Source organism: Phyllobacterium sp. MT110 (assembly GCF_058792715.1).
The window spans coordinates 449,768-556,790 of the sequence record NZ_JBXAFE010000001.1; the positions used below are offsets into that span (position 1 = coordinate 449,768).

A 107,023-nucleotide genomic window follows, 5' to 3' on the forward strand; every position below is an offset into this window, starting at 1 on the left:
GCAACGCCCGGCCGGCGTTCGATATGCAGTGTCGACTTGACGATGGTGCGCTCGGGATGGAGCGAGAATTCAAGGTGGGTTTCAGGAATAAGAAAATCGGTTGGCTTGTAATCTTCAAGATGAAAGATCTGGCCGGTATCGGTACGCATTGGGAAACTGTCCTTTTTGTGGTGCCGGACCGTAGCCGTGTTTGCCCCGGCATACAACAAAGCAGCCGGTTTTTTCCGCGTATGCTGTTGCTTTTGTTCACTTCCGTATGTGCTTGAAACATGCAACGTGATCGCATTGGTATCTGGAAGGATTCGTCAAAGTAACCTATACAGATATATCAATTCTGTTTCTCTCCGTTCGCTCCCTCAAGGAATACCAGTCGTGACAACTATCGTTCACCAGAAAGACGGTGGACCGCCCCTCACGGATAAGGTGCGCAGCACCAATGTCATGCTCGGAATTGGCCTCAAGGTCGCTTCGGTCTGCGTCTTCGTCTGCATGTCCAGCCTGCTGAAGGCGTCGGACGGCATCCCTGCGGGACAGCTGGTGTTTTTCCGCTCCTTCTTCGCCATCTTTCCGGTTGTTGTGTTCATCGCGTGGCAGGGCCAGCTGAACGTCGCGTTCAAGACCAATGAACCCTTCAGCCACTTTTGGCGCGGTTTTGTCGGCGTCAGCGCCATGAGCGCCAGTTTCTACGGCCTTACCAAGCTGCCTTTGCCGGAAGCGATTGCCCTCAGCTATGCCACGCCCCTGCTGACCGTATTGTGCAGCGCGGTGTTCCTGCGCGAGACCGTGCGGCTTTACCGCTGGAGCGCTGTGTTTGTCGGGCTCATCGGCGTGCTGATCATTCTCTGGCCGCGCATGACGTTCTTCACCGGTCAAAGCGAATTCGGCGGCGAAGAGGCAATCGGTGCGCTGGCCACCCTTTGCGGGGCGGGGCTTGCGGCCATCGCCATGCTCCTGGTGCGGCGGCTGGTCCAGACCGAGCGCACCCCGACCATCGTCGTCTACTTCTCGATTGCGTCGAGCGTCATCGCGCTGGTCAGCCTGCCTTTCGGCTGGGTCTGGCCCACGCCGATGCAGGCGACACTCCTGGTCATGGCCGGCATTGCCGGCGGCGTGGCGCAAATCCTTCTGACCGAGAGCTACCGGCATGCCGACATGTCGACCATCGCGCCGTTTGAATATACGTCGATGCTGCTCGGCCTAGTCATCGGCTACATGCTGTTCGGCGATATTCCGTCCAGCGAAATGATGACGGGTGCGGTCATCGTCATCAGCGCCGGCATCTTCATCATCTATCGCGAGCGCCAGCTCGGGCTTGCCCGGGCGAGGGCGCGCAAGGCCTCGACGCCACAGGGCTGACCCTAGTCGTCCTTGGCCGCGCTGATGGCTGGATTGAGCTGCAGCGTTTCCGGTGTCTGCGGCCTGTCCGGCGCACGGTAGACGAAGTCCGGCCGCTCCGACGGCACCTGCCGGGCCCGGCGCAGGCTGCGCCAGAAGGCGTAGGAACCGTAGGCTGCATAGCAGCCCGCCATGGTCATGAAGAAACCGGCGGGGCCGGTGACGTCCATCAGCCGCCCGGCAATCTGCGGGCCTATCATGCTGCCGATGCCGTAGACGATCAGCAGCCCGCTCGAGACTTTGACGAACTCGCTCGGCTCGGCAAAATCATTGGCATGGGCGACATTGAGCGAATAGATCGGAAACAACACCGTGCCGAAGGCGAACATCAGGGAATAGATGACCCAGGGGGTAACAGGCTGTACGATGATCATCGTCACGGACAACAGGACGCCGACAATACCGGCCACCACCATCACATAGCGCCGGTCGACAAAGTCGGAGATGCGCCCGATGGGATACTGGAAGATGGCGCCGCCGATCATGGCGCTGGCAATCATCGTGGCGATGTCGAAGGTGGAAAGGCCGATTTCGCGGCCATAGATCGCCGAGAGGAAATTCCACGCGCCCGCTATGATACCGGCAATCAGCGAGCCGATCATCGCCGCCGGCGATTTGCGGTAGAGGCCGGGCAGGTCGAGCGAAACCTCGGTCAGCGGCCGCGGCGACTGGGCGTTGGAAAGCCCGGTTGGCACGAGGGCTGCTGCATAGATCAGCGCGCCGATCATGAACAGCGCCTGTGTCGCCGGATTGCCGAATGGCAGGATGTATTGCCCGACCAGCAGGCCGATCATCGACACGATCATGTAGATTGAAAACACCATGCCGCGTGAGGCGTTGGTCACGCGCTCGTTCAGCCAGCTTTCAATCACCATGTAGCTGCCGGCCAGCGAGAAACCGGCAAGCGCCCGGAACAGGGTCCAGGCCCACGGGTCGATGATGAGCCCGTGCAGCAGCATCGACATGCTGAGCAGGGTCAGGAGAACGGCAAAGACACGGACATGACCGACGCGGCGCACAAGGCGTGGGACAACGATGCAGCCGCCGGTGAAGGCGAGGGCATAGCCCGTGCCAAGCCAGCCGACCGTGGTCGGCGACCAGCCTTCTATTCCGGCGCGCAAGGGCAGCAGAATGCCTGCCAAACCGCCGGCGGTCAGCATCAGGAAGGTGCTGGTCAACAGTGCCGCAATCGGCAAGAGTTGGCGAAACATATGGGGACCCTGCGTTTCTGCACCGGAAAGTACAGGTTTCACCGGGCTTCAGAGCCGGAAATTACGACACTGTCATTCCAGTTTTGCGCCATGGCATATGAATTATTGCGTGAGGGCGCGCAACTGTATTTTGGCGGCAATGAAATCACGCCAGGCAAAGCGCTTCTGGGCTGAATTGCGCAGGAGATAGGCCGGATGCAGCGTCGGCATGACCGGGATGTCGATCCCCGCCGCCGTGCGGTGGGTTTTCCAGTTGCCGCGCAGCCGCAAAATGCCTTCCGGTGCGTGCGTCAACGCCTTGGCGGCGGGGCCGCCGAGGGCAATCAGCAGTTTGGGGCCGGCAAGTTCGATCTGCCGTTCGAAGAAGGGGCGGCAGATCTCGGTCTCCAGCGGCGTCGGCGTGCGGTTGCCCGGCGGGCGCCACGGAATGGTGTTGGCGATGTAGACGCCGGTGCGGTCAAGGCCGATGGCACTGAGCATCCGGTCGAGCAACTGCCCGGAACGGCCGATGAACGGCACGCCTTCCAGATCCTCTTCGCGTCCCGGTGCCTCGCCGACGAACATGATGGGGGCGTGCGGATTGCCGTCGGCAAAGACCAGGTTCTTGGCAGTGAATTTCAGATTGCAGCCATCGAAGGATGCAAGCTGCTCGCGCAACTGTTCAAGTGTGGTGGCGCTCGACGCGAGCTGCCGCGCCAGTGCAATCTTGGTGTCGTCGGGGACGGAGGTCTTGTTCAATGCCGGCGCTGCCACCGGTTGCGGCTCCGGCCGTGGCCGCTCGGCCTGCGGCGCTGCCGGGCGCGTTGCTGCGGGCGGCTGAACAGGCTTGCGTGCGGGCTCCACTGCGGCAAAGCGGTCGACCGGCACGTCCTCGAGCGGCGTGTCGGCACCGGCTTCGGCATAAAAGTGCAAGAGTTCACGCAGGTCGGGCAATGGCTGATCCTTGAACCCGGATTGGAGCGGGTCTCTCCTTCAAGTCGCAAATTGCGCGCGTGATTGCAAGGTCAGGTGGAGGGAATGCGCGGCTCCTGCACCAGATAAAAGATGCGCTTGGGCGTAAAGTCGCCAATCGGAAAATCCATGATCGCGTTTGCCTTTGGATCAACCTTGCCGTCTTGAAAGGTCAGGCGGTCATAGGGTTCGGGATTGTCTTCATAGGCGGCAAAGAGATTGGAATGGATCATTCCTGTCTTGTCGCACGGCTGGCAGAAGGACAGCCCGTCACTATAGTCGCTCGGTTCCCCAAGCACCGACTGCAGTTCGAAGAAAAACTCCTGCCACGGGCGGCCGCTGCCATTGATGGCCCGGATCTGCAGATGGAACAGCAGGCCAAAACCCTGGGGCACGAATCCTGGCTTCCCCACGCCGGCGTTGCGAATGACGAGCGTGACCGGAACGATATCATTCAGCTCTTCGGTGATGACGATCGGATCTTCGGTTGTGCCGGTCCCGCTGACCGAGCGGATACTGAACCCGCCCATTTCATCGGAAAAACTATAGGGCCCAACGGTCCATTTCTTCTGCTCCTGCGCCGCAGAATGGGTAAAAATCATGGTGACAGCCAGAACGCTGCCCATTGTCCAGATCATCCAGAGTGATCTCATCCCGTCCCCGCTTGTTGGTTATCCCCGATCCACCAGCAGTTTTTTATGCGAGACATGTCAATGGAGGCGAGTATGAACGAAATGCGCAAAGGCGCAACTGGGTTGACCTGCCTGCGGATGGCATGGTGCGTGGTGCGTGGTTCGACACGCTCACCATGAGGAAGGTGGTTTGATTGCAGGGCGCATCTGCGATGTTGCAGAATGTGGCTCCCTACAACTCTCACTCTCCCTCATGGTGAGCGTGTCGAACCACGCACAATGGCCCTGCAATCTCGCCTGAGAAAGACCGGCAAACGCCCTTGATGTCACAGCCGTTATCCTGTTCCCCGCACATTGGAAATTCCGCCGCACACGGGCTAAAATATTGACGTTTACGTTAAGGTAAATTATAAATTGTGGAAATGGTCGTAGGATGAGGGCAATTGGCCGCATCTTGAATGGATGCTAGCCTCTGTCATACGGCTATTGTTGCGTTACAAATGGGAAAAACACAGGCGAAGTGTTTGCGGGGCATAGCATTCAGGAGGACTTCATGAGCGAGACAAACGAACTTCCAGAGCGGGAGAGCATGGAGTTTGATGTCGTGATTGTCGGCGGTGGCCCATCGGGCCTGTCAGCGGCGATCAGGCTCAAGCAGATCAATCCTGAACTGTCGGTCGTCGTGCTGGAAAAGGGCGGCGAGGTCGGTGCCCATATTCTTTCCGGCGCGGTGGTCGATCCCATCGGCGTCGACAAGCTCTTGCCCGGCTGGCGGGACGAGGAGGGACACCCCTTCAAGACACCCGTGACAGCGGATCACTTTCTGGTTCTGGGGCCGGCAGGCTCCGTCCGCCTGCCGAATTTCGCCATGCCGCCGCTGATGAACAATCACGGCAATTTCATCGTTTCGCTGGGCAATGTCTGCCGCTGGCTCGGCACGAAGGCGGAAGAGCTCGGCGTCGAGATTTATCCCGGATTTGCCGGTTCCGAAGTTCTCTATGACGATAGTGGTGCGGTCATTGGTGTGGCCACCGGCGACATGGGCATCGAAAAGGACGGTTCGCACGGTCCGGCCTATACGCGCGGCATGGCGCTGCTCGGCAAATATACACTCATTGCCGAAGGCGCGCGGGGCTCGCTCGCCAAACAGCTCATCGGCAAGTTCAAGCTCGATGAAGGCAAGGAACCGGCCAAGTTCGGTATCGGCCTGAAAGAGCTCTGGCAGATCGATCCGGCCAAGCACAAGCTGGGCCTGGTGCAGCATTCCTTCGGCTGGCCGCTCGACCTGAAGACGGGCGGCGGTTCGTTCCTCTATCACCTCGAGGACAATACGGTGGCCGTCGGCTTCGTCATGCACCTCAACTACAAGAATCCCTATCTGTCGCCGTTCGAGGAATTCCAGCGCTTCAAGACGCATCCCGCCATTCGCGGCACATTCGAGGGCGGCAAGCGTCTCGGCTATGGTGCGCGCGCCATTACCGAAGGCGGCTGGCAGTCGGTGCCGAAACTGTCCTTCCCCGGTGGCGTGCTGATCGGTTGCTCCGCCGGTTTCGTCAACGTGCCGCGCATCAAGGGATCGCACAATGCCATGCTCTCGGGCATGCTGGCGGCGGAACATGCGGCTGCGGCACTGGCTGCGGGACGGGCCAATGACGAACTCATCTCCTACGAAAACGCCTGGCGCACCAGCGAGATCGGCAAGGACCTGAAGCGGGTGCGCAACGTCAAGCCGATGTGGTCGAAACTCGGCACCGTCGGCGGCGTGGTGCTTGGCGGCATCGACATGTGGCTGAACACGATTTTCGGCGGCTGGTCGCCCTTCGGCACATGGAAGCACGGCAAGTCCGACGCGGCATCGCTGGAACCGGCGGCCAAGCACAAGCCGATCGCCTATCCCAAGCCCGATGGCGTCTTGACCTTCGACCGCCTGTCCTCGGTGTTCCTGTCGAACACCAACCACGAGGAAAACGAACCGGTCCACCTCATCGTCAAGGATGCGGCGCTGCAGAAATCCTCGGAACACGATGTCTTTGCGGGGCCATCGACACGCTATTGCCCGGCGGGCGTTTATGAATGGGTCGAGGAAAGCACCGGCCCGAAATTCGTGATCAACGCCCAGAACTGCGTTCACTGCAAGACCTGCGATATCAAGGACCCGAACCAGAACATCAACTGGGTGCCGCCGCAGGGCGGCGAGGGGCCGGTCTATACCAGCATGTGATGAAAAGCCCGGTTGATCCGGGCCTTTTTCCGATTGAAATGCGGGTAAAAGCTCGCGTCTTTTGTCGATAAACCGACCTGTACCGGAGTTTGCCCGTGATCACCTGCTATCTCAAATATGTCATCGATCCCTACAAGCTTGCCGAATTCGAGGACTATGGCCGCCGCTGGATAGCGCTCGTCACTCGCCTGGGCGGAAACCATCACGGCTATTTCTTGCCGAGCGAAGGGGCAAGCAACATCGCCTATGCGATGTTCAGCTTTCCCAGTCTTGCTGACTATGAAACATACCGGCAGCGCATGGCAAAAGACCCCGAATGCCAGGCGGTGTTTGAAATGGAAAAACACAATCGCAGCATCGTCAGCTACGAGCGCAGTTTCCTGAGGCCGGTATTCGAATAATCACTGCGTCAGCATCACGGTCTGCAGATCCGGACCGTCATCGGCTGCCGCATCGATTGCAAACCGCAGGAGCAGCGGCAGGTGATCCGAGCCGACGGGCCCGAGCGTTTCGACGCTTGCGGCCGAGATGCGGCTTGATACGAGGATATGATCAAGCGGCAGGCCGATCCATCTGGCCGCTTTTGCCAGCGTGCCGTTGATCAGCCAGCTCGGGCGCAATCCATCCACCGGCATGGTTTTGCTTGCCGCCGCGATCTGGCGAACGGTTTGACTCCATGGCGCCGCATTGAAATCGCCGGCAACAATCATCGGTCCCTGCAGCCGTTCGAAATAGGCACGCATTTCCTCGACATTATCAGGTTGCGCAAACGGCCAGGGCCAGTCCAGGTGCAGGGCGGCAACCAGTGCGGTGCGGCCGCCGAAATCAATCCGGGCGAGGCCGGCAAGGGCGTTGCCGATGCATTGCGGCGTCGTGCCCAGCGCAAAGGGGCGGCGGGAGAGGATCGCCACGCCGCCGATGCGTTTGCTGCTGGGGCAGTAGAGATTGTAGGGATACCGCGCTTCGATCGCCGCCAGCTTCGCCCGCCAGCTGTCTGAAACCTCCTGCAGGGTGATGACATCGGGGCTCTGCTGCGCAACCAGACGGATGACCTCCGTCTGGTCGGCATTGTCAAAGCGAAGGTTCAACTGCAGCAGCGTGTATTGCGGCTGGCCGGATGGCGTGGCGGCTTGCGGCGTCCCGGCTGATGCGGGCGCGGGAGCAGGGGCCAGCACGGTCGACAGGGCCATGACCGCCAGAATGATGGTCATCAGGCTTTCCCGCCACAACCCCATGAAAAGGGCTGGCAGTGCCGTGAGGATCATGAGCGCGGCGAGGTGGATGCGGAAGTGCGCGAATGCATCGAAAACCGGATGCACGGAACCGAAAAATCCGAGCACCAGCGGTACCGACAGCAGGACCGGTACAAGCACCGCCGCGAGCTTCACCCAGGATGATTTTGTCGTTGTTGTCATGGTCACGCATTAAACGGTCAATTGCGACGCAATCAAGATGCGGAATGTCAGATCGCTTTCTCCGCTCATTCAGCGATGCGCCATCGCCGCAACCCTTACATGCACGCCGTCTTCAATATTCAACTCTGCATGCGTTGCTGTTTTCGCGGGATTTGCAAAGGTGCCCATCACTCAGGCGTTTGAGAGCGAAGCAGCACGCACCGAGCCAGCCGGTGCATCGGGAGGATGGGCCGCCCGACCATGGCAATGGCCTTGCTCTTAAAACTGGAGGTGACGCGATGTGGTATCTGCCGCTGAGCATCACACTGGAAGTGAAAAAAACCCGGAGCAGCTGGTCACTGATCCTCCGGGTTCATTTCACAGTCTAGAAAACGGAGGTGGGCGAAAGCCCATCTCCACTCCAGAAGAATAAGAATACGGCATTTCGCCCTTGTTTCCAAGCAACAATCGCCAAATCGTCAGGTCATCCCCCGAGAAAAGCTCGTCTCTGCTACTGGAAGGCCATCTCGAAGAAGCTGCGCAACTTGCGCGAGTGCAGTTTTTCCGGCGGCATTTCCGCCAGTTTCTCCAGCGCACGGATACCGATCTGCAGATGCTGGGCGACCTGACGCTTGTAGAACTCCGTTGCCATGCCCGGCAGCTTCAATTCGCCATGCAGCGGCTTGTCGGAGACGCACAGCAGCGTTCCATAGGGCACGCGGAAGCGGAAGCCGTTGGCGGCAATGGTCGCCGACTCCATGTCGAGTGCAATGGCGCGCGATTGCGACAGGCGCTTCACCGGTCCGCGCTGGTCGCGCAGCTCCCAGTTGCGGTTGTCGATGGTGGCAACCGTGCCCGTGCGCATGATGCGCTTCAGGTCGTAGCCCTCAAGTCCCGTGACTTCGGCGACCGCCTGTTCGAGCGCGACCTGCACTTCGGCCAGCGCCGGGATCGGCACCCAGACCGGCAGGTCGTCATCGAGCACGTGATCCTCGCGCACATAGGCATGGGCCAGCACATAGTCGCCGAGTGCCTGCGTGTTGCGCAGTCCGGCGCAATGGCCGAGCATCAGCCACGCATGCGGCCGCAGAACGGCGATGTGGTCCGTGATGGTCTTGGCGTTGGAGGGGCCGACGCCGATATTCACCATGGTGATGCCGGCATTGTCTTTCTTCGCCAGATGATAGGCAGGCATCTGCGGCAGCCGTCCAATCGGCACGCCCGACGTCGGCGCGTCATCACCGGCTTCGGTGATCAGGTTGCCCGGTTCGATGAACCGCTCGTAGCCGCCGCCACCCTCGGCCATCAGCCGCCGCGCCAGGGCGCAGAACTCATCGATGTAGAACTGATAGTTAGTGAAGAGGACATAGTTCTGGAAATGCACGGGACGGGTCGCGGTATAGTGCGACAGGCGATGCAGGGAATAATCCACGCGTTGCGCCGTGAACGGCGACAGCGGCATGATCCCGTCAATATCGTCGGTCTCATATTCGCCATTGACGATCCGGTCATCCGTGGCGTTGAGATCGGGGACATCGAAGAGATCGCGCAGCGGGCGCTGGAACGCATCGGCAACCGAGGATTCCACATAGGTGCCTTCTAGGAAGGCAAAGTGGATGGGGATCGGTGTCGTGGATTCCTGCACCGTGACCGGCCCGCCATGATTGCGGATCAGCAGCCTTATCTGTTCTTCCAGGTAGCTTTCGAAAAGATCTGGCCGGGTGATGTTGGCCGAATACTGGCCGGGCGCCGAGACATGGCCGAAGGCGAGGCGGGAGTCGATCTGCGCATAGCTTGACGTCGACAGGCGCACTTCCGGATAGAAGGCACGAAAATGCGTGTTGTTTTCCACTTTGCCCTTGGCGACCTTGTCGAAGCCATCGCGCAGAAACTGCGTGTTCCGCTCGTAGAGGGCGATCAGCGCCTGCACGGCGGCTTTCGCGTCGGTAAATTCTTCGGGTTCAACATGGGGCGGCATGCTGATGGCGACGGGTTTCTTTGTTCCGATTCGATTGTTCATGCTCCTAATATAGTGAAATCGGATGTCAGTTGGGAGATGGCAAAAAGCCTGAAATTTCAATTCGGTTCAGGCCGCCTGCCAAAGCCGGCCGGAAATCGGCCACCGGCTATTGCGATCGGGCATCGGGCACTTATGTTTGACCGGATAGATCAAGCTCCCAGGAGACCGACATGACGACGCAGACCAAGCCGATTGAACTCTACTACTGGCCGACACCCAACGGCTGGAAAATTTCCATCATGCTGGAAGAGCTCGGGGTTCCCTACGATCTCAAGCTGGTCAATATCGGCAAGGGCGAACAATTCGAACCGTCATTCCTCAAGATCGCGCCCAACAATCGCATGCCCGCGATCATCGATCCGGAAGGGCCAGGCGGCGAACCGATCTCCGTGTTCGAATCCGGTGCCATCCTGCAATATCTCGGCCGCAAGTTCGGCAAGTTCTATCCGCAGGACGAGCGCAAGCGCGTCGCCGTGGAGGAGTGGCTGTTCTGGCAGGTGGGCGGCCTCGGGCCCATGGCCGGGCAGGCGCATCATTTCCGGCAATACGCACCGGAAAAGATCGAATACGGCATCAACCGCTACACCAACGAGGTCAACCGTCTTTACGGTGTGATGAACCGGCGTCTGGAAGGCCGGGACTATCTTGCCGATGCCTATTCCATCGCCGATATGGCGTCATTCGGCTGGGTTGTCTCCTACGCCAATCAGGGGCAGGATCTCAATGATTTTCCCAATCTCAAGCGCTGGTTTGAAGCCATAAGCGCCCGCCCCGCCGTTCAGCGGGGCAGGGATCTGGGCAAGGAAGCGCGCCGCAATCTTGCCGACGACAAGGAAGCGCAGAAAATCCTGTTCGGCCAACGGGCGCGCTGACAGGCGAGCCATTGTCAGGGACAGGATCAGCCCTCTACAGGTGCCGCGTTTCCGTCGGCGCCTCTCCCCAGTTGTCGTGCAAGCCATCCTGATATTGCACGGGGGCTGCCAGCAGCTCCTCCAGCGAAAGGTCATCGAGAACGGACAGGTTGACGGCATAGAAGGGCCCGCCCATCACCTCCAGATTGCCCTGTCCGAACGGCTTGACGCCGCAGGTCCTGCAGAAGGAATGCGTGATGGTCTTGCTGCCGAACTGGTATTGCGTGAGATTGTCAGCGCCTGCGAGGATCTGCAGCGCATCACCGCCGGTAAAGGCTTTCCAGAACCGCAGCTTGGCACAGAACGAGCAATTGCATTTGCTCGTACCGGCATCGAGATCGATCGTGCATTCGAAACGCACGGTTTGGCAATGACAGCTGCCATGATAGGTTTTTTTCATCGGATATCTCCGCTGGGGGGATCGAAATCAGTGACAGCAGTTATCGTCGGCGGATTTGGCCGTGCCGGCGTATTCGTCATGGCGCTTGACCCAGTTCTTGCCGAGACCGCCAAGGTCGGGCGTACCATCCCAGCCCTCCTGCCGGCCGAGCGGCGTCAGGTCGAGATAGTTGTAGGTGCCAAGCTGCAGGTCGCCGCCGCGTCCATAGCTCGAATAGGTGTGGTAGACCGTATCGCCGTCGCGCAGGAAGACACTGGTTCCCGGCTGTTCGCCCCGCATGAACCAGGGCATGCCCTTGCGCTCATATTCCTCGGCCGTGGTGTAATTGTAGACGGGCGGCGCGACCGTCTCGTCCAGTGTGACGTGGAAATCATAGTTGAAATCGCTGCCATGGGACGACACCCACGGGAAGGTCCAGCCCATGCGTTTCCTATAGGCCTCGATTTCTGCGAGGGGTGCGCGCGAGACCGCCACCAGCGTGGTGTCGCGGGCGTGCAGATGCGCCAGATTGCCGATACTGTCGGCAAGGAAGGAGCAGCCGGGGCAGCCTTCGCCTTCGCCCGGTCCCAGCATGAAATGATAAACGATCAACTGGCGGCGCCCCTCGAACAAATCGGACAGGCCGAGCTTGCCCTTCGGCCCCTCAAACGCATAATCCTTGTCGATCTGCACCATCGGAAGTGCACGGCGCTCGCGGTTCAGGGCATCGCGCTGTTTGGTGAAGGCCTTTTCCTTCAGCAGAAAGGCCTTTCTGGCCTTGTCCCACTCGGCGCGGGAAACAACCTTGCGGTCGTCAGGGTGTGCATGGGTGTTCATCGTTTCCTCCTTGATATTGGTTCAAGCGATAATCAGTCCATGAGCGGGGGTATACGCTCCTCAGTGAAGACGGCCCAGCGGCTCGACATAGGCCTCCAGCCGTTCCATGCATTCGGTCCAGCCATTCTCATGCGAATCCCGGTCGTCGGCGGAATCGAACGGTGCCTGATGGAAGACGAGCCGCGTGCGCTGTCCCTGCGCGCTCATGGTGACGGTTACCAATGTCTGCGGCCCGCGCAGGCCATCGCTATCCTCCCAGGCAAAGGTGAAGACGATCCGCTCCGGCTCGACGATCCGCGTGTAGCGGCCGACCATCCAGGCGTCCTCGCCATCGGGAGAGCGGATGGACGAGCGATAGGCACCGCCCTCCCTGAAATCGATCTGGCAGTTCGGGCAGGTGAAATTCTTCGGGCCCCACCAGCGCACGACATGCTCCGGCTGTGACCAGACCTTGAAAACGAGCGCCACCGGCGCATCGACGATCCGGACGATTGTCAGTTCGCGATCATTGTCCCTGCGGGCCAGCGCTGCGGTCATGGTTCCTCTTCCTTCCCATTCCGAACCGATCATATCTAACTAATAGGTTAAATAACCTTTTGGTTTATTACACTCTGATTTTGCCAACGTCAACATTGCCGGGGCTTACTTTTTTGCGTCACACATTTTCCTTGGAAAGCGCCACATCCCGCATCAGTTTCCGCTCTGGCAAGGACCGCCTTGCGATTCACGATGCCGGAGACGCAGATGAGACATGTCAGGTCATATTACACGCCGCGCTGCACGTGTTGGGTCCATGCCGGTTGTTCCGGCCCTGTTGCTGTCGATCAGACCGGCGGGCGCAGCGAAGGGGCGGGGTATCGAAGCCGCGTTCAAAGGCCTGGGGAGGGCAAGCGGTGCACGCCTTGGGGGTTCGGCGCACGGTACGGGCAGCGGTAAGCGCATCGCAAGACGGCGCAACCCGGCCGGGCCGGCCATATCTGGCGCAAGCAAACAAAAACCCCGCGAAAGCTTTACGCTTTCACGGGGTTTGGCATGCCGTCTGAAAATTACTGGCGTGTCAGGCTTTCGCTCTTGCAGATGAGCCCGCCCAGCACGCAACCGGACAGGGACAATGTGTTGCCGCTGACGCTGGCCTTGCCATTATAGGTCTTGCCCTCGTCGAGCTTGTTGACCTGTCCCTTGTAGGACCCGCCCTTGCCGGACATCTCGCCGATGGATTTGCCCTTGTACTCGCCGGTCAAGACCGTGCCGCAATACTTGTCGGCGCCGCAGGACGAATACTGGATGAGCGTGCCGGTCGGCCGCTTCCACGTGCCGACGATCGGTTCCTCGGCCAGTGCCGGACCTGCCATCAATACAACGCCGGCGCATGCCAATAAGAGTTTGCGATTCATATGTTCCTCCCGATAAGGGTTGTGCGGCAAATGGGGTCTCTCCGCATCCATTTGCATGTCCCTTACGTAAACGTAATTCAAAAAAACCCTGAAAGGAAGCCTTATGCGCTCGCAGCCGGGGTTTTTTGCAGGCAGGCGTTGCGGAACGGAGAGGAGATTCCTGTGCGCTTGGCTCCAAGCCCGACAAAAAGAAGCTGTGCCTTGGTTAGCAAAGGCTTGAAATCGGATAATGGCATTTTAAGCGAATTTGATCCAAATGCCTGCAATTGCTGGGGCGATATATTTAATGAATTCCGAAGTTTACCAGTTGTTTTTGTTTTGTTTGGCTCCAGTTAATCATGCCCCTTAACAGCAATTTGAGGGCTGTGTGGCATTCTCGAAAACATCGAAAGAGCACGCCAAAACAAACAAATCAGGCGGTTCTCAGAAGTCTAACAGGGCTTATCGGTTTAAACAGGGACTCGGTAAAATGGCACGCTTTGATCTTCACAATATCGATGCCGGACATGTCGGCGGCACCGCAGAAACGGACATCCTCTTTGAAATGGGCATCATGTATGCCACGGGCCGTGACTGTGCCGTTGATCATGTGGCCGCGCACAAATGGTTCAACATTGCGGCAATCAAAGGCAGCGACCGGGCTGCGGAACTGCGCGCCGAACTGGTGAAAACCATGTCCAAGGCCGATCTGGCAACGGCCATGCGCGAAGCCCGCGAATGGATGACCACGCACTGAACTGCAGATGCCTGGTGCGTGGTTCGACAAGCTCACCATGAGGGAGAGTGAGGATTGCAGGGAGTTACGTTCTGCAACGTTTGTGATTAACCTTGCACCAAACCACCTCCCTCATGGTGAGCTTGTCGAACCACGCATGAGTGCTCAAGCCACACCGGCACGAGACAACAATGGCTCAGCCCATCGGCTGGAACGCATCGCGGATCACCTTGGCCATGCCGTCAATCGCGGGGCTCATCATCCGCGGATTGCGCCGCAGCACGACATTCGATGAATCAATGACCGGAAATCCTTCTGCTTCCGTCAGTTCGCGGCAGCCCGGCGGAATGTTGCTGCGCGCGAGCGGGGCGATGGCAAGGCCAGAAACTGCTGCTATTTTCAAGCCTCCGCCCGTATCGCAGCTATAGGCCACGCGATAATCGATCCTGTTGCGTTCCAGCGATCCCATGGCGAATTTCCTGCACCAGTCCGAGCGCTCGTAGATCGCGATGGGAACCGGCGTGATTTCATGCACGCAATGCACCTCCGAGGTGACCCAGACGGTCGGGTCGACAAACAGCACCTCGCCGGTTGCCGGCGGCTCCCAGTTGAATATGACGGCAAGATCAAGCTCGTCCGCATCCAGTGCGGCGAGCTGCTGTGCCGAATATCCGCATTTGACCGTTACCTCCACCTGCGGATGCTGGCTGGCAAAGGCGGCGAGGGCGCGCGGCAGGATCGTGTAGCCATATTCTTCGGGAAGGCCGATCCGCACGGGGCCGCCAAGCGGCTTGGCCCGGATCGTCGCCATGGTCTCATCCAGCAGCGCGACGATGCGCTGCGCGTTGACGAGCAGTGCTTCGCCCTGGGTGGTCAGCGCAACGCCGCGCGAGCCGCGGGCAAAAACGCTTTCTCCCAGAACCTCCTCGAGCCGCTTGATCTGGACACTCACGGCCGATTGCGTGCGCCCGATCCTTTCCGCCGCGCGGGTGACATTGCCGGCCGTTGCCACGGCCAAGAACGTTCGGAGCAGATCGCTGTCGAGTGGCGGATTCATGGTGTTCCCTGCAATTAAAATTTCGAATGACAGGCATAATTTCTATTCGTTTGATGTATGTCAATGCTTGCGTCAAGCATGGTGACTATTCGCCATTCGAGACCAGCTCCATGTCTGTTTTCTGCTTGTTTTCAAATCTTTGGAAGGGTTTGCAGATCGCTGATCGCGAGGCTCGCCAACTCGCGGTACTATCGCGCAAACCGGGTGAACATTTGCTGCGCGATGCCGGTATCACGCGCCAGGACGTAGTCGGGATCGCCTGCTGTTATCGCCTGAAGCGGCTGCGGGTACTCCTGCGACACGGGAGCCAGCCGTGCCGTTGATACGGCTGCCGGCTCGGCGCTGAACACTCTTCTTCGGCAATTCCACATTATTGACGCAATCAGGACGAGATTATTGTTGCGATTGCAACCTAGCCGTTAGACGGCATCATGCTAAGGGGCCATTGTTCTAATGGGAGCGTCGCTGCAACCCGGCAGGTCTGAGTTGCCGGCCTTATTTCAAGGGGGCTGCACATGCAGGAGAATCTGGAGCAGATGCTTTGGATTGTCACAGTAATGCAAATATTTTCTTCTAAATGACGTGTAGTATAAAGTTTTAAATCAGATATATCTTTGTCAGTTTAGAATTGATTTGATAACAATGCTCATTTTTTATGTTGTTTTGTCTTTTTGTTATGAATTTCTGTGAGAGGCTATGATTAAACCTATCATTAGAATTATGATAGTTAATTCGATTTAATGTGGTTTTTTAGTGAGACTTTCGCAACTCTTAGGGGTTGCGAACACCGGGATATCAGCTAAGTAAACGGTTTATGGAATTTTTGATTCTTAAAGAAGACGGGGAAGTTATGCAGGACGAGCTTGGGGCATTATTGTCAAGGTTGAGCCGTGCTCAAAAAGAGTTGATAATTTTGACTGCAAAGACCAATGCTTTTCCTGACAATAATACCTTGAAACGGATAGCCACACTGGCGTTGAACATTTCCGCCGTGGAAGCCCTGATTGCCGATACGCAGAACCGCGACAAACGCGCGAAAATGACCAAGGCGAACGATTAAAAGGATTGAACGGCATGAACCTCTGTTGCCGATAAAGGCGCTGTTCATGCCGCTCTGTCGATGAAACCGTTGTCAGCACATCAGACGCTGGCAGGACCGGTGCGGGTTGCTTCGAACAGGAACCAGTGGCGGCGCTCGGATTCATCGATGTAATTCTCGATGATGCTCGTGGTGGCACTGTCATGGTATTCGCTGCAAAGCTCATGCACCTGCCGCAGATAGCCGATAAAGCTCTTCGTGTCGTCGCGCAGTTCGGCCAGCATGTCCTCCGGCGTCACGAAATTGGCGTCGTTGTCGAGCAGGCGCTGTTGGGCGGAAATCTGCCCGATGGAGCGCAATGTTGTGCCGCCGATCTTGCGCACGCGCTCCGCCAGAACGTCGGTCATGTCAAAAATCTGGGCGCCCTGTTCGTCCAGCATCAGGTGATAATCGCGAAAATGCGGCCCGCTCATATGCCAATGAAAGTTTTTCGTTTTCATGTAGAGCGCGAAGGTATCGGCAAGCAGCGCATTGACGGCGGCTGCGATGTCGCGGGTCGCGTCCGCGCCGAGATCGGTGGGCGTTGCGGTGGGCGCGCGTTTGATCGTCTGCAATGATTTGGTAGCCATGGGTCGATCTCCTCTGCTGTGAATGGGAAATTCTTACGACTTGAGTAGGCAAGTGGTGCTCGTCACAGATATACGACTAGCACGACTGTTTGTCATTTCTGCTTCAAATCTTGGTCAACGCGGCGACTTCCGCCTCTTCGAAGCGCACAAGGGCCGTCTTCTCCTTGACTTGCGCCCCTTCGTTGACGATCTCGGCAATTCTTCCGTCATGCGGAGCGGTGATGGAATGTTCCATCTTCATGGCCTCCAGCACCAGCAGAACCTGCCCCTTCCTGACGAGATCGCCGGCAGAGACCCGGACGGATTTCACCAGACCCGGCATCGGCGCGGTCAGCCGGTCGCCCGCAGCTCCGGCCTCGTCGGCCTGCTGCAGGGGATCCGGCACGGCAAAAATTGCCACCACGCCTCTGGCGATGACCGCAATGCCTTGCGGTATTGCCGCGGTCTTCGCCCGCAGGTTGATGCCTTTGCCGGTGATGTGCCAGCCGCTGCCATCGCGCCGCACCCGCAGGTCAAGGGTGGCGTCGGCTGCGGCGACCTCGAAACGATCGTCATCCAGAACCGTAATGCCATAGCGGAGCGTATGGCCGGGCTCGCCCAGCGTGACCGGGTATTGCGACGGCGCCAGATGGCTGTAGCCGCGCAGTGCCGTCCAGGGATCGTCGGAGGTGACCTTTGTCAGAAGGCCGCTGGCATAGAGCACGGCCAGCTCCTTTGCGCCCGCCGGCATGGCCACGGGAACGACCAGGCTGTGAAGATCCCGGTCGATCAGGCCGGTATCGACATCACCGGCGGCAAAACCCGGATGCCGCGCCAATGCGGCGAGAAATGCTGCATTGGTGACCGTTCCGGCAATCTCCGTGTTCAGAAGGGCGTCTTCCATGGCTTGCAGCGCGGTCGCGCGGTTTTTGGCGTGAACGACGATCTTGGCAATCATCGGATCGTAATAGGGGGAAATGGTGTCGCCCGGGCGCACGCCGGTCTCAATCCGCACCGTGCCTTCCCTGACGGCAGCGGGAAAGGCGAGGTGATGCAACGTGCCGATGGCTGGTAGAAAGCCCTTGGCCGGGTCTTCCGCATAAAGCCGCGCTTCCACGGCATGGCCATTCAGCGGGATTTGCGCCTGGGTCAGCGGCAGGGGTTCGCCCGCCGCCACGCGCAATTGCCATTCCACCAGGTCAAGCCCGGTGATCATTTCGGTCACGGGATGCTCGACCTGCAGCCGCGTGTTCATTTCCATGAACCAGAAGCCGTCCGGCCGCAGGCCCTGGCTGGCATCGACGATGAATTCGATCGTGCCCGCGCCGGAATAGTTGATGGCCTTGGCCGCCTTCACGGCGGCGTCGGTCATTGCCGCACGCATCTCCGGCGTGATGTCGGGAGCAGGGGCCTCCTCGATCACCTTCTGGTGGCGGCGCTGCAGCGAACAGTCGCGCTCATAGAGATGCACGGCATTGCCGTGATTGTCGCCGAACACCTGCACTTCGATATGGCGCGGCTTGGAGACGTATTTTTCCACCAGCACCCGGTCATCGCCGAAAGCGCTCTTGGCTTCGCGCCGCGCGCTGCCCAGCGCTTCGGCGAAATCATCGGGGCTGTCGACCTTGCGCATGCCCTTGCCACCACCGCCGGCGCGCGCCTTGATCAGCACGGGATAGCCGATCTCGCGCGCCTTGGAGGCGAGCACGACCAGTTCCTGCGCTTCACCGTGATAGCCGGGGACGACCGGTACGCCCGCCTTTTCCATCAGCCGCTTGGCGGCGTCCTTCAGGCCCATGGCGCGGATGGAATCCGCCGAGGGGCCGATGAACACCAGTCCGGCCTTGACCACGGCATCGACAAAGCCGGGGTTTTCCGACAGGAACCCGTAGCCGGGATGAATGGCTTCGGCGCCCGTATCGATGGCCGCCTGAATGATGCGGTCGGCGCGCAGATAGCTTTCCGATACGGAGGAGCCGCCGATATGCACGGCCTCGTCGGCCATTGCCACATGCAGCGCATCGGCATCGGCGTCGGAATAGACGGCAACGGTGCCGATACCCATCTTCTGCGCGGTGCGGATGACCCGGCAGGCAATTTCACCGCGATTGGCAATGAGGATTCTGGAGAACATTGTTGTCATGGTTTTTCTCCTCACATCCTGAAGATACCGAATGTGGTATCCTCCACGGGTGCATTCAGGGCTGCGGAAAGTGAAAGGGCGAGAACCTCGCGGGTTTTGGCCGGGTCGATGATGCCGTCGTCCCACAGGCGCGCCGAAGAATAGAGCGGGTGGCCCTCGCGCTCGTATTTTTCCAGGATCGGTGCGCGGAAGGCTGCCTCGTCGGCAGCGGGCCAGTCACCGCCCTTGCGTTCGATGCCTTCGCGCTTGACCAGCGCCAGCACCGTTGCCGCCTGTTCGCCGCCCATGACGGAAATGCGGGCATTGGGCCACATCCACAGGAAGCGTGGCGAGAAGGCGCGGCCGCACATGCCGTAATTGCCCGCGCCGAAGGATCCGCCGATGATCATCGTCACCTTGGGCACGCGCGCCGTGGCAACCGCCGTCACCAGCTTGGCGCCATCCTTGGCGATGCCGCCCGCTTCATAGGAACGGCCGACCATGAAGCCGGTGATGTTCTGCAGGAAGACGAGCGGAATGCCACGCTGGGTGCACAGCTCGATGAAGTGGGTGCCCTTCAGCGCGCTTTCGGAAAACAGCACGCCATTGTTGGCGATGATGCCGACTGGCATGCCATAGAGATGGGCAAAGCCGGTGATGAGGCTGGTGCCGTAATTCTGCTTGAACTCATCGAATTCGGAACCGTCGACCACGCGGGCGATGACTTCGCGCACGTCGTAGGGCTGGCGCAGGTCCGTGGGCACGATGCCGTAGAGTTCATGCGGATCGTAAAGAGGCGGACTCACTCTGCGAAGGTCGAGCCCTATCACCTTCTTTCGATTCAGGTTTCCGACGATGCGCCGGGCGATGGCAAGGGCATGGGCATCGTCCATGGCGTAGTGATCGGCAACGCCGGACTCGCGCGTGTGCACCTCGGCGCCGCCCAGGTCCTCCGCCGTCACGTCCTCGCCGGTCGCGGCTTTGACCAGCGGCGGGCCTGCGAGAAAGATGGTCGCCTGGCCTTTGACCATGATGGTTTCTTCCGACATGGCCGGCACATAGGCGCCGCCCGCCGTACAGGAGCCCATGACCACCGCGATCTGCGGAATACCCGCCGCTGACATGTTCGCCTGGTTGTAGAAGATGCGGCCGAAATGTTCGCGGTCCGGGAAAACCTCGTCCTGGTTCGGCAGGTTCGCGCCGCCGGAATCGACGAGATAGATGCAGGGGAGGTTGTTCTGCAGCGCGATTTCCTGCGCGCGCAGATGCTTCTTCACGGTCAGCGGATAATAGGTGCCGCCCTTGACCGTGGCGTCGTTGACGACAATCATCACCTCCTTGCCGGACACGCGCCCGATACCGGCGATCAGCCCCGCCGATGCGATATTGTCGCCATACATGTCCCAGGCGGCAAACTGTCCGATTTCCAGAAAGGGCGAACCGGGATCAAGCAACTGTACCAGCCGGTCGCGCGGCAGCAGCTTGTTGCGCGCGGTGTGGCGCTTGCGTGCTTCGTCGGTCCCGCCCTTGCTCACCAGCGCAGCCTTGGCCTTGATGTCATCGACAAGGGCGCGCATGCGCTCCGTATTGGCGGCAAAGGTTTCGGATGTGGTGGTGATCTGGGACTGAAGTATGCTCATGTATTCTCCTATCGGATCACTTCGATGTGGCAGCCGACATCAAGGTCGGCCCAGGCGCGGTCGGTGGTAATGGCAGTGGCGCCTTCCCTTATGGCAAGAGCAAGGCAGGCGCGGTCGCCGAGAGAAAGACCCTTGTGGCGGGTTGCGGGACGGAGTTTTGACGCAGCCAGGGCGAGGTCTTCATCATAGTCGGCGAAGGTAATGCCATGCGAGCCAAGGAAATCGAACGCGGCGCGCGCAGGAACGTTTCCATCCGCACAACGTGTCAAGATTTCGGTCAGATTCACGGTTGAACACAAGGCGCCCTTTATCCGGCCAACGGCGTGTTCGACGCGCGGCTCCTTGAGGAAAATCGCCAGAACAATCGAAGCATCCACCACCACTTTCATACTAGCGACGAGGCTCCTTATCGGGAGACGTTTCGTTCGCACGCTCCATCGCTTCCCGATGCAGGCGGTCAAATCGTTCATCCGAGGCACGCTGTTCGGCCAGCCTGTCTGCAATGAATTCGTCGACGAGGCTTACGCCGGGTTTCCTGAGTTTGCTTGCGATGGCTTGTACCCGTTTGAGAGCCATCGTCGCCGATACAACATGCAGGACACCGTCCACGACACGCAGCGCGACGCCTTCGCCCGGTGAAAGCTCCATGAGTTTGCGCAGCTCCGCCGGGATCACGAGTCGTCCGCCTTCGCCGACCGTTGCACTCATGGTCTTTGACTCAATCGTTGAAGGCGAACCGGACATATGGTCGAATGCGTGTGGCTCCTCTTCGAAGCCTTTCGTGCTTTTGTCGGAAACCATTTTGAACTCCTCGCACTGCAATGGAAGAAACCTGCCATCATTCATAAAACATGGCAATTCTACCAAAGAATGACATGAAATAGAATTCATGCCATTCAGGCGCTCTCCCCGAACATTTCGCGCCCGATCAGCATGCGGCGGATTTCGCTGGTGCCGGCGCCGATCTCGTACAGTTTGGCGTCGCGCAGCAGGCGTCCCGTCGGGTAATCGTTGATGTAACCATTGCCGCCCAGCGCCTGGATGGCCTCCAGAGCGCACCAGGTGGCCTTTTCCGCCGCATAGAGAATGCAGCCGGCGGCATCCTTGCGCGTGGTCTCGCCGCGGTCGCAGGCGGCAGCCACCGCGTAGACATAGGCACGCGAGGCGTTCATCGTCGTGTACATATCGGCAAGCTTGCCCTGCATCAGCTGGAATTCGCCGATCGGCTGGCCGAACTGCTTGCGCTCATGCACATAGGGCACCACCACGTCGAGGCAGGCGGCCATGATGCCGAGCGGGCCGCCGGCAAGCACGACCCGTTCATAGTCGAGGCCGGACATGAGGATGCGCACGCCCTTGCCCTCTTCGCCGAGCACGTTCTCGAACGGGATCTCGCAATCCTCGAACACCAGTTCGCAGGTGTTGGAGCCGCGCATGCCGAGCTTGTCCAGCTTTTGCGCCGTGCTGAAGCCCTTGACGCCTTTCTCGACCAGAAACGCCGTCACGCCGCGCGACCCGGCGGCGGGATCGGTCTTGGCGTAGACCACCAGCGTATCGGCATCGGGACCGTTGGTGATCCACATCTTGTTGCCGTTCAGCACATAGCGGTCATTCTTCTTGTCGGCGCGCAGCTTCATCGACACGACGTCGGAGCCCGCGCCCGGCTCGGACATGGCGAGTGAGCCCACATGCTCGCCCGAACACAGCTTCGGTAGATATTTCGCCTTCTGCGCGTCCGTGCCCCAGCGATTGATCTGGTTGACGCAAAGGTTGGAGTGCGCGCCGTAGGACAGGCCGACGGACGCCGATGCCCGGGAAATCTCCTCCACGGCAATGGCATGGGCGAGATAGCCGAGGCCCGAGCCGCCGAAATCCGGGTTTGCCGTCATGCCGAGCAAACCGAGCGCGCCCATTTCCTGCCAGAGATGCATGGGGAACTGGTTGGACCGGTCCGTTTCGGCGGCAAGCGGTGCGATGCGTTCCTGCGCGAACCGGTGCACCGTCTCGCGCAGCGCTTCGAGATCATCTGAAAGTCCAAATCGCAGACCTGACTGATACATGCTACTCTCCCATGTCCTTTGTCGTGACATTCTTGGCGCCCACAAGGCGCAATCCCATCGTGACGTATTTTTCCGCAATCTGCGTGACAGTAAGCCTGTCGTCCGGGCGAAACCAGACATTCACGCCGGTGGTCATCGCAATGATGGCCCGGGTCGTCAGCGGAATGTCGTCGATATCGAATTGACCGGATGCGCTGCCCGCCTCGAGGATCAGCCGCAGCTCGTTCTCGTAGACCGCCCGCAATTCCACCAGAATGGCCAGCTTGTCGCCCTGCAGGCTGCGCAGTTCCATATTGGCAATGTGCACATCGTCCCGCCGCTCCACATGATAGCGGATGTGAAAGCGGATGAAGGCGGCAAGCCGTTCGAGCGGCGTGGTCAGGGTCTGGCTCTCGGTCCGCCAGGCCGCCAGCAGCCGGTCCATGTGGTCGCGCATCACCGCGAACAGCAGCTCCTGCTTGGTCGGGTGATAGCGGTAGAGGGCCGCCGCCTGCACGCCGACCTTTTCCGCCAGCTGGCGCATCGACATGGCCTCGTAGCCGACCTTGGCAATCAGCCGCCTTGCCGCGACATGAATCGCTGCCTGGGTCTTCTCGCCGTCTGAGCCAATTGTTCTCGCCATGGGGTATTAATAAAACGAACGTTCAATTCATTCAAGAGGCAAATTCAACCCTCGATACTGGTTTGCACAACTGGGAGACGAAGGCTCTCAGACGAAGTGATAAGAGGCGTCCGATGGTGCCGCAGCGCAAAATCGGGTAGATTCAGTTCATTGCCAGTCTTCAATATGCCTTTGATTGAATAGCGTTTTTCATAAGACTGAGAGTTGAAAAGCATGGTTGGTCGAGAATTCAAACATCTGTTGCCTGCGCTGGCCGCTGCAATTGTTCTGCTGGCAGGGGGTGTGCCGGCGCAGGCCGTTTCAATGAAGGAGTGCAGTGCCAGGTACAAAGCTGCGCAAGCGGCAGGCAGCACAACGGGCTGGAACGAATTCCGCAAGCAGGAATGCGCGAAAGCGGCGTCTGCGGCGGCGGAAACTGGGTCACCGGAGGCAAAACCGGAGATTGCACCAAAGGCCGCCCCGACGGCCGGGATGCCGAAATCACTCGTGTTTCCGAGCGCCGTTTCCAGCAAATTTGCGGCGGAAAAACCGGCCAAGGCGCGCATGCACACCTGTCTGGAGCACTATCACATCAACAAGGACAACAATACGCTGGGCGGCATGCGCTGGATCGAGAAAGGCGGTGGTTACTACAAGCTGTGCAACAACAAGCTGAAGGGAATAAGCTGATCTCACCGGTCGTCAGACGACAGGGCGTCATATCTCTCTGTATCGTGGCAGCTATTTCCTGAAATCGAATGTGCGGAAGGCTGTGGCGGCAACGAGCAGCCAGCCGAGAATGAGCAGTGTACCACCTGCAGGCGCGGCGCCGGGGAACAGGCGGTCACCGCTGATATCGCGGGAGGCAAGATCGCCGATGAACAGGATGAGGCCGAGCAACAGCGCGAGGCCGCCGCCATAGGCCGCGCGGCTGATTTTCGCCAGCACCGCAAGGGCGAGGAAAGCCGGGGCGTGGATGAACAGGATGGGCGCAATCGTTGCCATATGCGGACTGGCGCTGTGCGCGGCGGCTGCATAGGCGGCGATGCCAGCGGCGCCGATCAGGCCGCCAAGGCCGGCGAATGTCCGGTTGAGGTTGTGCCCGCGTGTATCGGCGGGGGTACCGCTGTTGGTATCACCAAGGTGGGTTTCGCCATTCAATGCCATGTTCGGTTCCAGTCTATGTCGGTGCAGCTGTGGTCTGTTTTCCCGGTCCGCTTTTCACATCTGTTTCCCGGATTTATTTCCCGGATCTATTTCAATGCGGCCAGCGTCTCGGCGAGCTTTTCCTCGAACAGGTCCAGTTCCTCGTCCAGTCCGACACTGACACGGATGCAGCGGTCAAGCACCGGGGCCATGGGCTTGCGGACGAAAATGTCGCGCTCGATGAGACCGTTCAGCACGCTGGCGGCATAGGCCCCATCGCGCCCGCAGTCGATGGTGACGAAATTGGTGGCGGAAGGGATAGCGGCAAGGCCGTTGCTGGCGGCGATGGCCGCGATACGGTCGCGCCCGGCAATGATCCGCGCCACCACGGCATTGAGATAGGGTTGGTCGGCAAGGGCGGCCAACGCGGCGATCTGCACCATACGGTTCATGCCGAAATGGTTGCGGATCCTGTCAAAGGCGGTGATCTGGCTTTCCGCGCCAAGGGCATAGCCGCAGCGCATGCCGGCCAGGCCATAGGCCTTGGAAAAAGTGCGCATACGCAGCACGTTGGGCCGCGAGACGTCGATGGCGGGCAGGGCGGAGGCCGGGGCGGTCTCGCCATAGGCTTCGTCGAGGATCAGCAGGGTGGTTACGGGCAGGGCGGCGATGAAGGCTTCGATCGCCGCTGCCTCGTGCCATGTCCCCATGGGGTTGTCGGGATTGGAGAAATAGACCAGTGGCGCCTTTTCGCGGACGACTGCGTCCAGCAGGGCATCGAGGTCTTCCCGGTCATCCCGGTAGGGAACAGTGACAAGCCGCCCGCCGAACCCGGCCACATGAAAATTGAAGGTGGGATAGGCACCGAGCGAGGTGACAACCGGCGTTCCCTCGCGCACATATTGGCGAACGGTCAGCCCCAGCAGGGTATCGACGCCTTCGCCGACCACGATATTGCGCGGCGTGACGGCGAGATGCGCGGCGAGCGCCGCCTTCAGGTCGAAATTCTCCGGGTCGCAATATTTCCACACCTCCGGCGCGGCGTCGCGCATGGCTGCGATCACCGACGGTGCCGGTCCAAACCCGTTTTCATTGGCGCCAAGCCGGGCGCGAAACGGCCGGTTGCGTTGGCGTTCCAGTGTTTCCGGTCCGACGAAGGGCACGGTGGAGGGGAGCGATTCAATCAGGGGGGTAAGCTGCGGTTCCATGGCCACAGCGATAGCATTTTTTCCGGCGGTGAAAAGCAAAACCTGTCTCTTATTTCGGTATGACAGGATTGAGTTTGCGGCCTTGCCGGTTGAGCGCCGGCTTTATGCCAACCCACAGGGCCGGAAGCAGCGCCGCCGCCAGCACCCACCACATCGGGCGGATCGAATAGGCGAAGGAGAGGTTGGCCAGCAGCACCCGCATCGGCGGAATTCGGGTGGCGAGCGCGAACCAGGCATATTCGGCAAGGGCGGTTCCCAGCGCCGCCAGCACGGCAATGGCAAGCAGCGTCCACGGCGAAGACAGGGCAAAGCCGCGCGCATGGGCAAAGCGGTAGAGCAGCAGCGCGATGAGAAAACCCGCCATCAGCGTCGCCTGCGTGACATCCGCCTTGGATTGCATGAAAAAGTGCAGGACGCCGAGCGCCGCCAGCGGATAGGCGAGCGCGTGCAGCCGGTTCCAGTTCCTGCCCATGCGCCGGATCATGCCATCGGTGGAGGTCACGCCGAGCGCAATCAGGCCAAGCAATGCGGTGAAGCCGATCAGCAGATAGATGCGCAGCCAGATCTCGCTGGCCACCCGCAGCAGATTGCCATTCTGGTCAACGATGTAGAGCGAAAAATGCAGGGCGGCATAGGCGAGGGCGGTGAGGCCGAGGATGCGCCGGATCAGGATAAGCCTGTTCCAGCGGGTGATGTGGCGCAGCGGCGTTATGGCGAGTGAGATCAGGAAGAAGCGGATCGTCCAGTCACCGGTCTGGTGAATGGCTTCGGTGATCGGCCGCGGTCCGAGAATATTGACCTTGTAGCCCGTGGTGATGAACACCAGAGGGATGAAGGCAGCAATGAGGGCTGCGATTTTGATGGCCGACGGCTTTCCTGCCCGGTCATTCCATGGAAACTTGATCACGCCGCTGTTTTCCCTGATCACATGGCTCCTTACATCCACAGGAATCCGGCAGTGACAAGACAACAAGCCGTGAAAATGCCGGGATGTGTGGAGCACGAAATCCGGCGGCTCAGTCTGCCGGGCCGGCAAACAGAATGAGATTGCCGTCCGGATCGAGCACGATGAAGTTTCGCGCGCCCCACGGCTCCTTCTTCAGCGTCTGGTGAAAGGACACACCGGCCGCCTGGAAGTCGAGGAAAAGCTGCTTGATCTCAGCCGCGCTGTCGACGGCGATGGAGGCGGAAAGCAGATGTTCCCGGCTGCGGATATCGCCGGCAAAGACAGGCTCGCAGACCAGCCGCAAGGCAAGCATGGCCCGGTCGCGGATGAGTTGTCCGTAGAAGGGTGGTTCGCCATAGAGGAAATCAACGGCAAAGCCGAGTTTGCCGGTGTAGAAGTCGCATGATCGCTGGATATCGGCGACGAAAAGCTGGGCAGCAATGGAACTGAGGACGGCGCGCGGCGCGGGTTGATGGCTGGGTGTGCTCATGGTCGGGGCTCCTGATAGGAGCGCCTGCCACCCCTCGAAACCCCGCTGGCGTGCCACAAGTTCCTGCGCATCGCTGAGCCTGAACGGCGTATCCAGCACGTCCTTGTCATCGAGATGCCGGAACCGCGGCAGAGCGGCCCGGATTTCGGCGGCAACGGGATGGTACCGTTCACGATGCCAGCGCAGATACTGCTTTGCTTGCTTTCTGAGGTTTTCGAGGTTCGGCATTGGCGCATCTGTTGTCATTTGACGCAGGCGGGCATTGCCCTTTCGACCACACGTCGATGCGCCCTACGCAGCCCGGCAATAATCGTGCGAACCAACGGTCTTTGTCAAGACGGGCCCGCAACAGCAAAAAATCCGCCGACGGGTCACCGGCAGATGTACGGGAAGCAATGGCAGGGATAGGTCAGGGGCGCTGGGTCGCCAGCCAGCGGTCGGCGCTGGCCCGGCCGAAAACCCGGGCGCGGCGATTATATTCCGCGGTCAGCTGCCGCCGGCTTTCTTCGCGCGCATAGGTCCGTTTGGCCGGCCGGTTCTTCCGGATGCGCGCGGACATGGCATCCTGTTCAGGGCGAACGCGTGTGGCTTGCGCATTGGCACCGGGAGCATTGACACTGGGGGCAGCGGCATTGGGCATACCTTGCGCCTGGCTTTCAGCAGCAAAAAGTCCCGCAGCCACCGCTACGGCAAAAAACAGGCTTCGCATCAATATTATCCTTCTTGATTCGTCTGTGTTTTGACGGGTGCCAAAAGAGTTCACGACCTTTTCGTGAAGTTTCAAAACCCGTCAAGGGACATCGCTGTCCCCTGTTTATAACTTACCAGCGGTAATGGCGGCCCCCATAGATAATCAGGGGCGGAGAATTGAATCGCATGTCATCGAATTGAGCCCGGCTTGTGGCACGGCGATCCAGTTCAAGGTCGAGCAGGCAGCGGGCAAAGGCGTCGGTGCCCCGCTTGAAACCATAGGACGAACAGGTCCGGCCATCGATGGCGCGCCGTTCCTCCGGGGTGATGGTCTGGCATCCGGCAACGAACAGAATGAGAAGCAACACCGAACAGGTTGCACGTTTCATTGGGCTCTCCATGCCGCCGTTCTCCTGCGCGAGACGGCGACCAAATCAGTTCAACAGGCCAAGATTATCACAGAGCATCCGCCCGTGTTATCCCAATTGATTGATTGGATGGAGGAATTGCCGGAGAGGCAAAAATGTTCTGAAGAATAAAGTCCGGTCAGACGATGAGGACGCCGGCAAGCATCACGATAATGATCATTCCTGCCAGCAGGGGCAGGATCGACATGCTGGCTTCCGCCTGTTTGGGTTTCAATACCAATTTGGCAAAGTCAGCAGCACGGTTGCCGCGATTTCGGTGACCACAAGGAACAAGACCAGAGGGAAGAACCCATCGCTGATCTTTCTGTTGTCATTGGCTGGTGCAACGCTTGTCAAAGTCTGCTCCTGATCTAAACGACCTCCGCGGAACGCGAAACCCGGTCATGCTCGTCAGTGCCGATAGTCGGCTTGGTCACGCAACTGTAACAGCTTGAAACTTTTTGTCACCCCAAAAAGCACGTTCAGGCCCCAAACGTCTTTGTGAACGGCCCGTCCGGTGGGCCTTTTGCCTGTCAATGCCGAAGAAAACACTGTGGTTTCAGTGACTTGATTCGCGCGGTGCACAGGCGGGAAAACCTGCGCACCGCGCGTGTTTTTTCTACTCGGCCGGAGCCGGAGCGGGATGAACCGTGGCCGAATTGTGGCTTGATTCGCCGTCGAAGTGGCTTCCCTGACTCGCATGCTTGAGCGGCCGGTTGCCGGTCATGGCACGAACGAGCACGTAGAAGACCGGTGTCATGAACAGGCCGAACAGCGTCACGCCGATCATGCCGGAGAACACGGCCACGCCCATGGCGCTGCGCATTTCCGAACCGGCGCCCGTCGACGTGACGAGCGGAACCACGCCCATGATGAAGGCAAGCGAGGTCATCAGGATCGGGCGCAGCCGCAGGCGGCTGGCTTCGATCACCGCCTTGAACGGCGTTGATCCGGCGAACTCCAGTTCCCGCGCGAACTCCACGATCAGGATGGCATTCTTGGCGGAGAGGCCGACAAGCACGATCAGCCCGATCTGCGTGAAGACGTTGTTGTCACCGGCGGTCAGCCAGACGCCGAAGAGGGCGGCGAGCAAACCGAGCGGAACGATCATGATGATCGACAGCGGCAGGGACAGGCTTTCATACTGAGCCGACAGCACCAGGAACACCAGCAGGATCGACAGCGGGAAGATCAGGTAGGCGGAATTGCCGGCGATGATCTCCTGATAGGTGAGCTCCGTCCATTCATAGCCGATGCCGGCCGGGAAGGTCTCGGCGGCGATGCGTTCGACGGCAGCACGCGCCTGCCCCGAGGAGAAGCCCGGCGCCGCGTTGCCGTTCACATCGGCAGCAAGGAAGCCGTTGTAACGCATGGCGCGGTCGGGTCCGGCACTCGATTCCACCTTGAGCAGGGCCGACAGCGGGATCATTTCACCCGAACCCGAACGCACCTTCAGGTCGCCAATGTCTTCAGCCTTCGCCCGGAAGCCGGAATCGGCCTGCATGCGGACCGAATAGGTGCGGCCGAACTTGTTGAAGTCGTTGACATAGACCGAGCCCAGATAGATCTGCAGCGTGTTGAAGATCTCCGGCAGCGAAACGTTGAGCTGGCGTGCCTTGGCACGGTCCACATCGGCGTAGAGCTGGGGCACGTTGATCTGATAGCTGGAGAACAGGCCGACGAGTTCCGGAGCAGCTGCAGCCTTGGCAAGGAATGCCTTGGTAGCATCGTTCAGCGCCTGATAACCAAGACCGTTGCGGTCCTCGATCTGGAATTTGAAGCCGCCGATGGCGCCCAGACCCTGAACAGGGGGAGGCGGGAACACGGCGCTGAACGATTCCTTGATGCCGAACAATTGCATGTTCAGCGCCTTGGCAATCGCTCCGGCACTTAAGTCAGGCGTCTTGCGCTCCTCGAATGGCTTGAGCGAGACGAAGACGATACCGGCATTGGAGCTGTTGGTGAAACCGTTGATCGACAGGCCGGGGAACGCAATGGTGCTCTGCACGCCCGGAATCTTCAGGGCGATGTCACCAATGCGGCGGACCACCGCTTCCGTGCGGTCAAGCGTTGCACCATCCGGCAGCTGGGTGAAGCCGACGAGATACTGCTTGTCCTGCGGCGGCACGAACCCGCCGGGAACACTCTTGAACATGAAGGCCGTCGCACCGATCAGCAGGATATAGATGCCCATCATCACGGTCTTGCGCGAAATGACGGCGGTGACGCCGCGGCTGTAGCCATTGGCGCCGCGCGTGAACACGGCATTGAACCCGCGGAACAGCCAGCCCAGCGTCTTGTCCATGAACCGCGTCAGCGCATCCTTCGGCTCGTCATGGCCCTTGAGAAGCAGGGCGGCGAGGGCCGGGGACAGGGTCAGCGAGTTGAAAGCGGAGATGACGGTCGAGATGGCAATGGTCAGCGCGAACTGGCGGTAGAACTGCCCGGTCAGGCCGCTGATGAAGGCAAGCGGCACGAAAACCGCCACCAGCACCAGTGCAATGGCGATAATCGGACCCGACACTTCGCGCATCGCCTGAACGGTTGCCGCACGTGGCGCCAGACCGTTTTCGATGTTGCGTTCGACGTTTTCCACCACCACGATCGCGTCGTCCACCACGATGCCGATGGCGAGCACGAGGCCGAACAGGCTCAGCGCATTCACCGAGAAGCCGAAGAGGTGCATGACGGCGAACGTACCGATGATCGAGATCGGAACCGCAATCAGCGGGATAATCGAGGCGCGCCATGTCTGCAGGAACAGAATGACCACGAGAACGACGAGCACCACGGCTTCCAGCAGCGTGTGCACGACGGCTTCGATGGAAGCGCGGACGAACTGCGTCGTATCATAAACGATCTCATAGCTGACGCCTTCCGGCATGGTCAGCTTCATCTCGTCCATGACGGCACGCACCTGATCGGCGATCTGGATGGCGTTGGAGCCCGGTGCCTGGAAGACGGGGATGGCGACGGCCGGCTTGTTGTCGAGCAGGGAACGCAGGGAATACTGGGCAGCGCCAAGCTCGATGCGGGCGATATCGCGCAGATGCGTGATCGCGCCATTGGCAGCGGTCTTGACGATGATCTGGCCGAATTCTTCCTCGGTCTGCAGACGGCCCTGCGCGTTCACCGACAATTGCAGGTCAACGCCGTTGGGGCTGGGGGAGGCGCCGATGACGCCGGCGGCGGCCTGGACGTTCTGCGCGCGGATTTCATTGAGAACATCCGTTGCCGAAAGGCCGAGCTCCGCCGTCTTCTGCGGATCGAGCCACACGCGCATGGAATAATCGCCCGAACCGAACAGCTGCACGTCACCGACACCCTTGATGCGGGCGAGCCGGTCCTTGATGTTGATCAGCGCGTAATTGCGCAGATAGGTGATGTCATAGCGGTTGTTGGGCGAAATGAGATTGACCACCAGCATCAGGTCCGGCGAGCTTTTCACCGTGGTGATGCCGAGGCTGCGCACCTCCTGCGGCAGGCGGGGTTCCGCCTGCGACACACGGTTCTGCACCAGCTGCTGTGCCTTGTCGGGGTCGGTGCCGATGGCGAAGGTCACGGTCAGGGTCATCTGGCCGTCGGTGGTTGCCTGGCTGCCCATGTAGAGCATGCCTTCGACGCCGTTGATCTGTTCCTCGATCGGCGTTGCCACGGTTTCGGCAATGACCTTCGGGTTGGCACCCGGATATTGCGCGCGCACCACGATGGATGGCGGCACAACATCCGGATATTCCGAAACCGGCATGGCCGTCAGGGCGATCAGACCGCCAAGGAAAATCACGAAAGACAGAACGCCCGCGAAGACCGGGCGGTCGATGAAGAAATTGGAGATATTCATGTCACTATCCGCCTGCCCGTTGCGGGGCTTTGATGCGATTACTGTTGTGTCTTGGCTGGATCGGTGGCCAAGGCCTGCAAATTGTGTGCTGCAGCGCCCATGGCGACCATTTCAGGAGCGACGAGCGAACCGGGACGAATGCGCTGCAGGCCGTTGACGACGATCTTTTCCTCCGGCTGCAGGCCGCTGGTGACGATACGCAGGCCTTCCGCCGGTGCCCCGAGCGAAATCTCGCGGTATTCGACGATGTTCTTGTCGTTGACCACCATGACGAACTTCTTGCTCTGGTCGGTGCCGACGGCCTTTTCATCGACAAGCAGTTCCTGCTTTTCGTTGGCCGTGCCCATGCGCAGCTTGGCAAACTGGCCCGGCATGAACTTGCCGTCCGTATTGTCGAACACCGCCCGCACCTTGACCGTGCCGCTGGCGACATCGACGCTGTTGTTGATCAGCTGCAGCTTGCCCTTCACGTCGTTCTGGCCGTAAACGTCCATCACGACGGGGATGCGGTCGGAGAAATCGCGGCTGTTGAGACCCTGCGGCAGGTCGGCGAGGGCCTGTGCCACGGTGTTTTCATTGGCCTCGAAGCTGGCGTAGATCGGGCTGATCGAGACGATGGTGGTCAGCAGCGGTGAGCTGGGACCGGAGGCGATCAGATTGCCGGCGGTGATTTCGATGCGGCCGACACGGCCGCTGATGGGCGCACGGATTTCCGTGTAATCGAGGTTGAGCATGGCGGTCTTGAGCCCGGCCTGTGCCGCTTCAAGATCGGCCTGTGCGCCGCTCTGCACATTGAAGCGCTGGTCATAGTCGCTCTGGGACACGGTGCGCGAATCGATCAGGCGCTTGCCGCGTTCCAGTTCGTTCTTGGCGAGGGACAGTTTCGATTCGGCGGCGCTGACGGCGGCCTTTGCCCGCGCGACCTCGGCTTCATAGGGAGCCGGATCGATCTTGACGAGAAGGTCGCCCTGCTTGACCAGTGCACCTTCCTTGAAGGCGACGGACTGGATGGCCCCGGCGACGCGCGAACGAAGGTCGACATGGTCGATGGCTTCGAGGCGGCCGGAGAACTCGCTCCACCGGGTGATGAGCTTCGGCTGGACGACAGCGACGGAAACGGGCGTCGCGACGGGCGCGGCCTGCTTGCTGGTTTCGGCATGGCTCTTGCCAAGATCGAACAGTTGGGTCGAACCCACGGCTGCCAGCGCCACAATAAAGCCGCCGACATAGAGTGATCTTTTGTAAGTGCTGATTGACATCGTGGTCATCCTGCTTTGAAAGTTGTATCGCCATTGGGAGTGGCTAAACGAAATTGGATCGTTGACGATCGATACCGATCGGTATAAAACGAGATATAAGGCTGCGGTACGGTGGCTGTCAATTGGATTTTATACCGAACGGTATATTTCTTCTAGGGAGTCTTGTCCATGGGACGGCCGAGGGAATTTGATGCCGATGAGGCACTGCAGACTGCGCTCGAACTTTTTTGGCGCAAGGGCTACGAGGGCACATCCATCACTGACCTGACGGACGGCATGGGTATCACGAAGCCAAGCCTTTACGGCGCCTTCGGCAACAAGGAAGAACTGTTCCGCATGGCGCTTGAGCGCTATGAGCAGAACTACATGGCGTTTTTCTGGAAAGCGCTGGAGCAGCCGGATGCACGCACCGTCGCCATGGATATTCTGCACGGCTTTGCCGATGCGCAGACCTGCGACTGCAATCCTTCGGGGTGTCTGGGAATCAATGCGGCCATGGGCTGCAGCGATGCCGCCGCCGCCATCCAGAAAACCATCATCGAAAAGCGCAACATGGGCCAGAAGGCGCTGGCGCGGCGTTTTGCCCGGGCGAAACGCGAGGGTGACCTGAAAACCGAGTGCGACGCGGAAGATATCGCACGGTTTATCATGACGATATCCCAGGGTACCGCGGTACAGGCATCGAGCGGAACCGCGCGGGAAGAGCTCTACAGGCTGATCGATATCGCCATGCGCTGCTGGCCGGGCTGATCACGGACGATTGGCATTTTCTGCAGTTCGTGCAGGATTTTCACACCAGCCGGTGACGGAACAGCCAGGATGAAACCGGCAGTGTCACCACCGAAATGCCGATGAGCGCCAGCATTTCCGGCAGGAGCTGACGAATCCCTGCACCTTCCAGATAGACCTGGTGCGTGATGCTGATGGCATAGCGCAGCGGATTGATCAGCGTGAAATATTGCAGGATATCCGGCATGTTGCCGATGGGCGCCGTCAGGCCCGACAGCAGCATGAACGGCATCAAGAGCACGAAGGAGAAGATCATCGCCTGCTGCATGTTCGCGGCCAGCGACGACAGGAAAAGCCCGATGCCGACCGCCGCCGCCAGAAACAGGATCAGTCCCATATAAAGAATGAGGTAGGACCCGGCGAAGGGGATCTGGAACCACAACTGCGCGACGAGCAGGATGAGCGTTGCCTGCGTGGTGCCCACCATCATCGACGGCAGGGCCTTGCCCACCATGATTTCGGAGGGACGGAACGGCGTGACCAGCAACTGGTCGAGCGTTCCCGCCTCCCGTTCGCGCGCCACGGACATGGCGGTCAGCATCATTGTCATCATCATGGTGATGGTGCCGATCAGCGAGGGGATCATGTTCCAGCGCGTCTCCAGGCTCGGATTGTACCAGGCACGTGTCGTCACCGTGATTCCGGTATTGGCGGCCTGGCCGTTCTCGGCACGCCAGCGATGGGTGAAATCCGTCACGATGGCGCTGACATAGCCCTGCGCCGTGCCGGCCGTATTGGAATTGCGCCCGTCGGCGATAACCTGCAATTGGGCGGGCTTTCCGGCCATCAGGTTCTTTTCAAAGTCCTGGTCGATGACCAGCACCAGCAGAACGCGCCCGTTGTTGATATAACCGGCGATATCGCCTGTCCGCTGCAGCGTGGCGATGCGGGTAAACGTGTCGGAACCGTCGAAGCGTGCGGCCAGCGCCATGGAGGCGGCACTGTGATCGTGATCGAGAAGGGCGTAGGGCACGTTGTTGAGGTCGTAGCTCGCGGCATAGCCGAAGACCAGGCACTGCATGATCGGCGGCACCACCAGTACGATGCGGCTCTTGGGGTCTTTCAGCATGGCCAGCAATTCCTTGCGGATAAGGGCGATGATGCGGAAGAGCGACTGGATCATGGCTGCCTCACCCGAGTTTCTTGCGCGTTGCCCGCACGGAAGCGGCCATCAGCACCGTTGCCATCACCGCAAGCACCGCGGCGTTGGGCAGGATCACCCCCCAGATATCGCCGGCCAGAAACAGGGTCTGCAGCACGCTGACAAAATAGCGGCCGGGGAAAATATAGGTGATGAACTGGATGACGAGCGGCATGCTGCGGATGTCGAACATGAAGCCGGACAGCATCATTGCGGGCAGGAAGGTGACGACGAGGGTGACCTGACTGGCAACGAACTGGCTCTTGGTCACCGATGAAATCAGCAGGCCGATGCCGAGCGCCACGATCAGATAGAGCATCGAGACGATGACGAGTATCCACAGCGAGCCGCGCAGCGGCACATGGAACAGGATCTGGCTGCCGACAACGGACAATGCCAGCCCGAGCATGCCGAGAACGAAATAGGGAATGATCTTGCCGAGCAGGATTTCAACCGGCCGCACCGGCGTGACGAACAGCGCCTCGAAGGTGCCGCGCTCCCATTCCCGCGCCATGACGAGCGCGGTCAGGAGTGCGCCGATCAGCGTCATGACCAGCACGATCAGCCCCGGCACGAGGAAATAGCTGCTTTCATTGGCTTCGTTGAACCAGAGCCGCGTCTGCATATTGACCGAAGCACCGCTGCTGGCGATTCTGCCTTCGGCCGCCTGCCGCGCCAGCCACGTGGCAACGGCGCCTTGCGCATAGGCCAGCGAAATGCGTGCCGTATTGGCATCGGTGCCGTTGACGACGATCTGGATATCGCCATTGCCCAGCGCAACGTTTCTGGCAAATTGCGGCGGAATGCGCACGATGCCGCTGACGGTCTTGTCCTTGAGCAGCCGCTCGGCCTCCGCCATGGTCTTGACCGGATGGGTCTGGAAATAGTCCGAAAGCTCGAAACCCGACACTGCGCCGCGCGCTTCGGCGGAATTCTCTTCCATCACGATGGCGACCGGCAGGTTCTTCAGATCGAAGGACAGGCCGTAGCCGAACAGGATCAGCAGCATCATCGGCATGACGATGCCGACGGCGATGCTGCTGGGATCGCGGATCACCTGCCAGGATTCCTTGCGCACCAGCGCCAGGATGCGCCGCAGGCTGCCATGATACTGGATCGGGGCGGGTGTGCTCATGCGGCCTTGCCCCTTGTTTCAGCGGCGCTGCGCGATTCCTCGACAATGGCGATGAATGCATCCTCCATGTTCGGCTCGCGCCCGTCCTGCGGCTTCGCGTGGCCACGGATGTCGGCGGGCGTTCCCTCGGCAAGGTTGCGCCCGGCATCCATGATCATGATCCGGTCGCAATATTCCGCTTCCTCCATGAAATGGGTGGTGACGATGACCGTTACGCCCTGTTCCGACAGCGCGGTGATGCGCCCCCAGAATTCGCGTCGGGCGAGGGGATCGGCACCGCTCGTCGCCTCGTCGAGGAACAGGATGTCGGGTTCGTGCAACAGCGCGGCGGCCATGGCCAGGCGCTGCTTGAACCCGCCGGGCAACTGGCCGCTCGGCAGCGTCGCCAGTTCACCGAGTTCAAACTGCTGCTTCGACCAGTCGATGCGTTCGCGCTTTTTCGTGCCGCGCAGGCCATAGGCGCTGGCGAAGAAATCCAGGTTCTCGTCCACCGAGAGATCACCGTAGAGCGAGAATTTCTGCGCGACATAGCCCAGATTCTGCCGCGCCTCCGCCCGCGCCGTGCGCAAATCCGCGCCCGCAACCCGCAATGTTCCGCTGGTTGCGGGAATCAGCCCGCACAGCATGCGGAATGTGGTGCTCTTGCCCGCGCCGTTCGGGCCGAGCAGCCCATAAATCTCGCCGCGCTTCACCCGGAAACTGACATGGTTCACCGCGGCGAAATCGCCGAACATGCGCACGAGGTCATGCACCTCGACGGAAATCTCATCCTTGCGTGCCGAGTCTGCCGCGCGCTGCAGCTCCAGGCTGCTGGAATGGCCTTCGCCCGCCACGGCGCTGAACAGCACCATGAAGCCGTCCTCGAAACGCGGCGGCGTTGCGGTCAGCGCCACCGGCCTTCCGTCGACGCTGAGTTTGCCGTTGAAACCCGGTTGCCGGACGATGCGCACCTTGCCTGCTTCGGGCACCGCATCCACCACGCCGTCATGGCGGAACAGCCGCGCCTGCAGCGAGCGGGCATTCATGCCGTCCTGCGGCGCGGCGATGAACACATTGCCTTTCGCGCGGGCGGTGATCTCGTCGGGCTTGCCCTGCGCCAGCACCTTGCCCAGATGCATGACGACCGCATGGTCGCAGAACTCGGCCTCGTCGAGATAGGAGGTGCTGACGATGACCGTCAGGCCGTCTTCGCGCACCAGTTTCAGCACGATCTGCCACAGTTCCCGCCGCGACAGCGGATCGACGCCGACGGTCGGCTCATCGAGCAGCAGCAATTCCGGCGAGCGCACCAGCGTGCAGGCAAGACCGAGCTTCTGCTTCATGCCGCCGGACAGTTTTCCAGCCAGCCGTTCGGTGAAACGGCCAAGATTGGTCATGTCCATCAGCCGCGGATAAATCTCGCGGCGCTGGTCCGGGGTGATGCCATGCAGGTCCGCATAAAGATCGAGATTTTGCTGAACGCTCAGATCCTCATAAAGACCGAATTTCTGCGGCATGTAGCCGATGCGGTTCTGCACCGCCTGCGGATCAGCCGCGACATCAATTCCGAGCACCTTGAGCTCGCCGCTCTCGGCCGCCATCAGCCCGGCCATCAGCCGCAGGATCGTCGTCTTGCCCGCGCCGTCGGGCCCGACAAGGGCGGTCACCGTCCCGTGGCGCGCCTCAAACGAGACATCGTCGAGCGCCTTGACCGTTTCGCCGGTATCGCGGTGGAACGTCTTGTGGATGGACCGCGCCGTGACGGGGGAGGCTGGCGCGGCGCCGGTCATGGTTTTGTGTCCGCCATTGGCGCAATCGCGTGCGGCGCGGCATCCGGCAGCAATATAACGGTGGCCGGCATGCCGAGCCGCAGCACATCCTTCTGGTCCTCGACAAAGACGCGCACCTCATAGACGAGGCTGGTGCGCAGGTCGGTCGTCTCCACGGTTTTCGGGGTGAACTCCGCCACCGGCGAGATGAAGCCGACCCAGCCGTCCAGCGGCTGATCGGGAAAACTGTCCGTGGTGATCCTGGCCCGCATGCCGGGGCGCAGATGGCCGAGATTGGTTTCGGAGACATAGGCGCGCACCCATTTCGTGCCGCGCGTTGCCAGCGAAAATACCGGTTTGCTGGGCGCTGCAATCTCGCCCGGTTCCATCAGCCGCGAGCGCACGACGCCATCAAACGGCGCAAACAACTGTGCATCGGCAAGCTGCTGGCGCATGAGCGCCAGTTGCGCCTCGCTGCCGCGCAACTGCGCCTCGCTCTGGCTGATTTCCTCAACACGCGGACCGGCGATCGCAAGCGCCAGCGCACTTTGCGCCACGTCCACCTTGGCATCGGCAACGGCCGCCGCCGCGCGCGCCGTATCAAGGTCCTGCTTGCTGGCGGTGGCATTGGCGGTCAGTACGCTTTGGCGCTCGAATTGCGCCTTGGCGTTCAGCGCATCGGCCTGTGCCGACACCAGATTGGCGCGCGCCTGGGCGATTTCCTCAGGCCGGCTGCCGTTTTTCAGCTGGAGCAGGGCGGCCTGCTGGGCGGCGACCGTTGCCTCCGCCTGCTGCACCTGCGGGGCGAGGCGGCTGGTATCGAGCCGCGCCAGCACCTGGCCCTTGCCCACCACATCGCCTTCTTCCGCCAGCACCTCGGCAATCCGCTCCGACCCGTTGAAGGCAAGCGATGCCTGCCGCAGGTCGACATTGCCGTACAGCGTCAGCGCATCGTTCGCCGATGACGGGCGATAGTACCACCAGGCTCCGCCGGCGAGGGCGGCGATGAGGATCAGCGGAAGCAGGAAACGGATGATTTTGCTCATGCGCCATCATACAGGCCGTGTGCGCATTATGTCAAATTTGAATTTCAATTTGAACTTTTAATCCTTTCAAATCTGGGTTACTGTACGGGCATGATACGCAAAACACCTCGAAAACTTCCCGGACGGCGCGAAGACGGCGCTTCGACCAAGGCCCAGATTCTGGAAGCGGCGGGCGAAATCTTTGCCGAAAAGGGCTTTGACCGCGCCACGGGCAAGGAGATCGCCGAGCGGGCCGGGAGCAATTCAGCCGCGGTGAATTATTATTATGGCGGTATTGAAGGGCTCTATGCCGCGGTACTGGTCGAGGCGCACCGGCGGCTCCTGACCTACGACCGGCTGGTGGCGCTGGCGCAGGGACCGGGGGCTTCCATCGACAAGCTGAAAATCCTCATCGGACTGATTGCCGGGGCAATCACCGCCCCGGCGTCATCCACATGGGTGTTGCGGGTGTTGAGCCGCGAGATTCTCGCGCCATCCCAGGCCTTTCCCGTGCTGTTGAATCAGGAGGTGCTGCCGAAGAAGCAGGTGGTAACCGGGCTGGTTGCCGATATTCTGGGGGTGCCCGCCGACCATCCGGCAGTGGGGCGGTGTTTGCTCAATATGGTGTCGCCGTTTGCCATGCTGCTGCTCGGCAACCGCCAATTGCTGTCACAGGTTCTGCCCGATCTCTTCGCACCGGCGCCCGGTGCGCAGGAAGCCATTATCGCCCATTTCCAGCGCTTTGCCCTGGCGGGATTGGAGGCGACAGCGGCGGAGTTGAAGCGGGAAGCTGGGCGCTAGCGTCTGTTTCGTGCTGGAAGCGCGGCCGGCCGGATCATTCTTTCATCCGCAGTCTCACCCCCGGACCACCATTCACCATTTCACCATCCGCCTCAAAGATAACCCCCGCTGTTTCCAGAGCCGCTGCGATAGCCATGATGGTCGCAGGTTTCAGTTTCTCACCACGTTCCAATCGGGCGATTGTATCCGTCGACACGTGGGCAAGAGCTGCCAGATCACGCACCCCAAGTCCCAAAGCCGCACGCGCCATTTTGCACTGTAAATCGATCATTTTCGCTACACGGTTACGATTTTTGTTGACACCAATCCTGCTGAGGCACTATCGTCTCACTGTTGCGATTTTTACGCCGGTGAAACAGTGATGCCCAGCCTTATTGTTTTGGTGCCTATTATGTTTGTCTGAAACATTTTTAGATTAATTTTCAACCCTATTGAGGCCCTATCATGAGCCATGAATCAAGCAAAATCATTGATGCTCAGAACCGTCTGACTGAAGTGAAATATCTTGTCGAAGTGCTGTTCATGGCCGCCGCCGATATCGGCAATGAGCGGCAGCAATCGGCGATCCAATATGTCTGCGACATCGCCGACGAGCGTCTGGCTGTCATCAAAGCTTTGCTTGACGGGGCGAACGCGAACGCTGCTTAAAGTCGAAGCTGGACCGTTGCCACGGCATTCCTCCTCGGATATCCCGATGAAAACCTATCCCGCAGAAGAGACCGGTCCCCATGCACGCGACATCCCACCCCATCGCCGCGGTTCTGGTTCATGTCGGCGATGTGGAAGCGGGGCTCGCGTGGTATCAGCGCGCTTTTCCTGAGGCTGTCCGCACACGGCTCGACGAATTTGATTTCGAGTTCCTGCAAGTCGGCTCCGTCTGCCTTGAAATCGTGCCTGCGGACGCACAGGTGGGGTCGGGGGCCTTCGGCTCCGTCGTCTATTGGACGGTGGACGATTTTGACGCGGCTCTGGCGCATGTGGAAAAACTGGGCGCCACGCTCTATCGCGGGCCGCTTGCGATACAGGATGGCCTTGCCATGTGTCAGGTTCGCGACCCATGGGGCAACTGCATCGGTTTGCGGGGCCCCCGGCCTGCGGCGATATCCGGATAAGGCGCGCTGCGGGCGAGGTGAACGCAATACCGTTCATACTCTGTTCATCCTTGAAGGCGCACCTATCCCCGGTATGAATCGATAGGAGTGACTAATGAAAAATCTTGTTTCGCTGTTTACCGCTGGCTTGCTGGCGGTTCTCGTTGGATTGACTTCGGTCGTTTCTTCGAATGCGGCACCGGTATCGGCCCAGAAGGCGCCGGTCGTATCCAATGTCGAGCAGGTGCAGTACGTTGAGCGCCGCCGCCACGACAACCGCCGTTGGGATCGCCGCGATGACCGTCGCTGGGATCGCCGTGATGATCGCCGCCGCCCGCACTACGACAACCGCGGCTACCGTCCCGGTTACTGGAAGAATCATCGCGGCTACCGTGAACATCGCCGCGGCTATCGCCGTCACAGCGATGGCTACTGGTATCCGCTGGGTGTTTTCCGTCTCTGATTCCCGTCAGAACGCTTGAATGCAGAAAGGGCGGCTCGCGAGAGCCGCCTTTTTCTATGGCCGGCTGCTCTCCAGCGCCGCGCCGAGAGTGGCCAGCAGATTCCTGGACGCGGCGATGTCCTCAAACCGCATCCCGGCGGACAGCGCATTCACCCATTCGGCCTGCCGCCGCATCAGCGCCTCGTAAGACGCGGCCCCCTCAGACGTCGGGCTGAGCAGGCTGGCGCGGCGGTGCCGCGGGTTCGGGCCATAGGCCGCAAGCCCGTCATGCACCAGTTCATCGGCCAGGCGCTGCACGCTCTGGCGCGTCTGAGCGAGGTGGCGGGCGACATCCGCCACGGTTGCGGCCTCCTGAACGATCGCGCCCATGACCTGCCAGCGCGCGGCGGTCAATCCGAACGGCGCGCTCAGCCGGTTGCCGGCCTCGGTCAGGCGGCCGGCGGTTTGCAGGATGTCCCAGACGAGCCGGCTCAATTCTTCGCCCTGAGGGGTGCGCATGCTGATCTCCCGAATTTCCAGTGACATGTTGACAGTATGTTGTCAAAAATGCAAAATTGACAGCACATTGTCAACTTGAGGTATAGCATGACCCCGTCTGAACTTGTCAAAGGCCTGTATGAGGATTGTCTCAATCCGCGCCTGCTCGAGCGGCTTCCGGAGTATCTGTCGGAGGGTTTCGTCGGCGCCGGTGGCGAGCAGGGGCCGCAAGGCTTCCGGCAGACCGTCGAACGGATGATCGCGGCGTTTCCCGGCCTGCGGTTTGAGCTGGAAGACCTGTTTGCGGCGGAAGACAGGATATGCGTGCGCTGGCGCTTCGAGGCGGCGCATCTGGGGCCATTGTCGGGTATCGCGCCCACCGGCAAGACCGCGGTTCAGCAGGGAATCGCCATCTATCAGGCGCAGAACGGCAAGCTGACACGGGCATGGCTGCAGGTCGACCGCCTGGGTGTCCTGCAGCAGATCGGGGCGGTAACGCTCTGACGGAAAGGGCATGCCAGACAGACCGGGATATGCATGGCAACCGGCGGTGTCCGAGTGCCTGCACTGGGGGATAACGGTCTTGGAGGGCAAGGGTGGAAAATGGCGGAGAGGAAGGGATTCGAACCCTCGAGACCGTTTAACGGGCCTACTCCCTTAGCAGGGGAGCGCCTTCGACCACTCGGCCACCTCTCCAAGGACGCTGACTAAAGAGGAAACCCTTTGTTGGCAAGGCCTTTGTGTAAGTTTTCTGATTTTTCTATTTTGCAGTTCCGAGCCGTGGAAAACGGAACGAAGCGGTCATGGTTAGACACAAACGGCACAAAATTCGCACACGCAAATCACCGTTTGTTCTTGCGGGTACTGCCGGAAAACACCCGGTTTACCACCTCCCGGCCGGCATCGCCGTGGATATGGGTGTCGAGCGGCAGCCTCCGGCCTTTGGAGCCGCCCAAATGCGTGGCTGGTCAGTTTTTGCGGCCCGAATCCTTGACGGCTTTGTTAAGCGGCTTCGCAATTGAATGCCTGCTGGCATACCCAAACATGAGACGCGGATGTCGATCACTGATGCTGGCAAGATCGGCCATCGAATACGGCTCAGCGGTCTCGTAACCAGACAGGACCGCGACCTACTTGCTGTATTTCTCGCAGATATTCTTCCTATGAGGATCTCCGTATTCCTCGCAGTTATAGCCGCACTGATAATCGCCGCGGCCATTGATCTGGATTTCGTTCATCTTCTCTTTCGCAGAATCCAGGCAGTACGACACAGACGTGAAATGCGGCGTTACGACAAATTTTGTTCGGTCGGTTCGATCCGGGTAAACAATGGCAGACCAGCCGGCAGGGCGATCGTCACAACCAGCCAGCAAGAGAAGAGCTAGGAATAGTAGAATTCTCAATATAGCGTTTCCAGTTTCTGTTGATCTTCATTGAGAATTTAACCGTCGCTCATTTATGTTCTGGGTCCGGGGAGCCGTCAAAGTTTTTCTCATCCTCAAAAGCATTTCTTCCATGCGGATGGGGCCTTGGAAGACACGCGGCGGGCTTTCGCCGGAGCAGGGGCGACAAGAAGGTCTGGAAGGTTTTTACAGAAAACCAAACTGCCGGCACTTGCTGAGAAAGCTTTTCACCGGCTCGGCGTTCATTGCCGGGTCACGTGCAAAATTCTCGCAGACGGTGCGAACCTTATCGGTTTCTCCCTCTTTTGCTCCGGCGGCGTCATAAAATGCGTTCTCGGCATCCCGCATTGGCTGCGCTTGTTCTTTCTGCTCCCTGTGTGCGGCGTTGTACGTTGCCGCATAAAAGGCACCTCCGGCGACAAGCGCGATGCAAGCAGCAATAGTCAGGTACTTCATTCGGTTGCCCTTTGTTCTCCCGCATCCCGGTGCAGCCTATCCGATCCGGGACTGGCGCGCCATGCGCGATACGGATCGGGCATCAGGCATAGGCGACCCAGCCCCGGAAGCTGAAAGCCGCATAAAACAGCTCGACGCGCGCAAAACCCGCCTCGATCAGGATCGCTTCGTCCTGCTCGGGCGCAAGAATGTGGGTTTTCGTGTCGACAGCCCGCTGCATGTTCGCAGCCTTTTCAGGATCAAGCCCGGCCGCGACCGCAAAGGCGGCATAGCGCGATAGCCAGGTTGCACGCGCGCCGTCGCCTTGCGGGAAGCTGAGATGGGCGGTGACGAACGGCGTGCCGGGCTTGAGGCGGCGCCTGACTTCGGCTGCTGTACGCCGCCGCTCATTCATATCCATGAAATGCTGGGTCAGCAGGCACGTCGCCGCATCGTAGGGGCCGTCAGGCGCATCGCCGATATAGCCCTGCTGCAGCCGCGCCCGCGCGGCCAGCGGCCCCAGTGTCCGTTCGGCCAGATGGAGCATCTCGGCGGACGGATCGATGCCGTCGAAGATCCAGCTCGGATGGGCCTGCGCGAACATCTTCAATTCCAGCCCGCCGCCAGCGCCAAGAACCAGCACCCGGGCATCGTCAGGGGCACGTTCGGCCAGCAGAAGCGTGGTCATGCGCTGCATGGCATCAAAGCCGGGCACGAAACGGGTCGGTCCGTCGGCATAGCGCGCCACGGCCTGCGGATCGGAAAATGGGGTCATTGCGCTTGTGCCTCCAGCGGGTATGGCATCGGTTTGAACATCCGCCGGGCAGGGACTGTGCCCGACAACCGGTTTGCAGATTTCATGACACTTTATATGTTACGTGATATGGTGAAATCAAGACCTGGAGCCATTCTGCCGGCGGGCCGGCACCGTCACTCTGCCGATGCGCCGGCAGAAACCGCTTTGTCCGTTGACGGCCCGCCAGTGGCTGCATCAGTGCCTGCGCATCGTTCCGATGCCTGAGGGGTAAAGTGCGGCGCAGCACAACCCATGTATTATCGGACGTGTGGAATAATTTTTTCTTGGCAGTTTTACTGACACAGGGACGCAATTCTTGCCTGTATCTTGTTTTTCCCTCTTGTCTTGTGATTTTTTTTGAGAGACGTAATATATGCGCTGATTCACGGTGATTTTGAACATGTCGAGGTTGGGTATACTTGACCGACGCTGTTGCAAAGCCGGAAATGAGGCCCGGCAGGGGGGGATCATCGGGGGATGAATTGCCGAGCCTCACGTTGCCCGAAGGTGACAACGTGCGCTTGATACCATCAGAAGCTGAGGGGGAGATTATCCCAACCTGAAGCGAAACTGAGGGAATCACAGCGATGAGTCAAAAAGGCCTGGACCCGGCGCCATGCGCGGGGTCCAGGCTTTTTCCGGGGCGGCAGACACTGCCAAACCATTCAAGCCCCACGCATTTTCCTGAACAAAATGCCTCCGGTTAATTTTGTGTTTCTTCTTCCCGCGTTTTTTGTATCGTGTGCCCCAGACTCGTCTTATTCAGGAACCATGAGGGCAGAGATGAAATCTTGGCGTTCGGTTGGTGTTGGAGCGCTGGTCAGCGCGGCAGTTCTCGGGTTTTCTTCCGGTCAGGCAATGGCCGCCAGCAAGGCCCATCCCTTCATATATTTTGCCACCACGGATCCTTTCCTGCAGCCCGGAGAGGCGCCGACGCGCAATGATGTCACGCTGCTGGGCGGACCATTCGCACGCGATACCGCGGGCAGCGCCATCCATCTCTTCAACGTGGACTACACCAAGAATTATCTGGTCGGCGTCACCTATGGGCGCGATGTCTACAATCTCGGATCAGGATTTCAACTTGGCGGCGTTGTCGGTGTCGCGTTGCGGTTCGGTGAGGACGACGACACATCGGGCGAGATCTGGACCGGCGTCCGGCTGCGCCACCAGGGCCTCGTTATCGGCAATGTCGTGATCTCCCCGGCATTCACGGCCGGCTTCAGCGCGGTGACCGGCGAGACCCAGATCGAGAAGGAACGCGAACTGCGCTATAATGGCGATGCTTCCTTCCTTGGCTTTCTCGGGCCGGAACTTTCATTTCGCTGGGGCGGGGCGCCCAACCTTGAAGTGACCTGGCAATTGCATCACCGCTCCGGTGCCGGCGAAACCTTCGGCAATATGGGGGAAGGTTCAAACGCCAATACGATCGGTATCCGTTATCGCTTCTGAGGCCGTTCGCCGATCGGGCGCGGTGCAGGCTGCGAACCTCAAGCTTTCCACCGCATGGGACCGGCGGTGATATCCGGCTGTTCCGGGCCGGTCGTCAATTCTGCTCCAGCACGACAACGCAGGGATCGAGATCATGCGTTGCCAGGTGCGCATACCGCATGGTCATCTGCAACGTCTGGTGGCCGAGCCAGATCTGCACGCGCCTGATATCGATGCCGCCGCGCACCAGCCGCGATGCGCAGGTATGGCGCAAAATATGCGGCACGACCTGATCGTCCGTTCCCAATCCGACCTCGGCCTTGGCTTCATTCCAGATGGCACGGAAGCGCGGCTGATCGTGCATGGCAAACGGACCCTTCAAGCGCCCGCGTGGAATCTGGGTGACGTCATGGGCGCGCCGGGTCAAAGGCACCGTCCGGCTGCGCCCGGATTTTGTCAGCCAGAAGGTCGAGCGGTTTCCCTGCAGATCGTTCCAGTTCAACCCGATCGCCTCACCGAGCCGGCACCCCGTGTCGACGAGAAAGATGCTCAGGCGGTAGCTGTCTTCACATTTGGCGCGAATGGCCGAGAACAGGCGGGCCTCTTCCTCCAGTTCGAGAAAGCGAATCCGGCCCTGTCTTTCCTTTTGCCGCCGAAACTCGGGCAGGCTGTAAATATCGCCCATCTTGTAAGCTTTCCGAAGCAATTTGCTCAAAGCAGCCATTTTGCGGTTGATGGTTGCATTGCTGTTGCCGCGCTCGCGCAGCGTGCCGATCACCGAATCGAGCATGTCCTGGGTGAAGACACTGAACCGGTTGCCGGCCAAAATCTCACCGGTCTCGCCCAGGAAGGATTTGACATTGCCCTTGTGCGAACCGTCGTCCCAGAGAATCCCGATATAGCGCGCCGTCAGCTCATCCAGCGAATGGTCCCTGACCACGCGATTGCCGGTACGGTCCGCCGCTGCGTAGGTGACGTTGTACTGAAACCGAACCGGGAAGTCCGTGTCTGCCTGTTTGGCACCCATCGATGAAATTGTCATAGGGATCACGCTCTAAATCAGAAAAATATGCATAAGTGAAATATGCAACGAGTTGTAATCGTCTTTCTGAAAAGCACAATCGGGTGGGGAATAGCACTTTAGGATAATACAATCCCATTCGAGGAAGCCTTGCACAGCACCCTCAACAGTCCGTTCCCAGCGATATTGCCTCGACATTTCCAAATCTCCTCGGTCCGCGACCGCTTTGCTATCCTTTCCTGCTAAATGTCTGTGCGCCGTGCTGACGGGCGCTGAAAATGGAGTGGTGAAAATGAATTTGGGAAAATCCAGCGCCGGTAAATTCCGGCGCTGGTCATGCGTGTCATGGCATCAGAAGTTGCGCTGGAAGCGAAGGAACCCGCCAAACGCGTCATCGCTTCCATTGCTGGCCAGGGATTTGGCCTTACGGGCACCATCGAACTTGGTGTAGTTGAGTTCGGGCGTTATGGTGAAACCGGGAACCAGTTCGTAGGCGACATTGATTGCGCCGGCATAGGTCCCTTCGGATTCGTAGGCCAGCTGCGCGTTGAACGTGGCCTTGTCCGAAGCTTTGGCGGACAGACCGCCCCAGATGGCCCAGTCGCCATTCCACGGGCCGTAATAGGACGTGGTGCGTTTTTCCGTGGCGTGGTCGCCGTAACCGGACTGATAGCCGCCCAGAACGAAGGCGGAGACAGTGTCGGTGAACTTTACATCCAGGCGCAGCTTGCCGCCAAACTCTTCCACGACGGAATCGTAGCCGGCAACAGCCGAGATGCCGCCCCAGGCCTGTTCGAACTTCACGCCGCCAATGATGTGCGGCACGTAGTCCACGATCACGTGATCCTTGTCACCCTGTTCCAGGCCGATGAGGGCCGAGAAACCGTTGCCGCCGGTGAACGTGTAGCTGACCTGATTGTCGCCACCGCCGGCATAGGAGATCACGCCGTCACTGAGCACGCTGCCGGCCGAACCGGTCCATGTGTCAAAGAGCGAGTCGGTCAGGCCGATGCGGAAGCCGCCGAGCGAGATGTAGGCGTGGGGAATCGACGAACTGTTGTCACCGTTCGTATAATTGAACTGCGTTTCGGCAAAGGAACGCAATGTACCGAGTTCGGTGTCCGAACGGGCATCGAAGCGGATGGTGGCACGGGACAGCAGCTTCCAGGTGCCGAGTTTGCCCCCGCTGGAGACATCATCGCCGCCCTTGGCATCAAACCGCACATGACCGCTGACTTTCAGGCATGTCTCGGTTCCGGGGATGTAGAAGAAGCCCTTGCCGTATGCGTCGCAAACGCGAACATATTCGACAGCTTCCGGTTCGGCGACGACAACTGCATCGGCAGCGCGTGCGCCAGTGACTGCAACGAGAGCTGCAGCGGAGCCGAGTAGAAGGCTCTTGATGTTCATTTCTGACCTCCAGTCAAAGTTTGACGGAAGGCCAGGCGATTCAACGGGTTTTTGCCGGCAGGAAAAGCTCTAGTGCCCCACGGTTCCCGAGAACAGGTTGACGATGAGAACACCGGCGATAATCAGCGAAAGGCCGACGATCGCCGGCGTGTCGAGCGGCTGCTTGAACCAGAACCAGCCGATGGCGGCAATGAGCACGATCCCGGCGCCGGACCAGATGGCATAGACGATCCCGACGGGCATCGTCTTGACCAGTATGGACAGGAAATAGAAAGCCGCCGCATAACCGGCCAAACAGATCAGCGACGGCCAAAGCTTTGTAAAACCATCCGCTTGCTTGAGCGCCGACGTGGCCGCCACCTCGAAAATTATGGCCACAAAGAGATAGAAATAAGTCATGGCAAACCACCTGTCAGAATCACTACGTGCCGCATTTGATTCGATGCATACACTGCAAATATGCCGGTGATGCATGCCCGATTTCGAGTCAAAACACCGTTCCGTTTCCGCCATCGATGCAGAGAAATTGATGAAAATCCGGTTACCTATATTAATGAGTGGTAAAGATTTCGCCGGGGTCGCGACGTTTTCGTGTCATTTGTGCAACAGGGATAAGGCATAGAGGGGCCGCGAGGTGTGGATGCCGACATTCATGGTTGAAACCCCCGAGAGGGCGAGTATGTTCGGTCGCAGAGGAACGGCGTTGATCGCATTTCTTCTAGGACTTAGGGGATGGGGACAAGGTTGTCCTTCAGCCAAATTGGAATGCCCAGACCCATTTTTAACTTTGACTGGAGGTCAGAAATGAACATCAAGAGCCTTCTACTCGGCTCCGCTGCAGCCCTCGTTGCAGTAACTGGCGCACGCGCTGCCGATGCAGTTGTCGTCGCTGAGCCAGAAGCTGTCGAATATGTTCGCGTTTGCGATGCATACGGCAAGGGCTTCTTCTACATTCCTGGTACTGAGACCTGCCTGAAGATCGGCGGCTATCTGCGTTACGACGCCAAGGGCGGCGACAGCGTGTACACCGGCGGCCACGTCAACCAGGGCAGCGATCCTAACGGCGACGGCACATACGACAAGCTGACACGTGCAACGATCCGCTTTGACGCCCGTTCGGAAACCGAACTCGGCACACTGCGTTCGTACATTGAAACACGTTTCAACTATAAGAACGGTTCCAACAACAGCTCCATTCCTCAGGCATTCATCGAACTCGGTGGTTTCCGCGTTGGTGTTGCTGACGAACTGTTCGGTTCGTTCACCGGTTATGCCGGCGACGTCATCAACGACGACGTGATCAACTATCAGTCAGGCACTTCCAACCAGATCAGCTACACATTCACAGCTGGTAACGGTTTCTCGGCGATCATCGCTGCTGAACAGGGTGAAGTTGAGTCGGACAACGATGGTGCAAGCCACGACTACCGCATCAACGACTACATGCCACACGTACTTGGTGGTGTGAAGTATGAGCAGGGTTGGGGCGGCATCTCGGCTGTTGCTGGTTATGACTCGGTTATCGAAGAATGGGCCGGTAAGGTTCGTTTGGACGTCAAGATCACCGACGCTGTTAAGGCATTCGTCATGGGTGGCTATCAGTCCAACTTCGACGACAACTACACGACCGGTCACACTCGCAGCCTGAACTGGTTCGGCCGCTGGGAAGGCGACTGGGCTGTTTGGGGTGGTCTGTCCGCCAAGGTTTCGGATAAGGCAACTGTCAATGCACAGGTTGCATACGAATCCGAAGGCACCGTTGCTGGTACTTTGAACGTTGCTTACGAGCTCGTTCCTGGCTTCACGATCACGCCAGAAATCAGCTACACCAAGTTCGATGGTCATCGTAAGGATCAGTCGATCCTCAACGGCGGCAACGACGATGCATTCGGTGGCATGATCCGCTTCCAGCGCAACTTCTAATCCTTAACAGGATTGAGTTCATAAGACCCGGCAGCGCAAGCTGCCGGGTTTTTCTTTGTGGCGCGCGGCCAGTTTTCCGGCGTTCGCCGTTTGCCGCGGGGCGCCGTGTTGATATTCCCCCCGACATCGGGCAAGACAACATTCTGTTCGATTGCCGTAAGGGGAAAATGCCATCCATGCACATTGTGAAAAGCTGGTTCTGGCCTGGTCTGATTACCGTTGCGTGTTTGACAACGCTTGCCGGCTGGTTCCTTGCCGAGCCGATGGACCGCCAACTGACGGAGACCGTCGCTGCCGCATTGGAAACGGATAACAGCTGGGCCAGCATCGAGGTGGACGGGCGCGATCTGACCCTCAAGGGGGTGGCGCCATCGGCCGAAGCCCTCGCATCGGCGCTGAAAATCGCGGAAACCACCGATGGCATTCGCGTGGTCGAGAACGCAGCGACGCTTTTACCCCTGGTCGATCCCTTCAGCTTCGTGGTGACCAAGTCGGATCAGGGCATCCTCTTGTCGGGCAATGTCCCCTATGGCGATACGCGTGCCAAGCTTCTGGCTGCGGCTGAAAATGCCATGCCGGGCATTGAAATCCTGGACGAAATGGCCGTCGCGCGCGGCGCGCCGCAGGGATTTGTCGAGCTTGCCAATTTCGCGCTGAAACAGGCATCGCAGCTGATCAGCGGTGAGGTCCGGCTTGCCGGCGAGACCTACAGCATCACCGGGACAGCTGCAAATGCTGCGGATTATGAGTCCGTCACCAACGCATTGAAGACACAACTTCCGGGTAATGGTAGGGTGGGCGAGGTGAAGCTGGCGCCGCCGCCGGCCGGCAATGCCGGGTGACTTCCCGGCGGGAATGCCGATCCAGTGCAATCAACGGGAGCGCGGACAATCATGTATCTCATCACGAAGCTATGGCTCTTTCTGTTGGTGGCCGCTCTTGTCGGTTTCTATGTCGGCTGGTCGACCCAGGGCGGCAAGCGCAACTGATCTGTGGTGAAACTGGGGTAACGAGCTGTGGTCATTTTTCTTCTTCAGGCGCTTTTGCTCATTTCAGCCGCGTTCATTATCGGCGCCATTTTGGGTCATCTTTTCAAAAGGTTCTCTCCGAAAACCGATTCTGTTTCTCAGGAGTCGACGCGCGCCGCTGATGCCCGTCTCGCCGCCGCAACGCATATGCCGGTCACGCCTGCCAATGACGATGTGAGCAAGCCGCTGTCCGGTCCGGCAATGGTGCCGCCGGCCGAGCCGGTCCCGGCGATGGCATCCCCCGTGGCCGCGCGATCAAAGACGAAGGCTCCGGCCCAAAAGACCGTGGCAAAGACTGCAGGCAGCCGGGCGGTCAGGGTATCTCAAGACGACACGCACCGCCCCGCTTTGTTGAAAAACGCGCGGCGGGGCAAGCCGGATCGCCTGTCGGACATCGAGGGGATCGGCACTGTGATCCAGTCGGAGCTTCATACGCTCGGCGTGTTTCACTTCGACCAGATTGCGGGTTGGGATGTCGATCAGGCTGCGTGGGTGAGCCGTGCGATTGGCTTCCCCGGCCGTGCCCATCGCGAAAGCTGGATGAAGCAGGCTGCCGATATGATCAGGCAGGCAGGGGACGTCCCTGCCAAAACAAAGACTGCGGCCAAGGCCAAGCCCAAGGTGGCACCCAAGAAGCCTGCAAAGAGCGGCTAGTCCGCGCGCAAATCAACGCCTGCACAAAACGCGGCGATCAGCTCGGGCATGCGGCCTGTCTCCAGCAGCGGCGCATGGCCCTGGCCCGCGACGTTGAACACCTGCAGCGCGCTATGCCGCCGCGCCATCTCGTCAGCGGTTTCCTGCGCCAGCAAAGTGGTGTTTTCGCCCCGGATCAGCAGCAGCGGCAGGTCTTTCATCAGCTCGAACTGGGCCCACAGATCCGGCAGCTTTTGCGAATAGTCGATGTTCTCCATCGTCTTGCGGAGATTGGGGTCGTAATCCGGGCGGATCACACCGTTGTCTTCGCGGTAGATCATCCGGGCAAAACGCTGCCAGTCGTCGTGGGTCAGGGCAGGGAAGGCTGCTCCGTGCACCGACCGCTGCAACTCTGCCGCGTCATTCCAGTCGCTGGGCTGGCGCGCGCCATTGAGATAGGCACTGATCTGCTGCAGGCCTTCGACTGTTATCTCAGGCCCGATATCATTGAGAATGACGCCGGCGAGAAGCTGTGGCGCGATGGCCGCCAGAATATGCGTGATCAGCCCGCCGCGGGATGTGCCGAGGAAAATCGCCCGGTCGATCTGCAGATGGGCAAGGCCGGCGATGACATCGCCCGCTTCCATCCCGATATTGTAGTGCGACCAGTCCGGATCATAGGCCGACAACCCGCGTCCGCGGTAATCGACGCTGACCACCGGGCGCGGCGTCTGCGGGTGCTGCGACAAGGACAATGCGAGATCGTGAAAGTCGCGGCTGTTGCGGGTCAGCCCGGGCAGGCAGACGACCGGCAGGTTGTCGCTTTTGTGCTCGGGCTGGTAAAGCCTCATATGGAGATGCAGGCCATCGGGGGCGTCGAAATGAATGTCGCGAAATAAATCGGCCAATCCGCAATCCTGTTGTTGAGTGTAGAGCCCGGCTAACGCTGCAGCCGACCGGCGGTCAGATCGCTCTCGATCTGGGCCTTGCCATAGAGCCGCGATTTGTAAACCTCGTAGTTCTCCATGACGCGCTGCACGTAATTGCGGGTTTCCGTATAGGGAATGCGCTCGATCCAGTCGACGACCTCGTCGACGGATTTGCCGCGCGGATCGCCGTAGCGCGAAACCCACTCATTGGCGCGGTTGGGCCCGGCATTGTATCCGGCAAAGGTCAGGACGTAGGAACCGTCGAATTTGGCGATCTGTTCGCCGAGGAACCGCGCGCCGAGGGTAGCGTTATAGGCGGCATCGCCGGTAAGCCGGTCCTTGGAATAGGAAATTCCGGCGCGCTTGGCGACGTCTTTGGCTGTGCCCGGCAGCAACTGCAGCAGGCCGCGCGCGCCCGCACTGGAAACGGCGCTGGCGTTGAACTCGCTCTCCTGCCGGGCGATGGCATAGGCAAGGGCAGCCCCGGAACCGGAAATATTGGCATTGCCGGGGATGGCGCCGATGGGATGCGACAGGGCGCCGACGTCGATGCCGCGCTGCGCCGCAATCTTGCCGACGCGCAGGGCGACGAAGTGATTGCTCGTGCGTTCCGCCATGACCGCCAGCAATGCCAGTTCGCCGGGACTGTCGAGTTCCTGGCTCAGGCTGGCGTACAGAATTGCGGCGCGCTGCGCATAGCCGGTATCTTCCAGGCGCTGGATGGCGCGCACAGCTTCGCGCTGGGCAAAACGGGCGCGATCCGCGTCGCTCGGGCGCGGATAGGGCAGTTGCAGGCTCGCCTGTCCGAGCTTGGCGGCGGCCAGCTGGCCATAGAATGTCGTGCCGAAACGCGCCGCACGGCTGTAATAGTCACGCGCATTGCCGCCCGCGCCCGCTTCGGCGGAACGGCCCAGCCAGTAATAGGCGCGCGAGGCGGACATGGGCCGCGACGAAATCTCGGCGATGCGGGCGAAATGGCGCTGCGCCGTCTGCGGGTCCTTGAGCGCCCGCAGGGCATACCAGCCCGCATGGAATTCCGCCTCGGCGGCGACGGACGGGGTTTCGGCGCTGTGCATGGCAGCGATCTTGTAGGCGCGCGTGGCATCGCCGATATCCAGCAGTTCACGCGACAGCACGCGCCGTTCCACCCACCAGGCGTCCGGGTCAATCAGCGACGCCGCATCGCGCGGCGCGGTGGCCAGCACATCGGCCGCTTCCTTGAAGCGTTCCTGGCGGCGCAGATACTGCGCCTTGGCAAAGATGTAGGCCGGGTTCGATTGCCAGGAGCCAGTGACGGCCGCCAGTTTCTGCGCCGCATCCGGGGATTTCTGCAGAACCGCGGCAAAGGCCTGATAGAGAACGTCGGCATTGGCAAGCTTGGCGACGCGGCCGGCAGATTTCGCCTTGCCTTCGTAAAGCATGGTCAGCATGCGCACCAAATGGTCCTCGCGCGGAATGACCTGCGCAAATTCCTTCAGGATCGCCGTTTCCTGCGCATCGTCCAGCTTCTTGGTGCGCCAGAAGGGGCCGAGCACCTGACGGGCACGGGCGGTGTTGCCGGTGGCGACAAAGGCGCGGGCCAGGATGATGGTGCCTTCGGCCGTCTGCGGCGGGGTGCCGCCAAAGGCATTGATCACCGTTGCCGCCGGCGGGTTCTCCTTGAACAGCGCCCGTTCCGAATTGTTGCGGAAGGTCGCCATGCCGGGCCAACCCGGCAGTTCCGCCGCCGCATGGGCGATTTCCGAGCTGGGAACACCCGGCGCATTCGACAGGCCGATGGCCCAGGTCAGGATATGACGGTCCAGCGCATCGGCCGGCAGTCCGTTGCGGATGCCGAGAGCCTGCTGCACGTCGCCGCCCGACAGGGCATCGAGGCCGCTCTTGAGGCTGCCTGCAATGGCCGACGGTTTCGACGGCTGGGCGATACCCGCCGTGGTCACCGGATCGGGCTTGGCCATGATCTGCGCTGCGGGGCTGGTCCGTGTCTGGGTAGGGGCAAACGGTTTGAGAGTTGGAATGGGCGGCGTTGAATTTTGCGCAAACGAAGCCGTCGTCACCAGCAGCGATGACGCGAGAAGAACATGACGCAAAACAGAAGTTCTCAGCATTCAGGCAACCAATTTAATCGAAAGGATCACGCGCAGCCCCGGATCCAGAACTGTTGGATCAGATAATAGTGGCGGACGTGTGAAGGCAATCTTAACGAAAGGTTAGCATGGTCCGTTGGTTCTACGCAAAACATCAATTGTATTGCTGTTTTTCATCAAGGAAATCATCTTGCCCGGCGAAGGTTGCACGACTATGGTGCGCCACCTCCTGGTTGGCGCCATGCTGGCCCGGCCTTGATCTAACGTTGTTTTCTTGGAGTTCACCATGCTGAAAGGCTCAATCACCGCTCTCGTCACGCCATTCGACCAAAACGGGTCGTTTGACGAGAAAGCCTTTCGCGCATTCCTGGCCTGGCAGCTCGCCGAGGGCACCAATGGTTTCGTGCCTGTCGGAACGACGGGCGAGTCGCCGACGCTGTCCCATGCCGAGCACAAGCGCGTGGTCGAAGTCTGCATTGAGGAAGCCAAGGGCAAGGTGCCGGTGATTGCCGGTGCGGGCTCCAACAACACACGCGAAGCCATCGAGCTGGCGCAGCATGCGGAAAAGGCCGGGGCGGACGCGATTCTCGTCGTCACGCCCTATTACAACAAGCCGAACCAGCGCGGTCTCTATGCCCATTACAAGGCCGTGGCCGAATCCGTCTCGCTGCCGATCATCATCTACAACATTCCCGGCCGTTCGATCATCGACATGACCCCGGAGACGATGGGCCAGCTGGCGCATGACTTCAAGAACATTGCCGGCGTGAAGGATGCGACAGGCAAGATCGAGCGCGTTTCGGAACAGCGCATCACCTGCGGTCTGGATTTCATCCAGCTGTCCGGCGAGGACGCGACGGCGCTCGGCTTCAACGCCCATGGCGGTGTCGGCTGCATCTCCGTCACCTCGAACGTCGCGCCGCGCCTGTGTGCCGAATTCCAGGCTGCGACCCTGCGGGGCGACTTCACCGCGGCGCTCGCCATTCAGGATCGCCTGATGCCGCTGCACAAGGCGCTGTTTATCGAGCCAAACCCGACGGGCCCGAAATATGCCCTGGCCAAGCTCGGCAAGATGAACAATTCGGTGCGTTCCCCGCTCGTCCCGATTGAAGCGGCTACCGCCGAACGTATCGATCAGGCGATGAAACATGCGGGTTTGATCAACTGACAATTGAGCCATATCCTTCGGACGCCGAAACGGCTGCAAGCTGCAGTGTCGAACCGCTCGGTCGGGGGAAAGACCCCGCCCTTCGCGCCTCTCCTCGCATCTTCTTGCCGTTTCAGGCGCCATTTCGACCAGATTTGTGAGTGTACGACCTACTTGCAAAGCATTATATAGGCCTCATGAACAAGCCCAAAGCTGCCAAAAAACCCATTACGGTTCGCAAGGTCATTGCCGAGAACCGCAGAGCGCGCTTCAATTTCGAGATTCTCGACACGATGGAGGCTGGCATTGTGTTGCAGGGTACGGAAGTCAAATCCCTGCGCAACAACCAGTCCAACATTGCCGAAAGCTATGCGAGCCTCGAGAACGGCGAGTTCTGGCTGATCAATTCCTATATTCCGGAATATCTGCAGGCCAACCGCTTCAACCACGCGCCGCGCCGCCACCGCAAGCTGCTGGTCAGCAAGCGTGAAATGGCACGCCTGGCGCAATCGGTGGACCGCGAAGGCATGACCGTCGTGCCGCTGAAACTTTATTTCAACGATCAGGGCAGGGCGAAGCTCGAACTTGCCGTCGCCCGCGGCAAGAAACTGCACGACAAGCGCGAGACGGAAAAGCAGCGCGACTGGAACCGTGAGAAGTCACGGCTGCTGCGCGACCGCGGCTGATTGCGTGGGTGCATTGTACCCTTAAACCGAAGCATCCAGATGCATGCGCACGGCGGCGAAGACGCTCTTGAACATGGGTTCGGTCAGGCGTCCGGTGTTCGTGTTGTAGCGCGAACAATGATAGCTGGAAAAAATGCGGATATCGCCGATATCGGACTGTCCGCCATGGCTGAACGGAAATTTCGCCACCGGCTGCTTCAGCGACCGTATCGTCGACTGGTGCGCGATGGTGCCAAGGGTCACGATGGCGCGCAGGTTGCGGAACTGCTGGATGGTCGGCGTCAGAAACCGCCGGCAATTGTTGATCTCGCCGCCGACCGGTTTGTTTTCCGGCGGAACACAGCGAACGGCGTTGACGATCGCCGCATCGAGCAGTTCCAGGCCGTCATCCGGCCGGGCGGCGAAAGTGCCGCGGGAAAAGCCGAATTCTGCCAGCGTGCCGTAAAGCAAATCCCCCGCATAGTCGCCGGTGAACGGGCGGCCCGTCCTGTTGGCGCCGCGCAGGCCGGGTGCGAGCCCGATAATGAGCAGCTGAACCGACTCAATCCCACCCGCAGGCAGGAAGGCGGGGACCGGCGCGTTGTGCCACGCCGGTTCTTTCACGCGCCATGCGGCGATGAAGTCATGCAGTCGCGGACAGATCGGGCAATCGGGGGAAGGTTCGACACTCATAGGGCGCTAAAAAGCACAATGCCGCATGGTTTTCCATGCGGCATTTCCGAATCTTTCCACAAATATCAATAAGCGATTATTAGTAATCGACCTGTTCTTCTTCGACGCGGCGCGGTGCGCGCTCGGATGCCTCGCGGCCGATTTCGGTGCGCAGCGATGTCAGGTCGATGAAATGATCCGCCTGACGGCGCAGTTCATCCGATATCATTGGCGGCTGGGTCGAAAGTGTCGAGACGACGCTGACCTTGCGGCCCTTGCGCTGCAAGGCTTCCACCAGGGAGCGGAAATCGCCGTCGCCGGAGAAGATAACAAAATGGTCCACCGTGTCCGTCAACTGCATGGCATCGACAGCAAGTTCAATGTCCATATTGCCCTTGATCTTACGGCGGCCGGCAGAATCGGTAAATTCTTTTGCGGGTTTCGTAACAACCTTATATCCGTTGTAATCAAGCCAATCGATCAATGGGCGTATCGATGAGTATTCCTGATCTTCTACAAGCGCTGTGTAGTAATACGCGCGAAGCAAATAGCCTCTTTTCTGGAAAGCTGTAAGAAGTTTGCGATAGTCAATATCAAATCCCAGTACCTTTGAGGCTGCGTAGAGATTTGCACCATCGATAAACAAAACGATCTTTTCACGTGGATCAAACATAATAAGGTTCCATTTCAAAAAGGTGAGCTTCAATTTCAAATCAGCTAGAAGGTAATAAAGCTCGATCTGATCTTATACGAAAGTAGCATATTTACTACGTCGGGTTCGGTGAAAAGCCAATAGCTGGGCGGAAAATTTGTCCGAATTTTGGATGGAACCGCTCAATATATGGTGATTGTTTTTTACTGTTAAACAGCCCGCGTCGAACGTGTTGACGGCTTTTGCTTGTTTTTTCCGTGTAACCGCGTTATGTCCCGCTTAATCCGCTAATTCAGTTAAAAATGAAAGGGGCAGCTCATGGCCCGCGTCACTGTTGAAGATTGCGTTGACAAGGTCGAAAACCGGTTTGAACTGGTTTTGCTCGCCAGTCACCGCGCGCGCCTGATTTCACAGGGTGCAGCGATCACCATCGATCGCGACAATGATAAGAATCCGGTTGTTGCCCTGCGCGAAATCGCAGAGGAAACGCTTTCGCCGGGCGACCTCAAGGAAGATCTGATCCATTCGCTGCAGAAGCATGTGGAAGTCGACGAGCCGGAAGCCGTTGCTGTGGTAGCGCAGGTCACCTCCGGCGACAGCGAAGGCAACGAGATTGCCGAGATCGAGGCAGACGACAATGTTTCCTTCGACAGCATGTCGGAAGAGGAACTGCTGGCCGGTATCGAAGGTCTGGTAGCTCCGGAAAAAAGCGACGACTATTAATCAAATGTCGCGCTTTCAGCACGACTGATTGCCGGTTCAGGCTATCGTGATGCGTCGCAGTCTTTCTGCGGCGCATTATTTTTGCGTCTTGGTAACGCAATTACCATATATCGCTCGATAATTTAGAGTTTTGGGTTTGGAGGCTTCCGTCCATGATGCGTCAGTATGAGCTTGTCGAGCGTGTTCAGCGTTACAAGCCTGACGTCAATGAGGCGCTTCTCAACAAAGCCTATGTCTATGCCATGCAGAAGCATGGTCACCAGAAACGTGCATCGGGCGATCCGTACTTTTCCCATCCGCTCGAAGTGGCCGCGATCCTCACCGACATGCATCTGGACGAGGCGACGATCGCCATTGCCCTGCTGCATGACACCATCGAGGATACATCGGCGACCCGCCAGGAAATCGACACGCTGTTCGGGCCCGACATCGGCAAGCTCGTCGAGGGCCTGACCAAGCTGAAAAAGCTGGACCTCGTCTCGAAAAAGGCCGTGCAGGCGGAAAACCTGCGCAAGCTGCTCCTGGCGATTTCCGACGATGTGCGGGTGCTGCTGGTCAAGCTCGCCGACCGCCTGCACAATATGCGCACGCTGCATCACGTGCCGCCGGACAAGCGTTTGCGCATTTCCGAGGAAACCATGGATATCTATGCGCCGCTCGCCGGGCGCATGGGCATGCAGGATATGCGCGAGGAACTGGAAGGGCTGGCCTTCCGCTACATCAATCCCGAAGCTTTCAATGCCGTGACCAACCGGCTCGCCGAGCTGATGGAAAAGAACCGCAGCACGCTGACGCAGATCGAAACCGATCTTTCCAGCCTGTTCGAAAAGCGCGGCATCAAGGCCAGTGTCAAAAGCCGGCAGAAGAAGGCCTGGTCGGTGTTCCGCAAGATGGAAAGCAAAGGGCTCTCCTTCGAACAGCTCTCCGATATCTTCGGCTTCCGCGTCGTCGTCGATACCGTCGCCGATTGCTACAATGCGCTTGGCATCATCCATACCACGTGGTCGATGGTGCCGGGCCGCTTCAAGGATTATATTTCGACGCCCAAGCAGAATGACTACCGTTCGATCCACACCACCATCGTCGGTCCGTCGCGCCAGCGTGTCGAACTGCAGATCCGCACCCGCGAAATGAACGACATTGCCGAATACGGCGTCGCCGCCCACTCGATCTACAAGGATCGCGGCAGCGCGCAGAACCCGCATGTTATTTCGACGGAAACCAACGCCTATGCCTGGTTGCGCCAGACCATCGAAGCCCTGGCGGAAGGCGACAATCCGGAAGAGTTTCTCGAACACACCAAGCTGGAGCTGTTTCAGGACCAGGTTTTCTGCTTCACGCCGAAGGGCCGGCTCATCGCCCTGCCGCGCGGGGCAACGCCGATCGATTTCGCCTATGCGGTGCACACCAATATCGGCGACAGCTGCGTCGGCGCCAAGGTCAATGGCCGCATCATGCCGCTGATGACCGAATTGCATAATGGCGATGAGGTCGAGATCATCCGCTCCAAGGCGCAGACACCGCCGGCGGCCTGGGAATCGGTGGTCGTCACCGGCAAGGCGCGCGCTGCCATCCGCCGTGCCACGCGCATTGCGGTGCGCAAGCAGTATTCCGGCCTCGGCACGCAGATTCTCGAGCGGGCTTTCGAGCGGGCCGGGAAAGTCTACTCGCGCGATGAACTGAAGAAGGGCCTGCCGCGTCTGGCGCGCAAGGAGATCGACGATGTTCTGGCCGCGGTCGGCCGCGGGGAACTGCCGTCCTCCGATGTCATGAAGGCGGTCTATCCGGAATATCAGGACTCCAAGCCCAAGCCGACACAGAGCGAACGCGAGGAAGGCTGGGTCAATTTCCGCAACACGTCGGGCATGATCTTCAAGATGCCGGAAGGCAGCGACGGCGCGACGGGATGGGAGCCGGGCGGCCCGCATGCCCTGCCGATCCGCGGGGCGAGCCCCGACATGCCCGTGCATTTCTCGCCGGAAGGTGCGGTGCCGGGTGACCGCATCGTCGGCATTCTGCAGCCCGGTGCGGGCATGACCATCTATCCGATCCAGTCATCGGCGCTGATGGCCTATGACGACCAGCCGGAGCGCTGGATCGACGTGCGATGGGATATCGACGAGAGCCGGCGCGACCGCTTCCCGGCCCGCATCAACATTTCGGCGATCAATGCGCCGGGTTCATTGGCAGAAATCGCCGAGATCATCGCCGCCAACGAAACCAATATTCACAATCTCTCCATGGTCCGCACGGCGCCTGACTTTACGCAGATGATCGTCGACCTGGAGGTCTGGGATCTGAAACATCTCAACCGGATCCTGTCGAAACTCAAGGAAAGCAAGTGCGTCAGCGATGCACAGCGCGTGAACGGATAGAGGGGCACACATGAATACGGATGAAGTTCTGCAGGTATTTCGCGAAGCAGGGGCAGTGCTCGAAGGGCATTTTATCCTGACATCGGGCTTGCGCAGCCCGACATTCCTGCAAAAGGCCCGCGTGTTCATGCATGCGGACAAGACCGAGCGCGTGTGCCGTGCGCTGGCGGACAAGATCAGGAATGCCGGTCTTGGCCCGATCGACTACGTGGTGGGACCGGCCATCGGCGGCATCATCCCGGCCTATGAAACATCGCGCCATCTCGGCGTCCCGGCCATCTGGGTCGAACGCGAGAACGGTGTGTTCCGCCTGCGCCGCTTTGAAATTGCCAAGGGTGCGCGCGTCGTCATCGTCGAAGATATCGTGTCGACGGGCTTGTCGATCCGCGAGACGGTCACCACCTTGCAGGAACTGGGCGCCGAGGTTCTGGCTGCTGCCTGCATTATCGATCGCTCCGCCGGCAAGACAGATGTCGGCGTGCCGCTGATTGCACTGGCGGAATATGAAGTCCCGGCCTATCCTGCGGACCAATTACCGCCTGAGCTTGCCGCAATTCCGCCCGTTAAGCCTGGTAGTCGTAATATTTGATTAACCAAAAGACGTGAGCGCTTGAGCCAGTTGCGCACTCGCTGGCTCCGGCGTCGAGGGACTTGAATACCAATGCTCTTCAAACGGCGTATCAAACCGGGCTTCCGTGAACGGATGCGTACTGCGTTGTGGCCGCGCCGCTCGGTCGGCCGGTCGCTGCGCTATTTCGGCAAGCGTGTTCTGCGGCTGCGGGCAACCCCGCACGCTATTGCGGCAGGGCTTGCCGCCGGCATTTTTTCTTCGTTCATTCCCATTCTCGGCGTACATATCGCCGTGGCGCTGGCGATTGCCTGGATCATCGGCGGCAACATTGCCGCCGCCATCCTTGGCACGACGCTCGGCAATCCGCTGTTCCTGCCGTTTATCTGGGGCGCGACGCTGGAGGCCGGACGGTTCATCCTGAGCGGCGGCCCCAGCGACGAGCCTTTCCCGCATCATCTCGGCCACATGCTGCGGCATCTGGATTTCGCCGAATTGTGGGGCCCGATCGTCAAGCCGATGCTGATCGGCGCGATCCCCCTCGGTTTCATCGCTGCCCTGGTGGTCTATTTCCCGACCCGCTGGATCGTTGCCAGCTTCCAGCACCGCCGCAAGGCCGGTTATGCGCTGGAAAAGGTGGCCGAACCCTCATGATCATCGGGATCGGCAGTGACCTGATTGATATAAGACGCATTGAAAAGACATTGGAGCGGCATGGCCGGCGCTTCATCGATCGTGTCTACACGCCGGTCGAGCAGGCCCGCTCCGAACGGCGCAAGCTGCGCGCCGCCTCCTATGCCAAGCGTTTTGCGGCCAAGGAGGCCTGCGCGAAGGCGCTCGGGACGGGGTTGTCCGAAGGTGTTTTCTGGCGCGACATGGGGGTGATCAACCTTCCGAGCGGCGCGCCGACGATGCGGCTCACCAATGGTGCCGCCCGTCGGCTTGAGGCGATTCTGCCCGCCGGACATACCGCGCACATCCACGTGACGATCACCGACGATTTTCCGCTTGCGCAAGCATTCGTGATTATCGAAGCGCTGAAAATCGTGGAATAGCCGCAATCAAACGCCATTGAGCAGAGCTATGTAGCATTGCTCCCTGCAGATTCAGCGGTTAAGAGGGTGCAGCTTAGAAATTTGGAGATATGACGAGCGTGAGCGACAAATCTGTTGTGAAAAAATCTGGCGGTCTTGGCGAGACGATCAGCGTTGTCGTGCAGGCCCTGCTGCTCGCTCTGGTGATCCGGACCGTGCTGTTCCAGCCGTTCAACATTCCGTCCGGTTCGATGCGTCCGACCCTGCTTGAGGGCGATTATCTCTTCGTTTCGAAATTCTCCTACGGCTTCTCGAAATACTCGATTCCCTTTGCGCCGAACCTGTTTTCCGGGCGCATCTGGGCCAGCGAGCCGCAGCGCGGCGACATCGCCGTGTTCCGCAAGCCCAACGATACATCGCTGGATTTCATCAAGCGCGTCGTCGGCCTTCCCGGTGACCGCGTGCAGATGCGTGGTGGCGTGCTTTACCTCAACGACGTGGCCGTGCCGCGCGTCAAGGTTGGCCAGATCAACAATCCCGATGTCACCGAAGTCAACCGTCCCGTGGATGTCTACCGCGAAACGCTGCCGAACGGCGTGACCTATGACACGCTCGATTTGACCCCCAATGGTCTCGGCGACGATACGCGTGAATTCGTTGTGCCGGCCGGCCACTATTTCATGATGGGTGACAATCGCGACAATTCCGCCGACAGCCGCTTTGACGTCGGCTACGTGCCCTTCGAAAACTTCATCGGCCGTGCCAACATCATCTTCTTCTCCATTGCCGGCAAGGCAAGCCCGCTGGAACTGTGGCGCTGGCCGTCGGAGCTGCGCTTTGACCGCCTGCTTCACAGCGTGAACGGAACCTCCTTCACCCCGAAGAGCCAATGAGCCGCCCATGACCCTGTCCGCTGACGCCGTTCGCAGACTGGAGGAGCAGACGAGCCACACATTTCGCGATCTCGCCCGCCTGGAGCGCGCGCTGACCCATGCCAGTGCCCGCCAGTCGGTCGGATCGGATTACGAACGGCTCGAATTCCTCGGCGATCGCGTTCTCGGGCTGGTCATTGCCGAAATGCTCTTCCGCGCCTATCCGACCGCGAGCGAAGGGGAGTTGTCGCTGCGCCTGAACTCGCTGGTCAATGCCGATACATGCGCTGCGGTGGCCGATGAAATCGGCCTGCATGAATTCATCCGCACCGGTTCCGATGTGAAGGGACTGGCGGACAAGCGGCTGAAAAGCCTGCGTGCCGACGTGGTGGAATCGCTGATCGCCACGATTTATCTGGACGGCGGGCTGGAAGCGGCGCAACCTTTCATCCAGCGGTATTGGGATGCCCGCTCGCGCGAGATCAACTCGGCGCAGCGCGATCCCAAGACGGAATTGCAGGAATGGGCACACCAGCAGGATGGTGCCCAGCCCATATATAGCGTGGTCGAGCGCACCGGCCCGGACCACGATCCACAATTTACGGTGAAGGTAGAGGTGAAGGGCTTTGCGCCAGCCACCGGCACGGGGCGCTCCAAGCGCATTGCCGAGCAGGAAGCGGCCGTTGCCCTGCTTTACCGGGAAGGCGTCCGTCAGAAGACGCAGGAAGAAGGACAGACATGACCGAACAGGATGCAACGCCGGAAACGGCCCAGCCCGAAGGCCCGACGCGTTCGGGCTTCATCGCCTTGATCGGCGCGCCGAACGCCGGCAAGTCGACGCTGGTCAACCAGCTGGTCGGCAGCAAGGTTTCGATCGTCACCCACAAGGTCCAGACCACGCGCGCGCTGGTGCGCGGCATCGTCATTCACGACCGCACGCAGATGGTGCTGGTCGATACCCCCGGTATTTTCAAGCCCAAGCGCCGGCTCGACCGCGCCATGGTGACGACAGCCTGGGGCGGCGCCAAGGATGCCGACCTCATTCTGGTGCTGATCGACGTGGAAGAGGGCATCAACGAAGAAGCGGAAGCCATTCTGGGCAGCCTGCACGAGAAGAAGCGCAAGGTCATTCTCGTCCTCAACAAGGTCGACCGCATCGAAGCGCCGAAACTCCTGGAACTGGCGCAGCGCGCCAACGAGAAGGTGAATTTCGACAAGACGTTCATGATTTCGGCCCTAAAGGGCTATGGCTGCAAGGATCTGTTGAAGTACCTTGCGGACAACCTGCCGGAAGGTCCGTGGTATTACCCGGAAGACCAGATTTCCGACATGCCGATGCGCATGCTGGCGGCGGAAATCACCCGGGAAAAGCTTTACCTGCGCCTGCACAATGAGTTGCCATACTCGTCGACCATCGAGACCGAAAGCTGGGAGGAGAAGCCGGATGGTTCCGTCCGCATCCAGCAGGTGATCTATGTCGAGCGCGACAGCCAGAAGAAGATCGTGCTCGGCCACGAGGGGCAGGCGATCAAGGCCATCGGCCAGTCCGCCCGCAAGGAACTGATGGAAATCCTCGAACAGAAGGTCCATCTGTTCCTGTTCGTCAAGGTGCGTGACAATTGGGGCAATGATCCCGAGCGCTACCGCGAAATGGGCCTTGAATTCCCGCACGGATAGCGCGAGTCTCGCCTCATGGAATGGCGGGATGAAGGAATCATACTCGGAACGAGGCGGCACGGGGAAACCAGTGCGATCCTCGAACTGATGACGCGTGCGCATGGCCGCCATATGGGGCTGGTGCGCGGCGGCCGCTCCCGCCGCATGCAGCCGCTGCTGCAGTCGGGCAACCGGGTGGATGTGATCTGGCGCGCGCGCATTGACGAGCATCTCGGCATGATGCAGGTCGAGCCGGTATCCTTTGCCGCTGCCCGGCTGATCGAACAGCCCGTCGGCCTCTATGCCCTGCAGCTGGCTGCCGCGCATCTGCGCCTCCTGCCGGAGCGTGATCCGCATCAGGGGCTTTTCGAGACGCTTGCCATCATCCTCGAACATTGCGACGACCCGCTGATCTCGGGTGAATTGCTGCTGCGCTTCGAGGTGATGATGCTGGAGGAGCTGGGTTTCGGGCTCGACCTGAAACGCTGCGCGGCGACGGGCAGCGGCGACAACCTTGCCTATGTCTCGCCGAAATCCGGCCGGGCTGTATCGCGCGATGCCGGTGCGCCCTGGGCCGACAAGCTTCTGGCGATGCCGCCATTCATGATCAGTTCGAAGGTGCGGGCGGCGTCGCTCGCGGAACTGACGGATGCTTTCCGTCTGACCAGTTTCTTCTTCACCCGGCACGTATGGGAACCGCGGGCGCTGAAGGCGCCGGAGTCGCGCGACGGATTTTTGACGGCGGTATCGCGATCGATAGCAAGGACGGCAGGGCAGGGCCAGGCCGCGCAGGAAAGGTCAGCACAACCATGAGTTCAGATACCATGCCTGCCATCGCGTTTCCCGGTGGTATCGGCACGCTGCCGCTTGCCGATCTGGCAAAGCGCAGCGGTCTCGATGTCCTGCAGGCGATGCTGCGCGGGGAGTATCCCGCTCCGCCCATGGCCAAAACCCTGTCCTTCGCCCTGCATGAGGTCGAGCCGAACCGGGTTGTCTTCAAGGGCGTCCCGGCGCAGGAGCATCTCAATCCGCTGGGCGGCATTCATGGCGGCTGGGTGGCGACTCTGATGGATTCTGCGCTTGCCTGCTGCGTGATGACGACCCTGAAGCCGGGCGAAGCCTACACCACGGTGGAATTCAAGGTGAATCTGGTGCGGCCGCTGTCGCCCGATACCGGCCCTGTCTTCTGCGAGGGCAAGCTTGTGCATCGCGGCCGCACGCTGGCGACCTCGGAAGCCTTCCTGCGCGATGCCAACGGCAAGCTGCTGGCCCACGGCACCGAGACGTGCGCGATTTTCCCGCTCGAAAGTTTCATGCGCGGCGGCTGAGGCTTTTGACGGCACATCAGACCTTGCTACCCGGCGCTCGGCAAGCCGGTTCCCGACAGTCTCAGAACCTTTCGGATCAATGCGTCGGCATCAGCTCCGGCGTCCACTTGCCCGTCGATCATCAGCAATGCCAGCCCGTGGGTCAGCGACCATAGAAACAGGGCCGCTGCGGGAACCTCTTCTGCGGGCAGCCTTTTGTACAAGCCGGCTTTGACCTTTTCATAGGCGCGCTGGCGCAGCGCGCGCACGGCCTCGCTTTCCCTCGAAGCACCGCGCAATCCTTCACCGAACATCAGGCGGTAAAGTGCCGGATTGGCGCGGGCAAAGGCGATATAGGCCTCGCCGGTCGGCGCCAGCATGCCCTTGGCATTGGTCGGGGCTGCTTCCAGCTGCTCGGCGAATTCCGTGAATCCCTGCTCTGCCAGCGACACGGCAATGGCATCAAGGCTGGCGAAGTGATGATAGGCCGAAGGCGCGGATACGCCGACCCGGCGGGCGATCTCGCGCAAACTCAAAGCGCCGGGGCCGCGTTCCTCCAGCAGCCCGCGGGCGGCGGCAAGCAGCGCCTGGCGCAGATTGCCATGATGATAACCGGCGGGGTTCTGATCGTGTTCGTCCATGCGTATTCAGACCATCTTTACACTGTTAGGATTGTAGTCTATTTGAGGTGAACTGACAATGAGAATGGATTTTGCCATGTCACATATCCCGGTCTACGTCTATTTTATCTTCATTGCATTGCTGTGGGTCGGGGTTACGCGCTGCTTCCGGCGCACGATCCGCATCCGGCGGCTTCTCATCATGCCCCTGTTGTTTGCGGCTCTCGGTTTTCGCGGGTTCTTCGGCCTGTTTCCGCATCCGGCGGATCGGGACATCCTCGCCGCGCCGCTGGACCATCGCCATCGACCGGCAGGCCGGACAGATCACCGTGCCGGGTGACATCATGATGTTCGCGATTATCCTTGGCAGCTTCGCCTTCGAGTTCACTCTGCATTACGGCATCGAATCCCATGCTGCATGGGTTGCCATTTGGCCGGTCCAGCCGATTGCCGCGGGTGTCTGGGCGTGGTTTCTCGGCATGACCGCAGGACGCAATGTCAATCTTGCGCTGCGGTATCGCGACCAGCAGGCAGTGCCGGTTCCAGAGGCATCTTGAACACGCATTTTCGGGGTTTGCCGGGCTGAATGGCCAAGCTTTTACCCGGTCTGTGAAAATCTGCCCAGGAACTGGGAAATTGCAGCGAAATCGCCGCGCACAAGTGTGAATTTCGGTCGAATTTTCGGAAAATCCGCTAGTTTTTCCCGCATATCCTGTCAAACATTGGCGCGACGCAAAAACAGCGTTTGGGGTATCGCAGCCGCAGGGTTGCTGGGGAGGTTTAAATGGACAGTTTCTTGGCGGGCCTGAAGGCTGCCGTCGACACGATGGGGCCGACGGTCCTCTTGCCGATCGTTATTTTCATCATTGCCGTGGTTCTTGGCGCCAAGGTGGGGCGCGCGTTCCGTGCAGCCGTCACCATCGGCGTTGCCTTTATCGGTATCAATCTGGTGCTCGGGCTGATGCTCACATCGATTGGCGATGTCGCCAAGGCGATCGTCACCAATACCGGCATTCAGCGCGATATCGTCGATGTGGGCTGGCCGTCGGCCGCTGCCATCGCCTTCGGATCGTCCGTCGGCCTGTGGGTGATCCCCATCGGTATTGCGGTCAATATTGTGCTGCTTTTGACGCGCATGACCCGCACGCTGAACGTCGACGTGTGGAATTTCTGGCACTTTGCCTTCATCGGCTCGCTCGCCGTCGCCGCCACCGACAGCTTGGCCTACGGCCTGATCGTCGCGGCGCTGATGGTCGCGCTCTGCCTGCTGTTTGCCGACTGGTCAGCCAAGGCCGTGCAGCAGTTCTATGGCATTCCCGGCATTTCCGTGCCGCATCTGGCCTCAGCACAAATCCTGCCGATTGCCATCATCTTGAACTGGATCATCGACCGGATTCCCGGCATCAACAAGATCGAGATCAACACCGAAACCTTCGAAAAGCGCTTCGGCGTCTTCGGCGAGCCGGTTATTCTCGGCCTGATCATCGGTCTCGTGCTCGGCGTGATCGCCTACTACAACGCCGGGGATTTCGGCGTGGTTCTCAGCAAGGTGCTGCAGACCGGCATGACCTTGGCTGCCGTGATGCTGCTGCTGCCGCGCATGGTCAAGATATTGATGGAAGGGCTTCTGCCGGTTTCCGATGCGGCGCAGGCTTTCGTCAAGAAGCGGACGGGCGACAGGGAATTGCTGGTCGGGCTTGATTCGGCAATTCTGATCGGCCATCCCGCGGCGATCTCTTCGTCACTGATCCTGGTGCCGATTGCCATCATCCTCTCGGTGATCCTGCCGGGCAACCGCGTCATTCTTTTTGCCGATCTGGCGGTCATTCCGTTCATCGTTGCCATGACAGCGCCGCTGTTGAAGGGGAATGTCTTCCGCATGGTCATTGTCGGCACCTTCACGCTGGCTGTCGGCTTCTATGTCGCCAACGCGCTGGCACCGCTGTTCACCAGCGCGGCCCAGTCGTCCGGCTTCAAGATGCCGGCCAATGCGGTGCAGATCACCAGCGTCGTCGACGGGTTCCTGTGGGTGTCCTATGCGGTGATCGCTGCGATCCGCGGTCTCGGCGCGGCGGGTCTTGGTGTCATTGCCATCGTCATCGCCGGTGCCTTCTGGGCCTATCACCGCAACACCGCCGCATGGGAACGTGCCGCCGGTGCCGATGAAAACGCCGACAAGACTGCCTGACAAGACGTATACTGGAGTAAGTGAATGGCGAAAGCCCTGATGAACTATCTCGATCCCGGGGCGATTGTCCTTGGGGTCGAGGCCGGGAATGATCAGGACGTGATCCGGATTCTTTCCGATCGTTTGCACAGCCTGGGTTATGTGAAGCCGAGCTTTGCCGCGGCGGTGCTTGCCCGCGAGGCGGCGCTGCCCACCGGCTTGCCGCTGGGGTTGGACAACAATGTTGCCATTCCCCATACGGACCCGGAACATGTGCTGAAACCGGGCCTCGCCATGGCGACGCTGTGCAGGCCGGTGGCCTTTTGCAATATGGAGGACCCGGAGGAAAAACTGCAGGTCAGCGTGGTTTTTCTGATGGCCCTCAACGACAAGGACCAGCAGATCGAAATGCTGCAGGAAATCGCCTTGACCATTCAGTCGGCGGACACGATCTCCGCCCTGATGCGATCCACCACTGTTGACGATGTGACCCGGCTTTTGGCCTGATGCGCCATCCGGGATGAAGAGGGACCAATGACCAAACAAAAGACTGTACTTTTCGCCTGCGGAACCGGTATCGCGACGTCGACCGTCGTCGCTCACGCGGTGGAGGACGCGCTGAAGGAACGCGGCATTACGTTCAATTCACGCCAGTGCAAGGCGACCGAGGTAGCCAGCCAGATCGATGATGTCGACCTTGTCGTCACCACGACCCAGTTGCCGAAGGATCTCGGCAAGCCGGTGATCACAACGCTCGCCTTCCTCACCGGCATCGGCAAGGCCGAGGCGCTCGACAAGATCGAGGCGGCATTGCGCGATTAACACTCCGCTTACCATATCGATGCAAATCGCCGCCGTCTGACCCGTCAGGCGGCGGTTTCTGTTTATAACTGTCGCGCTGGGCAAAACCCGGCCCATTGCCGCCGCAGTGCCCCGTCAGTTGTCCCTCTGACCATTGATCCGAAGGAGTGCCCATGCGTATCGCGACGACCCTGTTTCTCTCCCTCGCCATGAGCTGCGCCGCCAATGCCGCCGATCTCATCACCTTTTGGGATACGCCGCAGCATGGCGGCAACAGTTTCAATCGCTTGCCTCCGGACCAGGCCTATTTCGACGCCTTGAAAAAATATGGCGCAAGCTGGGTGCGGCTCTCCTACGACAAGTGGAAGCCGGCCAAGCGGGATTTTCTCATCGGCGATGCCGATCATTACGAGGGCATCCCTCCGTCCGATCTTGCCACGCTGAAGGCGACGCTCGACCGCGCTGATAAGGCCGGCCTCAAGGTCGTCATCACGCCGCTGTCCCTGCCATCCATGCGCTGGTCGCAGAACAACAACGGCACGTTCGATGACCGGCTCTGGCAGGACAAGGCAAAATGGCAGGAGGCAGCGCAGTTCTGGCGGGATCTGGCGACCGCCCTGAAGGATCATCCGGCCATTGCGGCCTACAACATCATCAACGAGCCCGCGCCGGAAAAGATGGGCGGTATTGCCGAACATGCCAGTGTTGCGGACATGCAGGCCTGGTACGGCAAGCAGAAGGGCGGCTCGCGCGACCTGATCGCCTTCTACAACACGGTGATCGCTGAAATCCGCAAGGTCGATCCCGTCACACCTGTCATGGCGGATGCCGGGTGGTATGCAGCTGCCGATGCCTTCAGCTACTGGCCGACACCGCTCGATGACACGAAGGTCGTTTACAGTTTCCACATGTACGAGCCCTACGAAGCAACAAGCGCGCCGAATATCAAGCGGAAGAAGCCCTATGCCTATCCGGGCGAGGTTCCCTATGCCGGATCAACGGTGACATGGAATGCGCAGAACGTTGCCGATTACCTCGCCAAGCCGGTCGACTGGGCCAAGGCGCATCATATCCCGCTCAACCGGCTGGTCGCAGGCGAATATGGCTGCATGCGCATGCTTGCGGGTTGCAAGGCCTATCTCGAGGATGTCTTGACCGTGCTCGATAAAGACAGGCTGCACTGGGCTTTTTACAGTTTCCGTGAGGACAGCTGGGACGGCATGGACTACGAGCTTGGATCGGAAAAGCTGAACTGGAAGTACTGGGAAGCCATCGATGCGAACGAGCCGGATCCGGTCAAACGCAAGGCCACGCCGGAATTCGAACCCATCCGTAAGCGCCTTCAGCCGTAACGCAGCCTATTCGGCCGGTTGCAGGGCGGGGCGGTCCGCCTGGCGCTCTTCAATCGGCCAATGCACGATGGCGGCGAAAATCCCGAGGACGACACTCAGCCACCACACGGGGTTGTAGCTGCCGAAGTGATCGTAGAGATAGCCGCCCAGCCAGACGCCGAGGAAAGAGCCGATCTGGTGCGACAAGAACACGATGCCGCCGAGCATGCCGAGATAGCGCGTGCCGAACATGATGGCGACCAGCGCATTGGTCGGCGGTACGGTTGAAAGCCACATCAGCCCCATCACAATGGCAAACACCACGACGGATGCACCGGTCTGCGGCAACAGCAGGAATGCCGCCACCAGCACCGAGCGGCCGATATAGAGATAGGCGAGGAATTTCGGCTTGGAATAGCGCTGGCTGATGACGCCGGATGCCAGCGAACCGATCACGTTGAAAAAGCCGATCAGGGCCAGCGCCAGCACCGCATATTTGGCATCGATGCCGATATCGCTGATATAGGCGGGAAAGTGCGCGGTGATGAACGCCAGCTGGAAGCCGCAGACGAAAAAGCCTGTCGTCAGCAGCACATAGCTTCTGTGGCCGAGCGCTTCGCGCAGGGCTTCGCCCATGGATTGCTTGTACTGTGCCTCGCTGACGCGGCCGCTGGTGGAATTGCCGCGCAGCGGGATGGCGAGGAGCGGTACGATCAGCATGGCGATGCCGAGATAGACCAGCGCATCAGACCAGCCGAAACGCTCGATCAGCGCAAGGCTGAGCGGCGAAAACACAAACATGCCGGCGGAACCCGCTGCGGTGCCGAGGCCGAAGACGAAGGTGCGTTTTTCGGCCGAAACATTGCGGGCAAATGCGGAAAGGATCGTTCCAAAGGAACCGGAGGCGATGCCGAGGCCGACAAGAAGGCCGCCGCCGATATAGAGCATGCCGGGCGAGGAAGCCCATGCCATGAGGATCAGCCCGGCGCTGTAGAGGATCGCGGACATCAGCAGGACCCGCCATGTGCCGAATTTGTCGGCGATGGCGCCGAAGAAGGGCTGGCCGATACCCCAGAACAGATTCTGCAGGGCGATGGCCATGCCGAATGTGGTGCGGTCCCAGCCTTTGTCATGCAGCAGCGGCAACTGGAAAAGACCCATGGCCGAGCGCGGGCCGAATGTCATGACCGCGATGAGACAACCGGCGGTGATGATCAGCCACGGTAAGCCCGCAGGCTTTGCTGTGCGCGATTGAATCATGGTCTCTCCCCTTAAATCCAGGAGAGAATTATCCTATTTGTACTCTCAATCAATTGAATAGATGTGAATTGGCACATCAACACAATTGATACGTTATGGGTCCTTCGATTCCCTGCCGCACATACAGACAAAGGTTTTCCCGATGCGATTTCTTCTGCCACTTCTGGCTTTGGCCACCATTACCCTGGCCGGTTGCGCCAATTCGGGCCGGGTCAGCCCGCTGGTCTTTTGCGACCGGCCAACGGATATCAACGCGAAAATATTCACCGATTGCTCGCCGCGTCTGGGTGGCGACAGCCCGGCCAAACGTGACCGGCAGGACCGCAACTATTACCGCCACCGGGGAACCACGTACTAACCCTCTGAAATAAATCGGGGAAATGCCCTCAAGCCGGGCGTTTCCATCGGCTCGCACGTCATGCGTGACACAGGGAAAACCCGCGCCGGATTGTCTTCGGCGCGTTCATTCCTCCCGCAATCTTTAGCCGATTGTTGAAAATCTGCCCCTTGAAGCCGTGGAAATATTGGCCTATGTATTCAGCGACGGCCTTGCCGTTTTTCTTTTGATCACAAATATGCTCATATTGAGTATAAATGATCGGCAGCAGGCAATCTGAGGAGGTTGCCCTTGGAGGAAAAGACGATGACCAGCACTGCGCGCACCGTAAACGGCCCTATCGCCGGCCCATCCGCAGCGGAGCGTTTCGGCGTTCTCACCATGCCGGACCTGTCTTTCACCCCGGAAGTGGCGGCGGAAACCGAACACCTCTACCAGCGGGTCGCACATCATATTCCGCGCATCGAATGGCCGGTTTACGCGCCCTATGTGGCGGCGATCAACCGGGTGAAGAAGCAGCGCAATGCCGTCATTCTCGCGCATAATTACCAGACGCCGGAAATTTTCCATTGCGTCGCCGACATTGTCGGGGACTCCCTGCAGCTGGCCCGCGAGGCCACGCGTGTCGACGCGGAAATCATCGTCCAGTGCGGCGTGCATTTCATGGCCGAGACCTCGAAACTGCTGAACCCGCAGAAAACCGTTCTTATTCCGGATATGCGAGCCGGCTGTTCGCTGGCTGAATCCATCACCGGCGCCGATGTCCGCCTGCTGCGGGAAACCTATCCCGGCGTGCCGATCGTCACCTATGTCAACACCTCGGCCGAGGTGAAGGCGGAAAGCGATATCTGCTGCACCTCGGCCAACGCCGTTCAGGTGGTCGAGAGCTTTGGCGTTGACCGGGTTCTGTGCATTCCCGACGAATTCCTGGCGCAGAACGTCGCCGCCCAGACCGATGTCAAGATCCTCACCTGGAAGGGCCATTGCGAAGTGCATGAGCGCTTCACCGCCGATGAGCTTCTGGCTTACAGGGTTGCCGATCCGGATATCCAGATCATTGCCCATCCGGAATGCCCGCCGGAAGTCGTGGCCATCGCCGATTATACCGGCTCCACCAGCGGCATGATCAATTATGTGAAGGACCGGAAGCCTGCAAAGGTGCTTCTCGTCACGGAATGCTCGATGGCGTCGAATATCGAGTCGGAAGTGCCCGGCGTGAAGTTCATCAAGCCGTGCAACCTTTGCCCGCACATGAAGCGCATCACGCTGCCGAACATTCTGGAAAGCCTCGTCTACATGCGTGAGGAAATTCACGTCGATCCGCTGGTTGCCGAACGTGCCCGTCTTGCCGTCGAGCGCATGGTGAACCTCAAGAACTGACCTTCAACCCAACGGCCCGGCTGGGCAACAGGGGTAATTCCGATGAGCGTACCATTCTCCAAGGCCCCGGCGCCGGTTGAGCCGGTGATCATTATCGGTGGCGGTCTGGCCGGCCTGTTCTGCGCGCTGAAGCTTGCGCCGCGTCCCGTCACCATTCTCGCGGCCGCACCCATCGGCCGCGGTGCGTCCTCGGCCTGGGCGCAGGCGGGCATTGCCGCCGCCGTCTCCGACGGCGACACCACGGACAAGCATGTGGCCGACACGATGGCCGCCGGTGACGGCATCGTGGACGAAAGCATTGCACGGCTGATGGCAACGGAAGCCGCTGCCCGCGTGCACGACCTGCTTGGCTACGGCGTGCCGTTCGACCGCGATCTGGAAGGCAAGCTGCAGGTGTCGCGTGAGGCGGCGCATTCGGAAAGCCGCATCGTCCGTGTGCGCGGCGACATGGCGGGCCGCGCCATCATGCAGGCGCTGGTGCACACCGTCGAGAACACCCCGTCCATTCGTGTGATGGAAGGCTATGTGGTGGAAGACATCACCACGGAAAAGGGCGCCGTGACCGGGGTGATCGCCCGCGCCGATGCGGGCCGGGGCGAGAAGATACGCCTTGCATCCCGTTCGGTCGTCATCGCCACGGGCGGCATCGGGCATCTCTATGCGGTCACCACCAATCCGTCCGAGGCGCGCGGCGAGGGCATCGGCATGGCTGCCCGCGCGGGTGCCATGATGGCCGATATGGAGTTCGTGCAGTTTCACCCGACGGCGCTTGACGTGCACAAGGACCCGGCGCCGCTGGCAACCGAAGCATTGCGCGGCCATGGCGCGACACTGATCAACCGCGACGGCGAGCGCTTCATGCTGAAAATCGACAGCGATGGCGAACTTGCCCCGCGCGATGTGGTGGCGCGCGGCATCTATGCCGAAGTCATGGCGGGGCGGGGCGCCTGGCTCGACTGCACCACGGCGGTCGGCGCGGCGTTCCCCGACGAATTTCCGACGGTGTACCGCTATTGCCGCGACGCCGGCATCGATCCCGTGACCCAGCCCATCCCCGTTATTCCCGCCGCCCACTATTTCATGGGCGGTATCCTCACCGATGCCGACGGGCGCACCTCGATTGACGGCCTCTGGGCCTGCGGCGAATGCACCTCGACGGGTGCCCATGGCGCCAACCGCCTCGCATCCAATTCGCTGTTGGAGGCAGTCGTGTTCTCTGCCCGCATCGCTGCCAAAATCGGCAGGGACGGCGCGAAACCGGTCGATAACTGGTCGGCCGGATCGGTCGACCGCGATGACCTGCAGACCGAAGGCGACAGTTCCGCCATGGCGACGCTGCGCAGGACCATGAGCGCCAGCTTCGGGGTGATCCGCAACGGCGAGGATATGCGCGCCGGGCTGAAGGCCATTCTCGCCCTTGAACGGGCCAACCGCGATCCGGCATTCCGCAATGTGCTGGCCACCGCCAAGCTGGTGGCGGTCAGTGCCTTGCGCCGCGAGGAAAGCCGCGGCGGCCATTTCCGCACCGATTTTCCCGAAAAACGCCGGGAATGGCAGCATCGGACATTCCTGACACTGGACGATGCGCAGGCCTATGTCGGCGACATGATGGAACGCGCCTAGGCGCAGGTGGAGAGAGCTGATGAATATGTCTCAGAAAGCAACTGTAGCGCAGAAGGCGTTTCCCCCATCATTGCCGGGACTGCTGATCGACGACGCCGTACGCGCCGCCCTGCTCGAAGATCTCGGGCGCGCCGGTGATCTGACCACCAATGCCACGCTCCCGGAGGAGGCGACCGCCAAGGCGGTTCTGTCCAGCCGCGAGGCCGGCGTGATCTGCGGCATGGAATTTGCCCGCAAGGCCTTCATCCTGATCAATCCCGACGTGACATTCACCGCCCTGGTCAAGGACGGCGTGCGGGTGAAACCCGGCGACATCATCGCCATTGTCGAAGGCAATGCCCGCGCCATCCTGTCGGCCGAGCGCGTGGCGCTCAATTTCCTCATGCATCTGAGCGGAATCTCCAGTTATACCGCCCGCTTTGCCGACCTGATCGCCCATACCCATGCAAGGGTGTGCGACACGCGCAAAACCATTCCCGGCATGCGGACTTTCGCCAAATATGCGGTGAAGTGCGGCGGCGGTTCCAACCACCGCTTCGGCCTTGATGACGCGATCCTGATCAAGGACAACCACATTGCTGTTGCAGGCGGTGTCGCCAAGGCCATTCTGGCCGCGCGGGCCTATGCCGGACATCTCGTCAAGATCGAGGTGGAGGTGGATGGCCTCGACCAGTTCGATGAGGCATTGTCCGTCAATGCCGATGTGATTCTTCTTGATAATATGGGGCCGGAACTGCTTGAAAAGGCGGTGAAAATCAATGCAGGCCGCGCCAGACTTGAAGCATCGGGCAATATTGCGTTTGATACGATCAAGGCCATCGCCGAAACCGGCGTCGATTACATCTCGACCTCTAAGATCACCATGGCAGCGCCAACGCTGGATATCGGACTGGACATAGAACTGAAATGAAAGTCATCGCCACCATCGCCGAGCTGCGCGCCGCCCTCAAGGCGGAACGATTGAAGGGCCGGAGCATCGGTCTCGTGCCGACCATGGGCTATCTGCACATCGGCCACATGACGCTGGTGCGCCACGCGCGCGCCGCCTGCGATGTGACTGTCGTGTCGATCTTCGTCAATCCGACCCAGTTCGGTCCCAACGAGGACCTGTCCACCTATCCCCGGGACATGGCCGGCGATCTCGCCAAGCTGAAAGCCGAAGGCGTCGATTATGTCTTCACGCCGGAGGTGGCCGAAATCTACCGGGCGGGCGCCAACACCATCGTTGAAAACCCGGTTCTCTCGCGCATCCTGATCGGCAAGATCCGGCCCGGCCATTTCCGCGGCGTCAGCACGGTGGTGACGAAACTGTTCAACATCGTGCAGCCGGACCACGCCTTCTTCGGCGAGAAGGATTATCAGCAATTGACGATCATCCGCCGCATGGTCGCCGATCTCGACATGCCCATCGTCATCACCGGCGTGGCAACGGTGCGCGAAGCGGATGGCGTCGCCTGCTCCTCGCGCAATGCCATGCTGACACCCGCACACCGCAAGGCGGCGGCGATCCTGCCGCGCTCGCTCGATCTTGCCGATGCGATGGTGGCAAAAGGGCAGCGTTCGGTGGCGGCCATCCGCAATGCGGTGCGCACGATGCTGGAAACGGAAAAGCAGGGCGACGTCGAAGCCGTCGATATCCGCGACGCCCAGACGCTCGATCCCGTCTCGGGTAAATTCAAACAGCCCGTGGTCATCCTGCTCACGGTGCGCTTCGGCAAAGTCCGGCTGATCGACCAGCGCGTGATCGGCTGACAACAACGCGAGGGGAGCGCATCCAGATGAGCCAGGAAATCGTCATTCGCCGGGTTACGGCGCCGGAAATCCGTGCACGCAAGGGCGGCGAACCCATCGTGGCGCTGACCTCCTATCACGCCAACACGGCCCGCATCGTCGACAATCATGCGGATATTCTCCTCGTCGGCGACAGTCTCGGCATGGTGCTCTACGCCATGGAATCAACGCTTGGCGTGTCGCTCGACATGATGATCATGCACGGCAAGGCTGTCGTGCGTGGTTCGAAACGCGGCATGGTCGTCGTCGACATGCCCTTCGGCAGCTATGAGGAAAGCCCCGCCACGGCGTTCCGCAATGCGGCACGGGTGATGCAGGAAACCGGCTGCGGCGCCATCAAGATCGAAGGTGGCGTGCGCATGGCCGAGACCATCCGCTTTCTCACCGAACGCGGCATTCCGGTGATGGCGCATATCGGCCTGACGCCGCAGTCGATCAACACGCTCGGCGGCTTCAAGACCCAAGGGCGCGACACGGCGCTGTGGCCGCTGATCAAGGCGGATGCCAAGGCGGTCAGCGATGCCGGTGCGTTTTCCGTGGTGCTCGAAGGCATCGTCGAGCCGCTCGCCGCCGAGATTTCCCGGGAAATCCCAATTCCGACCATCGGCATCGGCGGGTCGAAAGAATGTGACGGGCAGATTCTCGTGCTGGAAGACATGCTGGGTTACAACCCCAAACCGCCCAAATTCGTCAAGGTCTACGGCACGGTCGGCGCCGGTATCGACGCCGCGGTGAAAGCCTATGCGGATGATGTCCGCGCACGGGCATTTCCGGGCGATGAGAACGTATATCTCCTGAAGTAAGGTTATGCGGCGCGGATCGTCGGAATTTTGCTGACGTCGACTTCGCGCTCCGCATGCCAGGCGTCATAGGCTGCCTGCATCCGCAGCCATACCGCTGCGCCATCGCCGAAAGCCTTGCCAAGGCGCGCCGCCACGGCCGGGGACACCGGCTTGCGCTCGCCGATAATGTCATAGAAATGTTGGCGCGATATTCCCAGAAGTTGCGCAATTTCCGCCTTGGTCTTTCCAGTCGCCGGAATGATATCATCAAGCAGCGCGCCGGGATGGGACGGGCAACGATCTGGGCTGGATGTCATTTTCGTCATTGGACTTCCTAGTGGTATTGTTCAAAGTCGACGTCATATGCATGACCGTTTTCAAAACTGAACGTGATGCACCAAGGACCATTGATGTGAATGGTGTATCTGGTTGGTTTAAAACCTTTCAGGGAATGAAAATCAAAACCTGGAAGATTCAGCTGTTCGATCCCTGTTGCGACATTAAGGCGATCGAGCCGCACGAGAATTCGCTTGTGCAATCGCACATCAATTTTTGATCTGCCATCACGCCAGAGATCAGCAACCGCTTTATTCTTAAACGTCTTGATCATGTAAGCAGATTGCTTACACTTTGCAATCCCGTCAATTCGACGTTCGTATTATTACCCCTTCCGTTCCATATCGGCGCCCTGCCAATATTCCATCGTGGCCGACTTGTCATAGCCTTCGCCGGTCAGGCGGACGCTGACCCGGCCGGTTTCCGGATAGACGATCACGTCATGCGGGTTCTTCTCGCCGATGATGAGGAAGCGGCAGGGCTCGCTGCTGTGGTTGTAGAAGGAATGTCCGGCCTTCTGGCCCGCGGGAAAACAGACATAATCGCCGGCTTTGACCAGATAGGTCTTGTCGCCGAGCTTCAGGGTCATCTCGCCCGCCACGATCAGCGCCTGCTCTTCCTCCAGCATGTGATAATGGTTGAGGCTGGACTCCATGCCCGGCGCCAGTTCCTCCATCGCAACGCCGACATGGCTGGCACCGCCGAAGGCAGAGAGATAGCGGAAGCGCGAGCCGTAACGGCTGCCTTCCGACCAGTCCTGCCACGGCACGCTTTCCACAGCGAACGGTTCCGCAATGCCTTCGGCGTTCACGGCACTGGGTTTGTCGGTCATATCCCCTCCCTATCCGCGCCCGCCGACCCGCAGGCCCGCGACGCTGCGCTCCTCCAATATATTGTGCCGGAACCGGTAAAGCGCAGCGGGGCGGCCGCGCGCCTGTGTCTGTTCGGCCCCGGTCGGCTCGACCAGTTCCGTCCCTTCCACCAGACGGCGGAAATTCTGCTTGTGCAGGTGGCGGCCGGAGATGGCTTCCACGGTTTCCTGCAGCGCGGTAAGCGTGAAGGTCGGCGGCATCAGTTCGAACACCACGGGACGGTACTTCAGCTTGGCGCGCAGGCGTGAAATCGCCGTCGCCAGGATACGGCGATGATCGAAACTCATGGGCAGGCCGAGATTGCCAGTGAGGGCAGGCGGGTCGGCGCGCCCGTCGCGTACGGCCTCGGTGACGAGACCCGCCTCGTAGAGCAGTTCATAGCGTTCCAGTACACGCTCTTCGTCCCAGGCGATGCCCTCGTCGCCGAAGGCCAGCCGGAACCGGCTCAGGCGCGCATGCGAGTTGCCCTGTTCTGCCCACTGGCACAATGCAGGGCGAATGGTGTCATCGATCATGGCGGGCTTGCCGCCGCGCCAGTCCTCCCACGGCAGGAACGAATACCAGCTGCGCCAGCGTGCGCCGGATTTGCGCAGCGCTTCCCGGTTGTCGTCGGTGATCCGGGTCAGTGCGAGATAACCGACGGAGACGATGTGCAGATCACGGTCCTCGGCCGTCTTGTGCCGCCCGCGGTCGCCGAATGTGTAGAGCTGCTCGACATAACCGAGGCGCAGCGGCGTCTGCTCCGCCACCCACTCGCGCAGGCCTGTCTCGAAGGTGCGGTGCGCCAGCGGATTGAACGGCCCGAACGGCAGTTCATCGCGCTGCGCATCGTCGCTGGCCGGTGTCGTCAGGATCAGCGGGTCGTTGTCGGCAACCGCGGCGATGGCGGCGCTCAGGTTGATTTCGACGGCGTTGGGCGCACCGGTGGTTGTCATGGCTGGACCGCGAGCGGCAGGATGAAGGGGGTGCCTTCAAATGCGTCCTCGCCGCGCCCGATCGCCTTGATCGCATCGACCATGCGCCCCTTGCGGCCAAGGATGTCGTCGCCGAGGGCAACCAGCCTGCTGTTGGGCGTGGCGGAAGGCGCGTTCCGGCGCAGGGTCTGGGCCAGCCAGACCTCGTCAAGCGCGGGGTTGAGCGCCAGCGCGGTGATATAGGCCCCGGCGGTGGAGCGCGAGATACCGGCATAGCAATGCACGAGCAGCGGCGCCTGCCGGTCCCAATTGCGGCCGAAGGCGATCAGGCTGTGCACGTGCTCGGCACCCGGCGGCGTCATGCCGTCAGCCGGTTCGATGATATCGTTGAAACCGAGAAACAGGTGGCGCGCTTCGGCGATTTCGGCGGGCCGTTCAACCGGGGTGCCCATGTTGATCAGGGTCACCATGTCCCGTGCGCCGGACCGTGTTGCCGTTTCGGCAAGCCGGGAAAGGGGAGTGACGATGATATGCGGCATGGCTGGCCTCTATGTCTTGCTGGCGCGATGTGATTCCAATACAGCAAAACGCTGCAAAAAGGCATTCTGCGCATTCTGGGTGGCCATGGCCGTCAAGTCGAGACATTGCGGGTCGATTCCGCGCGGCCGCCCGAAGAAAAGCACGGCCTCCTTCTCAGCAAAACCGGCAAGCCGCGTCGCCTCGAAATAGGCGGCGACGGCATCGGCGCGTTTGATCAGGCCGCGCAGACTTTGCGATACGGTTGGCGGCAGGGCAAAGCGCAGGTGGATGGCCTGCTGCAGGCGCAGCTCGACGCTCTTGTAATCGCCGCCCACCACCGCCTTGAACGGTGAGATCATGTCGCCGATCACATATTCCGGCGCATCGTGCAAAAGTGCTGCCAGCCGGTGCTCGGTGCTTGCATCGGGGACGATCAGGCCGAAGATGTGCTCGACCAGCAGGGAATGCTGCGCCACCGAATAGGCGTGCTCGCCGACGGTCTGGCCGTTCCAGCGCGCCACGCGCGACAGGCCCTGCGCGATATCTTCGATTTCGATGTCGAGCGGCGAGGGGTCAAGCAGGTCGAGCCTGCGGCCCGACAGCATGCGCTGCCATGCCCGCGTTTCTTTGGTCTGCTTGGTTTTGGCTGCTGCCGGTTTCGGCATGGATTCTCCCGCTCAGGCCCCTTCGGTCGTCACGGGAAATGTAAAGCGGTGTTCGGGCGGAATGGCAAGGGTAAGAACCGCATCTCCTGACAGGATCGGTGTGCCCGCATCCATGGCGTCCTTGACACGGTCGATGCGCACCAGCGCCAGCGCTGCATTGCCTGCGACGCTGCCGAGCGTGCCGATTTCGCGGCCGTTGGCGGTAATGGCCGTACCCGTTTCCGGCAGGCTGGCATTGCCCGAGGCAATGAGAATGCGCCGGCGCGCCGTGCCGCGGTGCTGCATGCGCGAGACAACCTCCTGGCCGATGAAGCAGCCCTTTTTGAAGGACACACCGGAGGTCTGGTCGAGATTGACATCATGCGGGAACGCATCGCCAAGCGCATAGTCGAGCGGCGCTTCCGCCACGCCGTGGGCAATGCGCAGCGCCGTCCATTGCGATTCGTCCGCCGTCGGTGCGGCTTTACCACCATACTGGCGGCGGACATTCACGGCATCGGGAAAGCGGCGGTCGTGCAGGCTTGAATCATCATCTGAAGTGCCTGACTCATTGTGCCATGAAACCCGGATAACCGATTCAGGCCGCAGGGTAATTTGCACTTTGGCACGCAGCTTGTAGAGCGTCAGTCTTTTCTGGAGATCGGCGACCGAGGTTTGCAGCGTATCGAGCACGAGACCTTCCACTGATCGGGAGACAAGGAACTCGAACAGGATTTTGCCCTGCGGGCTCAGCAGCGCGCCGGGTTTGAGGTCGCCTTCACTGAGGGTATCGAGATCGGTGGTGATCAGGTTCTGCAGGAACTTTTCCGCATCGTCTCCGGTTACGTCGAGAATCGCTCTGCCGCTTAAGTTTGCCGATGGCATCATATCACCCTTGCCTTTGCTGTCCCCGTTACGTAAGCCGCAAGGGAAGGGTTCGCAAGGCAGGAATGGAAAGCAGATGGCACAGACGTTCGATACGATTTTCAGAAGCGGAATGGTTGTCAATCAGGATGGTGTCGGATTGCGCGACATCGGCATCACCAATGGCCGCATTGCCGCCATCGGCAATCTCGGCGGTGCCTCCGCCGGCGAGATCATCGATGCGACCGGCCTGCATATTCTGCCCGGTGTTGTCGACAGCCAGGTGCATTTCCGCGAGCCCGGCCTCGAGCACAAGGAGGATCTTGAAAGCGGTTCGCGCTCGGCCGTCCTCGGCGGTGTCACCGCCGTCTTCGAAATGCCCAATACCAAACCTCTGACCACGTCGGCGGAAACGCTGGAAGACAAGGTGCGGCGCGGCAATCACCGCATGCATTGCGATTTCGCTTTCTGGGTCGGCGGCACGCGCGACAATGCGAAAGACGTGGCCGAACTGGAACGTCTGCCCGGCGCTGCAGGCATCAAGGTGTTCATGGGCTCGTCCACCGGCGATCTCCTGGTCGAGGATGACGAAGGCGTGGCTTCCATCCTGCGCAACACCCGCCGCCGCGCCGCCTTCCACTCCGAGGACGAGTTCCGCCTGCGCGAGCGCGAAAGCTACCGCATTGCCGGCGATCCCGCCTCGCACCCGGTCTGGCGCGATGAAATTGCCGCGCTCCAGTGCACCGAGCGGCTTGTGCGCATTGCGCGCCAAACCGGCGCGCGCATCCATGTCCTGCATATTTCCACGGCGGAAGAAATCGATTTCCTCGCCGGGCACAAGGATGTGGCCAGCTGTGAGGCAACGCCGCATCATCTGACGCTGGATGCCAGCCAGTATGCCACGCTGGGAACGCTGATCCAGATGAACCCGCCGGTGCGCGATGCGCGCCACCGCGACGGCATCTGGAAGGGCATCGGACAGGGCATTGTCGATGTGCTCGGCTCCGACCATGCGCCGCACACGCTGGAAGAAAAGGCAAAGCCCTATCCGGCATCGCCGTCGGGCATGACCGGCGTGCAGACGCTGGTGCCGATCATGCTGGATCATGTCAATGCCGGGCGCCTGTCGATCGAACGGTTTGTCGACCTGAGCTCGCACGGCCCCAACCGCCTGTTCGGCATGGCGCGCAAGGGCCGCATCGCCGTCGGTTATGACGCGGATCTGACCATCGTCGACATGAAGCGGCGCGAAACCATCACCAATGCGCAGGTCGGCTCGAAAGCCGGCTGGACGCCCTATGACGGCAGGATCGTCACCGGCTGGCCCGTCGGCACCATCGTGCGCGGCATCAAGGTGATGTGGGACGGCGAAATCGTCACGCCGTCGCAGGGTGAGCCGGTGCTGTTTGGCGAGGCGCTGGGTCAGGGCAGGTAGATTTGCGCCTTCATGAAGGTGACCGCCGATCCTGAAAGAAGCACGCGGTCGCCTTTGAGTTCGCACAGGAGATGCCCGCCGCGGCTGGAGCGCTGGAAGGCCGAGAGGTTCGTCTTGCCCAGCTTTTGCACCCAGTAGGGCACCAGCGTCGCGTGAATGGAACCGGTGACCGGATCCTCCGGGATGCCGGCGAGCGGTGCAAAGTAGCGCGAGACGAAATCGTGCTCATCGCCCTTTGCCGTGATCACAAGGCTTAAGGGATCGAGTTTCAGGATTGCGGGCAGATCAGGCACGAACTCCACGACCGCCCGTTCATCGGCAAGTTCGACGAACATGTTTTCGAAATTGCGGAACGCCTTGACCTCGCCCGTGCCGAAAATGGCCCTCAACGGTGCTGGAATTTCGCTCAGGATCTCAGGCGGAAAACTCGGAAAATCAAGCTGATAGCCATCATTGCTGCGATCGACGCGCAAGGTGCCGACCTGCGTCTCGAACACCAGCTGGCCGTCAATGCCCATCTCATGCGCGAGCACGTGCGAGGTCGCCAGCGTGGCATGGCCGCAGAACGGCGCCTCGTGCACCGGGGTAAACCAGCGCAGGTCCCATCCCCTGCCGTTGGGCCGCACGAATGCCGTCTCCGCCAGATTGTTCTCGGCGGCAATGTTCTGCATGGTTGCCTCGGGCAGCCAGTCGTCCAGCACCAGAACGGCGGCCGGATTGCCGCGGAAAAGCGCGCTGGTGAAGGCATCGACCTGATACATCGTGAATTCTGGCATGGGATGATTCCGTGGTGTGAGAGGTGCATCTATCGTGAGCGCAGCTTTCCGGCGGGTCAACGTGCAAATGATCAACATGTATCCGCTCCGGCATACGATACTCCATGAAAAAGTCACGGATGCTGATGTAGACAGATGTCCGCTTCGCATTCTGATCGAGAGAGAACTCCCATGCCAAACCGCCGTAATACGCTCCTGATGTCCGCTGCCGCCGCCATTTCCATGGCCGTCCCGGCGATGGCTGCCGGCGAGACTGTTCCTGCGCCTGTCGGTAGCGTTGATGTGGCGAAACTCATGCAGCCGGGACCGCTTGAGGACATGGTCCTCGGCAATGCCGATGCGCCCGTGACCATCGTTGAATACGCGTCCATGGCCTGCTCGCATTGCGCGGATTTCACCGTGCAGACGCTGCCCGTCATCAAGCAGAAATACATCAGCACCGGCAAGGCGAAGCTGATCTTTCGCGAATTGCCGCTGGAGCCGCGTTCCACGGGCATTTTCATGCTGGCGCGCTGCGTGACCAAGGAGCGCTATTATCCCTTCATCGAAACGCTGTTCGGGCATCAGCGGCAGTGGATCCAGACCAAGGATATCATGGGCTATCTGCAGCAGACGTCCAAGCTGGCGGGGCTGTCGGAACAGGAATTCAAATCCTGCCTGGCCGACCAGGCACTCCTCAACAAGGTGAACGCCGTCCGGGAACGTGCATTGAAGGAGTTCGGCGTCACCGGCACGCCGACATTCTTCGTCAACGGAAGGAAATATGTCGGCGCGCTTTCGGTGACCCAGATGTCGGCGATCATCGACGGCGCGTTGCAAGCCGCGCGGTAGGGCGCGCGGGGATCGCCCTCTGCTGCCGCAAGATCAATTGGCGACGGCGATATGGCCCAGCTTTTCCGGGTTGCGCACGATGTAGATCGCCTTGATCTTTCCGTCCTCGATGGCGAGGGCGGTGGTCTGGAGTAGGCCGTCGGCTTCGCGGGTGACATAGCCGGGAAGGCCATCGATCAGTCCCTGACGCAACAGTGGCGGTTTGCGGTATTCGGCGTGGCGCGCAATACCGGCAAAGAAACGCGACACCTTGTCCTGTGTATAGACGGGATTGATCGCCGAGGGACGAATGCCGCCGCCATCGGTGTAGAGCGTGACATCCTCGGCGAGCAGCGCCTGCAGGGCCTGCATGTCGCCGCTGCGCGAGGCATTGAAGAAGGCCGTCGCAATAGTCCTGCCATGCGTGTCGGACACGGGAAAACGCGGTTTTGCCTGCTGCACATGGGTACGGGCGCGGCTGGCAAGCTGGCGGCAGGTTGCCGGATCGCGGCCGATGGCCTCCGATACCTGATTGAAATCCTGGCCGAACACGTCATGCAGCAGGAAGGCCGCGCGTTCGAGCGGCGACAGCCGTTCCAGCGCCATCATCAGGGTGAGGGTGATATCATTGTCGGTTTCCTCCTCGCTGGGGTCGAAGATCGGCTCGGGCAGCCAGCTTCCCACATAGGTCTCCCGCCGCACGCGCGCCGATTTCAGGTGATCGAGGCAAAGCCGCGATATGGTGCGCACGAGGAAGGCTTCCGCGCTGCGCACCTGCGACCGGTCGGCCTGGTGCCAGCGGATGAAACCTTCCTGCACGATGTCTTCCGCCTCCGCGACTGAACCGAGCATGCGATAGGCAATGCGGATCAGCCGCGGCCGGAGGCGGTTGAACGTTTCCGTCGCGTCAGGCTGCACGGGCTTTGTCGACCGGATGGACGGAGCGGAAGCCGACGGAAATCCGGTTCCAGGCGTTGATGGTAACGATCAGCATGGTCAGTTTGACGATCTCCTCTTCGGTGAACTGCGCCTTGAGGGGCTCAAAGTCGCGGTCGTCGGCATGGGTTTGCGCAACCAGTGTCAGTGCCTCGGTCCAACCGAGCGCGGCGCGCTCACGGTCGCTATAAAGCGGCGATTCCCGCCAGGCATCAAGCAGCACCAGGCGCTGCACCGTCTCACCATGCTTGATCGCATCCTTCGAATGCATGTCGAGGCAGTAGGCGCAGCCATTGATCTGCGAGGCGCGCATCTTGACCAGTTCGATCAGGCTGTGTTCGAGGCCGCTTTTGACAACGGCGTCCTCCATGTCAAGCATTGGCTTCATGATGGCGTAGCTATAGGGAATCAATCGGGCTTTCATCAATCATCTCCTTGTGCGGCATTGCGTTGCCTGCAGACAAGACGAGATGGAAAGGCCGGATGTGACATGCCCCGCAAATTTTTCGGATTATTTTTCAGCCGAGCGGAAAAGCCTGCGGCACAAGGATGCGGTGCGCGGTTTCCCGTGCGGCGGCATCGTCTTTGACAAAGGCAAAGGGAACGCCGAAAGCATGGCCGAACGCCTGGGAGGCGAGCTTGATCGGCTTTGCCACCGGCCCCTTGTTCTCGATGACGATGGCGCCGGCACACCAGCGCGCCAGCTGGTCGCGAAAGCGTTTGAGCACCAGCGAGCGTTGCTTGCGCTGCTCGTGCGGCTCCTCCTGATGATCGTCGGGCGAATGATCGGCGATCATGACGAAGCGTTCGCCGCGGGCAAACAGCGCCCTGATCTGCGCTTCCGGGCTTTCGCTGCTGTCCCGGTCGGCACGCAGATAGACAAGCGGAAATTCCTTCAGATCAATGAGCATCGTTGTCTCCTACAGGTGCATGGCGACGAATTCCCTGAGTTTGGGATCACGGATCGATAAGAAGTCAAACAGACCCAATGCAACCAGTGCGGGCAGCGCATCGAGAATGTCCTGTTCGGTCAGCTCCCGCTCCTCGGCGGTTGCGCCGGGTTTCAGCCAGAGCCGTGCGTTGATGAGGAAGGCGCCGACCGTCCCCTTGCGCACGGCAACGTCGTTGACCTCTACCTGGTTGATATTGTCGGGCAAAATGTCCTGGGCACGCATCGTCGTCTCCTTGGCAAAAAATCATGCGAGCAAACTAGCCACGACGCATTGGCGCTGCTATCGTATCGGTGCCAATGAATACGGCGTTGAGGCCAAAATGAGCTATTTCATCACGCCGGAACAAGCCATGTCGTCCGAAGGCCCGATCATCATTGCGGGCAAGCAGGAGAGGAGTGTTCCACGGTTCGTTGCCGTCCACGCCCATGCGCGCGGCCAGCTGCTGGGGGCGAGCACCGGTCTGTTGACGATTGGAACGGAAGCGGGGCAATGGGTCGTTCCCGCCATCCACGCGGTGTGGATACCGCCGTATCACAAGCATTCGCTGCAGTCGCACGGGGCCTATTTCGGCTGGAGTGTCTACGTGGCGGAGCCGGAATGCGCGATGCTCCCCGCCATTCCCTGCACCCTGCGCAGTTCCGGCCTGCTGCGCGAGGCGGTCAGCCGGGCGGCCGGCTGGAAGGGCGAGGTGCTTGATCAGGGACAGGAGCGGATTGCGCGCGTCATTCTCGATGAGATCGCCAGCCTGCCGCATGAGGATCTCGGGCTGCCGATGCCGGCGGATGTGCGGCTGGCGCGCATCGCCCATGCCTTTACCGGCAATCTGCTCGACGAACGAAAGGCCGAGGATTGGGCTGACTGGGCGGGTATTCCCGCTCGGACGATGACGCGCAAATTCGTGGTTGAAACGGGTTTCACCTTTACCGAGTGGCGCCAGCGCGCCCGGCTGATGCGGGCACTGGAATTGCTGGCAGCGGGGCAGGCGGTCACATCAGTTGCGCTTGATGTCGGCTACAACAATATCAGCGCCTTCATTGCGATGTTCCGGCGCGTGTTCGGGGTCACGCCCACGCGCTATTTCGCTGGTGGGGGGTCTTAGTCGCCGTTGACGAAGAAGCGCCAGCGGCCCTTCGGCGTAATGCCGAGGCGGTAGAACACATAGGTGCCGAACTGCTTCATCTCGTCATAGTCACCGGCGGTAACGATCTGGAAGAGCTCCACGCGCTGCTTGGCATCGAGCTTGTCGAGCGGGTAGGCGAAGAAATACGGCCAGACGTAGAGCTCATCAGGCGTTCCGGCATCCAGATGGACGTAGCCTGAATTGAGGATATCGATGGCGATGGCGAGGATTTCCTGTCCATCCGTGTCGCCGGCAAGGCTCTTCAGATAGGCAATCGGGTCGCCGTCGGTATCGGCGAGCGACAGCATCGTCATGTCGTCGCCCGAGCCGATCAGCGGCCGCAGGGATTCCAGCGAACCGGTCTTGGCTGCGGCAATGATAAGCTCGCGCATCTTCTGCACCGGGAAGGGCAGCTTGGTGACGTCGTATTCCACGTGCGGCGGCGGCGAGCCTTCCGGTACGTTCGGCAGGGCCGGATTGCTGCGCGGCGCGCCAGCCGTATCGTTTTCCTTGGCAGCGGGTGCCTCGGGCGCCTTCTTTTCCTGCGCTGCGGCAGGGGCGGCGGGCTTTTCCGGTGTTGTCGTGGCGGGTTTGGTTTCCGAAGCGGCAGGCGGAGCCGCCGGGGCGGTGCCCGCCGGTGCCTTCTCCTCGGGCTTTGCCGGAGCCGTTTCAGTGGCCTTCGGCAGCTCTTCCTTCTTGATCTCGCTGAGTGCCAGCTGCACGGGCCTGTCCAGTCCGGCGGCATAGGCAGGAACAGCGCAGGCGCAGAGGACTGCCGCTAGAAAACCTGTTCTGGCGATCACGGAAGCGGAAGCGAGCTTGTCGAGCATGCAGGATCACCCGGTCGTTGAATTATTGCAGGACGCGATTCGAAGAGAATTCACCTGCAGAAATACGTTCGCGCAGCACTTCGAGCAAGGCCAGCGCGGACACTTCGCCGTTATCCCGGATCAATTCGGTCAGCGCGGTCGCAAATGCAGCTTCGGCCATGATCTCGGGCTCGATACCTTCAAGAGTGCCATCTGCCCAGACTTCATTCTGATATTCGATCGCAACCAGCTTTTTTTCTTCTGCAACCAACTTATCGAGGTCCGCCGATGTCATGTTCATGATTATACCATCCTTGGCCGAAGCCAATTCTTAAACTGCCGCTAAACAATACCATACGTTTTGCTTAAAATGCGGTCCTTTGGCTTCAACAGTTAAAGCCTGGTTAATTTCCATAGCCCGATATGATCTCCGAAGAAAGCCTTTCTCCTTCGGTCTGGTAGCGGTCAATCGCCGCAATCGCCTGGCTCGTGCACGCCGTATAGGTCTCGGTAAACGTCCGGTAGCCGCGGTTGAAACTGGCCACCAGCCGTGCCCGGCGGGCAGGGTCCGGATTCTCCGCCGCCAGCAGCGAATCCATCCTGTCGCGCCACTGGCTGCTTTTTTCGCCGCAGATGTTGCGCAGCGAATGAATGGAGCCGAGAATTTCCGCCAGCCGGATCAGCTTTGTTTCATACAATGGGTCCACCGCGTGGGCGGGACCCGCGCTGACGATCGCCAACAGAAATGCTGATATCAATGCTCTGCGGCGCACGTCTTGACCCTGTGGCGGTGGAATCCCCTGCAGACGGTTGTGGCCGGAAAGCAAGGCGTCTTCAAGGCGCAATGCGGCAATACCCTCAACTTTTGAAGCTTCGCGCCAGGGCGTAGGCCATGTCGAGCACGCTGGCGGTGACATCGAAGCCGGCCATTTCCTCGACTTTCAGCCAGTGGACCGCCGCCGCGTCATCGGCGGCAATGGCCTCGCCCCGGGGATCGTGAGCCAGGAAAACCGCGAGGCGATAGGGCCGGGGGGCGGGAAATTCCGGGGTCGAATAATCGAAGACAACCGTGTCGAGATAGGACACCTCCGTCGCGCGGATACCGGTTTCTTCGAAAAGTTCGCGGATGGCGGCGCTATCAGGCGCTTCTCCCTCTTCGCGCCGCCCGCCGGGGAAGGCCAGCCAGCCCTTGGCGGGTTCGCGCCCGCGCTCCACCAGGAGGAAAGCCTCGTTGCGGATACAGACGGCTGAAACGCCGTCAACATCGGGGGAAAGCGGAATCTGTGCCATATGTCAGGGGTATGTCGCGGCTGGGGCTTTGACAAGAGCATCGTGCAACATCCCGCAAACTCCACCTTGACCCGGCATCGAAAAACCGGATGATCGCCACTCCAATTCAAATAGGCTCTCATTGCATGTGCGGACGTTTTGCCCTCCTCGGAACCCCGGAAGAGATCGAAGCCCTGATGGGGCTGATGGATGTCGAGGCCTTTCCGGCCCGCTACAATATCGCGCCGACACAGCCGGTGCTGATGATCGTCTCGGGCGAAACGCCGCCGCCCGGCAGCAACCGCCCCGACCGGCGTGCGCTTTTGGTGCGCTGGGGATTCATTCCCGGCTGGGTCAAGGACACCGCCGATTATCCGCTGATGATCAATGCCCGTTCGGAAACCGCCATCGACAAGGCTTCGTTCAAGACCGCCATGCGGCATCGCCGCGCGCTCATTCCCGCTTCGGGTTTTTACGAATGGCGCCGCGACGGCAAGAACAAGTCGCAGGCGTTCTGGATCCGTCCCAAGCATGGCGGCGTCATCGCCTTTGCCGGCCTGTACGAGCCATGGGCCAATGCGGAAGGCTCGGAAATGGACACGGGCGCGATCCTGACCACCAGCGCCAATGAAACGCTGCGCCCCATCCACGACCGCATGCCCGTCGTCATCGAACCCAAGGATTTCAGCCGCTGGCTCGACTGCAAGACCCAGGAGCCGCGCCATGTCGCCGATCTGCTGAAACCGGCCCAGCCGGACTTTTTCGAGGCGATACCGGTGTCCGACAAGGTCAACAAGGTTGCCAATATGGGCCCGGACATTCAGGAGCGGATGGCCGAAGGGGCTTTTGAGGTCAAAAAACCGCTGCGGCAGAAGCCGCCCGAGTCCGACGATCAGATGAAGCTGTTCTGACCGTCCATCCAAGCCTCTCCTTCAGATTTCAGGATTTTCCCATGTTTTCCGCCGCTTTGTCCGGTTTCCTTCTCGGTGCCTCGTTGATCATCGCCATCGGCGCGCAGAATGCCTTCATTCTGCGCCAGGGGCTGTTGCAGGAGCATGTTTTCATCCTGTCCCTGATCTGCGCGCTGTCCGATGCGCTGCTGATCACCGCCGGTGTTGCCGGTCTCGGCACGCTGATTGCCCAGTCCCCCCAGCTGATTTCGATGGTCACGCTTGGCGGCGCGGCGTTCCTGTTCTGGTATGCATCGGTGGCGTTTCGCCGTGCGCTCAAGCCGGAGGCCATGCAGGCGGCGCGCTCGGGCGGGGGCTCGCTGAAGGCGGCCATTGCCACGGTTCTGGCGCTGACCTTCCTCAATCCGCATGTCTATCTGGATACAGTGGTTCTGCTGGGCGGCCTGTCGGCGCGTTTTGAAGGCGCCAACCGGGCGGCCTATGGCGCCGGAGCTGCGGTCGCCTCGTTCGTCTGGTTCTTCGGTCTCGGCTATGGCGCGAGACTGCTGCAGCCGGTTTTTGCCAGGCCGGCCGCATGGCGTGTCCTGGACGTCCTGATCGGCCTTGTCATGGCCGGGATCGCCCTCAGTCTGTTAGTCCGTTTCCTGCACGGTTGAAACGGTCAACAGCGGCCGCTGGCGCGGCTTGGTCAAGACGGCGGCCTGAACGGCGGCCGGGCCAATCGCACGGTATTGTGCGGCCAGATGATCGGCGAAAACGGTGTCGCGGGCTTTGGCCGCTACGGAAGTGTTGGTCATGTGTCCGGTCCTGTGTCGCGGGGACAATTCCCCTCTGTTCTGGGGTGCAGGAATCCCGGTCAATTCCGCCGGAAAAAAGGCACATTCCGGGAGGATTTTGGGCTTTCCGGTTAATTTGAATTAACCAGTTCAAACCCGATAAATTTGCCACACCCGGCCGTTGGCAAGTTGCGCTTGACCTTGCGCCCCGGCTCAATCATAAATGCAATCATGAAAACGTCGTCCGTAACGATTATTACCTGTCGGATTATTATCAGCTAGCGCTTCGCTGGCCCCGGCCGTTTTCGTCTCAAAATTCGCTCCAAAGATGTGAAACGCACCGGTCGCCAGACCAGCGCCGTGATATGCGTTTTTACCGTTGCAACCCGAATTTGAGATCAAAGACATGCCGCAGACCCTGAGCCTCTACAACACGCTCACCCGCACGAAGGAAGATTTCGTGCCGATCGATCCGAAAAACGTGCGCATGTATGTCTGCGGTCCGACCGTCTACGACTATGCCCATATCGGCAATGCCCGCCCGGTGATCGTCTTTGACGTCCTGTTCCGGCTGCTGCGCCATCTGCATGGCGAGGCGCAGGTGACCTATGTGCGCAACATCACCGACGTGGATGACAAGATCAACGCCCGTGCGGCGCGCGACTATCCCGGCCTGCCGCTCAACGAGGCGATCCGGATCGTCACGGACAAGACCAATGCGCAGTTTCAGGCGGATGTGACGGCGCTGGGCAATCTCGAGCCCTCCGACCAGCCGCGCGCCACGGATTACATCCGGGAAATGGTGGCGATGATCGACCGGCTCGTCGAGCAGGGCGTCGCCTATGTCGCCGACGGTCATGTGCTGTTTTCCCCCTCGGCGATGAATGCCCGCAAGGGCCCGCGCTACGGGCTGCTTGCCCGCCGTTCGGCCGATGACATGCTCGCCGGTGCCCGCGTTGACGTGGCGTCCTACAAGCGCGACGAGATGGACTTTGTCCTGTGGAAGCCGTCCAAGGTGGATGAACCCGGCTGGCCGTCGCCCGCGGGCATTGAAGGGCTTGGCCGTCCCGGCTGGCACATCGAGTGCTCCGCCATGGCGATGGCCAAGCTGCTCGAGCCCTTCGGCGGCGGTCTTGCCTGCGACGATCCGATGAAGAACATTTTCGATATCCATGCCGGCGGCATCGATCTGGTGTTCCCGCACCATGAGAATGAGATCGCCCAGTCGTGCTGCGCGCTGGGGACCGAGCGCATGGCCAATATCTGGATGCACAACGGCTTCCTGCAGGTCGAAGGCCAGAAAATGGCCAAGAGCGCCGGCAACTTCTTCACCATCAACGAGCTGTTGCAGACGACGACCTTCGGCGATCGCAAATGGCCGGGCGCGGTGTTGCGCCTCGCCATGCTGATGACCAATTACCGCGAGCCGATCGACTTCACCGTCAGCCGGCTCGAGGAAGCGGAGAACATCCTGGTCAAGGCGCGCGAATATGTCGGCGATGCGCCTGTCGGCACGATCCCGGATGATGCGATCACCATCCTGTCGGATGATCTGGCGACGCCAAGCCTGATCAACTGGCTGGCATCGATCCGCAAATCCGGTTCGGTCAGCCCGGCGGATTACCACGCGGCATTTGCCCTGCTGGGCGTGGATGTGGCGGGTCAAACCGCCGCCAGCCTGTCCGACGCCTTCAAGGCGGAGCTCGATGCCAGGATCAGCGAGCGGTTGTCCCTGCTTGCGGCGAAAAGTTTTGCCGAGGCGGACCGCATCCGCAATGAGCTTCTGGAGCAGGGCATCCAGCTGAAGGACGGCAAGGACCCGCAGACCGGCGAGCGCGTGACAACCTGGGAGGTGAAACGGTGACATCGGCGCTGTTTCACCCCCCTCTGTCCTGCCGGACATCTCCCCCACAAGGGGGGAGATCAGCTTTCATGGCTGCCGTCGTACAATCTGAGAGTTTGAACATTGTGGGAAAACACCGATGTCGATGTGATCTCCCCCCTTGTGGGGGAGATGTCCGGCAGGACAGAGGGGGGTGAGCACTATGCCATCTCACACACCCGTCCCTCGCAAAATGCGCGCCAATGCCAAGGCAATGCGCCGGGCATTGACGGACGCTGAACTGAAGCTCTGGAATGCGGTTCGTGCGCACCGGCTGATGGGGCTAAGCTTTAAAAGGCAGATGCCCGTTGCCGGTTACATCGTTGATTTTGCTTGTCCTTCACATCGCGTGATTGTTGAGCTTGATGGCGCGCAGCATGGTGAAGATGATCATCTGGTCTATGATCTGGGCAGAACCCGCCGGCTGGAAGCCGATGGCTGGGTCGTCCTGCGTTTCTGGAATGACGATGTCTTGCGGGATATCGAGGGCGTGTGTCAGCACATTGTCCGTATTGCGCTGAAGGGGAGCCACAGCCATGAGTCTTGATAACAGGCCCGTCTATAGCGGCGGCTGTCAGTGCGGCGCGGTGCGGTTCCGCGTTGAAGGTGCGCTGACCGATACCTCCATCTGTCATTGCCGCATGTGCCAGAAGGCTTTCGGCAATTTCTATGCGCCGCTGGTTTCCACCAGGACGGCGCACCTGGAGTGGACGCGCGGCGCGCCAAAGCGTTTCCGCTCGTCCAATCACGTCCAGCGCGGCTTCTGCGCCGCTTGCGGCACGCCCCTGACCTACGAGGCGCCCGACGGCGTCGCGCTGGCCATCGGCGCCTTCGATCATCCGGAAGAGCTGGCGCCGCTCGTGCAATGGGGCATCGAAGACAAGCTGCCCTATGTCGATGATCTCAGCCGGTTGCCGGGCCACAGGTCCGATGGCGATCCGGAATCAATCGAGTTTTTAAAGACAATGGTTTCCAACCAGCATCCCGATCATGATACGGATGCATGGCCGTTGGGAGTGGCGGGCAAGTGACAAAAGAACGCGTTTATCTCTTCGACACGACGTTGCGCGACGGGCAGCAGACGCCGGGCATCGATTTTTCGGTCGAGGACAAGAAGGTCATTGCCGATATGCTCGATGAGTTCGGCCTCGACTATGTCGAGGGCGGCTATCCCGGCGCCAATCCGACCGACACGGCCTTCTTTGCGGAAAAGCGCACCAGTCACGCCAAGTTTGCCGCTTTCGGCATGACCAAGCGCGCCGGTGTCTCCGTGTCCAACGATCCGGGACTGGCAGCCTTGATCGGCTCTTCGGCCGATGTCGTCTGTTTTGTCGGCAAGAGCTGGGACTACCATGTCCGTGTCGCGCTCGGCTGTACCAACGAAGAGAACCTCGAATCCATCGATGCTTCCGTCCGGGCGGCGGTCGAGGCGGGCAAGGAAGCCATCGTCGATTGCGAGCATTTCTTCGACGGCTACAAGGCCAACCCGGACTATGCCATGGCCTGCGCCAGGACCGCCTACGACGCCGGGGCGCGCTGGGTGGTGCTGTGCGACACCAATGGCGGCACGCAGCCGAATGAAGTCAGCGCGATCGTCCGCGCCGTCACCAAAGCCATCCCCGGCGATCACCTCGGCATCCATGCCCATAACGACACGGAGCAGGCGGTTGCCAATTCGCTTGCGGCCGTCGATGCGGGCGTGCGTCATATCCAGGGCACGCTCAACGGCATCGGCGAGCGCTGCGGCAATGCCAATCTGATCACCATCATCCCGACACTGGCACTCAAGCCCGCCTGGTCGGACCGCTTCGAAACCGGCATCAGCGCCGAAAAGCTCAAGGGCCTGTCGCGCCTGTCGCGCAGTTTCGATGAACTGCTCAACCGCGCGCCCAATGCGCAGGGCGCCTTTGTCGGCGCGTCAGCCTTTGCCACCAAGGCGGGCATTCACGCCTCGGCACTGATCAAGGAACCGGCGACCTACGAACACATACCGCCGGAGACTGTCGGGAACCGCCGCAAGGTCATGGTGTCCGATCAGGGCGGAAAATCCAATTTCATCAATGAGCTGGAGCGGCGCGGCATTCCCGTTGCAAAAAACGATCCGCGCCTCGATACGCTGATCGCGCTGGTCAAGGAGCACGAGGCTGAGGGTTATGCCTATGAGGGCGCCGATGCCAGCTTCGAACTGCTGGCCCGCCGCACGCTCGGCACGGTGCCGGAATTCTTCAAGGTCGAATCCTTCCGCTGCATGGTCGAACGCCGCTTCGATGCCAATGGCAATATCAAGACCGTTTCCGAAGCCGTGGTCCGCGTCGAGGTTGATGGCGAGCAGCGCATGTCCGTGGCGGAAGGGCATGGCCCGGTCAATGCGCTCGATCTGGCCTTGCGCAAGGACATGGGGCGCTACCAGCACGAGATCGACGATCTGGTGCTGGCGGATTTCAAGGTGCGTATCCTCAATGGCGGCACGGAAGCCATCACCCGGGTTCTGGTCGAATCGACGGATTCCAGCAATGTGCGCTGGTGGACGGTGGGGGTTTCCGACAATATCATCGATGCCTCGTTTCAGGCGCTGATGGACTCAATCGTCTATAAATTGATGAAAAATCGCGATCTCGCTGGCAAAATCGCTGCCGAGTGAGCCGGTTTTCTCGATTTTTGGATGAAATTGATCCCAAATCATCAAGGGCGTTGATGGGATGATCAGCCGAATTCGATAGACGTTTCCGGCCTGTAGTCGTAGAGCATCGCCGCATGAGTGAACAGATCAATCAAAGCGGCCTTGGGGCTGGGGCAATCGCAGCTGAAGCAGGGCCGGGAATGTCCGACGGCAGGAAAGGCTTTATCTTTGCGCTTTCCGCCTATCTGCTGTGGGGCATCCTGCCGTTCTATCTGAAAGCCGTGGCTTACATGCCGGCGCTGGAAGTGGTGGCGCACCGCATCGTCTGGTCGGTTCCCATTGCCGGTGCCGTGCTGTGGTGGTTGGGCCGTTTCGACGATCTGAGAACCGCGCTGACAACGCCGCGCATGCTGGCCATGGCCACCTTGACGGCGACGCTGATCACCATCAACTGGGGCACCTATGTCTGGGCCATCGGCGCCGGGCATGCCATCGACACGGCGCTCGGCTACTACATCAATCCGCTGGTGAACGTGGTGCTCGGCAGTATTTTCCTGTCGGAAAAGCTGACGCGCCCGCAGATGGTGGCGGTCGGCCTTGCGGCCTGCGCGGTTGTGCTCCTGACCATTTCATCCGGCGGCCTGCCGTGGATTTCGCTGGTTCTCGCCTTCAGCTTCGGTTTCTACGGCTTCTTCCGCAAAACGTTGCCCATCGGCCCGACGCAAGGCTTCATGCTGGAAGTGCTGATCCTGTCCATTCCCTCGCTTGGCTTCATTGCCTGGACCGTAGCGCAGGGCACGAGCCATTTCGTCAATGGCGGCAGCCATGATATCGGCCTTCTCCTGTTTGCCGGTCCGGCCACGGCCATTCCGCTTATTCTCTACGCTTTTGGCGCAAAACTCCTGCGCTACACCACCATCGGCCTGATGCAGTATCTCGCGCCGACCATCGTGTTCCTGTGCGCCATCTTCGTGTTCAAGGAGCCGTTCTCCAACAGCCAGTTCATTGCCTTCGCGCTGATCTGGGCGGCGCTGGCGATCTACACCTGGTCGATGCTGCATGAATCGCGCAAGGCGAAGCTTTCCTAGCGCCCTGATCCGCCGATCCTGCGGACGATCAGGTAGACCATGGCCGAAATGATCACGGCGAGCAGCGCCACTACCCAGAAGCCATGCGCGCTGTTGGCGAAGGGCAGGCCCGGCGTGTTCATGCCGAACAGTCCGGTGATGACGTTGCTCGGCAACAGCACGGCGGTCATGACCGAGAGCACGTAGAGAAAACGGTTGGACTGATCGGTCATCTTGGCCAGCAGTTCGTCCTGCAGCAGCCTTGCGCGCTGCTGCAGCTGTTCGCCTTCCGCATGCAGCGTTGCCGCGCGGATCGACAGGCCTTCGATCAGATCGTCGAGATCTTCCGGCAGGGCGCGCCGGTCCGCATGGTCGATATGGCGGAACAGGCTGGTGGCAGCAGTGAGATAGCGGTGGAACACCACGATCTGGCGGCGCACCGGCACCAGCCGTTCGCGCTCGCCCTGCCATTTCTCGCTGACGATGTGGTCCTCGATGGAATCGAGCGTTTCCGAAAGCCGGTTGATCTCGGCCTTGAGCAGGTCGAGAAAGCGCCGGAATATCGCGTTGAACAGTGCGATCGGCGCGGCCGGCCTGATCTTGCCGCGATTGATGGACTGGCGCACGTCATCCACCGATTGCAGCGGGTGGCGGCGGCCGCTGATGAACAAGTTCCTGTCGAAGGCAAAGCGGAAATAGCCGAGCTCGCGCGGATCGCCGTAGTGCTCGTGCTGCAGATCCGGCAGTTCGCCGAACAGCCAGCCGTCTTCGAAGCTGATCTGGCATTGATCGCCGGAGGAGAGAAAGGCTTCGCGCACGCTGTCCGGCAGGCTCTTGTCCGCTTCGAGGCTGCGCCGGGCGCGCGCATCGGCCAGCGCATAACTCTTCCAGGTCCATGCCTTGTCCGTTGCGGCGGCGGGTTCGGACAGCAAGGTGCCATCGCTGGTGAACCGGTAGGATATGACGAAGTCGTCATGGGGCAGAAGTTTTGCTTCGGGGGAGGGATCTAAGCTCAGCGTTTGAACCATGAAATCCCCGCTCCTTTGCTGCTACAGCCGTTCGATGATCGCTTCGTCGCCGTCCCGGTCGCCTCTTGCGGCTGCTTTGAGGATCGCCGGAACGATATCTTCCGGGCGTTCTACCACAAGCGGATTGACCAAATGTGACGTATGCACAAAGCCTTCCGCCTTCATGTGATCGATGAGGGCAAGCATCGGATTCCAGAACCCGTTGATGTTGGCGAACACCATCGGCTTGCGGTGGCGCCCGAGCTGCGCCCAGGTCATGATCTCGACGATCTCCTCCACCGTGCCGATGCCGCCGGGCAGGGTGACGAAGGCGTCGGAGCGCTCGAACATCTTGTGCTTGCGCTCGTGCATGTCCTCGGTGACGACCAGTTCCGACAGCTGGCCGAGCGCATGCTCGGTGGCTTCCTTGTTCATCAGGAACTTCGGAATGATGCCGGTGACCTTGCCGCCCGCCGACATGACACCGTCGGCAACGGCGCCCATGATGCCCTTCGTGCCGCCGCCGTACACCAGCTCAAGCCCGTTTTCGGCAATGGATTTGCCCAGCATCCTGCCGCTCTGTTTGTAAATCGGATCGCGGCCCGGAGACGAGCCGCAGTAAACGCAGATGGATTGAATCTTGCTCATTTGAAAAGTGGTGCCTTCTGTGCGGTGAAACGTCAAGCCGCTGCGGATGCGACAAAAGCCTCGAATTGCGAATCTGGTAGAATAATCACAAAGAATGAGGCTGAATCTAAACGGTTTTCTTGTGGCAGAGCACAAAAGGCGCTAGAGCAAAAAGAACAAAAGGGTTGGGGATCGATGGTCAAGAACAAGTTTGCACTATTGGGGTTTGGCGTTGTTGTCGCCGTGGGGCTGGCTGCTGCCTATCTGGGGTTTGTTCCGGGTAAGCCGACTTCCAATACGCCGGCCGTAACGGCGAGCGGAAACGCACCGGAAAACGCATCGGCGCCAACCGCGCAAACGCCCGCTGCAAAACCGGCCGAACAGCCGCAAGCTGCAGTTCCCGCTGCGCCTTCGGCCGACACGACGGCACCGGTAGCCGCGCCAGCCGCAGGCACGGCGACGCCACAGGTTGAAGCAGACGAGGGCAAGCCGGGTGCTCCAACCTTCGATGTGCTGCGCGTTGACCCCAAGGGGACGATCGTTCTGGCGGGCAAGGCTGCCAACAATGCCAAGGTGGACCTTCTGGCCCGCGGCGATATTCTTGGAACCACCAAGGCTTCGCCCAATGGCGACTTCGTCATCGTCCTCGATGATCCCCTGAAGCCCGGCGATTACCAGCTGGTCCTGCGCTCGACGGCACCCGATGGCAGCGCCATGACATCGCTGGAAACCGCCATCGTTTCCATCCCCGAAACCAAATCGGGTCAGGTGCTGGCGCTTGTCGAACAATCCGGCCAGCCGAGCCGGCTGATCACCGTGCCGGAAGCTCCGGCAGGTCAGGCAGCTTCCAACCAGCCGGCCGCAGCAGCGGCGCCCACCGGCGACAAGCCTGCCAAGCAGCCCGCCGCCAAGGCCCGCATCGTTGTCGAAGCGGTGGAGATCGAAGGCAGCAAACTGTTCATCGCCGGCATTGCCGATGCCGGCTACACGGTCAAGGTCTATGCCAATGACAATCTCATCGGCTCGACCAAGACGGGTGCCGATGGCCACTTTCTTGTGCAGACAACCCGCGACCTGCCCGTGGGCGACTATATCATCCGTGCGGACATGGTGGAAAAGGATGGCGTAACCGTCATTGCCCGCGCCGCCGTACCGTTCAAGCGCGAGGCAGGCCAGCGCGTGTCGGCCGTCGCACCATCCGCAACGCCCGCACCGGCGGCAACGCCGCAGGCTTCGACCGAAACAGCCCCGGCTGCCGGCAGTGAACAGGCGTCCGGCACCGATACGGCCAAGCCGCTTCGCAATGTCGATGGTTCGGTCATCATCCGGCGCGGCGACAATCTGTGGACGATTTCGCGCCGGACCTACGGTGCAGGCGTGCGCTACACGACGATCTATCTGGCCAACAAGGAGCAGATCCAGAACCCGAACAGGATTTTCCCCGGACAGGTCTTTTCATTGCCGGAAAAGGACAAGCCGGCACCGCAATAGCGTAAGGACGGACGGGTGGCATTCGCGATCAAAGCCGAGATTCGCGATCCGCAGGCGGAAATGTTCGCATTCACCGCGCAGAAGACCATGTATGGCGGCAAGCATATCGCCGCCGGTGACACGGTCTTTCTCTTCGCCAGCGAGAACGAGGGCGGGCAGGGGCTTGTCGCGCGCGGTGTCGTCATCTCAGCCGAAGCCGTCGCCAGGAAGAGCGGCGTCATCAGGCAAACGCCGCGTGTCAGCGTCGTGATCCGGCGCGATGCCCTTGCCACGCGTCCGTTGGGCAGGCGGGAACTCAGGCATCTGACCGACTGGAAGGATGGTGAGCCCGGTACGGAACTCAACTTCAAGTTCTACCGCCAGGCAACCGACAAGATCGTCGGACTCTCGGATCGGACGGCGGCGTTTCTCGACGGCTTTTTCTGATGCTTGAGCGCCGGATATGCTCCAAAACCGCACCCGCATGGCATGGATGACCCGCTTTAACCCTTGCATTGGAAAATTATATCGTTTATCGCCGATGAACGATGAAATGCAGCAACCGATTTCAACAGGCGATGTCAGATGCGGAAACGGCGCGGATTCTCACCGCGCTCGCCCATCCCGCGCGCCTGCGCATTGTCCGGCAGCTGGCCGGGCTGAACGCCTCCTGCTGCAAGGATATTGTCGCAACGCTTGATCTGGCGCAGTCGACCGTATCGCAGCATCTGAAAATACTGGTCGATGCCGGTCTGGTGAATTACCGCCAGTCCGGCCAGAGTTCCCATTACAGCATCAATCCGGACGCCTTTGCCGATGTCGCCGCCCTTGTCGGCGATATGGCCAATCTGTGCTGTCCGCCCGATACCATTGTGCCGGCAGCGCGGGTAGCCGCTGCGGCCATCAAGGAATAGCCGTGGCTGAAAAAACTGTCTCCGCCGAGTCTGGCAAAACGCTGCAGACCATCCGCAATCTTTGGACCTATATGTGGCCGGATGAACGTCCCGACCTGAAGATGCGGGTCGTCTGGGCCTCGTTCTACCTGCTGATTTCCAAGGTCATCCTCATTCTGGTGCCCTATTTCTTCAAATGGGCGACCAATGCCTTGAACGGCAAGTTCGTGCCGTCCGATCTCTTGCCGCTCATTCTCGTCGGCCCGCTGATGCTGGTGGCCGCCTACAATGCCGCGCGCATCATTCAGGCAGGCTTGAACCAGCTGCGCGATGCGCTGTTTGCCAGTGTCGGGCAATATGCCGTGCGCAAGCTTGCCTACCGGACATTCGTGCACATGCACAATCTGTCCCTGCGCTTCCACGTCGAGCGGCGCACCGGCGGCCTGTCGCGCATCATCGAGCGCGGCACCAAGGGCATTGAAACCATCGTCCGCTTCACCATCCTCAACACTGCGCCGACGATCATCGAATTCCTGCTGACCGCCGTAATTTTCGCGTTTGCCTATGGCCTGTCCTATCTCGCCGTAGTCGTGGCGACGGTCTGGCTCTACACCTGGTTCACCATCCGTGCCAGCGACTGGCGGATCAGCATCCGCCGCGACATGAACGATTCCGACACGGACGCCAACACCAAGGCCATCGACTCGCTCCTGAACTTCGAGACCGTCAAATATTTCGGCAACGAACAGATGGAGGCCAGCCGCTTCGATGCGGCCATGGCGCGCTACGAGATTTCCGCGACCCGCATCTGGACGTCGCTCGGCTGGCTGAATTTCGGCCAGTCGGTGATTTTCGGCATCGGCATGGCGGTCATGATGATCATGTCGGGCAGGGAGGTGCTGGCCGGCACGCAGACCCTCGGCGATTTCGTCTTCATCAATGCCATGCTCATGCAGCTTTCCATTCCGCTCAATTTCATCGGCTTCATCTACCGCGAAGTGCGGCAGGGCCTGACCGATATCGAACAGATGTTCGACCTTCTCGATGTCGAGCAGGAGGTGACCGACAAGCCCGGTGCCAGGCCGCTGGTGATCGAGCGCGGCGCCGTGCGCTTTGACAATGTGAAGTTCGCCTACGATCCGAAGCGTCCGATCCTCAAGGGGGTGAGCTTCGAAGTTCCCGCCGGCAAGACCGTCGCCATTGTCGGCCCGTCCGGCGCCGGCAAATCCACCCTGTCGCGCCTGCTCTACCGCTTCTACGATATCCAGGGCGGTTCGATCAGCATTGACGGCCAGGATATCCGCGACGTGACGCAGGAAAGCCTGCGCGCGGTGATCGGTATGGTGCCGCAGGATACGGTGCTGTTCAACGATACCATCGCCTACAACGTCCGCTATGGCCGCATCACGGCGACGGAAGAGGAAGTGCGCAACGCGGCCGAGCTTGCCCAGATCGGCAGTTTCATCCAGAGCCTGCCGGAAGGCTACAACGCCATGGTCGGCGAGCGCGGCCTGAAACTCTCCGGCGGTGAAAAGCAGCGCGTTGCCATTGCCCGCACCATTTTGAAGGCGCCGCCGATCCTGATCCTCGACGAAGCCACCTCGGCGCTCGACAGCGCGACGGAACATGAAATCCAGGCTTCGCTCGATCTGGTCAGCCGCGACCGCACCACGCTGGTGATCGCCCACCGCCTGTCGACGATCATCGGTGCCGACGAGATCATCGTGCTCAAGGACGGCGTGATTGCCGAACGCGGCCGCCATGCGGCGCTTCTGGCCGAAAACGGCCTCTATGCCTCCATGTGGAACCGCCAGCGCGAGGCAACCGAGGCCGAAGAACGCCTGCGCAAGGTGCGCGAGGAGGACGATCTGGGTGTCGTCGTTCGCGGCAAACCTGCGCTCGACGTCGCCGTCGAGCCGTGAAAAGTCGCAGCCAGCAAAAGTCCGCCACTGAAGAATTCTGCTGATGACCGGTGCAAGCCGGGTTGAAAGGTTTGCCCCCGCTGCCAATCTCCGATAAGTAACGCGAAATTCCGGCGCGGCGTGTATGCTGCCCGGCGAACACCCGGCGCTGTCAGGAACAAAGCAATGAGCCTTGTCGATTCCATCCGCAACACTCTGGTCCCCATCCATCGGGAAGGTTATCCGTTCATCGCCGGGTTTGCCGGCGTGACCGTGGTTCTCGGTTATTTCTGGGAACCGCTGTTCTGGATCGGCCTCATCCTCACCGCCTGGTGCATCTATTTCTATCGCGATCCGCAGCGCGTCACCCCGACCGACGACCGGCTGGTGATCAGCCCTGCCGATGGTATTGTTTCCGCTGTCGGCCCGGCTGTGCCGCCGCGCGAACTCAACCTTGGCGACCGCGAGATGACCCGCATTTCCGTGTTCATGAACGTGTTTTCCTGCCATATCAACCGCGCCCCGGTGCGCGGCCGCATCACCACCATTGTCCACAAGCCGGGCAAGTTCCTCAATGCGGAACTCGACAAGGCAAGCGCCGAGAACGAGCGCAACGGCCTGGTGATCGACAGCCCCAATGGCCGGGTTGCCGTGGTGCAGATTGCCGGTCTCGTGGCACGCCGGATTGTCTGCTGGGTCGATGAAAACAATTCCATTTCCATCGGCGAACGCTTTGGCCTGATCCGTTTCGGCTCGCGCGTGGACGTCTACCTGCCGGAAGGTTTTGCACCGCGCGTTGCCGTCGGCCAGACGGCCGTTGGCGGCGAGAGCGTGCTGGCGGAATTCGGCGGCGAGCCCAGCGCCCCGCTGGTCCGTATCAGCTGAGGCGCGCGGCATGAACGAACCCGAGACCGATCCGCTGTTCGATGAAAAGCCGCAGGTGCAGGAACCCACGGGTTCGCGCATCCCCATGCGCTACCTCGTGCCGAATGTCATTACGGTTCTGGCCATCTGCGCCGGTTTGACCGGTATCCGGCTGGCCTTCGAGAACCGCTTCGAGCTGGCGGTGTCGATGGTTCTTCTCGCCGCGTTCCTCGACGGCATTGACGGGCGCATCGCCCGCATGATGAAGGGTTCGACAAAATTCGGCGCGCAGATGGATTCGCTTGCCGATATCGTCAATTTCGGCGTGGCGCCCGCGCTGGTGCTCTATGCCTACATGCTGGATCAGGCCCGCTCCTTCGGCTGGATCGCCGCGCTGCTCTACTGCATTGCCTGCTGCCTGCGGCTGGCCCGCTTCAACGTGATGCTTGATGTGATCGGCAAACCGGCGTGGCAGGGCAATTTTTTCACCGGCGTTCCCGCCCCGGCGGGGGCGATGCTGGTGATGCTGCCGGTCTATCTCGGCTTTCTCGGCCTCGCGCCGACGCGGCCACTGGCCTTTGCCGGCGCCGCCTATACCGTCTGCGTGGCGATCCTGATGATCAGCCGCCTGCCGGTGTTCAGCGGCAAGGCAGCCGGAACAAAACTCCGCTCCGACTGGGTAATGCCGAGCTTCCTGTTCATCGTGGTCTATGTGGCATTCCTGATGAGCTACACGTGGCAGACGCTGACGCTGACGACCGTCGGCTTCTTCCTGAGCCTGCCGTTCAGCGCCCGCGCGTGGAAGCGGCACGAGGCGGCGGATGCTGCCGCCGCTGCCGTTTCAGAGTCTGCACCGTCTGAGGGATCTGCATAAGCTCTGTGCGTGGTTCGACAAGCTCACCATGAGGGAGATTAGCGCGTGGCAGGAGCGATAACTGCAGCGTTGATTGCAGCCCGCTCCATCCCTCATGGTGAGCTTGTCGAACCACGCACAACGACTTTGCAGCACATCTATTGCGCTTTGAGCGTCCGGTTGAACGCGTCTGTGATCATATCGATCAGCTGCGCGTGAATGGCGCTGCGCGAGTTCCCATCTCCATCGTCGCACAGCGGTTCCGTTACGCCCTCAGCCTTCAGTTTGTCCGATGCACCGGCCTTGCACGCGGCAAACATGCTGAAATGGTTGGCATCCTCGATGCTTGCATAGCGCGCACCCGGAATGATGTCAGCCATCCACGACGCCTGCAGCGTGCGGGGAATGTCGCCTTTTCGACCGAGGTTCACGAGGTCGACGGGGATTGCGATGCCGGCAACACTTTCGGTTGTGAGCGTGTCCGACATGGCCGGGTCGATTGCAACTGCCGAGCGAATACGGTTGTCCCTATAGTCCAGGCCTGCCGGATGCACATCCATCCTGTGCAGATCAACGCCGCTCTGTGCGAGCCATTCGCACAGGGAGTGGTTGCGCAGATCGGTATCGCAATAGGCCGCGAGGCGCTGCTGGTCCATGCGGGCGCCTGCCACCGCAAGGGCGGTGTAGCCGCCCATGGAAAGGCCGAGCGCGCCGACGTTTTTCCAGTCGATCCGGTCGTGGAAAACCGTTCCGGTTTTCAATGCATCCAGGGTCGCTGTGAAATCCGCTGGCCGCAGCCAAAGCTTCATCGTCTCGCTTGCCGATTTGTTTCCGCTCTGATTTCCCGGGTGATTTGGCGCGGCGACAATATATCCCTGCCGCGCCAAGGGGGCGGCAATCCAGCCCGTGGCTTGCGCATTGCCGGCAATGCCGGTGCCGTGGGAAAGCAGGATGAGCGGAAATTTCCCCTCAACGGGCGGTGCATCGCGCATGCTGGCGGTCCCCGTGAAAAGCGGGGTATCGCCCAGCAGGACTTCTTCGCCGCCTGTCCGTGCCGGATACCAGACCGTCACATCGAGGTCGGTTCCGCGTTCTTTTGAGGGAACGGTGATTTGCCGAACGCCAGCAATCTGGTCGGCAAGCGCCTGTTGAAGAGGCCAAAACACACCCAGAACGACCAGAGCTGCGGCAC

The 107,023-nt window shown here is 60.3% G+C and carries 121 protein-coding genes and 1 tRNA gene (2 of these 122 cut by a window edge); 58 read left to right on the forward strand and 64 right to left on the reverse strand.

The window, feature by feature from the left end; genetic code table 11:
• On the reverse strand, window positions 1–149 hold the beginning of the coding sequence (gene pepN / locus AC1Q5O_RS02165) for an aminopeptidase N (protein ID WP_492561762.1). The gene continues 2,497 nt to the left of window position 1, outside the view; the window shows 149 of its 2,646 coding nt (coding positions 1–149); it begins with the start codon at window positions 147–149; its stop codon lies beyond the left edge, outside the window.
• A 292-nt stretch (window positions 150–441) separates the two neighbouring features.
• Between pepN and AC1Q5O_RS02170 the strand changes: the two genes are divergently transcribed.
• Complete coding sequence (locus AC1Q5O_RS02170; RefSeq protein ID WP_464663223.1) at window positions 442–1,356, forward strand: DMT family transporter; 915 nt, start codon at window positions 442–444, stop codon at window positions 1,354–1,356.
• Window positions 1,357–1,358: 2 nt separating this feature from the next.
• On the opposite strand, the gene AC1Q5O_RS02175 is transcribed toward AC1Q5O_RS02170, so the two are convergent.
• The 3 genes from AC1Q5O_RS02175 to AC1Q5O_RS02185 all read right to left on the reverse strand — a co-directional run bounded on the left by AC1Q5O_RS02175 (window position 1,359) and on the right by AC1Q5O_RS02185 (window position 4,210).
• Window positions 1,359–2,606, reverse strand: coding sequence for an MFS transporter (locus tag AC1Q5O_RS02175; protein WP_472461485.1), 1,248 nt, complete (start codon window positions 2,604–2,606; stop codon window positions 1,359–1,361).
• Between the two features lie 102 nt (window positions 2,607–2,708).
• Window positions 2,709–3,539 carry a uracil-DNA glycosylase gene (locus AC1Q5O_RS02180; protein WP_492561763.1) on the reverse strand — a complete coding sequence of 277 codons (831 nt, stop codon included), beginning with the start codon at window positions 3,537–3,539 and terminating at the stop codon, window positions 2,709–2,711.
• Window positions 3,540–3,610: 71 nt separating this feature from the next.
• Entirely contained in the window at window positions 3,611–4,210 is a 600-nt protein-coding gene (locus AC1Q5O_RS02185) for a hypothetical protein (RefSeq protein WP_492561764.1), read from the reverse strand.
• A 532-nt stretch (window positions 4,211–4,742) separates the two neighbouring features.
• On the opposite strand from AC1Q5O_RS02185, the gene AC1Q5O_RS02190 reads away from it, so the two are divergent.
• Together AC1Q5O_RS02190 and AC1Q5O_RS02195 are read left to right on the forward strand one after the other, a co-directional pair.
• Window positions 4,743–6,410, forward strand: a complete 1,668-nt coding sequence (locus AC1Q5O_RS02190; protein ID WP_492561765.1) for an electron transfer flavoprotein-ubiquinone oxidoreductase — start codon at window positions 4,743–4,745, stop codon at window positions 6,408–6,410.
• Window positions 6,411–6,505: 95 nt separating this feature from the next.
• Window positions 6,506–6,811, forward strand: a complete 306-nt coding sequence (locus tag AC1Q5O_RS02195; protein WP_223611358.1) for an NIPSNAP family protein — start codon at window positions 6,506–6,508, stop codon at window positions 6,809–6,811.
• Here AC1Q5O_RS02195 and AC1Q5O_RS02200 read toward each other — a convergent pair whose 3' ends face one another.
• Both AC1Q5O_RS02200 and AC1Q5O_RS02205 read right to left on the reverse strand, forming a co-directional pair.
• A complete protein-coding gene (locus AC1Q5O_RS02200; RefSeq protein WP_492561766.1) occupies window positions 6,812–7,825 on the reverse strand; it encodes an endonuclease/exonuclease/phosphatase family protein in 1,014 nt (337 codons plus the stop codon).
• A gap of 490 nt (window positions 7,826–8,315) precedes the next feature.
• Window positions 8,316–9,824, reverse strand: a complete 1,509-nt coding sequence (locus AC1Q5O_RS02205) for an AMP nucleosidase (protein WP_346305340.1) — start codon at window positions 9,822–9,824, stop codon at window positions 8,316–8,318.
• A 170-nt stretch (window positions 9,825–9,994) separates the two neighbouring features.
• On the opposite strand from AC1Q5O_RS02205, the gene AC1Q5O_RS02210 reads away from it, so the two are divergent.
• Window positions 9,995–10,696, forward strand: a complete 702-nt coding sequence (locus tag AC1Q5O_RS02210; protein ID WP_492561767.1) for a glutathione S-transferase N-terminal domain-containing protein — start codon at window positions 9,995–9,997, stop codon at window positions 10,694–10,696.
• 34 nt (window positions 10,697–10,730) lie between these two features.
• On the opposite strand, the gene AC1Q5O_RS02215 is transcribed toward AC1Q5O_RS02210, so the two are convergent.
• From AC1Q5O_RS02215 to AC1Q5O_RS02230, 4 genes are all read right to left on the reverse strand, one after another.
• Entirely contained in the window at window positions 10,731–11,135 is a 405-nt protein-coding gene (locus AC1Q5O_RS02215; RefSeq protein WP_492561768.1) for a GFA family protein, read from the reverse strand.
• Between the two features lie 27 nt (window positions 11,136–11,162).
• Window positions 11,163–11,951: a DUF899 domain-containing protein gene (locus tag AC1Q5O_RS02220; RefSeq protein ID WP_492561769.1), complete on the reverse strand. Its 789-nt coding sequence runs from the start codon at window positions 11,949–11,951 to the stop codon at window positions 11,163–11,165.
• Between the two features lie 60 nt (window positions 11,952–12,011).
• Window positions 12,012–12,488 carry an SRPBCC family protein gene (locus AC1Q5O_RS02225; RefSeq protein WP_463011469.1) on the reverse strand — a complete coding sequence of 159 codons (477 nt, stop codon included), beginning with the start codon at window positions 12,486–12,488 and terminating at the stop codon, window positions 12,012–12,014.
• A gap of 509 nt (window positions 12,489–12,997) precedes the next feature.
• Window positions 12,998–13,345 (reverse strand): DUF2147 domain-containing protein, encoded by a 348-nt coding sequence (locus AC1Q5O_RS02230; protein WP_223611351.1) that lies wholly within the window; start codon window positions 13,343–13,345, stop codon window positions 12,998–13,000.
• 469 nt (window positions 13,346–13,814) lie between these two features.
• Here AC1Q5O_RS02230 and AC1Q5O_RS02235 point away from each other — a divergent pair, with 469 nt between their 5' ends.
• Entirely contained in the window at window positions 13,815–14,081 is a 267-nt protein-coding gene (locus AC1Q5O_RS02235) for an SEL1-like repeat protein (protein ID WP_464663090.1), read from the forward strand.
• A gap of 175 nt (window positions 14,082–14,256) precedes the next feature.
• Here the strand turns inward: AC1Q5O_RS02235 and AC1Q5O_RS02240 are convergent, their stop codons facing one another.
• The gene (locus AC1Q5O_RS02240; RefSeq protein WP_492561770.1) at window positions 14,257–15,117 is read right to left on the reverse strand and encodes a LysR family transcriptional regulator; all 861 of its coding nucleotides are present in this window, start codon (window positions 15,115–15,117) and stop codon (window positions 14,257–14,259) included.
• Between the two features lie 814 nt (window positions 15,118–15,931).
• On the opposite strand from AC1Q5O_RS02240, the gene AC1Q5O_RS02245 reads away from it, so the two are divergent.
• Complete coding sequence (locus AC1Q5O_RS02245) at window positions 15,932–16,177, forward strand: hypothetical protein (RefSeq protein WP_464663093.1); 246 nt, start codon at window positions 15,932–15,934, stop codon at window positions 16,175–16,177.
• 80 nt (window positions 16,178–16,257) lie between these two features.
• Here AC1Q5O_RS02245 and AC1Q5O_RS02250 read toward each other — a convergent pair whose 3' ends face one another.
• The 7 genes from AC1Q5O_RS02250 to AC1Q5O_RS02280 form a co-directional block, all read right to left on the reverse strand.
• On the reverse strand, window positions 16,258–16,785 hold the full coding sequence (locus AC1Q5O_RS02250; protein WP_346304939.1) for a Dps family protein: 528 nt from the start codon (window positions 16,783–16,785) through the stop codon (window positions 16,258–16,260).
• 103 nt (window positions 16,786–16,888) lie between these two features.
• Entirely contained in the window at window positions 16,889–18,898 is a 2,010-nt protein-coding gene (locus AC1Q5O_RS02255; protein ID WP_492563061.1) for an acetyl/propionyl/methylcrotonyl-CoA carboxylase subunit alpha, read from the reverse strand.
• Window positions 18,899–18,918: 20 nt separating this feature from the next.
• Window positions 18,919–20,526, reverse strand: a complete 1,608-nt coding sequence (locus tag AC1Q5O_RS02260) for a carboxyl transferase domain-containing protein (RefSeq protein ID WP_492561771.1) — start codon at window positions 20,524–20,526, stop codon at window positions 18,919–18,921.
• 8 nt (window positions 20,527–20,534) lie between these two features.
• Window positions 20,535–20,903 carry a type II toxin-antitoxin system VapC family toxin gene (locus AC1Q5O_RS02265; RefSeq protein WP_492561772.1) on the reverse strand — a complete coding sequence of 123 codons (369 nt, stop codon included), beginning with the start codon at window positions 20,901–20,903 and terminating at the stop codon, window positions 20,535–20,537.
• A gap of 13 nt (window positions 20,904–20,916) precedes the next feature.
• Window positions 20,917–21,327 (reverse strand): AbrB/MazE/SpoVT family DNA-binding domain-containing protein, encoded by a 411-nt coding sequence (locus AC1Q5O_RS02270; protein WP_492561773.1) that lies wholly within the window; start codon window positions 21,325–21,327, stop codon window positions 20,917–20,919.
• Window positions 21,328–21,422: 95 nt separating this feature from the next.
• Window positions 21,423–22,571 carry an isovaleryl-CoA dehydrogenase gene (locus tag AC1Q5O_RS02275; protein ID WP_492563063.1) on the reverse strand — a complete coding sequence of 383 codons (1,149 nt, stop codon included), beginning with the start codon at window positions 22,569–22,571 and terminating at the stop codon, window positions 21,423–21,425.
• A 16-nt stretch (window positions 22,572–22,587) separates the two neighbouring features.
• Window positions 22,588–23,208 (reverse strand): TetR/AcrR family transcriptional regulator, encoded by a 621-nt coding sequence (locus tag AC1Q5O_RS02280; protein ID WP_223611342.1) that lies wholly within the window; start codon window positions 23,206–23,208, stop codon window positions 22,588–22,590.
• Between the two features lie 213 nt (window positions 23,209–23,421).
• Between AC1Q5O_RS02280 and AC1Q5O_RS02285 the strand changes: the two genes are divergently transcribed.
• Window positions 23,422–23,877 (forward strand): hypothetical protein, encoded by a 456-nt coding sequence (locus tag AC1Q5O_RS02285; RefSeq protein WP_492561774.1) that lies wholly within the window; start codon window positions 23,422–23,424, stop codon window positions 23,875–23,877.
• A gap of 51 nt (window positions 23,878–23,928) precedes the next feature.
• On the opposite strand, the gene AC1Q5O_RS02290 is transcribed toward AC1Q5O_RS02285, so the two are convergent.
• The 8 genes from AC1Q5O_RS02290 to AC1Q5O_RS02325 all read right to left on the reverse strand — a co-directional run bounded on the left by AC1Q5O_RS02290 (window position 23,929) and on the right by AC1Q5O_RS02325 (window position 33,174).
• Entirely contained in the window at window positions 23,929–24,354 is a 426-nt protein-coding gene (locus AC1Q5O_RS02290; protein ID WP_492561775.1) for a DUF423 domain-containing protein, read from the reverse strand.
• Between the two features lie 86 nt (window positions 24,355–24,440).
• Window positions 24,441–25,541, reverse strand: a complete 1,101-nt coding sequence (locus AC1Q5O_RS02295) for a pyridoxal phosphate-dependent aminotransferase (RefSeq protein WP_492561776.1) — start codon at window positions 25,539–25,541, stop codon at window positions 24,441–24,443.
• 49 nt (window positions 25,542–25,590) lie between these two features.
• Window positions 25,591–26,448 (reverse strand): protein-methionine-sulfoxide reductase heme-binding subunit MsrQ, encoded by an 858-nt coding sequence (gene msrQ, locus AC1Q5O_RS02300; RefSeq protein WP_492561777.1) that lies wholly within the window; start codon window positions 26,446–26,448, stop codon window positions 25,591–25,593.
• A 109-nt stretch (window positions 26,449–26,557) separates the two neighbouring features.
• Complete coding sequence (locus tag AC1Q5O_RS02305; protein ID WP_492561778.1) at window positions 26,558–27,205, reverse strand: VOC family protein; 648 nt, start codon at window positions 27,203–27,205, stop codon at window positions 26,558–26,560.
• A gap of 181 nt (window positions 27,206–27,386) precedes the next feature.
• Window positions 27,387–27,686 carry a hypothetical protein gene (locus AC1Q5O_RS02310; RefSeq protein WP_346304928.1) on the reverse strand — a complete coding sequence of 100 codons (300 nt, stop codon included), beginning with the start codon at window positions 27,684–27,686 and terminating at the stop codon, window positions 27,387–27,389.
• 112 nt (window positions 27,687–27,798) lie between these two features.
• Window positions 27,799–28,056, reverse strand: a complete 258-nt coding sequence (locus AC1Q5O_RS02315) for a hypothetical protein (RefSeq protein WP_223611335.1) — start codon at window positions 28,054–28,056, stop codon at window positions 27,799–27,801.
• Window positions 28,057–28,693: 637 nt separating this feature from the next.
• A complete protein-coding gene (locus AC1Q5O_RS02320) occupies window positions 28,694–31,915 on the reverse strand; it encodes an efflux RND transporter permease subunit (RefSeq protein WP_492561779.1) in 3,222 nt (1,073 codons plus the stop codon).
• A 38-nt stretch (window positions 31,916–31,953) separates the two neighbouring features.
• Window positions 31,954–33,174, reverse strand: coding sequence for an efflux RND transporter periplasmic adaptor subunit (locus tag AC1Q5O_RS02325; protein WP_492561780.1), 1,221 nt, complete (start codon window positions 33,172–33,174; stop codon window positions 31,954–31,956).
• A gap of 168 nt (window positions 33,175–33,342) precedes the next feature.
• On the opposite strand from AC1Q5O_RS02325, the gene AC1Q5O_RS02330 reads away from it, so the two are divergent.
• A complete protein-coding gene (locus AC1Q5O_RS02330) occupies window positions 33,343–33,924 on the forward strand; it encodes a TetR/AcrR family transcriptional regulator (protein WP_105735974.1) in 582 nt (193 codons plus the stop codon).
• A 40-nt stretch (window positions 33,925–33,964) separates the two neighbouring features.
• Here the strand turns inward: AC1Q5O_RS02330 and AC1Q5O_RS02335 are convergent, their stop codons facing one another.
• The 4 genes from AC1Q5O_RS02335 to AC1Q5O_RS02350 are packed head-to-tail and all read right to left on the reverse strand — an operon-like array spanning window position 33,965 to window position 39,033.
• Window positions 33,965–35,086, reverse strand: a complete 1,122-nt coding sequence (locus AC1Q5O_RS02335) for an ABC transporter permease (RefSeq protein ID WP_492561781.1) — start codon at window positions 35,084–35,086, stop codon at window positions 33,965–33,967.
• Between the two features lie 7 nt (window positions 35,087–35,093).
• Window positions 35,094–36,239: an ABC transporter permease gene (locus tag AC1Q5O_RS02340; protein ID WP_492561782.1), complete on the reverse strand. Its 1,146-nt coding sequence runs from the start codon at window positions 36,237–36,239 to the stop codon at window positions 35,094–35,096.
• The gene (locus AC1Q5O_RS02345; RefSeq protein ID WP_492561783.1) at window positions 36,236–38,008 is read right to left on the reverse strand and encodes an ATP-binding cassette domain-containing protein; all 1,773 of its coding nucleotides are present in this window, start codon (window positions 38,006–38,008) and stop codon (window positions 36,236–36,238) included. Before AC1Q5O_RS02345 ends, AC1Q5O_RS02340 begins: the two co-directional genes overlap by 4 nt.
• Window positions 38,005–39,033 (reverse strand): HlyD family secretion protein, encoded by a 1,029-nt coding sequence (locus AC1Q5O_RS02350; RefSeq protein ID WP_492561784.1) that lies wholly within the window; start codon window positions 39,031–39,033, stop codon window positions 38,005–38,007. Before AC1Q5O_RS02350 ends, AC1Q5O_RS02345 begins: the two co-directional genes overlap by 4 nt.
• 90 nt (window positions 39,034–39,123) lie before the next feature.
• Here AC1Q5O_RS02350 and AC1Q5O_RS02355 point away from each other — a divergent pair, with 90 nt between their 5' ends.
• Window positions 39,124–39,813 carry a CerR family C-terminal domain-containing protein gene (locus AC1Q5O_RS02355; RefSeq protein WP_492561785.1) on the forward strand — a complete coding sequence of 230 codons (690 nt, stop codon included), beginning with the start codon at window positions 39,124–39,126 and terminating at the stop codon, window positions 39,811–39,813.
• A gap of 34 nt (window positions 39,814–39,847) precedes the next feature.
• Here the strand turns inward: AC1Q5O_RS02355 and AC1Q5O_RS02360 are convergent, their stop codons facing one another.
• The gene (locus tag AC1Q5O_RS02360) at window positions 39,848–40,084 is read right to left on the reverse strand and encodes a helix-turn-helix domain-containing protein (RefSeq protein WP_492561786.1); all 237 of its coding nucleotides are present in this window, start codon (window positions 40,082–40,084) and stop codon (window positions 39,848–39,850) included.
• Between the two features lie 173 nt (window positions 40,085–40,257).
• On the opposite strand from AC1Q5O_RS02360, the gene AC1Q5O_RS02365 reads away from it, so the two are divergent.
• From AC1Q5O_RS02365 to AC1Q5O_RS02375, 3 genes are all read left to right on the forward strand, one after another.
• Window positions 40,258–40,461, forward strand: a complete 204-nt coding sequence (locus tag AC1Q5O_RS02365; RefSeq protein ID WP_492561787.1) for a hypothetical protein — start codon at window positions 40,258–40,260, stop codon at window positions 40,459–40,461.
• Between the two features lie 80 nt (window positions 40,462–40,541).
• Window positions 40,542–40,925: a VOC family protein gene (locus AC1Q5O_RS02370; protein ID WP_492561788.1), complete on the forward strand. Its 384-nt coding sequence runs from the start codon at window positions 40,542–40,544 to the stop codon at window positions 40,923–40,925.
• 94 nt (window positions 40,926–41,019) lie between these two features.
• The gene (locus tag AC1Q5O_RS02375; RefSeq protein WP_464663113.1) at window positions 41,020–41,367 is read left to right on the forward strand and encodes a hypothetical protein; all 348 of its coding nucleotides are present in this window, start codon (window positions 41,020–41,022) and stop codon (window positions 41,365–41,367) included.
• Window positions 41,368–41,421: 54 nt separating this feature from the next.
• On the opposite strand, the gene AC1Q5O_RS02380 is transcribed toward AC1Q5O_RS02375, so the two are convergent.
• Window positions 41,422–41,865: a MarR family winged helix-turn-helix transcriptional regulator gene (locus AC1Q5O_RS02380; protein ID WP_492561789.1), complete on the reverse strand. Its 444-nt coding sequence runs from the start codon at window positions 41,863–41,865 to the stop codon at window positions 41,422–41,424.
• An 87-nt stretch (window positions 41,866–41,952) separates the two neighbouring features.
• On the opposite strand from AC1Q5O_RS02380, the gene AC1Q5O_RS02385 reads away from it, so the two are divergent.
• Window positions 41,953–42,348 (forward strand): ester cyclase, encoded by a 396-nt coding sequence (locus tag AC1Q5O_RS02385; protein WP_492561790.1) that lies wholly within the window; start codon window positions 41,953–41,955, stop codon window positions 42,346–42,348.
• Between the two features lie 100 nt (window positions 42,349–42,448).
• Here the strand turns inward: AC1Q5O_RS02385 and AC1Q5O_RS02390 are convergent.
• Window positions 42,449–42,540 (reverse strand) — tRNA-Ser (locus tag AC1Q5O_RS02390).
• Between the two features lie 359 nt (window positions 42,541–42,899).
• Between AC1Q5O_RS02390 and AC1Q5O_RS02395 the strand changes: the two genes are divergently transcribed.
• Window positions 42,900–43,229, forward strand: coding sequence for a hypothetical protein (locus tag AC1Q5O_RS02395; RefSeq protein WP_492561791.1), 330 nt, complete (start codon window positions 42,900–42,902; stop codon window positions 43,227–43,229).
• Between the two features lie 204 nt (window positions 43,230–43,433).
• Here AC1Q5O_RS02395 and AC1Q5O_RS02400 read toward each other — a convergent pair whose 3' ends face one another.
• Both AC1Q5O_RS02400 and AC1Q5O_RS02405 read right to left on the reverse strand, forming a co-directional pair.
• Window positions 43,434–43,703, reverse strand: a complete 270-nt coding sequence (locus AC1Q5O_RS02400) for a hypothetical protein (protein WP_492561792.1) — start codon at window positions 43,701–43,703, stop codon at window positions 43,434–43,436.
• An 82-nt stretch (window positions 43,704–43,785) separates the two neighbouring features.
• Window positions 43,786–44,457, reverse strand: coding sequence for a class I SAM-dependent methyltransferase (locus AC1Q5O_RS02405; protein WP_492561793.1), 672 nt, complete (start codon window positions 44,455–44,457; stop codon window positions 43,786–43,788).
• A gap of 804 nt (window positions 44,458–45,261) precedes the next feature.
• Here AC1Q5O_RS02405 and AC1Q5O_RS02410 point away from each other — a divergent pair.
• Window positions 45,262–45,930, forward strand: coding sequence for a hypothetical protein (locus tag AC1Q5O_RS02410; protein WP_346306530.1), 669 nt, complete (start codon window positions 45,262–45,264; stop codon window positions 45,928–45,930).
• A gap of 94 nt (window positions 45,931–46,024) precedes the next feature.
• Here AC1Q5O_RS02410 and AC1Q5O_RS02415 read toward each other — a convergent pair whose 3' ends face one another.
• The 3 genes from AC1Q5O_RS02415 to AC1Q5O_RS02425 form a co-directional block, all read right to left on the reverse strand.
• Window positions 46,025–46,951: a tyrosine-type recombinase/integrase gene (locus AC1Q5O_RS02415; protein ID WP_464659698.1), complete on the reverse strand. Its 927-nt coding sequence runs from the start codon at window positions 46,949–46,951 to the stop codon at window positions 46,025–46,027.
• Window positions 46,952–47,281: 330 nt separating this feature from the next.
• A complete protein-coding gene (locus AC1Q5O_RS02420; protein ID WP_492561794.1) occupies window positions 47,282–48,340 on the reverse strand; it encodes a porin in 1,059 nt (352 codons plus the stop codon).
• A gap of 69 nt (window positions 48,341–48,409) precedes the next feature.
• Window positions 48,410–48,739 carry a DMT family transporter gene (locus AC1Q5O_RS02425; protein ID WP_492561795.1) on the reverse strand — a complete coding sequence of 110 codons (330 nt, stop codon included), beginning with the start codon at window positions 48,737–48,739 and terminating at the stop codon, window positions 48,410–48,412.
• A 405-nt stretch (window positions 48,740–49,144) separates the two neighbouring features.
• On the opposite strand from AC1Q5O_RS02425, the gene AC1Q5O_RS02430 reads away from it, so the two are divergent.
• The 3 genes from AC1Q5O_RS02430 to AC1Q5O_RS02440 all read left to right on the forward strand — a co-directional run bounded on the left by AC1Q5O_RS02430 (window position 49,145) and on the right by AC1Q5O_RS02440 (window position 51,945).
• On the forward strand, window positions 49,145–50,263 hold the full coding sequence (locus tag AC1Q5O_RS02430; RefSeq protein ID WP_492561796.1) for a porin: 1,119 nt from the start codon (window positions 49,145–49,147) through the stop codon (window positions 50,261–50,263).
• A 176-nt stretch (window positions 50,264–50,439) separates the two neighbouring features.
• The gene (locus AC1Q5O_RS02435) at window positions 50,440–51,105 is read left to right on the forward strand and encodes a BON domain-containing protein (protein WP_464659704.1); all 666 of its coding nucleotides are present in this window, start codon (window positions 50,440–50,442) and stop codon (window positions 51,103–51,105) included.
• A gap of 174 nt (window positions 51,106–51,279) precedes the next feature.
• Window positions 51,280–51,945, forward strand: a complete 666-nt coding sequence (locus tag AC1Q5O_RS02440; protein WP_492561797.1) for a helix-hairpin-helix domain-containing protein — start codon at window positions 51,280–51,282, stop codon at window positions 51,943–51,945.
• On the opposite strand, the gene AC1Q5O_RS02445 is transcribed toward AC1Q5O_RS02440, so the two are convergent.
• Window positions 51,942–52,775, reverse strand: a complete 834-nt coding sequence (locus tag AC1Q5O_RS02445; RefSeq protein ID WP_492563064.1) for an alpha/beta fold hydrolase — start codon at window positions 52,773–52,775, stop codon at window positions 51,942–51,944. The genes AC1Q5O_RS02440 and AC1Q5O_RS02445 overlap by 4 nt on opposite strands.
• An 89-nt stretch (window positions 52,776–52,864) precedes the next feature.
• Window positions 52,865–54,961, reverse strand: a complete 2,097-nt coding sequence (locus AC1Q5O_RS02450) for a lytic transglycosylase domain-containing protein (RefSeq protein ID WP_492561798.1) — start codon at window positions 54,959–54,961, stop codon at window positions 52,865–52,867.
• A 265-nt stretch (window positions 54,962–55,226) separates the two neighbouring features.
• Between AC1Q5O_RS02450 and dapA the strand changes: the two genes are divergently transcribed.
• Together dapA and smpB are read left to right on the forward strand one after the other, a co-directional pair.
• Window positions 55,227–56,108: a 4-hydroxy-tetrahydrodipicolinate synthase gene (dapA, locus tag AC1Q5O_RS02455; RefSeq protein ID WP_223611308.1), complete on the forward strand. Its 882-nt coding sequence runs from the start codon at window positions 55,227–55,229 to the stop codon at window positions 56,106–56,108.
• A 176-nt stretch (window positions 56,109–56,284) separates the two neighbouring features.
• The gene (gene smpB, locus AC1Q5O_RS02460; RefSeq protein ID WP_105735936.1) at window positions 56,285–56,773 is read left to right on the forward strand and encodes an SsrA-binding protein SmpB; all 489 of its coding nucleotides are present in this window, start codon (window positions 56,285–56,287) and stop codon (window positions 56,771–56,773) included.
• Between the two features lie 21 nt (window positions 56,774–56,794).
• Here the strand turns inward: smpB and AC1Q5O_RS02465 are convergent, their stop codons facing one another.
• The gene (locus AC1Q5O_RS02465) at window positions 56,795–57,445 is read right to left on the reverse strand and encodes a uracil-DNA glycosylase (protein WP_492561799.1); all 651 of its coding nucleotides are present in this window, start codon (window positions 57,443–57,445) and stop codon (window positions 56,795–56,797) included.
• Between the two features lie 79 nt (window positions 57,446–57,524).
• A complete protein-coding gene (locus tag AC1Q5O_RS02470) occupies window positions 57,525–58,097 on the reverse strand; it encodes a LabA-like NYN domain-containing protein (RefSeq protein WP_223611306.1) in 573 nt (190 codons plus the stop codon).
• 297 nt (window positions 58,098–58,394) lie between these two features.
• On the opposite strand from AC1Q5O_RS02470, the gene rpoZ reads away from it, so the two are divergent.
• From rpoZ to AC1Q5O_RS02520, 10 genes are all read left to right on the forward strand, one after another.
• The gene (gene rpoZ / locus AC1Q5O_RS02475) at window positions 58,395–58,799 is read left to right on the forward strand and encodes a DNA-directed RNA polymerase subunit omega (protein WP_492561800.1); all 405 of its coding nucleotides are present in this window, start codon (window positions 58,395–58,397) and stop codon (window positions 58,797–58,799) included.
• A gap of 152 nt (window positions 58,800–58,951) precedes the next feature.
• The gene (locus tag AC1Q5O_RS02480) at window positions 58,952–61,174 is read left to right on the forward strand and encodes a RelA/SpoT family protein (protein ID WP_472461445.1); all 2,223 of its coding nucleotides are present in this window, start codon (window positions 58,952–58,954) and stop codon (window positions 61,172–61,174) included.
• Window positions 61,175–61,184: 10 nt separating this feature from the next.
• The gene (pyrE, locus tag AC1Q5O_RS02485; RefSeq protein WP_223611303.1) at window positions 61,185–61,763 is read left to right on the forward strand and encodes an orotate phosphoribosyltransferase; all 579 of its coding nucleotides are present in this window, start codon (window positions 61,185–61,187) and stop codon (window positions 61,761–61,763) included.
• A 72-nt stretch (window positions 61,764–61,835) separates the two neighbouring features.
• Entirely contained in the window at window positions 61,836–62,396 is a 561-nt protein-coding gene (locus AC1Q5O_RS02490; protein WP_464659715.1) for a DUF2062 domain-containing protein, read from the forward strand.
• Window positions 62,393–62,797: a holo-ACP synthase gene (gene acpS, locus AC1Q5O_RS02495; RefSeq protein WP_492561801.1), complete on the forward strand. Its 405-nt coding sequence runs from the start codon at window positions 62,393–62,395 to the stop codon at window positions 62,795–62,797. The genes AC1Q5O_RS02490 and acpS overlap by 4 nt, the downstream gene beginning before the upstream one ends.
• A gap of 89 nt (window positions 62,798–62,886) precedes the next feature.
• Window positions 62,887–63,669 (forward strand): signal peptidase I, encoded by a 783-nt coding sequence (gene lepB, locus AC1Q5O_RS02500; RefSeq protein ID WP_288194245.1) that lies wholly within the window; start codon window positions 62,887–62,889, stop codon window positions 63,667–63,669.
• A 7-nt stretch (window positions 63,670–63,676) separates the two neighbouring features.
• Window positions 63,677–64,390 carry a ribonuclease III gene (gene rnc, locus AC1Q5O_RS02505; protein WP_464659717.1) on the forward strand — a complete coding sequence of 238 codons (714 nt, stop codon included), beginning with the start codon at window positions 63,677–63,679 and terminating at the stop codon, window positions 64,388–64,390.
• Complete coding sequence (gene era / locus AC1Q5O_RS02510; protein WP_472461444.1) at window positions 64,387–65,325, forward strand: GTPase Era; 939 nt, start codon at window positions 64,387–64,389, stop codon at window positions 65,323–65,325. The genes rnc and era overlap by 4 nt, the downstream gene beginning before the upstream one ends.
• 15 nt (window positions 65,326–65,340) lie before the next feature.
• Complete coding sequence (gene recO / locus AC1Q5O_RS02515; protein ID WP_492561802.1) at window positions 65,341–66,117, forward strand: DNA repair protein RecO; 777 nt, start codon at window positions 65,341–65,343, stop codon at window positions 66,115–66,117.
• Complete coding sequence (locus AC1Q5O_RS02520) at window positions 66,114–66,632, forward strand: PaaI family thioesterase (RefSeq protein ID WP_464659721.1); 519 nt, start codon at window positions 66,114–66,116, stop codon at window positions 66,630–66,632. Before recO ends, AC1Q5O_RS02520 begins: the two co-directional genes overlap by 4 nt.
• Window positions 66,633–66,658: 26 nt before the next feature.
• Here AC1Q5O_RS02520 and AC1Q5O_RS02525 read toward each other — a convergent pair whose 3' ends face one another.
• Window positions 66,659–67,252 carry a TetR/AcrR family transcriptional regulator gene (locus AC1Q5O_RS02525; protein ID WP_464659723.1) on the reverse strand — a complete coding sequence of 198 codons (594 nt, stop codon included), beginning with the start codon at window positions 67,250–67,252 and terminating at the stop codon, window positions 66,659–66,661.
• Between the two features lie 76 nt (window positions 67,253–67,328).
• Between AC1Q5O_RS02525 and AC1Q5O_RS02530 the strand changes: the two genes are divergently transcribed.
• The 6 genes from AC1Q5O_RS02530 to AC1Q5O_RS02555 all read left to right on the forward strand — a co-directional run bounded on the left by AC1Q5O_RS02530 (window position 67,329) and on the right by AC1Q5O_RS02555 (window position 71,551).
• Complete coding sequence (locus tag AC1Q5O_RS02530; RefSeq protein WP_492561803.1) at window positions 67,329–67,571, forward strand: DUF6622 family protein; 243 nt, start codon at window positions 67,329–67,331, stop codon at window positions 67,569–67,571.
• 4 nt (window positions 67,572–67,575) lie between these two features.
• Window positions 67,576–67,788 carry a hypothetical protein gene (locus AC1Q5O_RS02535; protein ID WP_492561804.1) on the forward strand — a complete coding sequence of 71 codons (213 nt, stop codon included), beginning with the start codon at window positions 67,576–67,578 and terminating at the stop codon, window positions 67,786–67,788.
• 227 nt (window positions 67,789–68,015) lie between these two features.
• Window positions 68,016–69,419 carry a PTS galactitol transporter subunit IIC gene (locus tag AC1Q5O_RS02540; RefSeq protein ID WP_492561805.1) on the forward strand — a complete coding sequence of 468 codons (1,404 nt, stop codon included), beginning with the start codon at window positions 68,016–68,018 and terminating at the stop codon, window positions 69,417–69,419.
• A gap of 24 nt (window positions 69,420–69,443) precedes the next feature.
• The gene (locus tag AC1Q5O_RS02545) at window positions 69,444–69,905 is read left to right on the forward strand and encodes a PTS sugar transporter subunit IIA (RefSeq protein ID WP_463011436.1); all 462 of its coding nucleotides are present in this window, start codon (window positions 69,444–69,446) and stop codon (window positions 69,903–69,905) included.
• 27 nt (window positions 69,906–69,932) lie between these two features.
• The gene (locus tag AC1Q5O_RS02550; RefSeq protein WP_464659729.1) at window positions 69,933–70,220 is read left to right on the forward strand and encodes a PTS sugar transporter subunit IIB; all 288 of its coding nucleotides are present in this window, start codon (window positions 69,933–69,935) and stop codon (window positions 70,218–70,220) included.
• A gap of 152 nt (window positions 70,221–70,372) precedes the next feature.
• Window positions 70,373–71,551: a glycoside hydrolase family 5 protein gene (locus AC1Q5O_RS02555; protein ID WP_492561806.1), complete on the forward strand. Its 1,179-nt coding sequence runs from the start codon at window positions 70,373–70,375 to the stop codon at window positions 71,549–71,551.
• A 6-nt stretch (window positions 71,552–71,557) separates the two neighbouring features.
• Here AC1Q5O_RS02555 and AC1Q5O_RS02560 read toward each other — a convergent pair whose 3' ends face one another.
• On the reverse strand, window positions 71,558–72,790 hold the full coding sequence (locus tag AC1Q5O_RS02560) for an MFS transporter (protein ID WP_464659731.1): 1,233 nt from the start codon (window positions 72,788–72,790) through the stop codon (window positions 71,558–71,560).
• 142 nt (window positions 72,791–72,932) lie between these two features.
• On the opposite strand from AC1Q5O_RS02560, the gene AC1Q5O_RS02565 reads away from it, so the two are divergent.
• From AC1Q5O_RS02565 to panB, 6 genes are all read left to right on the forward strand, one after another.
• Window positions 72,933–73,148: a hypothetical protein gene (locus AC1Q5O_RS02565; RefSeq protein WP_223611288.1), complete on the forward strand. Its 216-nt coding sequence runs from the start codon at window positions 72,933–72,935 to the stop codon at window positions 73,146–73,148.
• Between the two features lie 285 nt (window positions 73,149–73,433).
• Complete coding sequence (nadA, locus tag AC1Q5O_RS02570; protein ID WP_472461436.1) at window positions 73,434–74,507, forward strand: quinolinate synthase NadA; 1,074 nt, start codon at window positions 73,434–73,436, stop codon at window positions 74,505–74,507.
• A gap of 42 nt (window positions 74,508–74,549) precedes the next feature.
• The gene (locus tag AC1Q5O_RS02575) at window positions 74,550–76,130 is read left to right on the forward strand and encodes an L-aspartate oxidase (protein ID WP_492561807.1); all 1,581 of its coding nucleotides are present in this window, start codon (window positions 74,550–74,552) and stop codon (window positions 76,128–76,130) included.
• 19 nt (window positions 76,131–76,149) lie between these two features.
• Window positions 76,150–77,040, forward strand: coding sequence for a carboxylating nicotinate-nucleotide diphosphorylase (gene nadC / locus AC1Q5O_RS02580; RefSeq protein ID WP_464659737.1), 891 nt, complete (start codon window positions 76,150–76,152; stop codon window positions 77,038–77,040).
• On the forward strand, window positions 77,037–77,882 hold the full coding sequence (gene panC / locus AC1Q5O_RS02585; protein WP_492561808.1) for a pantoate--beta-alanine ligase: 846 nt from the start codon (window positions 77,037–77,039) through the stop codon (window positions 77,880–77,882). The genes nadC and panC overlap by 4 nt, the downstream gene beginning before the upstream one ends.
• 26 nt (window positions 77,883–77,908) lie before the next feature.
• Complete coding sequence (gene panB, locus AC1Q5O_RS02590; RefSeq protein ID WP_492561809.1) at window positions 77,909–78,724, forward strand: 3-methyl-2-oxobutanoate hydroxymethyltransferase; 816 nt, start codon at window positions 77,909–77,911, stop codon at window positions 78,722–78,724.
• Between the two features lie 2 nt (window positions 78,725–78,726).
• Here panB and AC1Q5O_RS02595 read toward each other — a convergent pair whose 3' ends face one another.
• The 7 genes from AC1Q5O_RS02595 to ygfZ are packed head-to-tail and all read right to left on the reverse strand — an operon-like array spanning window position 78,727 to window position 82,873.
• On the reverse strand, window positions 78,727–79,029 hold the full coding sequence (locus AC1Q5O_RS02595; protein ID WP_492561810.1) for a HigA family addiction module antitoxin: 303 nt from the start codon (window positions 79,027–79,029) through the stop codon (window positions 78,727–78,729).
• An 8-nt stretch (window positions 79,030–79,037) separates the two neighbouring features.
• Entirely contained in the window at window positions 79,038–79,313 is a 276-nt protein-coding gene (locus AC1Q5O_RS02600) for a type II toxin-antitoxin system RelE/ParE family toxin (protein WP_492561811.1), read from the reverse strand.
• 51 nt (window positions 79,314–79,364) lie between these two features.
• A complete protein-coding gene (locus AC1Q5O_RS02605; RefSeq protein ID WP_492561812.1) occupies window positions 79,365–79,871 on the reverse strand; it encodes a cupin domain-containing protein in 507 nt (168 codons plus the stop codon).
• Between the two features lie 9 nt (window positions 79,872–79,880).
• Window positions 79,881–80,846, reverse strand: a complete 966-nt coding sequence (locus tag AC1Q5O_RS02610) for an NUDIX hydrolase (RefSeq protein ID WP_492561813.1) — start codon at window positions 80,844–80,846, stop codon at window positions 79,881–79,883.
• Window positions 80,843–81,364 carry a tyrosine phosphatase family protein gene (locus AC1Q5O_RS02615; protein WP_492561814.1) on the reverse strand — a complete coding sequence of 174 codons (522 nt, stop codon included), beginning with the start codon at window positions 81,362–81,364 and terminating at the stop codon, window positions 80,843–80,845. The genes AC1Q5O_RS02610 and AC1Q5O_RS02615 overlap by 4 nt, the downstream gene beginning before the upstream one ends.
• A 9-nt stretch (window positions 81,365–81,373) precedes the next feature.
• Window positions 81,374–82,009 carry a YfbR-like 5'-deoxynucleotidase gene (locus tag AC1Q5O_RS02620; protein WP_492561815.1) on the reverse strand — a complete coding sequence of 212 codons (636 nt, stop codon included), beginning with the start codon at window positions 82,007–82,009 and terminating at the stop codon, window positions 81,374–81,376.
• 12 nt (window positions 82,010–82,021) lie between these two features.
• The gene (ygfZ, locus tag AC1Q5O_RS02625; protein WP_492563066.1) at window positions 82,022–82,873 is read right to left on the reverse strand and encodes a CAF17-like 4Fe-4S cluster assembly/insertion protein YgfZ; all 852 of its coding nucleotides are present in this window, start codon (window positions 82,871–82,873) and stop codon (window positions 82,022–82,024) included.
• A gap of 76 nt (window positions 82,874–82,949) precedes the next feature.
• On the opposite strand from ygfZ, the gene AC1Q5O_RS02630 reads away from it, so the two are divergent.
• The gene (locus AC1Q5O_RS02630) at window positions 82,950–84,287 is read left to right on the forward strand and encodes a dihydroorotase (RefSeq protein ID WP_472461425.1); all 1,338 of its coding nucleotides are present in this window, start codon (window positions 82,950–82,952) and stop codon (window positions 84,285–84,287) included.
• Here the strand turns inward: AC1Q5O_RS02630 and AC1Q5O_RS02635 are convergent.
• Window positions 84,275–85,063: a PhzF family phenazine biosynthesis protein gene (locus tag AC1Q5O_RS02635; RefSeq protein WP_492561816.1), complete on the reverse strand. Its 789-nt coding sequence runs from the start codon at window positions 85,061–85,063 to the stop codon at window positions 84,275–84,277. The genes AC1Q5O_RS02630 and AC1Q5O_RS02635 overlap by 13 nt on opposite strands.
• A 171-nt stretch (window positions 85,064–85,234) precedes the next feature.
• Here AC1Q5O_RS02635 and AC1Q5O_RS02640 point away from each other — a divergent pair, with 171 nt between their 5' ends.
• Window positions 85,235–85,894, forward strand: coding sequence for a DsbA family protein (locus AC1Q5O_RS02640; RefSeq protein WP_492561817.1), 660 nt, complete (start codon window positions 85,235–85,237; stop codon window positions 85,892–85,894).
• 33 nt (window positions 85,895–85,927) lie between these two features.
• On the opposite strand, the gene AC1Q5O_RS02645 is transcribed toward AC1Q5O_RS02640, so the two are convergent.
• From AC1Q5O_RS02645 to AC1Q5O_RS02660, 4 genes are all read right to left on the reverse strand, one after another.
• Window positions 85,928–86,725 carry a sigma-70 family RNA polymerase sigma factor gene (locus tag AC1Q5O_RS02645; RefSeq protein ID WP_464663230.1) on the reverse strand — a complete coding sequence of 266 codons (798 nt, stop codon included), beginning with the start codon at window positions 86,723–86,725 and terminating at the stop codon, window positions 85,928–85,930.
• Window positions 86,726–86,780: 55 nt separating this feature from the next.
• Window positions 86,781–87,233, reverse strand: a complete 453-nt coding sequence (locus AC1Q5O_RS02650) for a carboxymuconolactone decarboxylase family protein (RefSeq protein ID WP_492561818.1) — start codon at window positions 87,231–87,233, stop codon at window positions 86,781–86,783.
• A 94-nt stretch (window positions 87,234–87,327) separates the two neighbouring features.
• Window positions 87,328–87,720, reverse strand: a complete 393-nt coding sequence (locus tag AC1Q5O_RS02655; RefSeq protein WP_492561819.1) for a hypothetical protein — start codon at window positions 87,718–87,720, stop codon at window positions 87,328–87,330.
• A 9-nt stretch (window positions 87,721–87,729) separates the two neighbouring features.
• Window positions 87,730–87,984, reverse strand: coding sequence for a hypothetical protein (locus tag AC1Q5O_RS02660; protein WP_346308177.1), 255 nt, complete (start codon window positions 87,982–87,984; stop codon window positions 87,730–87,732).
• A 97-nt stretch (window positions 87,985–88,081) separates the two neighbouring features.
• Between AC1Q5O_RS02660 and AC1Q5O_RS02665 the strand changes: the two genes are divergently transcribed.
• On the forward strand, window positions 88,082–88,861 hold the full coding sequence (locus AC1Q5O_RS02665; protein WP_492561820.1) for an AraC family transcriptional regulator: 780 nt from the start codon (window positions 88,082–88,084) through the stop codon (window positions 88,859–88,861).
• On the opposite strand, the gene AC1Q5O_RS02670 is transcribed toward AC1Q5O_RS02665, so the two are convergent.
• The 4 genes from AC1Q5O_RS02670 to AC1Q5O_RS02685 all read right to left on the reverse strand — a co-directional run bounded on the left by AC1Q5O_RS02670 (window position 88,858) and on the right by AC1Q5O_RS02685 (window position 90,981).
• Entirely contained in the window at window positions 88,858–89,712 is an 855-nt protein-coding gene (locus tag AC1Q5O_RS02670) for a hypothetical protein (protein WP_472461419.1), read from the reverse strand. The two genes, AC1Q5O_RS02665 and AC1Q5O_RS02670, sit on opposite strands and share 4 nt — an antisense overlap.
• 22 nt (window positions 89,713–89,734) lie before the next feature.
• Window positions 89,735–89,992 carry a hypothetical protein gene (locus tag AC1Q5O_RS02675; RefSeq protein ID WP_105736147.1) on the reverse strand — a complete coding sequence of 86 codons (258 nt, stop codon included), beginning with the start codon at window positions 89,990–89,992 and terminating at the stop codon, window positions 89,735–89,737.
• A 103-nt stretch (window positions 89,993–90,095) separates the two neighbouring features.
• The gene (locus AC1Q5O_RS02680) at window positions 90,096–90,518 is read right to left on the reverse strand and encodes a TIGR02301 family protein (protein WP_374042756.1); all 423 of its coding nucleotides are present in this window, start codon (window positions 90,516–90,518) and stop codon (window positions 90,096–90,098) included.
• A gap of 31 nt (window positions 90,519–90,549) precedes the next feature.
• Entirely contained in the window at window positions 90,550–90,981 is a 432-nt protein-coding gene (locus AC1Q5O_RS02685) for an NUDIX hydrolase (RefSeq protein ID WP_492561821.1), read from the reverse strand.
• 125 nt (window positions 90,982–91,106) lie between these two features.
• On the opposite strand from AC1Q5O_RS02685, the gene AC1Q5O_RS02690 reads away from it, so the two are divergent.
• Together AC1Q5O_RS02690 and AC1Q5O_RS02695 are read left to right on the forward strand one after the other, a co-directional pair.
• The gene (locus tag AC1Q5O_RS02690) at window positions 91,107–91,871 is read left to right on the forward strand and encodes an SOS response-associated peptidase (protein ID WP_492561822.1); all 765 of its coding nucleotides are present in this window, start codon (window positions 91,107–91,109) and stop codon (window positions 91,869–91,871) included.
• A 41-nt stretch (window positions 91,872–91,912) separates the two neighbouring features.
• Entirely contained in the window at window positions 91,913–92,527 is a 615-nt protein-coding gene (locus AC1Q5O_RS02695; protein ID WP_492561823.1) for a LysE/ArgO family amino acid transporter, read from the forward strand.
• Here AC1Q5O_RS02695 and AC1Q5O_RS02700 read toward each other — a convergent pair.
• Window positions 92,504–92,668, reverse strand: coding sequence for a hypothetical protein (locus AC1Q5O_RS02700; RefSeq protein WP_158531317.1), 165 nt, complete (start codon window positions 92,666–92,668; stop codon window positions 92,504–92,506). The genes AC1Q5O_RS02695 and AC1Q5O_RS02700 overlap by 24 nt on opposite strands.
• Window positions 92,669–93,053: 385 nt before the next feature.
• On the opposite strand from AC1Q5O_RS02700, the gene cysS reads away from it, so the two are divergent.
• The 5 genes from cysS to rarD all read left to right on the forward strand — a co-directional run bounded on the left by cysS (window position 93,054) and on the right by rarD (window position 98,237).
• Window positions 93,054–94,511, forward strand: coding sequence for a cysteine--tRNA ligase (gene cysS, locus AC1Q5O_RS02705; protein ID WP_492561824.1), 1,458 nt, complete (start codon window positions 93,054–93,056; stop codon window positions 94,509–94,511).
• Between the two features lie 211 nt (window positions 94,512–94,722).
• Window positions 94,723–95,076, forward strand: a complete 354-nt coding sequence (locus AC1Q5O_RS02710; protein ID WP_492561825.1) for an endonuclease domain-containing protein — start codon at window positions 94,723–94,725, stop codon at window positions 95,074–95,076.
• Entirely contained in the window at window positions 95,066–95,560 is a 495-nt protein-coding gene (locus AC1Q5O_RS02715; protein ID WP_492561826.1) for a GFA family protein, read from the forward strand. The genes AC1Q5O_RS02710 and AC1Q5O_RS02715 overlap by 11 nt, the downstream gene beginning before the upstream one ends.
• Window positions 95,533–97,170 carry a citramalate synthase gene (cimA, locus tag AC1Q5O_RS02720; RefSeq protein WP_492561827.1) on the forward strand — a complete coding sequence of 546 codons (1,638 nt, stop codon included), beginning with the start codon at window positions 95,533–95,535 and terminating at the stop codon, window positions 97,168–97,170. Before AC1Q5O_RS02715 ends, cimA begins: the two co-directional genes overlap by 28 nt.
• Window positions 97,171–97,283: 113 nt before the next feature.
• Window positions 97,284–98,237: an EamA family transporter RarD gene (gene rarD, locus AC1Q5O_RS02725; protein ID WP_464659773.1), complete on the forward strand. Its 954-nt coding sequence runs from the start codon at window positions 97,284–97,286 to the stop codon at window positions 98,235–98,237.
• Here rarD and AC1Q5O_RS02730 read toward each other — a convergent pair.
• Complete coding sequence (locus AC1Q5O_RS02730; RefSeq protein ID WP_492561828.1) at window positions 98,234–99,244, reverse strand: CorA family divalent cation transporter; 1,011 nt, start codon at window positions 99,242–99,244, stop codon at window positions 98,234–98,236. The two genes, rarD and AC1Q5O_RS02730, sit on opposite strands and share 4 nt — an antisense overlap.
• Before the next feature lie 21 nt (window positions 99,245–99,265).
• Complete coding sequence (locus AC1Q5O_RS02735; protein ID WP_223611260.1) at window positions 99,266–99,871, reverse strand: LOG family protein; 606 nt, start codon at window positions 99,869–99,871, stop codon at window positions 99,266–99,268.
• Between the two features lie 174 nt (window positions 99,872–100,045).
• On the opposite strand from AC1Q5O_RS02735, the gene AC1Q5O_RS02740 reads away from it, so the two are divergent.
• The 6 genes from AC1Q5O_RS02740 (at window position 100,046) to pssA (ending at window position 105,852) form a co-directional block, all read left to right on the forward strand.
• Window positions 100,046–101,341 (forward strand): LysM peptidoglycan-binding domain-containing protein, encoded by a 1,296-nt coding sequence (locus AC1Q5O_RS02740; protein ID WP_492561829.1) that lies wholly within the window; start codon window positions 100,046–100,048, stop codon window positions 101,339–101,341.
• A gap of 15 nt (window positions 101,342–101,356) precedes the next feature.
• On the forward strand, window positions 101,357–101,767 hold the full coding sequence (locus AC1Q5O_RS02745; protein WP_492561830.1) for a hypothetical protein: 411 nt from the start codon (window positions 101,357–101,359) through the stop codon (window positions 101,765–101,767).
• A 131-nt stretch (window positions 101,768–101,898) separates the two neighbouring features.
• Window positions 101,899–102,234, forward strand: a complete 336-nt coding sequence (locus AC1Q5O_RS02750; RefSeq protein WP_223611257.1) for an ArsR/SmtB family transcription factor — start codon at window positions 101,899–101,901, stop codon at window positions 102,232–102,234.
• 2 nt (window positions 102,235–102,236) lie between these two features.
• A complete protein-coding gene (locus AC1Q5O_RS02755) occupies window positions 102,237–104,135 on the forward strand; it encodes an ABCB family ABC transporter ATP-binding protein/permease (RefSeq protein WP_464659781.1) in 1,899 nt (632 codons plus the stop codon).
• A gap of 165 nt (window positions 104,136–104,300) precedes the next feature.
• The gene (locus AC1Q5O_RS02760; RefSeq protein ID WP_226904550.1) at window positions 104,301–104,999 is read left to right on the forward strand and encodes a phosphatidylserine decarboxylase; all 699 of its coding nucleotides are present in this window, start codon (window positions 104,301–104,303) and stop codon (window positions 104,997–104,999) included.
• An 85-nt stretch (window positions 105,000–105,084) separates the two neighbouring features.
• On the forward strand, window positions 105,085–105,852 hold the full coding sequence (pssA, locus tag AC1Q5O_RS02765; protein WP_492563068.1) for a CDP-diacylglycerol--serine O-phosphatidyltransferase: 768 nt from the start codon (window positions 105,085–105,087) through the stop codon (window positions 105,850–105,852).
• A 137-nt stretch (window positions 105,853–105,989) separates the two neighbouring features.
• On the opposite strand, the gene AC1Q5O_RS02770 is transcribed toward pssA, so the two are convergent.
• Window positions 105,990–107,023 carry the 3' portion of an alpha/beta hydrolase family protein gene (locus AC1Q5O_RS02770; protein WP_492561831.1) on the reverse strand. 13 nt of this gene lie beyond the right edge of the window, so only the last 1,034 of its 1,047 coding nucleotides appear in the window; the start codon falls outside the window, past its right edge — the gene reads right to left on this strand; its stop codon occupies window positions 105,990–105,992.

What these genes read in the sequence shown, in the direction of transcription:
- AC1Q5O_RS02170 (WP_464663223.1), top strand. Translation starts at nt 442, where the DNA reads ATGCTCGGAATTGGCCTCAAGGTCGCTTCGGTCTGCGTCTTCGTCTGC.
- AC1Q5O_RS02175 (WP_472461485.1), bottom strand. Translation starts at nt 2,606, where the DNA reads ATGTTTCGCCAACTCTTGCCGATTGCGGCACTGTTGACCAGCACCTTC.
- AC1Q5O_RS02185 (WP_492561764.1), bottom strand. Translation starts at nt 4,210, where the DNA reads ATGAGATCACTCTGGATGATCTGGACAATGGGCAGCGTTCTGGCTGTC.
- AC1Q5O_RS02190 (WP_492561765.1), top strand. Translation starts at nt 4,743, where the DNA reads ATGAGCGAGACAAACGAACTTCCAGAGCGGGAGAGCATGGAGTTTGAT.
- AC1Q5O_RS02200 (WP_492561766.1), bottom strand. Translation starts at nt 7,825, where the DNA reads ATGACAACAACGACAAAATCATCCTGGGTGAAGCTCGCGGCGGTGCTT.
- AC1Q5O_RS02205 (WP_346305340.1), bottom strand. Translation starts at nt 9,824, where the DNA reads ATGAACAATCGAATCGGAACAAAGAAACCCGTCGCCATCAGCATGCCG.
- AC1Q5O_RS02210 (WP_492561767.1), top strand. Translation starts at nt 9,995, where the DNA reads ATGACGACGCAGACCAAGCCGATTGAACTCTACTACTGGCCGACACCC.
- AC1Q5O_RS02215 (WP_492561768.1), bottom strand. Translation starts at nt 11,135, where the DNA reads ATGAAAAAAACCTATCATGGCAGCTGTCATTGCCAAACCGTGCGTTTC.
- AC1Q5O_RS02220 (WP_492561769.1), bottom strand. Translation starts at nt 11,951, where the DNA reads ATGAACACCCATGCACACCCTGACGACCGCAAGGTTGTTTCCCGCGCC.
- AC1Q5O_RS02225 (WP_463011469.1), bottom strand. Translation starts at nt 12,488, where the DNA reads ATGACCGCAGCGCTGGCCCGCAGGGACAATGATCGCGAACTGACAATC.
- AC1Q5O_RS02230 (WP_223611351.1), bottom strand. Translation starts at nt 13,345, where the DNA reads ATGAATCGCAAACTCTTATTGGCATGCGCCGGCGTTGTATTGATGGCA.
- AC1Q5O_RS02235 (WP_464663090.1), top strand. Translation starts at nt 13,815, where the DNA reads ATGGCACGCTTTGATCTTCACAATATCGATGCCGGACATGTCGGCGGC.
- AC1Q5O_RS02240 (WP_492561770.1), bottom strand. Translation starts at nt 15,117, where the DNA reads ATGAATCCGCCACTCGACAGCGATCTGCTCCGAACGTTCTTGGCCGTG.
- AC1Q5O_RS02245 (WP_464663093.1), top strand. Translation starts at nt 15,932, where the DNA reads ATGGAATTTTTGATTCTTAAAGAAGACGGGGAAGTTATGCAGGACGAG.
- AC1Q5O_RS02250 (WP_346304939.1), bottom strand. Translation starts at nt 16,785, where the DNA reads ATGGCTACCAAATCATTGCAGACGATCAAACGCGCGCCCACCGCAACG.
- AC1Q5O_RS02255 (WP_492563061.1), bottom strand. Translation starts at nt 18,898, where the DNA reads ATGTTCTCCAGAATCCTCATTGCCAATCGCGGTGAAATTGCCTGCCGG.
- AC1Q5O_RS02260 (WP_492561771.1), bottom strand. Translation starts at nt 20,526, where the DNA reads ATGAGCATACTTCAGTCCCAGATCACCACCACATCCGAAACCTTTGCC.
- AC1Q5O_RS02270 (WP_492561773.1), bottom strand. Translation starts at nt 21,327, where the DNA reads ATGGTTTCCGACAAAAGCACGAAAGGCTTCGAAGAGGAGCCACACGCA.
- AC1Q5O_RS02280 (WP_223611342.1), bottom strand. Translation starts at nt 23,208, where the DNA reads ATGGCGAGAACAATTGGCTCAGACGGCGAGAAGACCCAGGCAGCGATT.
- AC1Q5O_RS02285 (WP_492561774.1), top strand. Translation starts at nt 23,422, where the DNA reads ATGGTTGGTCGAGAATTCAAACATCTGTTGCCTGCGCTGGCCGCTGCA.
- AC1Q5O_RS02290 (WP_492561775.1), bottom strand. Translation starts at nt 24,354, where the DNA reads ATGGCATTGAATGGCGAAACCCACCTTGGTGATACCAACAGCGGTACC.
- AC1Q5O_RS02295 (WP_492561776.1), bottom strand. Translation starts at nt 25,541, where the DNA reads ATGGAACCGCAGCTTACCCCCCTGATTGAATCGCTCCCCTCCACCGTG.
- AC1Q5O_RS02305 (WP_492561778.1), bottom strand. Translation starts at nt 27,205, where the DNA reads ATGCCGAACCTCGAAAACCTCAGAAAGCAAGCAAAGCAGTATCTGCGC.
- AC1Q5O_RS02310 (WP_346304928.1), bottom strand. Translation starts at nt 27,686, where the DNA reads ATGCGAAGCCTGTTTTTTGCCGTAGCGGTGGCTGCGGGACTTTTTGCT.
- AC1Q5O_RS02315 (WP_223611335.1), bottom strand. Translation starts at nt 28,056, where the DNA reads ATGAAACGTGCAACCTGTTCGGTGTTGCTTCTCATTCTGTTCGTTGCC.
- AC1Q5O_RS02320 (WP_492561779.1), bottom strand. Translation starts at nt 31,915, where the DNA reads ATGAATATCTCCAATTTCTTCATCGACCGCCCGGTCTTCGCGGGCGTT.
- AC1Q5O_RS02325 (WP_492561780.1), bottom strand. Translation starts at nt 33,174, where the DNA reads ATGTCAATCAGCACTTACAAAAGATCACTCTATGTCGGCGGCTTTATT.
- AC1Q5O_RS02330 (WP_105735974.1), top strand. Translation starts at nt 33,343, where the DNA reads ATGGGACGGCCGAGGGAATTTGATGCCGATGAGGCACTGCAGACTGCG.
- AC1Q5O_RS02335 (WP_492561781.1), bottom strand. Translation starts at nt 35,086, where the DNA reads ATGATCCAGTCGCTCTTCCGCATCATCGCCCTTATCCGCAAGGAATTG.
- AC1Q5O_RS02340 (WP_492561782.1), bottom strand. Translation starts at nt 36,239, where the DNA reads ATGAGCACACCCGCCCCGATCCAGTATCATGGCAGCCTGCGGCGCATC.
- AC1Q5O_RS02345 (WP_492561783.1), bottom strand. Translation starts at nt 38,008, where the DNA reads ATGACCGGCGCCGCGCCAGCCTCCCCCGTCACGGCGCGGTCCATCCAC.
- AC1Q5O_RS02350 (WP_492561784.1), bottom strand. Translation starts at nt 39,033, where the DNA reads ATGAGCAAAATCATCCGTTTCCTGCTTCCGCTGATCCTCATCGCCGCC.
- AC1Q5O_RS02355 (WP_492561785.1), top strand. Translation starts at nt 39,124, where the DNA reads ATGATACGCAAAACACCTCGAAAACTTCCCGGACGGCGCGAAGACGGC.
- AC1Q5O_RS02360 (WP_492561786.1), bottom strand. Translation starts at nt 40,084, where the DNA reads ATGATCGATTTACAGTGCAAAATGGCGCGTGCGGCTTTGGGACTTGGG.
- AC1Q5O_RS02365 (WP_492561787.1), top strand. Translation starts at nt 40,258, where the DNA reads ATGAGCCATGAATCAAGCAAAATCATTGATGCTCAGAACCGTCTGACT.
- AC1Q5O_RS02370 (WP_492561788.1), top strand. Translation starts at nt 40,542, where the DNA reads ATGCACGCGACATCCCACCCCATCGCCGCGGTTCTGGTTCATGTCGGC.
- AC1Q5O_RS02375 (WP_464663113.1), top strand. Translation starts at nt 41,020, where the DNA reads ATGAAAAATCTTGTTTCGCTGTTTACCGCTGGCTTGCTGGCGGTTCTC.
- AC1Q5O_RS02380 (WP_492561789.1), bottom strand. Translation starts at nt 41,865, where the DNA reads ATGCGCACCCCTCAGGGCGAAGAATTGAGCCGGCTCGTCTGGGACATC.
- AC1Q5O_RS02385 (WP_492561790.1), top strand. Translation starts at nt 41,953, where the DNA reads ATGACCCCGTCTGAACTTGTCAAAGGCCTGTATGAGGATTGTCTCAAT.
- AC1Q5O_RS02395 (WP_492561791.1), top strand. Translation starts at nt 42,900, where the DNA reads ATGTCGATCACTGATGCTGGCAAGATCGGCCATCGAATACGGCTCAGC.
- AC1Q5O_RS02400 (WP_492561792.1), bottom strand. Translation starts at nt 43,703, where the DNA reads ATGAAGTACCTGACTATTGCTGCTTGCATCGCGCTTGTCGCCGGAGGT.
- AC1Q5O_RS02405 (WP_492561793.1), bottom strand. Translation starts at nt 44,457, where the DNA reads ATGACCCCATTTTCCGATCCGCAGGCCGTGGCGCGCTATGCCGACGGA.
- AC1Q5O_RS02410 (WP_346306530.1), top strand. Translation starts at nt 45,262, where the DNA reads ATGAAATCTTGGCGTTCGGTTGGTGTTGGAGCGCTGGTCAGCGCGGCA.
- AC1Q5O_RS02415 (WP_464659698.1), bottom strand. Translation starts at nt 46,951, where the DNA reads ATGACAATTTCATCGATGGGTGCCAAACAGGCAGACACGGACTTCCCG.
- AC1Q5O_RS02420 (WP_492561794.1), bottom strand. Translation starts at nt 48,340, where the DNA reads ATGAACATCAAGAGCCTTCTACTCGGCTCCGCTGCAGCTCTCGTTGCA.
- AC1Q5O_RS02425 (WP_492561795.1), bottom strand. Translation starts at nt 48,739, where the DNA reads ATGACTTATTTCTATCTCTTTGTGGCCATAATTTTCGAGGTGGCGGCC.
- AC1Q5O_RS02430 (WP_492561796.1), top strand. Translation starts at nt 49,145, where the DNA reads ATGAACATCAAGAGCCTTCTACTCGGCTCCGCTGCAGCCCTCGTTGCA.
- AC1Q5O_RS02435 (WP_464659704.1), top strand. Translation starts at nt 50,440, where the DNA reads ATGCACATTGTGAAAAGCTGGTTCTGGCCTGGTCTGATTACCGTTGCG.
- AC1Q5O_RS02445 (WP_492563064.1), bottom strand. Translation starts at nt 52,775, where the DNA reads ATGAGGCTTTACCAGCCCGAGCACAAAAGCGACAACCTGCCGGTCGTC.
- AC1Q5O_RS02450 (WP_492561798.1), bottom strand. Translation starts at nt 54,961, where the DNA reads ATGCTGAGAACTTCTGTTTTGCGTCATGTTCTTCTCGCGTCATCGCTG.
- dapA (WP_223611308.1), top strand. Translation starts at nt 55,227, where the DNA reads ATGCTGAAAGGCTCAATCACCGCTCTCGTCACGCCATTCGACCAAAAC.
- smpB (WP_105735936.1), top strand. Translation starts at nt 56,285, where the DNA reads ATGAACAAGCCCAAAGCTGCCAAAAAACCCATTACGGTTCGCAAGGTC.
- AC1Q5O_RS02465 (WP_492561799.1), bottom strand. Translation starts at nt 57,445, where the DNA reads ATGAGTGTCGAACCTTCCCCCGATTGCCCGATCTGTCCGCGACTGCAT.
- AC1Q5O_RS02470 (WP_223611306.1), bottom strand. Translation starts at nt 58,097, where the DNA reads ATGTTTGATCCACGTGAAAAGATCGTTTTGTTTATCGATGGTGCAAAT.
- rpoZ (WP_492561800.1), top strand. Translation starts at nt 58,395, where the DNA reads ATGGCCCGCGTCACTGTTGAAGATTGCGTTGACAAGGTCGAAAACCGG.
- AC1Q5O_RS02480 (WP_472461445.1), top strand. Translation starts at nt 58,952, where the DNA reads ATGATGCGTCAGTATGAGCTTGTCGAGCGTGTTCAGCGTTACAAGCCT.
- pyrE (WP_223611303.1), top strand. Translation starts at nt 61,185, where the DNA reads ATGAATACGGATGAAGTTCTGCAGGTATTTCGCGAAGCAGGGGCAGTG.
- AC1Q5O_RS02490 (WP_464659715.1), top strand. Translation starts at nt 61,836, where the DNA reads ATGCTCTTCAAACGGCGTATCAAACCGGGCTTCCGTGAACGGATGCGT.
- acpS (WP_492561801.1), top strand. Translation starts at nt 62,393, where the DNA reads ATGATCATCGGGATCGGCAGTGACCTGATTGATATAAGACGCATTGAA.
- lepB (WP_288194245.1), top strand. Translation starts at nt 62,887, where the DNA reads ATGACGAGCGTGAGCGACAAATCTGTTGTGAAAAAATCTGGCGGTCTT.
- rnc (WP_464659717.1), top strand. Translation starts at nt 63,677, where the DNA reads ATGACCCTGTCCGCTGACGCCGTTCGCAGACTGGAGGAGCAGACGAGC.
- era (WP_472461444.1), top strand. Translation starts at nt 64,387, where the DNA reads ATGACCGAACAGGATGCAACGCCGGAAACGGCCCAGCCCGAAGGCCCG.
- recO (WP_492561802.1), top strand. Translation starts at nt 65,341, where the DNA reads ATGGAATGGCGGGATGAAGGAATCATACTCGGAACGAGGCGGCACGGG.
- AC1Q5O_RS02520 (WP_464659721.1), top strand. Translation starts at nt 66,114, where the DNA reads ATGAGTTCAGATACCATGCCTGCCATCGCGTTTCCCGGTGGTATCGGC.
- AC1Q5O_RS02525 (WP_464659723.1), bottom strand. Translation starts at nt 67,252, where the DNA reads ATGGACGAACACGATCAGAACCCCGCCGGTTATCATCATGGCAATCTG.
- AC1Q5O_RS02530 (WP_492561803.1), top strand. Translation starts at nt 67,329, where the DNA reads ATGTCACATATCCCGGTCTACGTCTATTTTATCTTCATTGCATTGCTG.
- AC1Q5O_RS02535 (WP_492561804.1), top strand. Translation starts at nt 67,576, where the DNA reads ATGATGTTCGCGATTATCCTTGGCAGCTTCGCCTTCGAGTTCACTCTG.
- AC1Q5O_RS02540 (WP_492561805.1), top strand. Translation starts at nt 68,016, where the DNA reads ATGGACAGTTTCTTGGCGGGCCTGAAGGCTGCCGTCGACACGATGGGG.
- AC1Q5O_RS02545 (WP_463011436.1), top strand. Translation starts at nt 69,444, where the DNA reads ATGGCGAAAGCCCTGATGAACTATCTCGATCCCGGGGCGATTGTCCTT.
- AC1Q5O_RS02550 (WP_464659729.1), top strand. Translation starts at nt 69,933, where the DNA reads ATGACCAAACAAAAGACTGTACTTTTCGCCTGCGGAACCGGTATCGCG.
- AC1Q5O_RS02555 (WP_492561806.1), top strand. Translation starts at nt 70,373, where the DNA reads ATGCGTATCGCGACGACCCTGTTTCTCTCCCTCGCCATGAGCTGCGCC.
- AC1Q5O_RS02560 (WP_464659731.1), bottom strand. Translation starts at nt 72,790, where the DNA reads ATGATTCAATCGCGCACAGCAAAGCCTGCGGGCTTACCGTGGCTGATC.
- AC1Q5O_RS02565 (WP_223611288.1), top strand. Translation starts at nt 72,933, where the DNA reads ATGCGATTTCTTCTGCCACTTCTGGCTTTGGCCACCATTACCCTGGCC.
- nadA (WP_472461436.1), top strand. Translation starts at nt 73,434, where the DNA reads ATGACCAGCACTGCGCGCACCGTAAACGGCCCTATCGCCGGCCCATCC.
- AC1Q5O_RS02575 (WP_492561807.1), top strand. Translation starts at nt 74,550, where the DNA reads ATGAGCGTACCATTCTCCAAGGCCCCGGCGCCGGTTGAGCCGGTGATC.
- nadC (WP_464659737.1), top strand. Translation starts at nt 76,150, where the DNA reads ATGAATATGTCTCAGAAAGCAACTGTAGCGCAGAAGGCGTTTCCCCCA.
- panC (WP_492561808.1), top strand. Translation starts at nt 77,037, where the DNA reads ATGAAAGTCATCGCCACCATCGCCGAGCTGCGCGCCGCCCTCAAGGCG.
- panB (WP_492561809.1), top strand. Translation starts at nt 77,909, where the DNA reads ATGAGCCAGGAAATCGTCATTCGCCGGGTTACGGCGCCGGAAATCCGT.
- AC1Q5O_RS02595 (WP_492561810.1), bottom strand. Translation starts at nt 79,029, where the DNA reads ATGACGAAAATGACATCCAGCCCAGATCGTTGCCCGTCCCATCCCGGC.
- AC1Q5O_RS02600 (WP_492561811.1), bottom strand. Translation starts at nt 79,313, where the DNA reads ATGATCAAGACGTTTAAGAATAAAGCGGTTGCTGATCTCTGGCGTGAT.
- AC1Q5O_RS02605 (WP_492561812.1), bottom strand. Translation starts at nt 79,871, where the DNA reads ATGACCGACAAACCCAGTGCCGTGAACGCCGAAGGCATTGCGGAACCG.
- AC1Q5O_RS02610 (WP_492561813.1), bottom strand. Translation starts at nt 80,846, where the DNA reads ATGACAACCACCGGTGCGCCCAACGCCGTCGAAATCAACCTGAGCGCC.
- AC1Q5O_RS02615 (WP_492561814.1), bottom strand. Translation starts at nt 81,364, where the DNA reads ATGCCGCATATCATCGTCACTCCCCTTTCCCGGCTTGCCGAAACGGCA.
- AC1Q5O_RS02620 (WP_492561815.1), bottom strand. Translation starts at nt 82,009, where the DNA reads ATGCCGAAACCGGCAGCAGCCAAAACCAAGCAGACCAAAGAAACGCGG.
- ygfZ (WP_492563066.1), bottom strand. Translation starts at nt 82,873, where the DNA reads ATGCCATCGGCAAACTTAAGCGGCAGAGCGATTCTCGACGTAACCGGA.
- AC1Q5O_RS02630 (WP_472461425.1), top strand. Translation starts at nt 82,950, where the DNA reads ATGGCACAGACGTTCGATACGATTTTCAGAAGCGGAATGGTTGTCAAT.
- AC1Q5O_RS02635 (WP_492561816.1), bottom strand. Translation starts at nt 85,063, where the DNA reads ATGCCAGAATTCACGATGTATCAGGTCGATGCCTTCACCAGCGCGCTT.
- AC1Q5O_RS02640 (WP_492561817.1), top strand. Translation starts at nt 85,235, where the DNA reads ATGCCAAACCGCCGTAATACGCTCCTGATGTCCGCTGCCGCCGCCATT.
- AC1Q5O_RS02645 (WP_464663230.1), bottom strand. Translation starts at nt 86,725, where the DNA reads ATGCTCGGTTCAGTCGCGGAGGCGGAAGACATCGTGCAGGAAGGTTTC.
- AC1Q5O_RS02650 (WP_492561818.1), bottom strand. Translation starts at nt 87,233, where the DNA reads ATGAAAGCCCGATTGATTCCCTATAGCTACGCCATCATGAAGCCAATG.
- AC1Q5O_RS02655 (WP_492561819.1), bottom strand. Translation starts at nt 87,720, where the DNA reads ATGCTCATTGATCTGAAGGAATTTCCGCTTGTCTATCTGCGTGCCGAC.
- AC1Q5O_RS02660 (WP_346308177.1), bottom strand. Translation starts at nt 87,984, where the DNA reads ATGCGTGCCCAGGACATTTTGCCCGACAATATCAACCAGGTAGAGGTC.
- AC1Q5O_RS02665 (WP_492561820.1), top strand. Translation starts at nt 88,082, where the DNA reads ATGAGCTATTTCATCACGCCGGAACAAGCCATGTCGTCCGAAGGCCCG.
- AC1Q5O_RS02670 (WP_472461419.1), bottom strand. Translation starts at nt 89,712, where the DNA reads ATGCTCGACAAGCTCGCTTCCGCTTCCGTGATCGCCAGAACAGGTTTT.
- AC1Q5O_RS02675 (WP_105736147.1), bottom strand. Translation starts at nt 89,992, where the DNA reads ATGAACATGACATCGGCGGACCTCGATAAGTTGGTTGCAGAAGAAAAA.
- AC1Q5O_RS02685 (WP_492561821.1), bottom strand. Translation starts at nt 90,981, where the DNA reads ATGGCACAGATTCCGCTTTCCCCCGATGTTGACGGCGTTTCAGCCGTC.
- AC1Q5O_RS02690 (WP_492561822.1), top strand. Translation starts at nt 91,107, where the DNA reads ATGTGCGGACGTTTTGCCCTCCTCGGAACCCCGGAAGAGATCGAAGCC.
- AC1Q5O_RS02695 (WP_492561823.1), top strand. Translation starts at nt 91,913, where the DNA reads ATGTTTTCCGCCGCTTTGTCCGGTTTCCTTCTCGGTGCCTCGTTGATC.
- AC1Q5O_RS02700 (WP_158531317.1), bottom strand. Translation starts at nt 92,668, where the DNA reads ATGACCAACACTTCCGTAGCGGCCAAAGCCCGCGACACCGTTTTCGCC.
- cysS (WP_492561824.1), top strand. Translation starts at nt 93,054, where the DNA reads ATGCCGCAGACCCTGAGCCTCTACAACACGCTCACCCGCACGAAGGAA.
- AC1Q5O_RS02710 (WP_492561825.1), top strand. Translation starts at nt 94,723, where the DNA reads ATGCGCGCCAATGCCAAGGCAATGCGCCGGGCATTGACGGACGCTGAA.
- AC1Q5O_RS02715 (WP_492561826.1), top strand. Translation starts at nt 95,066, where the DNA reads ATGAGTCTTGATAACAGGCCCGTCTATAGCGGCGGCTGTCAGTGCGGC.
- cimA (WP_492561827.1), top strand. Translation starts at nt 95,533, where the DNA reads ATGGCCGTTGGGAGTGGCGGGCAAGTGACAAAAGAACGCGTTTATCTC.
- rarD (WP_464659773.1), top strand. Translation starts at nt 97,284, where the DNA reads ATGAGTGAACAGATCAATCAAAGCGGCCTTGGGGCTGGGGCAATCGCA.
- AC1Q5O_RS02730 (WP_492561828.1), bottom strand. Translation starts at nt 99,244, where the DNA reads ATGGTTCAAACGCTGAGCTTAGATCCCTCCCCCGAAGCAAAACTTCTG.
- AC1Q5O_RS02735 (WP_223611260.1), bottom strand. Translation starts at nt 99,871, where the DNA reads ATGAGCAAGATTCAATCCATCTGCGTTTACTGCGGCTCGTCTCCGGGC.
- AC1Q5O_RS02740 (WP_492561829.1), top strand. Translation starts at nt 100,046, where the DNA reads ATGGTCAAGAACAAGTTTGCACTATTGGGGTTTGGCGTTGTTGTCGCC.
- AC1Q5O_RS02750 (WP_223611257.1), top strand. Translation starts at nt 101,899, where the DNA reads ATGTCAGATGCGGAAACGGCGCGGATTCTCACCGCGCTCGCCCATCCC.
- AC1Q5O_RS02760 (WP_226904550.1), top strand. Translation starts at nt 104,301, where the DNA reads ATGAGCCTTGTCGATTCCATCCGCAACACTCTGGTCCCCATCCATCGG.
- pssA (WP_492563068.1), top strand. Translation starts at nt 105,085, where the DNA reads ATGCGCTACCTCGTGCCGAATGTCATTACGGTTCTGGCCATCTGCGCC.